We start from the raw sequence: 114911 nt of genomic DNA on the forward strand, positions 1-114911 counted from the left end.
CCCCCATGACGACTGTTACCTGGATCACCGCACGCGGGCTGCTCGGCCGGCGTCGGTTTTTGCTGCTCTTCCCGCTGCCGGTGCTGCTGGTCGGGCTGGCGGTGCTGGCCCGGGCGACCGGCATCGCCCCGACCGAGTGGGGTCAGCCGGTCGTCTACGGGCTGGGGCTGGGCGTGGTGCTGCCGGTGACCGCGCTGATCGTCGGCACGGCGGTGCTCGGCTCCGAGATCGACGACGGCACGCTGCTGCACATCCTGACCAAGCCGCTGCCCCGGTGGCAGATCGTGCTGCCGAAGCTGGCCGTGGCGGCCGGGGTCAGCGCGCTGACCGTCGCCGTACCGCTCTACGTCGCCGGGGTGCTGGTCGAGTCCGTACGCTTCGGGCTCGGGCTGGCTGCCGCGAGCGCGGTCGGCGCCTTGGTGTACTCGGCGTTCTTCCTGGCCCTGAGCCTGCTGACCCGGCGTCCGGTGCTGCTCGGCCTGGTCTACGTGCTGATCTGGGAGGGCCTGCTCACCAACATCGTCAGCGGTACCCGGGTGCTGTCGGTGCAGCACTACGTGGTGACCCTGACCGACCGGATCGCGCCGACGGCGCTGCTGGACGGGTCGGTGTCGCTGCCGGTGGCGATCGTGATGAGCGCGGTCTTCACGGTCGGCTTCACCCTGCTGGCGATCCGCCGGCTGCGCACGTTCAGCGTGGCCGGCGAGACGAGCTGACCGACGAGGAGCCGTGGGGCCGGTTCGGGCCCGCTGGCACCGGTCGCGGTGGTGCACCGCCATGTGGATGCACCGCCGCGTGCGCGGGTTCCCGCCGCCTCGCCTCGGCGAGACCGGTGTCCGGCGGCGCCCGACCGACGCCCCACGGCTGCCCGATCAGGCGAGGCCGAAGAACCGGGCGATTCCCCGGGCGTGCCCGACGGCGAGCGCCTGCCGGAAGTCCGCGCGGGCGAGGAGGGCGGCGTCGGCGGCCCGGTCGATGAAGAGGTTCTCGGTGAGTACCGCCGACATCGCGGTTTCCCGGAGAACCTGGAAGTTCGCCGTCTTCTGGCCGCGATCCGTGACCGAGCCGACGGTGCGGGCGTTGCTCAGCACGGCCGCGTGCACCTCGTCCTGCAGGCGCAGGGTCGCGGCGCCGGCACTGGGATAGACGTAGCTTTCGAAGCCGGTGCCGCCACCGGCGTTGATGTGGATGCTCACGAAGATGTTGGCGCCCCAGGAGTTGGCGTCGCTGCTGCGGTAGCTCAGGCTGCGGGTGATGTCTGTGGTGCGGGACATCCGGATCGAGACGTCCCAGTTGCTCTGTAGGACGGTGCGGGTGCGCAGCGCGATGTCGAGGGTCAGGGCCTTCTCCTGGAGGCCGTTGCCCACCGCGCCGGCATCGGTGCCGCCGTGTCCCGGGTCGAGGTAGATCTTCGGCGGTGCGGCCTGGGCGGGGCTGGCGAGCAGCGGCGCGGCCGCGATCCCGGCGACCGCGGCCAACAGGGTGCGTCTGCGCATGAGGGGTGTGCCGGACATGGGTTCCTCCCGGGGGTGAGGGGGTGGACGACGCCGAACCTCGGGTGGTGGAGACGGGTGGGGGTTGCCGTCTGGTCGCGCGTCCGGGGAGAAACGCCACGGCCGCCTCACCGGTGGGCGAGGGGCCGATAATTTTCACTGGCCGACGCGATGACGTAAATTTTCGACATCAAGTCGCTTCGATGTCAAGACCCGTTCCTCGGGGCCGTACGCCGGGCCCGGGACGGTACGCCCGATTCCGCTCCCGGGGGCCGGAACCGCCGCGGCTGCGGTCCCCGCCCCCGGCTCGGGCTACCCCTGCTCGGTCATCGGCTCAGCCGATTTTCGCCCGCGTCGACGCGCCGGCCGGGAAACTCGCGGGCCCGCGTCGGCTCCGCCGGCCGTGAACTCGCCGGCCCGGTCGACGCGCCGGCCGTACCGGCGGCTCAGCCGGTGTTGCGCATGCCGGCGGCGATGCCGTTGACGGTGGTGAGCAGGGCCCGTTCCAGCGCCGTACCGTCGCCGGGAGCGCGCCGGCCGCCCGGAGCGGTGGCCACGGCCCGGCCGGCGGCGCCCGAGTCGCGGTACTGCCGCAGCAGCGCCACCTGGAGGTGGTGCAGCGGCTCCAGGTAGGTGTCCCGGACGGCGAGGGTGCGTTGCAGCACGGGGGAGTTCTCCAGCAGCGCGGGGGAGGCGGTGATGGCCAGCACCTCCTGCTTGGTCAGCTCGTACTCCGCCTCGATCATGTGGAAGATCGGGTGCAGCGGCTCCGGGACCAGGGTCTCGACGTACCGGCGGGCGATGTCCAGGTCGGTCTTGCTCAGCATCATCTCGACGTTCGACAGGAACGTGCCGAAGAAGTGCCAGGCCCGGTGCATCTCGGACAGGATGTCGGCCATCCCGGCCTCGCGGGCGGCGGCCAGCCCCGACCCGACGCCGAACCAGCCGGGGACGATCTGCCGGGTCTGGGTCCAGCCGAAGACCCACGGGATGGCGCGCAGCCCGGCCAGCCCCGCGCCGGTGTTCGGCCGCTTCGCCGGCCGGGAGCCGATGTTGAGCGCGCCGAGCAGCTCGGTCGGGGTGGAGGCCCAGAAGTACGCCGGCAGGTCTGGATTCTCCACCAGCGACCGGTAACGCCGGTAGGCGGCACCGGAGACCACGTCCATGGTGGCGTCCCAGCGGTCCAGCGCCTCGGCGGGCTGCCGGGGCGTGGTGTGCAGCAGCGTGCTCTGCAACACCGCCGCCAGGGTCAGCTCCAGGTTCTCCCGGGCCAGCGAGGGCAGGGTGTACTTGTCGGAGATGACCTCACCCTGCTCGGTCACCTTGATCTCGCCGTCCAGCGTGCCGTACGGCTGGGCGAGGATCGCCTCGTGGGTGGGGCCGCCGCCCCGGCCGACCGTACCGCCCCGGCCGTGGAAGAGCCGCAGCCGTACGTTGTGCCGGGCGGCCACGTCCCGCAGCGCGCGCTGGGCCCGGTGGATGGACCACTGCGAGGTGGTGATCCCGGCCTCCTTGTTGGAGTCGGAGTAGCCGAGCATCACCTCCTGCACGTCGCCCCGGGCCGCCACGATCGCCCGGTACGCCGGCAGCGACAGCATCTCGTCGAGGAGTTCGCCTCCGGCGTCCAGCTCGGCCGGGGTCTCCAGCAGCGGCACGAAGCCGATCCGGGCCCGGCCGGTGTGCACGTCGACCAGCCCGGCCTCCCGGGCCAGCACCACGGCGGCGAGTACGTCGTCCACGCCGAGCGTCATCGAGATGATGTACGACTCGATGACCTCGACGCCGAACCGTTCCTGCACCTCGCGGACGGTGCCGAAGACGTCGAAGGTCTTCCGGGCCGCCTCGGTCAACGGAGTGTCCATGGTGGAGAGCGGGCGGCGACCGGCCAGTTCCTCGGCGAGCAGCTTGGTCCGCTCGGTCCGGCTCAGCGACGCGTAGTCCGGCACCTCGCCGACCTGGGTGTAGAACTGGGAGAGCACCACGTGGTGCGCCTCGGCGTGCTCCCGGATGTCCATCGTCGCCAGGTGCGGCCCGAACGCGGCGACGGTGCGGATCGCCGAGGCGAGTCGGCCGACGGCGGTGAGCTGGCCGGAGTTGCGGGCCAGCGAGGCGCGCATCAGCTCCAGGTCGGCGAGCAGGTCGGCGGAGCCCCGGTAGTCCCGCCCCGGCACGTGCGGGGTGCCCTGGTTGAGCCGGCGCCGGGTGTTGGCCAGCTTGGCCCGGACGCACCGGGCCTTGAGCCGGTACGGCTCCTCGGCGTTGACCCGGCGGAACCGGGGGGCCACCTCGGGGAGCGCGTCCAGGTCCTTGGCGAGGCTGGCCGAGAGGTCGAGGCTGACCCCGCGCAGCCGGCGGGAGACCGAGATCTCGTTGATCAGCGCCTCCATCGCCGCCTCGGTCGCCTGGATGCCGTGCTCGTGCTGGATCAGCAGCACGTCCCGGGTGACCTGCGGGGTGACGAACGGGTTGCCGTCCCGGTCGCCGCCGATCCAGGTGCCGAAGGTCAGCGGCCGGGCGGTCGGCGCGGTTTCCACACCCAGTCCACGCAACGTGTCGGCCAGGTCGTCGAGCACCTGCGGCGCCGCCTCGGCGTAGAGGTCACGGAGGTAGTAGATGGCGTTGCGGGCCTCGTCGGTCGGGTCCGGCCGGTCGAGCCGCAGCTCGTCGGTCTGCCAGAGCAGGTCGAGCAGTTCGGCGAGGCGGCGGCTGGCCGGGCCCTCGTCGCTGGCCCCGTAGAGGATCGCGGCGGCGGCCTCGGCGTCGAGTTCGTCGGCGACGGCGCGCAGCTTGGAGAGGATCGACCGGCGGGCCGCCTCGGTGGGGTGGGCGGTGAAGACCGGCCGGACGGAGAGCCGGCGGGCGGCCGAGGCGATCTCCTCGGGTGGCACGCCGCGCTCCCGGATCAGCCGGGCGGCCTGGTCGAGCCAGCCGCCGTGCGCGGCCCGCTGCCGGCGCAGGTCCCGGGACCGGTGCACCTGCTCGGTGATGTTGGCCAGGTGGAAGTAGGTGGAGAAGGCCCGGGCCAGCTTGGTGCCGGTGGTCACGTCCATCGCGCCGAGCCGCTGGGCGGCGGCCTCCGCGTCGTGCCGGACCAGCGCGCGGACCTCCTCGACCAGGTCGAGCAGGGGTGGGCCCTCCTGGCGGGCCAGCGTCTGGCCGAGGAGCTTGCCGAGCCGGCGGATGTCGGCCCGCAGTGCGGCGTCGGGCCCGTCGTGATCATGCTGGTCGGTCACCGTGCGCTCCTTGATCGAGTACGGAGGACAGCGTTGTCCGACACCGTGGATGTTATCGGCGGCCGGTCCCGGAACGCTAACGAGGCTTGTGCCGTGATCGTTAGCTTGCTCACCTCCCGGCCCGCGCGCTGCCCCGCGACTAGCCTGTCGGCATGTCCGAGCCGTCCGGTCCGACGCCGCACTACCCGCCGAAGCCCCGCCCGGGGGACCGGGTCGCGGTGGTCTCGCCCTCCGCCGGCCTGCCGGGGCTCTTCCCCGAGGTGTACGAGCTGGGCCTGCGCCGGCTGCGCGCCGAGTTCGACCTGGTCCCGGCCGAGTATCCGACCACCCGGGCCCTGGACGCCGACCCCCGGGACCGGGCCCGGGACCTCACCGCCGCCTTCGCGGACCCGTCGATCACGGCGGTGCTGGCCACCATCGGCGGCGAGGACCAGATCACCGTCGTCCCGCACCTGGACGACGCGGTGCTCCGGGCCAACCCGAAGCCGTTCTTCGGCTACTCCGACAACACCAATCTGCTGGCCCACCTCTTCGACCTGGGCGTGGTCGCCTACCACGGCGGTTCGGTGATGGTGCACCTCGGCCGGGGCGGCGCGGCCCATCCGGTGACGGTGGAATCGCTGCGTACGGCGCTGTTCGGCGGTGGCTGGCACGAGCTTCCCGAGGTCGCCGAGTACACCGACGAGTCCGGTGACTGGCGTGACCCGGCCGGGCTGGACCGGGCCCCGACGATGTTCCCGGCCTCCGGCCGGCGCTGGTACGGCCCGGAGCGGCTGGTCGAGGGGCGGATCTGGGGCGGCAACCTGGAGGTGCTCTCCTGGCTGCTCCGGGCCGGCCGGATCGGCCCGAACCGGGCGTACGCCGGCTGCGTGCTGCTGATCGAGACCTCCGAGGAGCTGCCCCCGGACGTCGAGGTGTACCGGATCCTGCGGGACATGGGCGAGCGCGGGCTGCTCGGCGGCTTTCCCGCCGTACTGGTGGGCAGGGCGAAGGCCTGGGATCTCGCCCGCCGGCACACCCCGGAGCAGAAGCGGGCCTACGCCGACGCCCAGCGGGCCGCCGTACGCCGGGCCTGCGCCGAGTACGCCCCCGACGCGGTACTCGTCTTCGACCTGGAGATCGGGCACACCGACCCGCAGCTCGTCGTCCCGTACGGCGGCGAGGTCCGCCTCGACGCGGCGGCGAAGCGGATCAGCGTCCGCTACTGACCGGCTGTCGGCCGATGGCTACCGGGCCGCAGCCGGACGCCGCGATGGGCGAGCGGACGGACCAACCGGACCGCCGAACCTGGCGGCACCACCTCCGCGCGTCGACTGTCGAGCTGCCCCGCTTGCGCTCCCATCGCCGGATGAAGACCTGTGCTCCCGCCGCCGATGCAGCGGAGCTGGATGTAGCGGAGCTGCTGACTGCCCCGTCTGTGCACCCAGCTCGACAGTGCGCGCGGGGGAGTATGCCGGCCCGGCTGGCCACGCACTCGTCGGCCGCTTCACCCCCGGCGGATCCCCGGTGCCACCCGCGTCCGGGTCGACCGGACCGAGCCGCCCGGTCAGCGGCGGCAGCGGCGGCCCGGTCAGCGGTGGCAGCGGCGGCCCGGTCAGCGGTGGCAGCGGCGGCCCGGTCAGCGGCCGCCGGATTCGACGGTGCGCTGGATGCCGTCGAGCAGTAGGCGCAGCCCGAACTGGTAGGCGTCGGCCATCGCCTCGGGGGTGTCGACGAAGCCGCCGGCCTCCCAGGTGCGGTTCATCGCCGGGTAGCGCTCGACGTCGAAGTGCTCCGCCCAGAACGAGTCCCGGTCCGACCACCACTCGTCGGTCGACTGCCCGGTGGTCCGATCGAGTTGGTCGGTCTCGGCCTGCTGCCGGGCGGCGGCGTCGACGAAGGTGACGATCGCGTTCACGGCGGCGGCCACCTGTCGAGCCGGCAGGTCGAGGTCGGTCAGGGCCGCCAGCAGGTACTCCTGCTGGGCGAGCAGTCCCGGCCCGAGCGGTGGGCGGACGGTGGAGACCTCGCGGAGCCACGGGTGGCGCAGGTACATCGCCCGGGTCCGCTCGGCGTACAGCTCGATCCGGGCCCGCCAGCCCGGCCGGCGTACCTCGTCCGGGCCGGGAAGGTCGCGTTCGGCCATCACCCCGTCGACCATCAGGTCGATCAACTCGGCCTTGCCCGGGACGTACGTGTAGAGCGACATCGTGCCGACGCCGAGTTCCTCGGCGACCCGGGCCATCGACATGGTGGCCAGGCCCTCCCGGTCGGCGAAGGCGATCGCGCCCTGCCGGATCTGCCGCACCGTCAACCGGGGAGGGCGGCCCCGAGCGGGCTTGCCGGCAGCTCCCGGAGGGCCGGGCGACGGCTGGGCGGTCCAGAGCAACGCCAGGGTGCGGTCGGGATCCCCGCCGCCGCTGCGCTCCACCGGCATCGTCCGCCTCCTCTCGGGTACGGCCCGAATGTTACTTCCCGTATCCGATACGTGAATGGCCGGCCGCCATGTCGGCCGGCGACCGGCTCGGGTACCGGCCGCGGCACGGGGTTTGTCGGGCTCAGGGGATAGGCTTGACGACGGCGTCGAGGAGGGGCCTCCCGGCACGGCAGCGCCCCGGGTCCTGCCTCACCCCGCACCCCCCGCCCGGATCGGGCGTGGGGCACTTTCCGCGTGCCCATCTGCAAGGTTGTGATCTGCGTGCTCACCGGTCTGCTCACCGCCGCGCTCCGCGATCCCGCGCTGGCCCGGGCCCGCTCGTTGGCCCGCACCGGCGGCGCGGACGCCGACGGGCTCGACCTCACCGCCCCGCCCGCGCTGCGGCCCTTCCTGGTCGCCGCCGTGGCCGCGGACGAGGAGGCGGGCGGCGCCGGGCGCCCGGTGCTCGCCGTCACCGCCACCACCCGGGAGGCCGACGACCTGGCCGGCGCGCTGGGCAGCCTGCTGCCGCCGGAGCAGGTCGTGGTCTACCCGGCCTGGGAAACCCTGCCGCACGAGCGGCTCTCGCCCCGCTCCGACACCGTCGGCCGGCGGCTCGGCGTGCTGCGCCGGTTGGCCCACCCCGACCTCGCCGAGCACGCCGGCCCGGTCCGGGTGGTCGTCGCCCCGGTCCGCTCGGTGTTGCAGCCGCAGTTCAAGGGGCTGGGCGACCTGGAGCCGGTCCGGCTCGCCGCCGGGGCCGAGGCCGGGCTGGAGGAGACCGCCCGCCGGCTCACCGACCTGGCGTACGCCCGGGTGGACCTGGTCACCAAGCGCGGGGAGTACGCCGTGCGGGGCGGCATCCTGGACGTCTTCCCGCCCACCGACGAGCACCCGTCCCGGGTCGAGTTCTGGGGCGACGAGGTGGAGGAGATCCGCACCTTCGCCGTCGCCGACCAGCGGACCATCGAGGCGGTACCGGCGCTCTGGGCGCCACCCTGCCGGGAACTGCTGCTCACCGAGCCGGTCCGGCAGCGGGCCGCCGAGCTGGCCGAACAGCACCCGGAGCTGGCCGAGATCCTGGACAAGCTGGCCGAGGGGATCCCGGTCGAGGGGATGGAGTCGCTCGCCCCGGCGCTGATCGGCGCGGACTCCCTCGAACTTCTGCTGCACTGCATGCCGGCCGGCAGCCACGTACTGCTCTGCGACCCGGAGCGGATCCGGACCCGGGCGCACGACCTGGTGCGTACCTCGGCGGAGTTCCTGGAGGCGAGCTGGGCCGCAGCCGCCGTCGGGGGCCAGGCCCCGGTGGACCTCGGCGCCGCCGCCTTCAAGACCCTGGCGGAGGTACGCGCCACCGCCGCCGCCCTCGGCCAGCCCTGGTGGTCGGCATCGCCGTTCGGTCTGGTTGAGGCGGTTCCCGGCCGGGCGGCCACGGCCGAGCCGTGGGCGGTGGAGCCGGAGCCCGAGGTGACGGTGGTGCCGGACACCGGCGAGTCGCTGGCCCTGGCTGCCCAGCCGGTAACGCTCTACCACGGCGAGACGGCCCGGGTGGTCGACGACCTGAAGCGCTGGGTCGGCGACGGCTGGGGGGTGGCGCTGGTTTTCGAGGGGCACGGGCCGGCGCAGCGCGCCGTCGAGGTGCTCCGGGACGCCGGGCTCGGCGCCGCGCTGACCGAGAGCGTGCCGACCCCGCCGGCCGCCGGTGAGCTGATCGTCACCTGCGGCTCGCTCAACCACGGCTTCCTGGACGCCGCGTCCCAGGTCGCGGTGGTGACCGGCAACGACATCACCGGCGGCCGGGGCTCGTCGACCCGGGACATGCGCAAGATGCCGAGCCGGCGGCGCAACACCATCGACCCGCTGGAGCTGCGGGCCGGCGACTACGTCGTGCACGAGCAGCACGGCATCGGCCGGTACGTCGAGCTGGTCCAGCGCACCGTCAACGGCGCCGACCGGGAATACCTGGTCATCGAGTACGCGGCCAGCAAGCGCGGCCAGCCCGGTGACCGGCTCTTCGTCCCCACCGACCAGCTCGACCAGCTCTCCCGGTACGTCGGCGGCGAGGCGCCCACCCTGCACAAGATGGGCGGCGCCGAGTGGCAGAAGGCCAAGGCGCGGGCCCGCAAGGCGGTCCGGGAGATCGCCGCCCAGCTCGTCCAGCTCTACGCCGCCCGCAAGGCGTCCAAGGGGCACGCCTTCGCCCCGGACAGCCCGTGGCAGCGGGAGTTGGAGGACGCCTTCCCGTACACCGAGACGCCGGACCAGCTCGCGGCGATCGAGGAGGTCAAGCGGGACATGGAGCAGTCGATCCCGATGGACCGGCTGATCTGCGGCGACGTCGGGTACGGCAAGACCGAGATCGCGGTCCGGGCCGCCTTCAAGGCGGTGCAGGACGGCAAGCAGGTGGCGGTGCTGGTCCCGACCACGCTGCTGGCGCAACAGCACTACAACACCTTCGCCGAGCGGATGGGGCAGTTCCCGGTGCAGATCCGGCAGCTCTCCCGGTTCCAGACGCCGAAGGAGGCCGAGCGGACCCTGGAGGCCGCCGCCGACGGCAGCGCGGACATCGTGATCGGCACGCACCGGCTGCTCCAGTCGGCGACCCGGTTCAAGTCTCTCGGCATGGTGGTGGTGGACGAGGAGCAGCGCTTCGGGGTGGAGCACAAGGAGCACCTGAAGACGCTGCGTACCGCGGTGGACGTGTTGACCATGTCGGCGACGCCGATCCCGCGGACCCTGGAGATGGCGATCACCGGCATCCGGGAGATGTCGACCATCGCCACCCCGCCGGAGGAGCGGCACCCGGTGTTGACCTTCGTCGGGGCGTACGACGACAAGCAGGTGGCGGCGGCGATCCACCGCGAGCTGCTCCGCGACGGCCAGGTCTTCTACCTGCACAACCGGGTGGAGTCGATCGACCGGGCGGCCCGGCGGATCCGGGAGCTGGTGCCGGAGGCCCGGGTCGCGGTGGCGCACGGCCAGATGGGCGAGGACGCCCTGGAGAAGGTCATGGTCGGCTTCTGGGAGAAGGAGTACGACGTCCTGGTCTGCACCACGATCGTGGAGTCCGGCATCGACATCCCGAACGCCAACACCCTGATCGTGGAGCGGGCCGACCTGCTCGGGCTGGCCCAGTTGCACCAGATCCGGGGCCGGGTGGGCCGGGGCCGGGAGCGGGCGTACGCCTATTTCCTCTACCCCCCGGAGAAGCCGCTGACCGAGCACGCGCACGAGCGGCTGGCCACCATCGCCCAGCACACCGAGCTGGGCGCCGGGATGTACGTGGCAATGAAGGACCTGGAGATCCGGGGCGCCGGCAACCTGCTCGGCGGCGAGCAGTCCGGGCACATCGAGGGGGTCGGCTTCGACCTCTATGTCCGGATGGTCGGTGAGGCGGTGCAGGCGTTCAAGGGAGAGGCGCCGGAGGAGGAGGTCGACATCAAGATCGACCTGCCGGTCGACGCGCACCTGCCGCACGACTACATCGGGGTGGAACGACTGCGCCTGGAGATGTACCGCAAGCTCGCCGAGGCCCGGGACGCCGGCCGGCTGACCGAGGTGGTGGCCGAGATGACCGACCGGTACGGCGAGCCGCCCGAGCAGGTCGCCAACCTGGTGGCGGTGGCCCGGTTCCGGCTGCTGGCCCGGGCGTACGGGCTCACCGACGTCTCGGCCCAGGGCCGGCACCTGCGGTTCTCCCCGCTGCCGCTGCCGGACTCGAAGCAGCTCCGGCTCAAGCGCTATCACCCGGACGCGGTCTACAAGTCGGCGACCGACCAGGTGAGCGTGCCGCGCCCGACGACCCGGCGGATCGGCGGCGAGCCGCTGCGCGACCAGGCGCTGCTGGACTGGTGCGCCCAACTGCTCAAGGACGTGCTGGGTGACCCCGTGCCGGCCTCGGGAAGCGCTGCGTGAGAGAGTGTCGAGCATGCAGCGTGCCCGTCGTCTGGCTTCGATAGCGGTCATTGCCGTTCTCGGCACCACCGTCCTGTCCGCCTGTCGGTCCGACTCCAGCGTCGCCGTCTACCTCGGGGACAAGAAGATCACCGAGGACGAGGTGACCTCGGTGCTCGACGACGTCCGGAGCAAGGTGCCGCCGGGTGGGCACGCGCCGAGCGCCACGCCCGCGCCGGACGCCCCCGAGCTGAAGGCGCCGACCCGGGCCCAGGTGGTCGGCACCCTGGTGATGCGGGAGGTCTGCCTCAAGCTCGCTGCTGACAAGGGCTTCAAGCCGTCGGAGCAGGCCCCGATCGAGGAGGTCGCCCGGGCGACCGGCCTGCCGGCGGACTCGCGCTACGCGCGGCTCTTCTCCGAGCTGGACGCCTGCCGGGCCGGCATTCCGGTGAGCCAGCCGGTCACCCCGACCCAGGAGGAGCTGCTGGACGTGGTGGCCCGGGGCCGGGCCGCCGGGGTGATCCCGCCGGACGCCAAGGACGGCGAGGCCGGGCAGCAGCTCGACGGTGACGTGCTGCGGCGCGCGCTGGCGATGCGGAACACCCTGACCGAGGCGCTGGAAAGCTCCGACGTCACGGTCAACCCGCGCTACCGGCCGCTGGAATACCCGGTGCTGACCTTCTCGGACAGCAGCCCGGCGCTGGTCGTGCCGATCGGCCAGTCCGGCGCCGACACCGTGGTCGACGCCCGCTGAGCGGCGCCCGACCCACCGCCCGCGCCACCGGCCCTGCCGCAGATGACCCCGCCGTCGACCAGTCCCACCAACCGATGACCGGCGCACCGCCCGGTCCGGCTGGTCGGATCGTGCTGCTGGTCACCTCGCCCCGGCTGCCGGCCGGGCTGCTGACCGCGCCCGCCTGGGACGTCGTACGCGGCTTCCCGGTGTTGGCCGGCGCGGAGAGCGAGCTGGCCACGGCGGTACGCGCGGCCGGTGCCGAGGTGACGGTCACCGGGACTCCGGTGCCGGACCTGCTGGCCACGGTCGCCGCGCACGGTACGGCGGTCTGGCTGGCCGGCCCGGCCGGCGACGAGGACCTGGCCCGGGAGCTGGGGCTGCGACTGGCCCGCCAACCCGGGCTGGCCGAGCTGGAGCTGATGTACGGCTCCTGGGATCCGCCCGGTGCCCGGCTGCTCGACGCGGTCGCGGTGATGGACCGGCTCGCCTCGCCCGGCGGCGACCCGTGGAAGCGGGCGCAGACCCACGCCTCCCTGGCGCAGTATCTGCTAGAGGAGTGCTACGAGGCGTACGACGCCATCGCGGCGAACGATCTCGTCGCGCTCCGCGAGGAGCTGGGAGACGTGCTGTTGCAGGTGGTGCTGCACGCCCGGCTGGCGGAGAACCTGCCCGAGGACGAGCGCTGGTCGATCGACGACGTGGCCGGTGGCCTGGTGGCGAAGATGGTCCGGCGCAACCCGCACGTCTTCGCCGACACCGAGGTCGGCGGCATCGACGAGATCATCGAGAACTGGGAGCGGATCAAGCGGGCCGAGAAGCCTCGGGCTTCGGTGCTGGACGGGGTCGCGCTCTCCCAGCCGGCGCTGGCGCTGGCGGCGAAGGTGCTGCACCGGGTCGACCGGGCCGGACTCGACCTGCCGCCGCCGGAGCCCGCCGCCGAGGCGGACGAGACGGTCCGGCTGGGCGCGAGCCTGCTGGAGACGGTGGCCCGGGCCCGGACGGCGGGGCTGGACGCCGAGGCCGCGCTGCGCCAGGCAACCCTGGACTACGCGGCCACGGTCCGCGCGGCCGAACGAAATTCCGTCCCGCCGTCCTGACGCCGGGGCGGTGCCGATCGACGTTCCGGGTGCGGACCGAGCGCCGCGCCGTCGAGACGCCCGCCGGAGAACCAGCCCGCCAGGCAGTGATCTGATCGGCTCGGACCCGGTGCGGTGCCGGCCGGGCCACCTCGGGCCCGTCTCGCTCCACGCTGTGTCGGCACCTTTCCTTAAGCGTGCGCGGACGGTGCAGGGGATGGCATGATGGATTGAAATATATAAATGGTTGGCGGGTCCTGTCGGTCACGGTGCCGCCCGGCCGGAACCGGTCCGGGCCGCCCGTAGCGGGCCGTACCCGGCGCCGACCCGGTTCTGAGGAGCCAGCGTCATGACCATGCCCCGTTCCGGACGCGTACCCGCCCGGGGCCGCACGGCCCTCGCCGCCCTTGCCGTACCGGTCCTCCTCGCGGGGGCGCTCGGCAGCGCCGGTCCGGCCGGCGCGGCCGATCCGCCGCACCGGGTGGCCAATCCGTACGCCGGGGCCCGGGTGTACGTGAATCCCGAGTGGTCCGCCCGGGCCGCCGCCGAGCCCGGTGGCGACGCGGTCGCCGACCAGCCGACCGCCATCTGGCTGGACCGGATCGCCGCGATCGAGGGAACGGACGGGGCGATGGGCCTGCGCCACCATCTGGACGCCGCCGTGGCGCAGCGGGCCGACCTCGTACAGGTGACCCTCTACAACCTGCCGTCCCGCGACTGCGGCCGGCCGACCCCGCAGGGCGAACTCTCGATCGATCAACTCGACCGGTACCGGACGGAGTTCATCGATCCGATCGTCGAGATCCTCGCCGACACCCGCTACGCCGGCCTGCGGATCGTCGCCTTCGTCGAGCCGAACTCGCTGCCCAACCTGGTCGTGAACACGAGCCCTCGGCACACCGCCACCTGGGCCTGCGACAGGGTGCGGGACCGGGGCATCTACCTGGACGGGATCGGGTACGCCCTGGCCCGGCTCGGCGCCCTGCCCCACGTCTACCCGTACCTGGACATCAGCCACCACGGCGAACTCGGCTGGCCGGACAACTCCGGCCCGGTGGCGGCACTGCTGCGCCAGGCCGCGACCACCGCGGGCAGCACGCTGGCGAACGTGCACGGCTTCGTCGCCAACACCGCGAACTACTCCGTGCTGCACGAGGAGTACTTCCGCGCCGACACCGTCGTCAACGGCCAGCCGGTGCACCAGTCGAGGTGGGTCGACTGGAACCCGTTCGTCGACGAGGTGCCATACGCGCGACACATGCGGGATCTGCTGGCCGAGGAGGGCTTCGCCGCGCAGGCGAGTCTGCTGGTCGACACCTCGCGCAACGGCTGGGGCGGCCCGGCCCGGCCCACCGGCCCGGCGGCGACCACCGGCGACCTGAACGAGTACGTCGACCGAAGCCGGATCGACCGGCGGGCGTACATCACGAACTGGTGCAACCAGGCGGGCTCCGGCCTCGGCGAGCGGCCGGCCGCCGCCCCGGAGCCGGGCATCGACGCGTACGTGTGGGTCAAACCGCCCGGTGAGTCCGACGGTGCCGATGTCGACCGGGCGTGGGGCCAGCCGTACGAGCCGATGTGCGATCCCGACTACAACCTGCCGGGCGGCTCCTACCGCAGCACCGGAGCGCTGCCGGGCGCTCCGCCGATCACGGAGTGGTTCCCGGCGCACTTCCGGCAGTTGCTGGCCAATGCCTGGCCGCCGCTGTGACAGGCGGTTACCGGGATAGCGCGGCGACCGGGGTCAGCGTTTCGGGCGCAGCGTGTCGACCCGGGCCACCGACTGGTCGATCCGCTGCTCGGTGAGGCGCCCGGAGCGGACCAGCCGGACGACGGTGTCGAGGGTCTGGCCGACGATGTTCGGGTCGTACTCCTGCTGGTTGCCGAAGACCAGCAGGTCGACGCCGGCCTCCAGGGCCAGCGCGACCGCCTCGTCCAGCCCGAACCGGCTGGTGATCGCCACGGCCTGCATGTCGTCGCTGACCACCGGGCCGCGCCAGCCGAGCCGGCCGCGCAGCAGGTCGGTGACGACCGCCCGGGACAGCGAGGCCGGCCGGTCCGGGTCGAGCTTCCGGTTGAGTACGTGCCCGACCAGTACCGAGTCGGCGGCGCCCTTGGCGAGCAGCTTCTGGAACGGTTCGAGTTCAACTTCCCGCCACGAGTCGGTGACGTCGACGACGGCGAAGTCGGTGTTCCCGGTCGCGCTGCCCAGCCCGGGAAAGTGCTTGAGCGACGTGCGTACCCCGGCGGCCCGGTGCACCCGGACCTCCTCGGCCGCGTTCCGGACCACCACGTCCGGGTTGGCGGAGAAGCTCCGTTCGAGCTTGCCGACGGCGGGACTGTCCGGGCGCAGGTTCAGGTCGACCACTGGCGCGTAGTTGAGGTTGACGCCGATCGAGGTGAGGCTGTGCACGAGCCCTTCCGCCCAGGCCCGGGTGGTCGGGATCGAGTCCGCCCGGCCGATCTCGGCCTCCGACCGGGTGGCCGGGAAACCGTTGTCGGGGTTGAGCCGGGCGACCCGACCGCCCTCCTGGTCGATCGAGACGAGCAGCCGGCCGGGTGACGCCTGTTTCAGGGCCTTCACCAGTGCGGTCACCTGACCGGGTGAGCTGATGTTGCGGACGGCGTCGGTCTTCAGGTCACGGTCGAAGAGGATGACGCCGCCGAGCCCCTCCCGGATCGCCGTGACGATCCACTCGGCCTCGGTCGCCTGCTGGCCCCGGAAGCCGACCACCAGCAGGCTTGCGATCTTGCGCCGTAGCGCCGCCTCGTCGCGCCGGGCCGGACCGGGCGGCCGGGACGGGGTGGGAGCGAGCCGGGCCGGCGTCGGGCCCGAGCCGCATCCGGAGGTACCCGCCGCCAGCGCGGCCGAGCCGAGGCCGGTGAGCAGCAGCCGGCGGCTGAGGCGGGGATCGTTCACCTGATCCAGGCTACGGTCGGTGACCAGGGCCGCGCGGCACAATGCGAGCAGCGGTGCGAGGTCCGGGCGGGTCACCGCGCGGCGCGGGGCTTCGGTCGTCCGGATCCACCGGCTCCGGCCCGGGCCGAGGAGGCGGACCGGTGCGCCGGGCGCCGATGCGCCGAGCGTCGGCAGCGGCCCCTGCTAGCTAGCCGGCCCGGACGGCGACGGTCTCCGCCGGGGTCCGGGCGCGGCGACGGCGGCCCGCGCTCAGCCCGACGGCGATGCCGACCGCCGCCACCAGCACCCCGGCGGTCTGCCCGAGGTGCGGCGGTCGACCGGCCTGGACCGCCGCGGTGAGCAGGGTGGCGATCGGCATCACCCCGACCAGTACCCCGGCCCGTTCCACCCCGAGGGTGCGCAGCCCGGTGAACCAGGCGAGGAAGGCGATCACGGTCATCATCGCCGCCAGGTAGCCGAACGCGGCGGCCTCGGTCGGGGTGGGCAGCCGCCACCGGGCCAGCTCACCCGCCGGGATCGCCGCCAGCAGCAACAGCGGTACGGCCAGCGCGCAGGCGTACGCCGCGACGCGTACCGGGCCGAGCCGGGGCAGTACGGCCGCAGCCAGCAGCGAGAACGCGATCTCGCCGCCGAACGCCCCGAGCGAGGCGACGATGCCGGTCGCGTCCGCCCGACCGCTGCCCTGCACCAGTGCGGTACCGGCGACGACGATCCCGGCCGCCGCGACCAGCCGGAGCGCCGGGCGGCGGCCACCGGTGAGCGGGCCGAGCAGGGCGAGCCCGAGCGGCGCGGCGCCGATGAAGGTGCCCACCACAGCCGGATCGGCGTGCGGCAGTGCGACCAGGATGCAGGCGTTGAACCCGGCCATCCCGGTCAGCGCCAGCGTGGTCAGCACCACCAGCTCCCGCCGATTCGGCCGGCCGGGCGGAGGCGTGCCGCCGGCCAGCAGTCCCGGAAAGCGTCGGACCAGGGCGAACAGTACGGCCGCGGCCAGCGCGTACCGGGCCGCCTGGCCGGTCAGGTGTGGATAGTCGAGGACGAGTTGACTGATCGAGACGGAGCTGCCGACCAGCACCATCCCGGTGACGCAGAGCAGCACCGCGACCGAGTTCGAGAGCTTCACCGGACCGACGCTAGGGCGTGATTGGTCCATGGGACAGGGCCAAACCAAGGCGTCATGACAGGACCATTGGGCCGCGTACCGCCGGGTCGGCCGCCGGGTCGGGCCGAAGCGCCGGCCGACGGGGAGCGAACTGATCGTCTAGGTTTGCCCCATGCCACCATTCGTCCCGCTCGCCGAACGGATCGTCGACGCGCTCCTGGCGAGCGACCCCGACCTGGCCTCGACGGTCGGCGAGCACGGTCTCGACGACCAGTTGCCGGACCGGTCCGCCGACGCGGTGGCCGGGCGGGTGGCGATGCTGCGGGACGCCGCGCACGCCCTCTCCGAGGTGGACGCCGAGGAGCTGGACGTCCCGGAGCGGGTCGACCACGCCGTACTCACCGCCCTGGTCGACCGGGGGATCTTCGAGCTGACCGAGGTGCGGTCAGCCGAGTGGAACCCGCTGGTGCACAACCCGGGGCCGCTGCTGCACGCGCTGGTCGCCCGGCCGTTCGCCCCGGTCGACGTACGGCTGACCAGCCTGGCCGGGCGGCTGGCCGCCGTACCGGACGCGCTGGCGACGGCGCGGGCCGTGCTCCGCGACGTCCCCCGGATCCACGCCGAGACCGCCGTCGGCCAGTTCGAGGGCACGGCGGCGCTGGTCCGGGGCCAGGTGCCGGCCCTGCTGGCCGAGGCGCCCGGCCTGCGCGACACGGTCGAGCCGGTCGCCCGGATGGCGGTCCGCGAGCTGACCGGGTTCGCCGAATGGCTCCGCGCCGGGCTGCGCGACGACGCCGGGCCGGGGCGGGACCCCCGGTTGGGGCGGCGGCTCTGGGAGGGGCGGCTCTGGCACACCCTGGACACCGAACTCGGCGCCCGGCAGGTGCTCGACTCCGCCTGGGCGAATCTGGAGCGGGTCACCGAGGAGATCCGGGCGGCGGCGGTCGAGCTGGTCGGTGGCCCGGCCTCGGACGAGACGGTACGTCAGGCGCTGGCGCTGCTCGCCGACGAGCACCCGGACAACTCCTCGGTGGTGCCGCTGGCCCGGACCACCCTGGACGAGGTACTCGACTTCGTCGCCGACACCGACCTGGTGTCACTGGTCGACGACCCCTGCGTGATCAAGGAGATGCCCGAGCACGACCGGGGGGTCGCGGTCGCCTACTGCGACGCCCCGGGGCCGCTGGAGTCCGCCGCCGTGCCGACCTACTACTGCATCGCGCCGACTCCGGCGGACTGGTCCGCGACCCGGGTGGAGTCGTTCTTCCGGGAGTACAACGACCACATGATCCGCAACCTGACCGTGCACGAGGCGGTGCCGGGGCACTTCCTCCAACTGGCGCACGCCCGGCGCTACCGGGGCAGCAGCCGGGCCCGCGCGCTCGGCCACTCGGGCCCGTTCATCGAGGGCTGGGCGGTCTACGCCGAGGAGGCGATGGTCGCGCGCGGCTTCGGCGGACTGGCGGTGCGGTTGCAGCAGCTCAAGATGCAGCTCCGGATGACCATCAACGCGATCCTCGACCAGTTGACGCACTGCGAGGAGCTGTCCGAGTCCGACGGGCTGGCGTTGATGACCGGGCGGGGCTTCCAGGAGGAGGGCGAGGCGGTCGGCAAGTGGCGCCGGGCCCTGCTCACCTCGACCCAGCTCTCCACCTATTTCGTCGGCTACCACCAGGTCGCCGGGATCGCCGCGCGCCGGCCGGACGGGGTGCCGGTCCGGCAGTGGCACGACGCGATGCTGGCGCACGGCTCCCCGTCGCCGCGCCACCTGCCCGCGCTGCTCGGCCTGGACGAGTACGACCTGGCGTGAGGTCAGGCGGGCGGCTGGCCCGCCTTGGCGCGCCGGTCGATCAGTCCGGCACCGGCGGGCAGCTCGAAGGCGCTGCTCTCCACCGCGTCGCGGTAGCGGCTCAGCGCCACCTCGAGTTCGGTGCCGTCGACCGTACCGGTGAAGCTGCCGAGTGCGCCCTCGCTGGTGATGCAGGCGTCGAAGCCGGCCGCCGGGGCGTCGCTGAGCTGGTCGACCTCCACGCAGGTGGCGTGCCGGCCGGCGACGGTGGTGTCGTACTGCCGGATCGTCGCGTCCGGGTCGAGTGCGGCGGCGGTGAGCAGGCCGACCACCACCGGCGGGGTGACCAGGCCGCGCTTGTTCATGTCCGCGAAGATGGTGACCGACGGCTTGGCGTTGGCCGGCGGGGGCGGGGTCAGCGTGCAGGTGGGCTTCTTCGTGCTGGTGTCGCAGGCCGTGGTCGCGTCCGTGGTGACCGTCAGCTTGCCGCCCGGATAGGTGTACGCCGCGCGCAGCGGGTCCTGCGACTGCGAGATCGAGGCGTTCCGGCCGCCGGGGAGCTGATAGTCGGCCGAGTAGGTCAGCTCGTTGGACCGGTCCAGCCGGGCGGCCAGGTCGTTGACCAGGTCTGCCCGCCCGATCACCCGACCGGCGTCGTCCAGGGTCTGGCACCCGGAGACCGTCAGTACGGAAATGATCGCCCCCGCGAGTACCCGGAGTGAGATCGACACAGCCGGCATGGCCCACAGCCTTCACGATCGGGTCAAGCGCGCGCAAACCGGTTCCCACGTACTGTGAAAGAAATCCACAAATGTCGGGCGGTCCCACGGCCCGGCGGCCGGGCCCGGAGGCAGCGCCCGGAGCCCCGGGCCCGACCGATAGGCTGCCTGCGGGAGCCTGCGCCGCACCGCCGCGACGGGGACGGACCACCATCGGCTATCGATGGACAGACTTCAATCTCTGAGGAGCAGGACAGTGGCCACCATCGAGGGAATCGTCGCCCGGGAGATTCTCGACTCGCGCGGCAACCCGACCGTCGAGGTCGAGATCGGGCTGGACGACGGCACGGTCGCCCGCGCCGCGGTGCCGTCCGGCGCGTCCACCGGAGCCTTCGAGGCGATCGAGCTGCGCGACGGCGACAAGGACCGCTACAACGGCAAGGGCGTGGAGAAGGCGGTCGCCAACATCGAGGACCGGATCGTCGACCAGCTCGTCGGCTACGAGGCCAGCGAGCAGCGGCTGATCGACCAGAAAATGCTCGACATCGACGGCACCGACGACAAGTCGGAGCTGGGCGCCAACGCCATCCTCGGGGTCTCGCTGGCGGTGGCGAAGGCGGCGGCGAACAGCGCCGAGCTGAGCCTCTTCCGCTACCTGGGCGGCCCGCACGCGCACCTGCTGCCGGTGCCGATGATGAACATCCTCAACGGTGGCGCGCACGCCGACTCCAACGTCGACGTGCAGGAGTTCATGATCGCCCCGATCGGCGCGCCCTCGTTCCGCGAGGCGCTGCGCTCGGGCGCCGAGGTCTACCACGCGCTCAAGTCGGTGCTGAAGAAGAAGGGCCTGGCCACCGGCCTCGGCGACGAGGGCGGCTTCGCCCCCGACCTGCCGACCAACTCCACCGCGCTCGACCTGATCGCCGAGGCGGTCGAGAAGGCCGGCTACCGGCTCGGCACCGACATCGTCTTCGCGCTCGACGTGGCCGCCACCGAGTTCTTCTCCGACGGGGTCTACACCTTCGAGGGCGGCACCAAGACCGCGGACGAGATGACCGCCTACTACCAGAAGCTGGCCGACGACTACCCGATCGTCTCCATCGAGGACCCGCTCTCCGAGGACGACTGGTCCGGCTGGGCCGGGCTGACCGCCTCGCTCGGCGAACGGGTGCAGATCGTCGGCGACGACCTCTTCGTCACCAACCCGCAGCGCATCGCCCGGGGCATCGCGGAGCGGACCGCGAACGCCGTACTGGTCAAGGTGAACCAGATCGGTTCGCTGACCGAGACCTTCGAGGCGGTCGACATGGCGCACCGGGCCGGCTTCAAGTGCATGATGAGCCACCGTTCCGGCGAGACCGAGGACACCACCATCGCCGACCTGGCGGTGGCCACCGGCTGCGGCCAGATCAAGACCGGTGCGCCGGCCCGCTCCGACCGGGTGGCGAAATACAACCAGCTACTGCGGATCGAGGAGGAGCTGGCCGACGCGGCGCGGTACGCCGGCACCGGCGCGTTTCCGCGTTACCGTTCGAACTGACGGGTCAGCCTTCGGGGGAGGGGTGCGACGGCGATGACGCAACGCCGTACGCCGAGCGGGCAGGGTCCGGCTCGACGGCCGGATCGCGGTGGCCGGTCCGGGACGTCCCGGACCGGTCGTGCCGCGGGTCGGGACCCCGGGTCCCGGACCGAGCCGCGACAGGGCCAGGCACGCTCCTCCGGAGCCGCCCGGGCCGCCGGTTCGACCCGGGCCGCCGGCACCGGCCGGGGCGCGGACGGCTCCCGCTCGGGCAGCCGGCCCGCGGCCGCCCGCCGGACCGTCGCCGCCCGGGCGGTGAAGCGGACGTACGCCCAGCACCCCCGGCGCTACACCGGCCGGGCGACCGTACTCGCCGGGGTGCTGGTGGCGCTCGCGCTGGCCTACACCTATCCGGTGCGGGTCTATCTCAACCAGCAGTCCGACATCGCCCGGATCGAGGCGGCCCAGCAGGCGCAGCGGGAAGTCATCGGTGACCTGACCGAGGAGGCGGCGCTCTGGGACGACCCGGAGTACGTGAAGATCCAGGCGAGGGAGCGGTTCTACATGGTGCTGCCCGGCGAGGTGCCGCTGGTGGTGCTCACCGACCACAAGGGTGCCGCCCGGGACGCCGGAGTCGATCCGTCGGCGGCCGAACGGGCCCCGGAGCCCTGGTACGACACCCTCTGGTCCAGCGTGCAGGCCGCCAACGAGCAGCCGGACCGGGCCGGCCGGTGAGCCGTCCCGACCCGGTCGGCGTACCCGGTGGAGTGGGTCGTCCCGGCGCGGAGCCGGCGGCGGCCGGCGTGCCGGCACCGGTGCGGGAGCCGGCCACCGACGCGGACCTGGCGGCGGTCGCCGCCCAGCTCGGCCGGACCCCGCGCGGCACCCGCGCGGTGGCGCACCGCTGCCCGTGCGGCCAGCCCGACGTGGTGGAGACCACCCCCCGGCTCGCCGACGGCACACCCTTCCCCACCCTCTTCTACCTGACCTGCCCGCGCGCGGTGGCCGGGTGCAGCCGGCTGGAGTCCGCCGGGCTGATGCGCGAGATGCAGGAGCGGCTGGGCACCGACCCGGAGCTGGCCGAGCGCTATCTGGCGGCGCACCGGGACTACCTGTCCCGCCGGGAGGCGATCGGCACCGTGCCGGAGATCGACGGGATCTCGGCCGGCGGCATGCCGGGCCGGGTGAAGTGTCTGCACGTGCATCTCGGGCACGCGCTGGCCGCCGGCCCCGGCGTCAACCCGTTCGGCGACGAGGTGCTGGAACTGCTCGAACAGTGGTGGGCCGACGGTCCGTGCGTCGAGCCGGTGCCCTCGGCCCGGTCGGCGGAGCCGACCGGATGACCGGCGGCGAGCCGGCGACGGTCCCGGCCGAGCTGGTCATCCGGCGGGCCCGGACCGCCGACGTACGCGGGATCCGGGACCTGATCGACACCTACAGTCCGGAACGGCGGCTGCTCAGCAAGGCCACGGTCACGCTCTACGAGGACGTCCAGGAGTTCTGGGTCGCGGTGGATCCGGCCGACGGTACGGTGGTCGGCTGCGGTGCCCTGCACGTGATGTGGGAGGACCTGGCCGAGATCCGGACGGTGGCGGTGCACCCGGCACACCGGGGCCGCAAGATCGGCCAGCGGATCGTGGCGGAGCTGCTGACCACCGCCCGCGAGCTGGGCGTCGCCCGGGTCTTCGTGCTCACCTTCGAGACCCGGTTCTTCGCCGCCTTCGGTTTCGTCGAGATCGACGGGGCGCCGGTGCCGCAGGCGGTCTTCGAGCAACTGCTCCGCTCGTACGACGAGGGCGTCGCCGAGTTCCTCGGCCTGGAACGGGTCAAGCCGAACACCCTCGGCAATGTCCGGATGCTGCTCAGACTCTGACGACTCCGGCTCGGACGGGTGTAGCCGCGACTCCGACGACGTAGGGTGAAGATCGTGACGAACCGGGTGGCCGCGATCGACTGCGGCACGAACTCGATCCGGCTGCTCGTGGCCGACCTGCCGGACGCGTCCGCCGGGCCGGGGGCCGAGCTGGCCGAGGTGGTCCGGCGGATGGAGATCGTCCGGCTGGGCCAGGACCTCGACCGGACCGGGCGGCTGGCACCGGAGGCGCTGGAACGGACCCGGCAGGCGCTGGTCGGCTACGCCACCTCGATCGAGTCACTCGGCGTGTCCCGGGTACGCATGTGCGCCACCTCCGCCTCCCGGGACGCCTCCAACGCGGGCGAGTTCCGCGCCATGGTGGTGGACACGCTCGGCGTCGAGCCGGAGGTGGTGACCGGCGAGGAGGAGGCCCGGCTCTCCTTCACCGGTGCCGTACGCGGGCTGGGCGACGACGTCCGGGCGCCGTACCTGGTGGTCGACATCGGCGGCGGCTCCACCGAGTTCGTGGTCGGTGGCCGACCGGCCGGTGGCGGCGCGGCGGCGGTGGACGCGGCGGTGTCGGTGGACATCGGCTGCGTCCGGATGACCGAACGGCACCTGCACGGCGACCCGCCGACGCCGGAGCAGTTGGCGGCGGCCGAGGCCGACATCACGGCGGTGGTGGACCGGGCGCTGTCGGTGGTGCCGGGACGGGAAGCGGCCACCCTGATCGGGCTGGCCGGCTCGGTGACCACGGTCGCCGGGATCGCGTTGGGCCTGCCGGAGTACCGCCCCGACCGGATCCACCACGCCCGCATCCCGTACGCCGACGTGCTGAAGGTGACCAGCGACCTGCTGGCCCGGTCGTCGGCGGAGCGGCTGACCATCCCGGTGATGCACCCCGGCCGGGCCGACGTGATCGGGGCCGGTGCGCTGGTGCTCAGAATCGTCATGGAGCGGGCCGGGATGAGCTCGGTGATCGCCAGCGAGCGGGACATCCTCGACGGCATCGCCTACAGCCTGCTGCCGGCGTAGCAGCGGTTCGGCTGTCGGCATTCCCGGCGGGGCCCGGTGGGGTCCCGGGGCTCGGCGTCGGCCGCCTCCGCCCGGGACCCCGCACCGGCAGCCGTACTACCGGGCCCGCAGGATGACGATTTCCGGGTGGGTGCCGGAGAGACTGATCGGGTGCCGCTCCCGCACGGTCAGCCCGGCCCGCCCCGCGTCGGGCGACTGGCCGTCCACATCGGAGGCCAGCAGCACCGCCCGTCCGGCCGGGCGCAACACCCGGCGCAGTTCCGTCCAGAACCGCCGCTGCCGCCGGGCCAGGGTGCCGGCGAACGGCACCTGCCGGTCCCACGGCGGGTTGGTGACCACCAGGTCGACGGCGCCGTCCGGCAGCGGGATCCGGCCGGCATCCGCCACCACCCAGCCGATCGGCGCGTCCCCGCCGTTGCCGGCGGCGATCGCGACGACGGCCCGGTCGATGTCACTGCCCACCACCGACAGTTCTCGACCCGAGCGGGTGGCTTCGACCGGTACCGTCCCGGCGCCGCAGCAGGGGTCGAGGAGCAGGTCGCCGTCGCGCGGCCCGGCGAGCCGGACCAGCGCGGCGGCGACCGGCGGGTGCAGGCTGCCCGGCCGGGACATCCGACGGTACGCGCGGCGGTGCAGCGGCCGGTCGGCGATCCGCAGCGCCACCAGGGCCCGGTCGTCGACGAGGGTGACCCGCCAGGACAGTCCACCCGGCGGTGGCGCGACCCCATCCCGCCGGCTGTGGTACGGCAACCCGAGCGCGGCGGCGATCGGCTCGCCGACCGCGTCCTCCAGATCGAACCGGGTGAAGTTGCGCCGCCCCAGGAACGACGCGGAGACGTCGATCCCGGAGAACGGTGCCGGCGCGTCCATCCCGGACAACGGTGCCGACCTGTCCATCCCCGGCGGTCGGCGGTCGGCACGGCACCGGCGCCACCCGGCCAGCAACTCCCGCAGCGGCAACGCCGTCGCGGCCTTGCCCAGTATCCGGCAATCGGCCCGGCTCCGGCCGATCCCGTACACCACCGCGCCGACCAGGAAGACGTCGTCGGCGCAGCGTAGCTCCAGTACCTCGGGACCGGGATCGAGGCAGTCGAACCACACCTCGCGGTGTGCGACCGCACTGACCCGGCCCACTCCCAGTGTTGTTATCTCGTCGGCCACCACCGGCTCGATGCCCCGCACCGTCCGCGCCACCAGGCGCGCGGCCGTCACGACGTGACGACGGTGCCAGGACGCGGTGTGGCCCCGGCGCGGGTACGCGCCGGCAACCGAAAGATCATCCGATCTTCTCCCACGTCGCGACTCGGGGCGACGCGCTGCCGCCCCGCATCGCTGGCGAGGGGTTATCCGCAACCCGCCAGCGGTCGCGTCAGACGAGGTAGAAGAAACTCATGGGCCGGAGCGTAGCAACCGGCCGGGCGGCACGCCGCTGGCAGGGGCAGGTAACCGGCCGTTGCGTCAGGGAATACCTACCAGTATTATGCATCGTACTTCTAGGGTTGGGGGCTGGGTGAGGTCTCGTGAAGGTCGCTAAGGATTTGGTGGCCGCCTCGGCGACACCGATGGTGCTCGGCATCCTGACCGAGGGCGAGAGCTACGGCTACGCCATCCTCAGGCGGATCAACGAGCTGTCCGGGGGCGAGCTGGACTGGACCGAGGGGCTGCTGTACCCGTTGTTGCACCGGCTTGAGCGCCTCGGTTATGTGGAGTCGAGCTGGCAGACGGTCACCGGCGAGCGAAAGCGCAAGTACTACCGCATCACCGACAAGGGCCTGGCTGAGCTGGCCGAGCAGCGCCGGCAGTGGGACACCGTCGTAGACGCGCTCAAGGAGATCTGGCGTGACCGTGTGCCGCTGACGGTGGACCCGTTGGAGAGCGGCGCATGACGGCGCAGGATGGGCATGAGGAGTTGGAAGCGCAGTTCGAGCAGTGGCGCCGGTACGTGCTTCGCCGAAGGGAGCTGCAACCGTTCGACGCCGACGAGCTCGAAGACCACCTCCGCGGCTCCGTTGACGAGCTCGTCGCAGCAGGCCTGAGCCCGGATGAGGCGTTCCTGGTCGCGGTCAAACGGATGGGCAGCCTCGACGAACTCTCCCGCGAGTTCGCCCGGGAGCATTCGGAACGGCTGTGGAAACAGCTGGTGCTGACCGCCGATCCCGGCAGCCCGGTCGCCGGCACGCGCTCCGGGCGGGACCTGTGGGTCATGGTCGGCTGCGCGGCGGGCGCGGTGGCGTCCGTCAAGGTGCCGGCACTGTTCGGGCTGACCTTTGAGGACGACAGCTCGTTCTACGCGCGGAACTTCACCCTGTTCGCGTTGCCCTGGCTGGCGGCGTTTCTGGCCTGGCGCCGGAAAGCCCGACGGTCAGTGATCGCGATACTGATGGCGCTGTTCGCTCTCGGCGCCGTGGCGGCCAATGCCTACCCCCTGGCGGACAAGTCGCAGTCCCTGGTCGTCACCAGCATCCACCTTCCCATCGCCCTGTGGCTCGTGGTCGGTCTGGCCTATGTCGCCGACGACTGGCACTCCTCCCGTCGACGCATGGACTTCATCCGCTTCACCGGCGAGTGGTTCATCTACTTCGTACTCATGGCCCTCGGCGGCGGCGTACTCTCCGCCTTCCTGTTCAACACCTTCAAGGCCATCGGAATCGTCCCGGAGGAGTTCATCTCGCATTGGCTCCTTCCCTGCGGCGCCACGGCCGCAGTCGTCGTGGCCGGGTGGCTCGTAGAGGCCAAGCAGAGTGTCGTCGAGAACATCGCGCCCGTCCTCACGCGGTTGTTCACCCCGCTCTTCACGGCCGCCCTCCTCGCCTTCCTCGTCGCCGTCGTCTGGACCAGCCACGGCATCGACGTCGAGCGCGAAGCGCTGATCCTGTTCGACCTCCTGCTGGTCGTGGTGCTGGGGTTGCTGCTCTACTCGCTCTCGGCCCGCGATCCGCTGGCCCCGCCCGGCCCGTTCGACAAACTCCAGCTCGCGCTCGTGGTCAGTGCGTTGGCCATCGACGTGCTGGTGCTGATGGAGATCACCGGGCGCATCACCGACGAATACGGCAGTACGCCCAACAGGGCGGCCGCGCTCGGCGAGAACGTCATCCTGCTGGTCAACCTCGCGTGGTCGGCGTGGCTCCTGCTGACCTTCATCCGCCGGCGCACGCCGTTCGCGGCGCTCGAACGTTGGCAGACCGGCTACCTTCCGGTGTACGCCGCGTGGGCCTGGATCGTGGTCCTCGTCTTTCCTCCCTTGTTCAGCTACGTCTAACCGAGAAGGTCCCCCCAAATGACACCAATGTCGCCCGCCCGGCGGTGTGGCAGGTCTGTCGTAACGCTCGCGTGCCAAGCACGCACATCCGGCCAGTAGTGCTCCGGGAGCGCGGTACCGTCATCGCTGACATGATCGATTGCACTCAACTCGGCATGATCGGACGCTGCGCGCCAGCCGTACGCCGCCACGCTCTGTGATCCGTGCACAGCCGGCTGTTGCCCACTCTGCGGTAGATCCGGACGTCTATTGCTCTGACCGTGCCAGAACCGCCGACCCGGCCAAGGGGTTGCTGGTTGCTCGCGAGCTCCGGGCTCTGGCGCAAATTGTGTGATGGACGTCAGGCGATGAGTCGTTGTCCGGCTGTGCGATGTCGTCGAGCAACTCCTTCCGCACCTGGCCGGTATCAAGATCGAGGAGGTGCGGTCGGGCGCCGAAGTTGTCGTTACAGCCGTGTGGAGCAGACCGTCGCGCGGCACAAATGCTGCCTCGACGGACCGATCGACACGGCCCCCCGGCGAGTCCGCCGAGGCGGTAGCCGCCGAGCCGACCGGGGCGATGGCCGAACGCCGCCGCGCCCACCACGCCCTGGTCCACAAGTTGCTGGCGCAAGGTGCCGGATTCCGGCGGATCGCCCGTCATCTCGGCTGGTCGCACCGCACGGTATCGGAATATGCCCACGCCGCCACCTGGCAGGAGTTGGTGGTCGGACAGAAGCCACGACCGAGCCTGGTCGACCCGTTCAAGCCCCATCTGCTGCGCCGCATCGGCGAAGGCCGTGTCAAAGTCAGCACCCTAGTATCGCGAGATCACCGCTCAAGTCTTCACCGGCAGTTACCCGATCGTCCGCAAGTTCGTCGAGCAGTACCGCAGTAAACCCGAATTGACGACTACACCCCGCCCGCGGTCGGTGCGGCAGGTGACGGGATGGATCTGCCGGCACCCGGACAACCTCGTTGACCGCGACACCGGGCAACTCCGGCAGATTCTGGACCGCTGCCCAGAGCTGCGATCCGCTGTCGAACTGGTCCGCTCTTTCGCCGACATGATGACCCATCTGAACGGCGAACGTCTTACCACGTGGATCACCGCGGCCGAGCAGGCCGCGTTGCCCGGCATCAGTCGCTTCGCCACCGGCCTGACCGCCGACCTAGCCGCAGTCACCGCCGGGTTGAGCCTGCCCTTCAGCTCCGGACCGGTCGAAGGCAACGTCAACCGGATCAAGATGATCAAACGGCAGAGGTACGGCCGCGCCGGCTTCGATCTTCTCCGCAAGCGGATCCTGCTCGCGTCGTGACCGAATGCCTTGATCAGTCGCCACAGAACCACAGGTATAGATGCTGGCCTTGTTCAACTGCAGTCGCGAACCGGCCAATCTCTCCACGAGCCGGTTCGGGAATCAAGCCGGCCGGGAGTCGCTCCAACTCCGCTAGCAGCAAAGGAATCTGGCGCTGGTTGAAGACGGTGTCGAGGTAGGCGCAGAGCCCGGCGAGCATCGGGAACACCGCGGGATCGAGATCAATCAGGTCCTGGGTCCACTCGAAGCCCCGTGAACTCGCCACGATCCGGCCAGACTCTTCCCGCACCTGAAGATCGATCATGACCACACGTTAGCGGCATCGCCGACACAAGATCAATCACGGTGTTCGCGCCAGAACCGAGTTCCGGCGCCAGATGTCGCTGAGTTCGGGTGCCAGCGAGATCTCATCACTTTCGATGTTCGTGAGTTTCGGTGCCATCGTCCGGGTCGGCTGGCCGCGCCTGTCGCCGAAGGAAAATCCGCTTACGCAAGGTGACGAGCTGCGGAAGCCTACGCGCCCCTGGCCAAGCTGCACGCCGACTGCGGTCGCATCGGCCGATCGGATGGGACCAGGCGATGATCGGCTATTTCCATGTGCGACGGACCGCCCGCGACGCCTAGGAAAGAGCCATGACCAACGAGGTGACCGTTCCCCTGCTGCCCTGCGCGTCGATTGACGACATCGAAACCTTCTACGGGGTTCTCGGCTTCAGCACCACGTATAAGCAGCGCAAACCCAACCCCTGCGTGGCACTGCAACGTGAAGACCTGCACCTGCAATTCTTCGAGATTGCCGGGTTCGAGCCAGAGCAGTCCTACGGCTCCTGTATCGTGCTCACCTCGGACATCGCGGAACTGCACCGGGCTTTCGCCGCCGGCATGCGGGCCGCATACGGCAAAGTCCTGGTGTCCGGAATGCCGCGGATGACCCGACCCAGGGCTCGAAAGAACGCCGACGGGCTGGGCGGATTCAGCGTCATCGACCCGGGCGGCAACTGGGTCCGCGTCTTCCAGAACGCCGCCACGATGCCCACGCCAGCACCCGCACCCGCCGGACGACTCGCCAAAGCGCTGGCGAACGCCATCGTGCTAGCCGACTCCAAGGGTGACGTCGGCCAGGCAGTCCGCATCCTCGACAGCGCGTTGGCTCGCCCGCAGGCCGACGATGACCCCGTCACACATGTAGAGGTTCTGGTGTACCGCGCAGAACTGGCGATGACGCTCCATGACCGGGAAACCGCAACGGAGATGCTGGCCCGCATCGAGCACATCGCGCTGAACCCAGACGAGACCGGAAGGGCGGCACCGACCTTCGAGATCGCTGCCGACCTCGCAGCGGCGCTGCGATGAGTTCGAACCAAATCAGTCTTGTCTCCCGTCACCGCGGACGACGTCGACCTTGCCGTGCGGCTCGCCGTGGGCATCCTTCGGGACGCACCCCCGGAGGGGTGGGGCGGTAAGGCCGGTTCGCTGGAGTGGGACTGCTGGGAGACCGCCGAGCACCTCGCCAACGACCTGTTCTACTGCGCCGTGCAGCTGGGCGCAGAGCCCGCCGCTGGACACCCATGTGCCTTTCGCGTTGAGCCAGAAGAGGTCGGCCGGACCCGCGAAATTCCTCTTCGCGGACCGTTATGCGGGTCCGGCCGGCCTGGTGCAGGTGCTGGAGGCGTGCGGCACCGGGCCACCCGTCCCAACCGGCAACCCGGCGAACCTATGCGGTCACGGCACTATGCGCCTAGCCGTAGATGTCCAAGTTCAGTTCGATGGGAAACGCGGCCAAGCGTCGTAGAAGGTCAACTTTGAGCAAAATGCCCCCGTTGCCCTCGACGGACACGAAGCAGAACCAGTCCATGTCAAATCCATCAGCGGCCATCTCGTGCAAAACGACCCGTTTCGGTTCGATGCGGTCCAGTAGGACGCCCAGATGCTCGCCCAAAAGCCGGCTTCCCGCGGACTCGGTCGAGAGCGACCACATTGCATGGCGCCAAGGAGCGCCACAGGGTCTCGGATCTCCTGCCTCGTGCGCGTGAGTGGGATGGATGCCCAACCTCGCCGTCACGTCAGCCGCAGACACCCCCGGCCTGGTGATCCGGAGCGTCACGTAGGTCTCAGCATCGGCCACGAGTCCCCACATTGCAGCCCATGTGCGCCTGCTCGCAAACGGTTTCCGGTTCCAGAACACCGGTTTGCGACGTCCATTCATCGGCCTGAGCGCGCAGCTCCCGCGGACGGCTCGCCGGTCCGACTCAACCGGCCGGTCGGGGATCCGGGTAGGTCACGCCGCTGAGCCGCTCCGACACCTCCCAGAGCCGGGATGCGGCCGTCTCGTCCAGGGCCCGGGCGGGGATCTTGGCCGGCGCCGGTCCACCGTTGAGTTCGCCGACGCCGTCCGGGCCGTAGTAGCCGGCCTCCTCGGCCGCCGGGCTGGTCGCGGCGTAGACGGCGGGCAGCGCGCCGCCCGGGATCTCCTGCCACACCCACGGTACGAGGTAGAGCAGCCGGTTCCGGATCCGGTTGAGCCGCAGCGAGCGCCCGCCATGGGTCGGCCCGGTCACCTGGAGGTTGGTGATCGTCGCGCCCGGATGGGCGGCGTTGCTGCGGATCCCCCACCCGCCGAGCGTGCTGCGCCGCTGGAGTTCCCGGGCAAAGGCCAGCATCGCGAGCTTGGAGAGCCCGTACGCACGCACCGGCTGGTAGTGGCGCTCACCCTGGAGGTTGTCGAAGTCGAACCGCCCGACGCGGCTCAGCATGCTGCTGATCGACACCACCCGGGGAGCACCGGCGGCGCGCAACAGCGGAAGCAGGTGACCGGTCAGCGCGAAGTGCCCGAGATAGTTGGTGGCGAACTGGAGTTCGTACCCGTCCTCGGTGAGCGCCCGGCGGCGCGGCGCCATGATCCCGGCGTTGTTGACCAGGATGTCGACCGGCCGACCCCGCTCTGTCAGGGCCGTGCCGAACGCGGCGACACTGGCCAGCGACGTCAGGTCCAGGTGCTGGAGGCTGAGCTTCGCACCGGGCACCTCGTCGCGGATCTCGGTGATGGCCCGGTTGCCCTTGGCCTCGTCGCGTACCGCGAGGATCACGTCGGCGCCGGCCCGGGCGAGCCGGTGGCTGACGCCGAACCCGATTCCGCTGTTGGCCCCGGTGACCACCGCGAGCTTGCCGGTCAGATCCGGTACGTCGATGTCGGGCGTGCGGTGCGGCATTGGACCAGTATCGAGGCTGATCCGGCGTCCACGGGAGACCCGCCCGGCGGAGCCGGGACCATCCCGCCGCGCAGACTGTCGAGCTGGGTGCACGGACGGGGCGCCGGATGGCCGCGAGCCTGGGTGCACAAGCGGGGCAGCTCGACAGTCTCGCGGGGACGAAGTGTTTCCGGCGGCGGTTACTGGGCGATCAACGCTGCCGGGGCACCTCGGCGAGGAAACACTGCCACGTGGCGGGACGGAACGTCAGGGTGCCACCGTCGCGACTTTTTGGTGTCCCGCACCAATACCTGGCCGGGCACGTTGGCGGCTACCTCGACGCATGAGCCTTCGGCTCCGCTGCGGGTGCTCTTCCGCCAGTTCGGTGCGGGCGGCTGGCGGCGACGTACAGTCCGTTGATGGTGCGGGCGGCGGCGGTGCCGGAGCGGCTGCGGTGGGCGGTCGACCTGCTGAGGGTGGCACCGGACGATCGGCTGTTGGAGATCGGCTGCGGCAACGGGATCGCGGTGTCGCTGGTCTGTGACCGGCTGGTCGACGGGCGGATCGTCGCGATCGACCGCTCGGCGGCGGCGATCCGGCAGGCGGAGCGGCGCAACCGCGACCACATTTCGGCGGGGCGTGCGGTCGTCCGGCTCGGCGCGCTGGAGGAGTTCGGCGTGCTGGAGCAGTCCGATCTGGACGGTGAGCGGTTCGACAAGATCTTCGCCGTCAACGTCAACCTGTTCTGGACACGGTCACCGGCCGCCGAACTCACCCTGCTCAAACGGCTGCTGCGCCCGGCTGGCGGGCTCTATCTGTGCTACGAGCCGCCGGAGGCGACCCGGGTGGCGGAGCTGGTCAAGCGGCTGCCGGTGTCGCTGGCGAAGCACGGGTTCGCCGCCACCGCGGTCACGTCGGCGACCACGGGTTCCACGTCCCTGCTCTGTGTCTCCGGGCGCCTGGCGGGGCCGGAGCGGCGGTAGGCCACCGGGCGGTGCGGGTCAGCCCGCGAAGCCGGCGACACATCCCGGTGGCGGCTCGGGGTCCTGGGCGACGGCGTTGACCAGCAGCGCGCTGCACTGCGCGACCGTACGCAACTCGTCGTCGGTGAGCCGGTCGAGGATCCGACGCATCTTCTCCGTGCCGGCCGTCGCGAACCGGTCGACCAGGTCGCGCCCGGGCTCGCTCAGCTCGATCCGGCGTACCCGGCGGTCGTGCGGGTCCTCGCGGCGGGTGACCAGGCCCTGGGCGACCAGCCGGTCCACCATCCCGGTCATGGTGGCCAGGCTCACACCCATCGCCGTGCTGAGTTCCTGGCCGGCGATGCTGCCGTGGGCGGAAAGTAGCAGAAGCGTCTTGAGCTGCGGCAACGTCAGGTGGAGCGTGAACAGCGGATTCGCCGGGTCGTTGGCGAAATGGTGCTGCATCTCTCGTTGCGTCTCCATGATCTGGGCGATGAGATCGTCACGGCCACTCATCGGTTCCTCCAGCACACGGGGACGGCGGCAAGGGTCGGCCGCGACGCGGCGGCCACGCCTCCGCGCGGTCAGCGGAGGCTATCAGGGACGCGCCAGGACCCAGAATACTTCGCTGCGAGCGAACTGTTAGTGTCGGCCTAACTTTATATCCACGGGGAGAAGGAGCGAGCCGCATGTCCGTGGCCGTCCAACCTGACGCCGAGAGCGACAAGCTCGATCCCGGCGTCCTCAGAGTCGCCGGCGTGGTGGTGCTCGGCGCCATCATGTCCATCCTCGACGTCACGGTCGTCAGCGTCGCGCTGCCGACCTTCCAGAGCGAGTTCGACGCCAGCTACGCCACCGTCGCCTGGACGATGACGGCCTACACCCTGGCGCTGGCCACGGTGATCCCGATCACCGGGTGGGCCGCCGACCGGTTCGGCACCAAGCGCCTCTATCTGCTGTCCCTGGTGCTGTTCCTCGGTGGTTCGGCGCTGTGCAGCGTGGCCTGGGACATCGGCCCACTGATCTTCTTCCGGGCGCTCCAGGGGCTCGGCGGCGGCATGCTGATGCCGCTCGGCATGACGATCATGACCCGCGCCGCCGGTCCGCACCGGGTCGGCCGGGTGATGGCGGTGCTCGGCGTACCCATGCTGCTCGGCCCGATCGGCGGCCCGATCCTCGGCGGCTGGCTGATCGAGGCGGCCTCCTGGCACTGGATCTTCCTGATCAACGTGCCGGTCGGCATCGTCGCCTTCGTCCTGGCGCTGCGGGTGCTGCCCAAGGACGAGCCGCACCCCTCCGAGTCGTTCGACTTCGTCGGCATGCTGCTGCTCTCGCCGGGGCTCGCGCTCTTCCTCTTCGGCGTCTCCTCGATCCCGGAGGCCGGCACCGTGGCCGCCGCCAAGGTGCTGTTCCCGGCGATCGTCGGCCTGGTGCTGATCCTCGCGTTCGTGTTCCACGCCCTGCGCAAGGACCACCCGCTGATCGACCTCAAGCTGTTCCGGAACCGCAACCTCACCATCTCGGTCGTCACGATGACGCTGTTCACCGTGGCGTTCATGGGCGCGATGCTGCTGCTGCCCAGCTACTTCCTCCAGGTACGCGGCGAGGGCACCCTCGACGCCGGCCTGCTGCTGGCCCCGCAGGGCATCGGCGCGATGCTCACGATGCCGATCGCCGGCCGGCTGACCGACCGGATCGGCCCCGGCAAGCTGGTGCTCGGCGGGATCGTGCTGATCGCCCTGGGGCTCTCCCCGTTCACCCAGATCACCGCCGACAGCTCGTACGGGCTGCTCCTCGGGGGCCTGTTCGTGATGGGCATGGGGATGGGCATGACCATGATGCCGATGATGTCGGCGGCGATGGCCAGCCTCACCCACCAGCAGGTCGCCCGGGGCTCCACGATGATGAACATCGTCCAGCAGACCGCCGGCTCGATCGGCACCGCCGTGATGTCCGTGATCCTCACCAACCAGGTGCTGGAGAGCCAGGCGGCCACCGCGTACAGCGCGGTCACCCGGGGGCAGGTGCCGCGCGAGCAGGTGCCGCCGGAGGTACTCGTGCAGGGGCAGGCGTCACTGGCCGACGCCTTCGGTCAGACCTACGTCATCGCGCTGGTGCTGATCGTCCTCTGTGTCGTCCCGGCGCTGCTGCTGCCGCGCAAGCGGATCGAGCCCGCCACGCCGGAGCGGGCCGAGATGCCGGTCCCGGTCGCCATGCACTGAGCCGGTCCCCGCAGTTCGGGGCACCGGAACACGACCCCATGTCCGTCGCCGCCCTTCCGCCATCTTGGCGGGAGGGCGGCGACGGTTGGCGGCTCAGCCGGTGCGGAACAGGTCGGCCCGGGACTGCTCGCGCGGCTCACGCTCGTCCCGCGACCACCACCAGGCGTAGCTGATCGCCCCGGGGCGCGGTGTGCTCAGCACGATCCGGGCCACCAGCGGCCCCTCGTAGGCGGTGAAGTGCCCGGGGGAGCGCTGGGTGAAGCAGACCATGCCGGGCAGTTCGAGGCTGGCGACGTGCAGTTCGAGTCGTCCGCCGCCACCGAGGACCAGCACGCTGTGCTCGACGTGCCGCAGGCCGTCGCTGTCGGTGGTCGCCTCGTAGTCGAGAATGGCGGCACGTCCGTCGAGGGCGGCGCTCACCACCATCCGCGCCACGAACGGTCCGCTCTCCGGGCCGTCGCCCCGGCCCCGGTACACCCCGGTGGCGGCGGTGAGGCGGCGCAGTACGTCGGTCTCGGCGGGCACGGCGACACCGTAGCGCCCGTGCGCCACGCCGCCCGCAACGCTACTGCCGCGTTGACGGTACTACGCATTGAATAGTAGTATCGCCGACGTGGACACGACCCAGTTGCTCAAAGGCGTGCTGGATCTCGCGGTCCTGGCCGTGCTGAAGGACGAGGACGGCTACGGCTACGACATCATGCGCCGGCTCCGCGCCGCCGGCCTCGAAGAGATCGGCGACGCCTCCGTCTACGGCACGCTGCGCCGGCTCTTCCAGGCCGGTCTGCTCACCACCTACGTGGTGCCCAGCGAGTCGGGCCCCCATCGGAAGTACTACGCGCTCAACCCGGCGGGGCGGGACCAACTCCTCCGGTCCGGCAAGGTCTGGCGTTCCTTCGCCACCACCATGGACAGGCTGCTCGACGACAAGGGGATGGCGGCATGACCGTGACGGAGCAGGAGATCGCCCGGTACGTCGGGCAGGTCCGCGAGGCGCTGGCCGACCTGCCGCCGCCGGTCCGCGACGAACTGCTCGAAGACCTGCCCGAGCACCTGGCCGAGGTGGCCGCCGAGGCGGAGGGGTCGCTGTACGAGCGGCTCGGCCCGCCGCAGGCGTACGCGATGGAGCTGCGTACCGCCGCCGGAGTCACTCCGCCGGCCGGTGCCGTCAACCTCGACCAGCGGATCGGCGCGGCGGTCCGCAAGGGCCGGGAGCGGATCCGCGCCGCCGACAACCGGCTCGGCCCCGTCGTCGGCTACACCCGGCTCAGCGACTTCCTCCGGCTGCTCCGCCCCGCCTGGTGGATCCTGCGCGGCTACCTCGCCGCGATGCTGATCACCGTGCTGCTGGCCGGAACCTCGTTCGGGCTGCTGCCCCGGCTCGGCGGCAGCGGCCTGGCCGCGCTGCTGCTGCTCGCCGTCACCATCACCGGGTCGATCTGGCTCGGCCGGCGTACCGACCGGATGGGCCGGCGCCCGAGGCTCGTCCTCAACCTGGGCGCGGCGCTGCTGGTCCTCTTCGGCCTGGCCGGCTTCGTCGAACTCGACAGCCGGGCCGGCGGCGGCAGCCCGGTGCAGTACGAGCAGGTCTACACCGACCAGTACTCCGGAGTGCAGGACGTCTACGTCTACGACAGCCAGGGGCGGCTGCTGGAGGGCGTACGACTCTTCGACCAGAACGGCCAGCCGATCCGGTTGGGCCACCCGTGGTGCGCGGAGGCGCAGCGGGCGCCCTCGCTCGACGATGCGTTCACCGATCTGACCCGCCAGCCGTACCCGTACTGCCCGCAGGGTGCGCCGTTCCGGTTCGGACCGACGTCACCGCCGGCTCCCGAGCCGACCGCTCCGGCCGAACCGTCGGCCACCCCGAGCGGCACCGCGCCGCCGGCCACCCCGACCGGCACGCCGGGCGGCGGGCAGAGCCCGACTCCTACCCCGACGAACTAGACCGCACACCCGCTCCCCCGGGGGCGGTCGACGACGTGGCGTACACCTGTGCAACAGGAGGTGTACGCCACGTCGCTGTTGGCTTCCGTCCCCCCGTCGGGCGTGGCAGGCTACCCGAACACCCGGCACGCAGAACCCGGACCACCGGACTTTGGGTGGGTAGAACTGTGCGACCAGCCAACGATGACTGACCGACAGGAGGGCCACCGATGGGCGAGATGGTGAGTTACCCGAGTAACGGGGGGACCAGCGAGGGCTACCTGGCGCTGCCGGCCGGCGGCGCGACCGGTCCGGCCGTCATCGTCATCCAGGAGTGGTGGGGACTGGTGCCGCACATCACGTCGGTCGCCGACCGGTTCGCCGAGGCCGGCTTCGTGGCGCTCGCCCCCGACCTCTACCACGGCGCCTCCACCACCGAGCCCGACCAGGCCGGCAAGCTGCTGCTGGGCCTGGCCATGGACCAGGCCGCCCGGGACATCGCCGGTGCCGCCGACTATCTCGCGGAGCGGCCCGAGGTCGGCGGCGACAAGGTCGGCTGCGTCGGCTTCTGCGCCGGGGGCAGCCTCGCGCTCTGGTCGGCGACCCTCTCCGACCGGATCGTCGCGACCGTGGGCTTCTATCCGGTACTGCCCTGGGAGCGGATGCGTCCCGAGTGGTCCGACTACGCCGGCAAGGCCGCCGTGATCCACTGCTCGGAGGAGGACGGCACCTCGGCGGCGGACGGGGTCAAGGCGGCCCGGCAGGCGATCGAGGCGGCCGGCGGCGACTGCACCACCCACGACTACCCCGGCACCCGGCACGCGTTCTTCAACGACGACCGGCCGGAGGTCTTCGACCAGCGGGCGGCGGCCAGTGCCTGGGCCCGTACCCTGGAACTCTTCCGGGCCCGACTTGGCTGAACCGCACCGACCCGCCCGTGGGGACCGGCGGTCGCGTACCCCCGGGGACGTGCTCGCCCGCGCAACACGGGCGGGCGACCTGGCCGAGTTGGACGGCGCCGTCGCCGACTGCTTCGCCTGCCCCCGGCTGGTCGCCTGGCGGGAGGAGGTCGCCGCCGTCCGCCGGGCCGCCTTCCGTGACCAGGAATACTGGGGCCGCCCGGTCCCCGGCTTCGGCGACCCCGACGCCCGGATCGCCATCCTCGGGCTGGCCCCGGCCGCGCACGGCGGCAACCGGACCGGGCGGATCTTCACCGGTGACCGCTCCGGCGACGTGCTCTTCGCCGCGCTGCACCGGGCCGGCCTGGCCAACCAGCCGACCAGCGTCGCCGCCGACGACGGACTCGCACTGCGACACACCCGGATCGCCGCCGCCGTCCGCTGCGCCCCGCCGGACAACAAGCCCAGCCCGGCGGAGCGGGACACCTGCGCCCCCTGGCTGCACCGGGAGATCGACCTGATCAGACCCACCCTGCGCGTCGTGGTCACGCTGGGCGCGTTCGCCTGGGCGGCGTGGTGGCCGCTGCTCCGCCAGGTGTACGGTGTGCGACCGCCCACCCCGCGACCCGGGTTCGGGCATGGGGCACACTGGTCCGGAGACGAGGCCGTCCCGCAGGTGCTCGGCTGTTACCACGTCAGCCAGCAGAACACCTTTACCGGGCGGCTCACACCGACAATGCTGGACGAGGTGTTCGCCCGGGCCCGGCACCTGGCCGGGCTGGACGAGGACGGCTAGACGGCTCAGGGAGGCGGTGCGATGACCGACGGGCACTCCGGCCGTGCCCGCCCGGCACCGCACCCGCCCCGGTCCAGCCTCACCGCCGGCCTGTTCCGGACGCTCTGGCCGCTGGCGGCGGTCGCCGGGCTGCTGGCGCTGGCCGCGCTCGCCGCCGCGCACTCGTCGATCGGATTCGCCCGGGTCGAGCCGCCGGCCGACATCGTGCCGACGTTCGAGCAGCAGGCTCCGCCCTCCGGGCTGGACCAGCCGACCGACACCCCCGCGCCGGGCCAGCCCGGCAACTACCTGCCCGACTGGGTCCCACTGGTCGGCACCGTGCTCTGCGGCGCCGTGGTGGTGGCGGTGCTGGTCGCGCTGCTCTGGGCGCTGGCCCGGGACCTGCTGCGCCGCCGCCGGGGGCTGGCCCGCCCCGGTGCCCGGAAGCTCCGCTCCGCCGAGCAGACGGCGGAGGAGGTCGTCGCCGCGCTCGACGCCGGGTTGGTCGACCTCTCCGACACCGACGCCGACCCGCGCAAGGCGGTGATCGCCTGCTGGGTACGCCTGGAACAGGCCGCCGCCGCGGCCGGTGTCGAACGCCGGCCCGGGGACACCCCGACCGACCTGGTGACCCGGCTGCTCGGCGCCGGCCGGCCGGTCAGCGCCGACGTGCTGGCCGCGTTCGCCGACGTCTACCGGGAGGCCCGGTACGCCACGCACACCGTCGACGAGCGGATGCGGGCCCAGGCCGTGGCCGCGCTGCGCCGGCTGCGCACCGAACTCACCACCCGGGTCGACCGGCTGGGCGGGGACGCCGAGCCCTCGGCGGCCGGAGGCGGGCAGCGGTGAGCGGGTCCAGCACCAGCATCTTCGATCTGCTCCAGGACGAGGAGGAGCAGCAGCCGACGACCACCCGCCGGCGCGGCGGCGTACGCGGCTGGCTGCGGATCGTACTGGCCGCGGCCGGGCTCACCGCGGCGGTCGTACTCGGGCTGCGCATGGTCGGGGTCGGCGTCTCCGTCGCCGCCGTCTTCGCCGGCTTCCTCGCCCTGCTGCTGCTGCGCCGGCTCACCCGGACCCTCGCCCCGCCACCACCGGTGCCGGTGCGGCTCCGCCGCCCCGCCGGCCACGGCGAGGAGGACGGCAGCTACAACTGGACCGTCGGGGACGCCCTGGGCAGCTCGGTCAACCGCTGGGAGACCAAACTCACCTGGTCGCACGGGGAGCCGGAGCGGTTCTCCCGGGCGGTGCTGCCGGTGCTGTGCGAACTCGTCGACGAGTTGCTCCGGCAGCGGCACGGCGTCACGCGGGCCACCGATCCGGCCCGGGCCCGGGCACTGCTCGGCGAACCACTGTGGAACTTTCTCGACACGCCTCCCAAGCGCACTCCGGCGCCGCGCGACCTCGCGGCGATCGTCGCCCAATTGGAGAAGCTATGACAGACGCGGACCAGGTCAGCACCTTCGACGTGGGTCGGCTGGCGCAGGCCGTGCTGGACCAGGTCGGCACGGTGGTGGTGGGCAAGCGGGACGCCCTGGAGCTGGTGCTCGCCGGCATCCTGGCCGGCGGGCACGTGCTGCTGGAGGACCTGCCGGGGCTCGGCAAGACGCTGACCGCCCGCTCCTTCGCCCAGGCGCTCGGGCTCGACTTCCGGCGGTTGCAGTTCACCCCCGACCTGCTCCCCGCCGACGTCACCGGTTCCTTCCTCTACGACCAGCGCACCGCCGACTTCAGCTTCCGGGCCGGGCCGGTCTTCACCAACCTGCTGCTCGCCGACGAGATCAACCGTACGCCGCCGAAGACCCAGGCGGCGCTGCTGGAGGCGATGCAGGAGAAGCAGGTCTCGGTCGAGGGCGTCACCTACCGGCTGGACCCGCCGTTCCACGTGATCGCCACCGCCAACCCGATCGAGTACGAGGGCACCTATCCGCTGCCGGAGGCGCAGCTCGACCGGTTCCTGCTCCGGGTCTCGTTCGGCTATCCGGGCGCCGAGGAGGAGTGGGACGTGCTCCGCCGCCGGATGGCCCGCCGCCAGGAGGAGGCGGAGCTGAAACCGGTGGTGGACGCCGGGGTGCTCCGGGCGATGCAGGCCGCCCTGGAGAACGTGGTGGTGGAGGACTCGATCGGCCGCTACATCGTGGCGCTGACCGCCGCCACCCGGGAACATGCCTCGGTACTGGTCGGCGCCTCGCCGCGTGGCTCGCTCGGGCTGCTGCTGCTGGCCCGGGCGATCGCCGCGTTCGCCGGCCGCGACTACGTGATCCCGGAGGACGTCAAGGCGGTGGCGGTTCCGGTGCTCGCGCACCGGATCACCCTGCGGCCGGAGATGTGGCTGCGCCGGGTCGACCCGTCGTTCGTGGTCAACGAGGTGCTGGAGACCACGCCCGCGCCGGCCAGCGGTGCGCTGCCCAGCTACGCCGCCGGGCCGGCCGGGACGCGCGCGACGTGAGTTCCACCGGACCGACCCTGCGACCCGCCGTACCCGGGCAGCGGGCGGCCGCCCCTGCCCTGACGGCGTCGTCCGGGGACGCCTCGGTGCCGGACTGGGTCTCCACCCGGGCGCTCGGCCGGGCGGTGCTGCTCACCGGGCTCTTCCTGGTGGCCGGTGCGCTGCTCGGCCGGATCGACCTGGTGGTGCTGGCCGCCCCGTTCGCGCTCGGCACCGCGTACGCGCTGCGCCGCCGACCGGCGCGGCTGCCGGAGATCGGGATCGGGGCCGACGACACCAACCTGGTCGAGGGGGGCGCGCTGGTCGCCGGGATCAGCGTCGGCAACCGCGACGACGTCGGCTACGACCTGGTGTTGGTCCGTACCGTGGTCTCGTCCTGGCTGCGGATCGACGAGGTCCGGTTCGCACCCGGCGGTGCCGGGGCGGACGGCTCCGCTCCGGCGGACGGCTCCGACGGTCCGGCCCCGGCCGGCCGCCGGGACGCCACCGACCGCCCCTACGGCTTCGGCGTGCCGGCCGGCACCATCGCCGACCTGGAGCTGCACGGCGGGACGCTGCGCTGGGGCCGGCACTCGCTCGGTCCGGCGGCGGTGCGGGCGATCGCCTGCGACGGACTGCTGGCCAGCCAGACGGTGCTCAGCGACGCCCGCCCGGTGCCGGTCTATCCGGTCACCGAGCCGTTCGACGCGGACGAGGCGATGCCCAGGGCCGCCGGCCTGGTCGGCGGGCACCGGTCCCGGCGTCCGGGCGAGGGCGGCGAGCTGGCCGGGGTACGCATCTTCGGGCCGGGTGACCGGCTGCGCCGGATCGACTGGCGGGTCTCGCTGCGGGCCCGGCAACTGCACGTGGCGGCGATGCTCTCCGACCGGGACGCCGAGGTGGTCCTGCTGCTCGACGTGCTGGCCGAGGCGGGCCGGTCCGGCGGGATCCGGGGCAGCGCGTCGGTGCTGGACACCTGCGTCCGGGCCGCCGCCGCGATCGCCGAGCACTACCTGCACCGGGGCGACCGGGTGTCACTGCTGGAATACGGCCCGTCGGCCCGTCGCCTCCGCCCGGCGACCGGGCGGCGACAATACCTGACCCTGCTGGAGTGGTTGCTCGACGTCCGGGTCGAACAGTCCCCGCACGAGCCGTACGACCAGGTCTTCGGCCCGCAACTGCTCTCCTCCAACGCTCTGGTGGTGGTACTCACCCCGCTGGTGGACGCCCGGTCGGCGGCGATGCTGGCCCGGTTGGCCCGGTCCGGCCGGTTCGTGGTGGCGGTGGACACCCTGCCACCGTCGGCGGTGCCGTCGAAGCGGGGGCAGTGGACCGAGGTGGCGCACCGGCTCTGGCGGCTGGACCGGGACACCACGATCGGGCAGCTCCGCGAGCACGGTGTGCCGGTGGTCACCTGGGCCGGGGCCGGCAGCCTCGACCTGGTGCTCCGGGACGTCGCCCGGCTCGCCTCCGCACCCCGGCCGGCGCTGCGGTGAGCGTCGGCGTGTCGAACGGAGAGCCGCCGTGGTGAGCCGGATCAGACAGCTCTACGCCGCGATCGGCCGGATCACCCTGGTGCCGCTGCTGGTCCGGGTCGGTGTCTTCGGCTGCGCGCTGCTCGCGCTGCTGCTGGCGTACCCGGCCAGGCCGTCCGACCCGCGCCTGCTCGGCCTGCTGGTGGTGGCGGCGCTGGCCCCCGCGGTCGCGCCCCGGCGGAACTGGCCCACCCTGGTGCTGCTGGCCGCGGCCGGTGCCTGGGTGGTGGCCACCGGCTGGTACGACCAGCGGGTGGAGCTGTGGCGGCTGCTCGCCCTGGCCACCTTCCTGTACCTGACCCACACCCTGGCGGCGCTCGCCGCCCTGCTGTCGTACGACGCGGTGGTCGCCCCCGAGGTGCTGGCCCGGTGGGTCACCCGGGCCCTGGGGGTCGGGCTCGCCTCGGCGGTGCTCTCGGTGCCGCTGCTGGCGATGGACGGGCAGTTGGGCGATCGGAGTTTCGTCGCCGCGCTGCTCGGCGGGCTCGCCCTGGCCGTCTGCGCCGCAGCGCTGCTCGGCTGGCTGTTCCGCCGCGGGTAGCGGTCGGGTTTCCGGCGGTCTGCCGGCCCCGCAGGCAAGATCGGCGCAAACCGGGGTAACGGGGCTCACTTGGCGTCGTCAATCACAGAAGGGGCATCTGGCCAGCATCCGGAGCCGGGTGGGGGAAAGATGGAGGCGTGAATCCGCAGCGGATCCTTGTGGTGGGCGCCGGTCATGTCGGCCTGTACGCGGCCCTGCGCCTGTCGAAGAAGCTCCGGTCGTGGGAGGCCGAGGTCATCGTCGTCGACCCGCAGCCCCACATGACGTACCAGCCCTTCCTGCCCGAGGCGGCAGCCGGCAACATCTCGCCCCGGCACTCCGTGGTGCCGCTCCGGCGCGAGCTGCGCCGCTGCACCATCGTCTCCGGCACGGTCACCCGGGTCGAGCACGACCGGAAGACCGCCACCGTGCAGCCGATCATCGGCCCGGCCCGGGAGATCCAGTACGACCACATCGTGGTGGCGCCCGGCTCCGTTTCCCGTACCCTGCCCATCCCCGGGCTGGCCGAGCAGGGCATCGGGTTCAAGACCATCGGTGAGGCGATCTTCCTGCGCAACCACGTGCTGGACCGGTTGGACGTGGCCGCCGCCACCACCGACCCGGACACCCGGCGCTCGGCGCTGACCTTCGTCTTCGTCGGCGGCGGCTACGCCGGCATCGAGGCGCTGGCCGAGATGGAGGACATGGCCCGGGACGCCCTGAAGTACTACCCGGAGCTGAAGCCCGACGACATGCGCTGGGTACTGGTCGAGGCGACCCTGCGGGTGCTGCCCGAGGTCGATCGGGACATGGGCGCGTACACGGTCGCGCAGTTGCTGAAGCGGAAGATGGACATCCGGCTGGAGACCCGGTTGGAGTCCTGTGTGGACGGTCTGGTGCGGCTCTCCGACGGGGACAGCTTCCGGGCCGACACCATCGTCTGGACGGCCGGGGTGAAGCCGTCGCCGATGCTGGCCCAGACCGACCTGCCCCGGGACGAGCGGGGCCGGGTCACCTGCCTGCCGACCCTCCAGGTGGTCGACGGCGACCGGGTCGTCGAGGGGGCATGGAGCGCCGGTGACTGTGCGGCGGTGCCGGACCTGACCGGCCCGCCCGGGGCGTACTGCTCGCCCAGCGCCCAGCACGCGGTGCGGCAGGCGGCCCGGATGGCCGACAACATCCGGGCGGTGATCCGGGGGCGGCAGCCGGTGGAGTACAAGCACAAGCACGCCGGCAGCGTGGCCAGCCTCGGCCTGCACAAGGGCGTTGCCCAGGTCTACGGGATCAAGCTCAAGGGGCTGCCGGCCTGGTTCATGCACCGGACGTACCACATGAGCCGGATCCCGTCGCTGAACCGCAAGGTGCGGGTGGTCGTGGACTGGACCCTCGCCTTCGTCCTCCGCCGCGAGGTGGTCGCGCTGGGCCAGTTGCACGACCCCCGGGAGGAGTTCGTCGAGGCGAGCACGGCGGCGGGCAGCCGGCCCGGCGACCGTCGCCCGGTCTGATCCGGCCACGGTGCCCGGTCCGGCGACCGGGCCGGGCACCGGAGAGCGCTCAGACCCGCCAGGTCCAGGCGTCGGCGACCCGGGTGCCGGGGCCGAGCAGCGACTCCAGGGTGGTCCGCAGGCTCGCCACGTACGGGGCGTCGTCGGCGAGTACGACGCAGGAGGCGCCCCAGAACTCGATGTCCCGGCGGGCCTGGTCACGCTGCTCCTGGTTGATCACCGGCACGCTGCCGTTCTTCGACACGTCGGTGAGCAGTTGCGAGGTCGGCTGCTTGTAGGTGCCCATCGAGGCCTGGCCGCCGGCCGCGTACGGGCCGATGAAGAAGCCCTCGGGCAGCGCGAACGACGCGTCGGCGGCGGCCGCCCAGCGCATCGGCCAGGGTTCCTGCGGGGTGGGCAGCGGCACCGGCACCAGTACGCCGTTCGGCTCGACACAGTCGCGCCAGTGTCCGTCGGCGATGAACTGTGGCAGCGGCGGTCGGGCGGCGGTCGGGATCTGGGCCGGGAAGATCGGCAGCAGCGCGATGACCGCGGCCAGCGGCACCATGACCCGTACCGGCCCCTCCGCTGCGGCGAGCCCCCGGTCGACCGCGAGTACCAGCACCGTGGCGATCAGCGGAAGCAGCGCCAGGGCGAACCGCATCGGCAGCGCGCCGTCCACCACCGGCAGCCCCAGCAGCAGCGAGTAGGGCCCGGTGATCCCGGTCTGCTCCTTGTTGACCACGATCGTCGGCCCGAGCGACAACGCCGCCATCACCACGCCGGAGGCGAGGCAGGCGATCACCACCGGTCGCCGGATCAGCCAGCCGGCGGCGAGGACGGCGGCCAGCAGGAGCGGCCAGCCGAGGAAGGTGTTGTACTCGGCCGGTCCGGTGGTGAGCTGGGCGGCCTCCGCCGAGCCGGCGATCGACATCGGCGAGATGGCCGACCAACTCGCCAGGTCGGCGTAGAAGTAGTGCGGGCTGAACATGCCGTTCGGCACGCTCTGCGGCCCGGCGAACTGGAACCAGAGCGGGTATCCCAGCACCGGCACGGCCAGGGCGACCGCCAGCCCCATCCCGGCGAGGAATCCGGGCATCACCCGGCGGGCCAGCGACCAGTTCGCGGCGGCGTACGCCAGGGTGAAGATGATCAAGGTCAGGGCGGCCAGGAAGAGCGTCTCCTCGCCGATGAAGACCTGCACCGTCACCCCGGCGGCGAGCCCGACCGCCGAGGTGACCACCCGCCGCCAGTCGATCCCGGGCCGGTCGGGCCGGGCCTGCGGGTCGGCGGCCCGGACCATCCGGACGACCAGCCAGATCAGCACCGGCACCAGCCACTGGGCGGTCATGTGCAGGTGGCTGTTGGACTGGGAGATGATCCCCGGCCCGAAGCCGCAGAGCCCGGCACCGAGCCCGGCGGCGAGCCGCCGGGCGCCGAGCAGCCGGGTGAAGAGCAGGTACCAGGCGATCGCGGTGCCGGCCAGGTTGCCGGCGGCGAGCAGCGCGAAGGTGACCGGTGCCCCGAAGGCCAGCGTGATCGGCGCGAACACCATGCCGAGGGCGATGACCGTGGTGTTGGCCATCAGGTTCACCCCGTCGGGGGCGTTGAGCCGGTCGCTCAACAGGGCGAAGTCGCCGTGCAGCACCCGGGAGTCGACGGCCAGGAACCACTCGTAGAGGGCCTGGTCCTCCGGATTGAGCGCCAGCACCCGGGCACCCGGACTCGGCCACAGCCCGGCGGTGAGCCAGCCGGCGAGGACGACGAAGAGCAGGCACACCGCCAGGTCGGGCCCGTGCCGGTGCAGCGCGCCGGGCCAGCGTCCCCGGGAGGACCTGGTCGGGCCGGAGACGGTGTCTGTCGTGGCCGGGCCGGAATCGGCGTCCTGCGCCGCGCGGGCAGTGCTGGTCACGACAGTGACCCTAGTGCCGATCCGAGAACGGGGTGCGCCCGGTGGGGTTCCACCCGCTACCGTGGCAGGCACCAGGACCGATGAAATTCGGCGCCTGCCCGGGTGGTGGAAAGGCAGACACGGCCGCCTTAAAAGCGGCTGCCGCAAGGCGTGCGGGTTCGACCCCCGCCCCGGGCACGATCCGCGCTGGCGACCGGCCGAGCCCCGCTGCCGACCGGCCGGACCCCTCCGGCGGGTGGCCGAGTGACGTGGATCTCCACAACGTCGCCAGGGAGCATTACCCTGGATAGGGCACGGGCACTGTGCACCGACCTTTCCAGGAGGCTTGACAAAGTGAAGACGTCCAATCCGGTGCTGGCCCGACTCGGCCAGGCGGCCGAGCGGGAGCGGGCCGCGGGTTACGCCCCGGCCGGCGCATACGGACAGCCCGGCTACGGGCAGCCGTACCCGACGGACGCGGGCTACCCGGCCGCGCCGCCCACCGTAACGCCGATGTCCATCGACGACGTCGTCGTCAAGACGGTCACCCTGCTCGGCATCACCGGGCTCTCCGCCGCGTTGGCCTGGGTGCTGGTTCCCGACGCGCTCGTCGGCGCGGCCTGGATCGGCGCCGCCGTCGTCGGGCTGGTGCTCGGCCTGGTGATCTCGTTCATGCGGATCGCCAACCCGGCACTGGTCGTCACCTACGCCGTCGTCGAAGGCGTCTTCGTCGGCATGGTCAGCAAGTTCTTCGAGGTCATCGCCGGTTACCAGGGCATCGTCCTCCAGGCGGTCATCGCCACCTTCGGGGTCTTCTTCCTGATGGCCGGGCTCTACAAGGCCAAGGCCATCCGGGCGACGCCGAAATTCATCCGCGGCGTGATCGCGGCGACCCTCGGCATCTTCGCGGTCATTCTGATCAACTTCGTGCTGGCGCTCTTCGGCGTCGACACCGGGCTGCGCAGCGGTGGCCCGGTCGCCATCGGGTTCAGCCTGATCTGCATCGTGATCGCCTCGCTCAGCTTCATCCTCAGCTTCCACGAGGTCGAAGAGGGCGTGCGGATGGGCCTGCCGCGCCGCTACTCCTGGACTGCCGCCTTCGGCATCCTGGTCAGCCTGGTCTGGCTCTACATCGAGATCCTGCGGTTGCTGAGTTACTTCCAGGGCGACGACTGACCCTCGTCCCGTGACCGGCGCGACCCGCGCGCCGGCCAACCCGCGGCGCCCGTTCCCCGACTTCCGGGGGCGGGCGTCCGCCGTTTCGAGCTCGGGTTGGCGGCGGGGTAAATGTCTGCTTTGTTAGCATCGGGCGTGCGGAGCGCGAACCCGGTGCTGACCCGGCTGGACGACACCGCCCGGGTGGAACGCCAGGTCCTCGGCACCGGGGCCGCCCGGCCGATGACGATCGACGACGTGGTGGTGCGGACCGTCGGCCTGCTGCTGCTGACCGGTGCCACCGGGACGGTCGCCTGGACGTACGTGACCGACGGCTGGGCCGCCCCGGCCGCGCTCGGCTCGGCGCTGGCCGGGCTGGTGCTGGCCCTGGTGATCTCGTTCCGGCGGCTCACCAACCCGATCCTGATCGGCGGGTACGCGGTGCTCCAGGGAGTGCTGCTCGGCGTCGCCAGCCGGGGCTTCGAGGCGGTCTACCCCGGCATCGTGGTGCAGGCCGTCGTCGGCACCTTTCGGGGTCTTCGTCGGGATGGCGCTGCTCTACGGGCTGCGGGTGCTCCGGGCCAGCCCCCGGTTCACCCGACTGGTGGTCGGGGCGCTGATCGGGGTGGTGGTGCTGAGTCTGGTCAACCTCGCCGTCTACCTGATCGCCGGTCAGCAGGCCCTGGTGGTCTACAGCACCGGCAGCAAGGTCGGCTGGCTGCCGTACGTCTTCGCGCTGGTCTGCATCACCGTCGGCGCGCTGACCTTCATCCTCGACTTCGACCTGGTGCAGCGGGGGGTGCGGGACGGACTGCCGGCCCGGTACGCCTGGTTCTGCGCGTTCGGACTACTGGCCGGCCTGTCTTCCTCTACTGGCAGATCCTCCGTTTGCTCAGCTACGTACGCCGCTGAGCCGACCGTAGACTCGCCGCGATGGACGCGCCCGAACCCGCCCGCCCCGCCGAGTCGCTGGTCCGCCAGCTCGACCTGCTCGTCCGCCAGGTAGGGCACTGGACCCCGCCACGCTGGGCGGCACCGGGCCCGTCCGGCGGGCCGGCCCGGGCCGACCTGGTGCACCGGCTCGTCCAGCTCCTGGCCGACCTGGGCGCGGACGCGGCCGGAGAGCCACGGCGGCCGGTACCCCGGTTGGAGAACGACCTGGCCCTGCCCGACCAGCTCCGGGTGGTGGTGGCGGACCTGGTCGCCGCGGGCCCGCCGACGCCGGTGCTGGCCGGCGCGGCCGACGAGGTGGCGACCGTCCGCCAGGCGCTCTGACCGTTCGCCGCCGCGCGGCGGCGCCGGGTGCGGACCGTGGCCCACCGGCGCCGAGGCGGGCCGCTCGACCTCGGCCGGGCCTGGCCGGTCGGCTCAGCTCAGCCGCTCCAGCACCATCGCCATGCCCTGGCCACCGCCCACGCACATTGTCTCCAGACCGACGGTCCGGTCGTGCCAGTCCAGAGCGTTGAGCAGGGTGCCGGTGATCCGGGCGCCGGTCATCCCGAACGGGTGCCCGACCGCGATCGCCCCGCCCATCACGTTGAGCTTCTCCAGCGGGATGTCGAGCTGCCGGTACGACGGGATCACCTGGGCGGCGAACGCCTCGTTGATCTCGACCAGGTCGACGTCGTCGATGGTCATCCCGGCGCGTCGCAACGCCTGCCGGGACGCCTCGACCGGACCGAGCCCCATGATCTCCGGGGAGAGCGCGGTCACTCCGGTGGAGACGATCCGGGCCAGCGGAGTGATCTCCAGCTCGCGGGCCCGTTCCGCACTTATCACGACCACCGCCGCCGCGCCGTCGTTGAGCGGGCAGCAGTTGCCGGCGGTGATCCGGCCGTCGGGGCGGAAGACCGGCTTCAGCCCGGCCACCCCCTCCAGGGTCACCCCCGGGCGTGGTCCGTCGTCGGAGTCCACCCACTCGCCGGAGGGAAGGGTGACCGGGGTGATCTCCCGGGCCCAGAAGCCGTCGGCGATGGCCTTCTCCGCGAGGTTCTGGCTGCGTACGCCGAACTCGTCCATGTCGGCCCGGGTCACGTCGTACGCCTGGGCGAGGTTCTCCGCGGTCTGCCCCATGGTCAGATAGATGTCCGGCAGCCCACCGTCGAGCCGGGGGTCGGTCCAGACCGGCGCGCCGGCCTCGGTGCGGGCCGCCGAGCGGGCCCGGGCCGCGTCGAACCGTGGGTTCTGCCAGCCGCCGCCGACGAGTTCCTGCGCCTCGGGCGGGAGCGTGTCGGAGTTGCCCCGGACGTACCGGGAGACGCACTCGACGCCCGCCGAGACGAAGACGTCACCCTCACCGGCCCGGATCGCGTGGAACGCCATCCGGGTGGTCTGCAACGAGGAGGCGCAGTACCGGGTGAGGGTGGCTCCGGGCACCGTGTCCAGGCCGAGCAGCGTGGCCACCACCCGGGCCATGTTGAAGCCCTGCTCGCCACCGGGCAGCCCGCAGCCGAGATAGAGGTCGTCGATCTGGGCCGGGTCGAGCTGCGGGATCTTGTCGAGCGCGGCCTGCACGATGGTTGCGGCCAGGTCGTCCGCGCGCAGCTCGCGCAGGGAGCCCTTGTGGGCTCGGCCGATCGGGGAGCGGGCGGTCGCGACGATAACGGCTTCGCGGGGGGACGCGGTCGGCATGAACCAACGTTAACCCGCTTCGGCCCCGTGGTCACCAGTGGGCACGCCCGCTGTCGATCCGCTCGGTGCGCGGCCCGGTCCGGAGGCCGCTGCCGGGCTCGCGTCCGCGCTGGCCGGTCCGGGGCCGTACGGGATGGCGGCGACCAGTTCCCCGACGAACCGCTCGGGATCGTGGTCGAGGAGCTGGTGCCCGGCCGGACCGAGGAAGGCGACCAGGAAGGCCCGGTAGAAGCAGGCCCCGAGGAAGAGGTTGGCCAGCGCCACCGGGTCGGCCGTCGCAGCGATCCGGCCGAGTTCCCGCTCCCGCCGGAGGTACTCGGCGAGTTGGGCGTTGGCATGCTGCGGGCCGGCGCCCGTCTGGCGGAACAGCTCGCGCTGCCGGTCGAGCAGCACCGGTTCGGCGAACAGCGCCATCGCGAGCTGACCCGACTCGGAATAGACCCCGAGCATCTCGTGGCCGAGGTCGGTCAACCGCCCCGGTACGGTGCCGCTGCCCGCCTGGTCCGGCAACCGGATCATCAGCCCGATGAACGGGGCGAGCCTGATCCGCATCACGGCGAGGAACAACTCCTCCTTGCCGGTGAAGTGCTTGTAGAGGGTGGCCTCGGAACAGCCGGCGACCCGGGCGATCTCCTTCGTCGTGGTGTGCGCCAGGCCCTGTTCCCGGATCACGGTGGAGGCGGCGGCCAGGATGCGCTCCCTGGTCGCCTCGCCTCGACTTTTCGTGGTCATCGCCCTCGTTCCGTCGACTGCTTCGCAGATGGTCGGTCGGTTCGCTCTGAACCGGTGGTCGGTCGGTTCGCTCTGAACCGGTGGTCGGTCGGCTCGCTTGACAGGTGGTGAGTGCTCACTACTCTAAAGGTAAGTGAGCACTCACTAACCCCTGGGAGTTGAGAGCGACATGAAACTCACGGTCTTCGCGGCCAGTGGCGGGATCGGCCGGCACCTGCTCCGGCAGGCCGTAGCCGCCGGCCACGACGTGACAGCGGTGGTACGCAGCCCGGCGAGCCTGGCCGGCGAGCCCGACGGCATCCGGGTGGTCACGGCCGACCTCTCCAACCCCGATCCGGCGGTACTGGCCGACGCCGTCGACAAGGCCGACGGGGTGCTGTCCGGTCTGGGCCCCCGGTCGATGGCCGACAGCGGGGTCGCCTCCCGGGGCACCCGCGAGATCGTCACCGCGATGCGGGCCCGGGGCGTACGCCGGCTCGTAGTGGTCAGCGCCGCCCCGCTCTCCACCATCGCCGCTCCGGGCCGCCCGAAACCGCCACCCGACCCGGGTGAGGGGCCGCTGCTGCGATACCTGCTGGGTCCGATCATCAAGACCGTGCTCCGGAAGCACTACCTCGACCTGGCGGTGATGGAGGAACTGCTCCGGGACAGCGACCTGGACTGGACCGTCGTACGGCCGCCCCGGCTGACCGACAAGCCGTTGACCGGCGTCTACCGGACGGCGTACGGGCGGAGTGTCCGGGGCGGGATGGTCGTGCCGCGCGCCGACGTCGCGCACTGCATGCTGCGGGCGCTCGAACAGCCGGAGACGATCCGGCAGGCGGTCGCAGTCGCCACCTGACCTCCGGCCGGGGCGGGCGGAACCCCCGCCGCGGGGGTGCCGGCGGCGGGCGGGACTAGCTCTGCCGGGTCCCGGCGGCGGCCCGGGCCACCGCCGGGAGCAGGGCGTGCGCCCAGACCCGGTAGCCGTCGGCCGACGGGTGGTAGCCGTCGTGGCAGAGCGTGCCGGCGTCGGCCCGGAACACCGCGCCGGTCTCGGCGGCGAGGTCCACCACCGTGCCGCCGGCCTCGATCACGGCGACGGCCTGCGCCCGGGCGGTCTGCCGGCCCAGCCAGCCGGCGACCTGCCGCAACGGCGGTGCGATGGCCCGGACCGCGCCGAGGTCGGGACAGGTGCCGACCACCACCCGGACCTGGGCACCGCGCAGCCGGCGCACGGCAGCGCCGAGGTACGCCGCCGCCTCGCCCGGCCGGCGCAGCCCCATCACGTCGTTCGCGCCGACCAGGATCACCGCGACGTCCGGGCGCTCGCCGAGCAGTGCCCGGGCCACCTGCGTCGCCAGGTCGGTGGAGCGGGAGCCGGAGACGCCGACGCTGGAGAGCCAGACCTGGCGCTCACCGCCGCCGGTCGGCCCGGCTCCCTCGGAGAGCAGCCGCGCGAGCTGCCCGCCGACCGTGTCGTCGGCCCGGTCCACCCCGACCCCCAGCGCGGCCGAGTCGCCGAGCAGGACCAGCCGCAGCGGCGGCGCGCCGACCCGGCCGACCGTGGAGCGCAGGGCCAGGCCCAGCTCCGGGCGGGCGTACCGGCGGCTGCGGGCCACGAACGCCTCGCCGGCCAATAGGGCGATCCCGCCGACCGTACTGGCGAGCAGCGTGACCGCGGCCCCCCGGGCGATCCGGGTCGCCACCCCGTACGTCGCCGTGCCGCTCGTCGTGTCGAGTCCCGTCATGCTCGTTCCTCTACTGTGGAGGTCGTCGCCTCGTCCAGCGGTGCCGGTGTCTCCGGTGGGCCTCCAGTCTCTCCCGTCCGGGGGTGGCCGAACCAGGCCCCACGGCGGCGGAGCTGCGCCCACCGCCCGCCGGGGCCGTGCTCGTGGCCACCGACCCGGACACCCCGGACCTCCGTACCGGCGTGCCGGGCCGCCTCGTGGGCCGCCGCCGGCAGCGACCGTACGCCCTGGTCGCCGACGAGCGACGGGCGCCGTTCGGGGCCGGCGCCGAGCGCGGCCAGTACGGTCGGCAGCAGCGCCGCCGCCGCGATCGCGTACCCCTCGGCGGACGGGTGGAAGTGGTCCCAGGCGAACATCCGGGTGGGTTCGGCGGCGAACCGGGGACCGAGCAGGTCGCCCAGGGAGACCGTCAACCCACCGGCCTCGACCACCGCCACGGTCTGCGCGGCGGCCAGTTGCCGGCTCCACCGCCGGGCCAGCCAGCGCAGCGGCGGCTTGATCGGCTGGATCGCGCCGAGGTCGGGGCAGGTGCCGACCACCACCTGGGCGCCGGCGGCCCGCAGCTCGCGTACCGCCTCGACGAGGTAGCGGACCGCCACCGCGTGCGGGGTACGGTTCGTCACGTCGTTGCCGCCGATCAGGATCACCGCCAGGTCCGGCTCGCGTTCCAGCGCCGCGTCGACCTGCGGACGCAGCCCCGCCGAGAGGCAGCCGACCACGGCGAACCGGTACAGCCGGACCGGCCGGCGCAGCCGGCGGGAGGTGCCGGTGGCGAGCAGCGCCCCGGGCGTCTCCCGGGGCCGGTGCACCCCGTAGCCGGCGGCGGACGAATCACCCAGGATCACCATCGTGATCGGCTCGCCCGGGAACTTGGCGCCGTAGACGCCGTCACCGCGCGGCGGCGGTGCCTCGGCCAGCGGGATCACCCGGCGGGCCTGCCGGGCCTGCCCGAGCAGCAGCCCGTAACCGGCGGCGGTGGTGAGCGCGGTCAGCCCCACTCCCAGGGCCGTCGCCTTGGCCACCCGCCGGGCGACCGGCCATACCGACCGCTCCCGCTGGGCCGACTCTGCGCGCCGCGCCGCCTGGTGCTGCCACGCCGAGCGCCGTGGCTGCCACCGCGACGCCAGGTTCCGCTGCCGCGACCGCTGTCGCCGCATCGATCCGGCCGGACTCATCAGGGCTCCCCACCTGTCACGCCGTACCCCTCGCGACCTTCGAGATTAACCCCGGTCGCCCACCCCGCGCTGTCAGCGTCCCGCCAGCGCCGAGGGTGGCGGTCGGGTACCCGGCCAGCGCCGCTTCACCGCCGACTTTCCGGCGTTTTCCCGTTTCCGACCGAATTTCTCGACGAGCGGTCGGTTGCGTTCGGATGCATCATGAATCCAGAGGAGGGCGCGGACATGGCCACCAAGACAATTCGACGAACTGCCGCCTTCAGGGCGTTGTTCCGGGCACTGACCGCCGGCTCCCGGGGCGGGCCCTCGCTGGGCAAGCGGATCGCCGCCCTGCCCCGCATGATCGCGGCGACCGCCCGGGGTGAGTACGACGGCGGGCTGCGGCTCGCCCTGATGACCGCCGCGACCGCGTACGTGCTGTCCCCGGTCGACGTGCTGCCCGAGCTGACCCTGCTGATCTTCGGTCTGGCCGACGACGCGGTCATGGTGACCTGGCTGGCCGGTGCGGTACTCGCCGAGACCGAACGCTTCCTCACCTGGGAGGCCCGCCGGGACTCCGTGATTCCCGGCCGGGTGGTGCACTGACCCCTCCCGGAGGTGCAGCCCGTCGGCCCGCTGACGCTCCCGGCCACCGGCCGGACCGGCTTCGGCGGGCCGCCGGCCCTCCCGCCGTCCGGGCCGGGGAACCCCGGCCACGGGTCGGGCCGGCGGCACGTACGCTGGCGGGAGAACCCACCATCCTTCGCCCCGACCGCACGCCACCAGCACCGACCCTGTGCCCGGCCAGTGCCGTCCGGCCGGCGAGCACCGAGAAGGGCACAACGTCGTGCGCTACTACGACAACGTCATCGAGCTGATCGGTGACACCCCGCTGGTCCGACTCCGGCAGGTGACCGCCGGCATCTCGGCGACCGTGCTCGCCAAGGTCGAGTACTTCAACCCGGGCGGCTCGGTCAAGGACCGCATCGCGCTGCGGATGGTCGAGGAGGCGGAGCAGGCCGGGCTGCTGGGGCCCGGCGGCACCATCGTCGAGCCGACCAGCGGAAACACCGGCGTCGGGTTGGCCCTGGTGGCCCAGATGCGCGGCTACAAGTGCGTCTTCGTCTGCCCCGACAAGGTCAGCGAGGACAAGCAGAACGTGTTGCGGGCGTACGGGGCCGAGGTGGTGGTCTGCCCGACGGCGGTCGCCCCGGAGGACCCCCGCTCCTACTACAACGTCTCGGACCGGCTGACCCGGGAGATCCCGGGCGCCTGGAAGCCCAACCAGTACGCCAACCCGGCGAACCCGCGCTCGCACTACGAGACCACCGGTCCGGAGCTGTGGGAGCAGACCGGCGGCCGGATCACGCACTTCGTGGCCGGGGTCGGCACCGGTGGCACCATCTCCGGCACCGGCCGCTACCTCAAGGAGGTCTCCGGCGGGGCGGTACGGATCATCGGCGCCGACCCGGAGGGCTCGGTCTACTCCGGCGGCACCGGCCGGCCGTACCTGGTCGAGGGGGTCGGCGAGGACTTCTGGCCGGAGACGTACGACCGGGGCATCTGCGACGAGATCGTGAAGGTCTCCGACAAGACCTCCTTCGAGCTGACCCGGCGACTCGCTCGGGAGGAGGGGCTGCTGGTCGGCGGCTCCTGCGGGATGGCGGTGGCCGCCGCCCTGGAGGTGGCCCGGCAGGCCGGCCCGGACGACGTGGTGGTGGTGCTGCTGCCGGACGGCGGCCGGGGCTACCTGTCCAAGATCTTCGACGACGAGTGGATGGCCCGGTACGGCTTCATGGACACCAGCGCCACCGAGCCGACCGTGGCCGACGCGCTGAACAGCAAGCCGAACGGCATTCCGGAACTGGTGCACGTGCACCCGACCGAGACGGTCCGGGACGCCGTCGACTACATGCGGGAATACGCGGTCTCCCAGCTCCCGGTGCTCAAGGCGGAGCCGCCGGTGGTGACCGGCGAGGTCGCCGGCTCGATCGCCGAACGGGACCTGCTGGACGCGCTCTTCACCGGCCAGGCGAAGTTGCACGACACCATCGAGCGGCACATGGGGCCGCCGCTGCCGATGATCGGCGGCGGGCAGCCGGTCAGCGAGGCGGTGGGGCTGCTGGAGAAGTCCGACGCCGCGCTGGTGCTCGTGGACGGCAAGCCGAAGGGCGTACTCACCCGGCAGGACCTGCTGGCCCACCTGGGCGCCTCTCCGCGCTGACTCTCACCGGGCCGGCACGTCGGCCGGTACCGCGATCACGTCGTCCGGCACCCGGTCAGCTCGGCCGGCACCGTGCTCACGTCGGCCGTCACCGGGTCAGCTCGGCCGGTACCGCGATCACGTCGACGAAGGCGCCCCGGCGCAGCAGGGTCATCGGCAGCCGGCTGCCGATGGCCGGGCCGAGCATCAGCCGTTGCAGGCTCTGCCCGTTCGCCACCGGCCGGCCGCCGGCCGAGATGATGACGTCACCGAGGTAGATCCCGGCGACCCCGGCCGGGCTCTCCGGGACCACCTCCACCACCCGCAGCCCGCGCTGCTGACCGGTGCGCTCGGCCACGGGCGGCGGCAGCGGTACGGGCACCCCGGCGACACCCAGCCAGGCCCGGCGGACCCGTCCGGTGTTCACCAGGTCGCCGATGATCTGCCGGGTGGTGGAGTTGATCGGCACCGCCAGGCCGAGGCCGTACCCGGCGACGGCGGTGTTGATCCCGACCACCCGGCCGGCCGCGTCGGCCAGCGCCCCACCGGAGTTGCCGGGGTTGAGCGCGGCGTCGGTCTGGATGACGTCCTCGATCAGCCGGACGACCCGGCCGTCCCGGGCCGGCAGCGACCGGCCCAGCCCGGAGACCACCCCGGCGGTTACCGAGCCGGCCAGCCCCATCGGGTTGCCGAGCGCCACCACGAGCTGCCCGATCCGCAGCGGGTCGGCGTCGCCGAGTTCGGCGGGCGGCGCGCTGGTGGCCCGGACCCGGAGTACGGCCAGGTCGGAGAGGGGATCGGTGCCGACCACGTCGAACCGGGCCTCGGCGCCGTCGCCGAAGGTGGCCAGCCCGCCGGTCGCCCCGTCCACCACGTGTGCGCTGGTGAGCAGGAACCCGTCGTCGGTGAAGGTCACCGCCGAACCGGCTCCCGCACCGCGCGGCCCGCGTACGGCCAGCGCGGCCACGCTCGGCAGCACCCGGGCCGCCACCCCGGTCACCACCTGCGAGTACGCGTCCAGAGCGGCCCGTTCGGCGCGCTCCGGTTCGAGTCTTTCGGTGCTCATGTGCCGGTCAACGCCGGCACGACCCCGGTCGATCCCCGGCACCGCTGCGCCCAGAGCGAAATTCTCCGCCGCGCCCAGAGCGAAATTCTCCGCCGGCGTGACCGCCCGGCTCAGGGCAGGTTGCGGGCGTAGCGGATCTGCGGGGTCAGCACGGAGCCGATGGCGCCCTCCCGCTCGGCGCCGTCCGGCAGCCAGCCGCCCCGGGCGTAGAAGTCCCGGGCGTGCGCGTTGGCGACGAGTACCCAGAGCACCGCCCGGCGCCAGCCCCGGGCGCGCAGCTTGGCCAGCGCGTCGACCATCAGGGTCCGGCCCGACCCGCGGCCCTGCTCGGCCGGGTCCAGGTGGATCGCGTACAGCTCGCCGACGTTCGGGCCGGCCGAGTCCGGTTCGGCCGGATCGTGCGGCCCGAGATAGCTGAAGCCGACCAGCCGGCCGTCCCGTTCCGCCACCGTCATCAGGTGGGTGTCCCGCTCGTAGGCCCAGCGCTCCGTCCAGTACCGACCCATCATCTCGCCGGTCTCGGCGGCCAGCGCGTCCGCCGGGACGATGTCCCGGTAGGCCGCCGCGCGCGACCGGTTCTGGAGATCTCCGACGGCCATCAGGTCGGCGGCGACCGCCGGGCGCAACGTGAGGGTCATGAGTTGATCGTAGTAACGTGGCCGACATGGTCACCTGGGACAGAGTGTGTGATCTGGTGTCGGTGCTACCCGAGGTGGAACAGGGCATCTCATACGGGACACCGGCCTGCAAGATCCGGGGCAAGCTCTTCGTCCGGCTGCTGGAGGACGGCGAGCGGATCGCGATCTTCACGCACGAGCGGGAGGCGCTGCTCGCGGCGGCGCCGCAGACCTACACCGTGCCGGCGCACTACACCAACTATCCGATGGTGGTGGTCGCGCTCGACACCGCTGACCCGGTCGAGCTGAGCGAACTGCTCACCGAGTCCTGGCGGATCAGGGCGCCGAAGCGGCTGGCGGCGACGCTGCCGCGCTGACCGGCGCCCGGGGCGGCACCGCCACCCGGACCAGATCCTCGGCGACCACCAGGTCACCGTCGAAGTGCTCCCGGGCCTCGGCCGCGAAGCGCTCGGCGGCCGGCGGCACCCCGGCCCGGGACGTCGGACCGTAGCGCTGGGAGAAGTGGGTCAGTACGAGCCGGCGTACCCCGGACTCGGCCGCCACCCGGGCGGCCTGGGCCGCAGTCAGGTGCCCGACCTCGGCGGCGAGCGCCGCGTCCTCGGTCAGGAACGTCGACTCGATCACCAACAGGTCGGCCCGGTCGGCCAGCTCGAAGACCCCGTCGCAGAGCCCGGTGTCCATCACGAAACCGAACCGCTGGCCGGGACGCGGCGCGCTCACCTCGGCGAGCGTCACCCGCCGCCCGGCCACGTGGACGTGACCGGCCCGGATCAGCTCGCCGATCGCCGGCCCCCGGATCCCGTACGCCGCCAGCCGGTCCGGCAGCATCCGGCGTTCGTCCGGCTCGACCAGCCGGTAGCCGTACGTCTCGACCGGGTGCCGGAGCCGGCGGGCGAGCAACGTGCCGGCGGAGGTCTCGAAGGTCTGGCCGTCCCGGAGCACCGGCAGTTCGCGCAGCTCGGCGGTCTCGTAGAAGGAGCTGGCGTGCCGCAGTCGGGCGAAGAAGTGCGCGTCGCCGCCCGGATAGTGCGCGTCGACCGGATGCGGCACCCGGTCCAGCGAGAGCCGCTGGACCACGCCGGGCAGGCCGAGGCAGTGGTCGCCGTGGAAGTGCGTGACGCAGATCCGGGTCAGGTCGCCGGCCGGGATGCCGGCGAACATCATCTGCCGCTGGGTGCCCTCGCCGGGATCGAAGAGGATCACCTCACGGTCCCAGCGCAGCACGTACCCGTTGTGGTTGCGGTGCCGGGTCGGCACCTGGCTGGCCGTGCCCAGCACCGCCAGCTCACGTACGGACACGGCGGGCCTTCCGGGGGTACCGGTCGACGGCGGGTGGCGGTCGACGGGAGAAATGGTCGACCCCCGGGGTTCCGCGTGAGACTCGTCACGCGAAGGCCGGCTGGACTTTGGCCGGCGCGCCCCGGGGGTCGGGTGGCTGTCGTGGATTCGCCGCACCGCTGCCACACGGTCTCGACGACTTGCAACTGCCCGCCTGCGGCGGACACCGAAACTGTCAAGGACAGCGGCTAGCGGACAGCCACCTCACGAGTCCCATTGCTATACAAAGCTTGGACCACCTCCCTTCCCGTGTACGGCCACGCTATCCATCCCCGGTCGACCCCGGCAACGGTTTTTGGCCACACTCTCGCGGTACGGGCCGGTCCCCGCCCGGTTGCTACGCGCCGGTGCGGGCCACGCCGACCGGGCAGGTCATCCCGTTCGGCCCGTGGTTGCAGTAGCCGTTCGGGTTCTTGGTCGGCGCCAGGTACTGCTGGTGGTAGTCCTCGGCGTAGTAGTAGGTCCCCAGCTCGGCGATCTCCGTGGTGATCTCGCCGTGCCCGGCCCGCGCCACGATCGGCGCGAACGCCTCCCGGGAGGACCGGGCGATCGCCGCCTGCTCGTCGGTGGTGGTGTAGATCGCGGAGCGGTACTGCGTGCCGACGTCGTTGCCCTGCCGCATCCCCTGGGTCGGGTCGTGGTTCTCCCAGAAGACCTTGAGCAGGTCCTCGTAGCCGATCTTCGAGGGGTCGTAGACCACCTGGACCACCTCGGCGTGCCCGGTCCGGCCCGAGCAGACCTCCTCGTACGTCGGGTTCCGGGTGTAACCGCCCGCATAGCCCGCGGAGGTGGAAATCACCCCGGGCAGCGTCCAGAACAGCCGCTCGGCTCCCCAGAAACAGCCCATCCCGAAGACGGCGACCTGGGCACCCTCGGGCCACGGTCCCCGCAGCGGGGTACCGAGCACCTCGTGCCGGTCGGAGATCGGCATCGCGATCAGCCGGCCGGGCAGGGCCTGGTCGGGGGTGGGCAGCTCGGCATTGATACGCCGTAGGAACACGATGGAACTCCTTTCGTACCTCTGCCGGGTGCAACGCGGCACGCACCAGGATCCTTACCCGCCCCGGCCTCCACCACCCCCGCCTCCTCCACTGGTGGCCTGGGGGTCGCTGCTGCTGGCGGTCGCCGTCGCGTACCACCGCCGCCGGACCCGCGTCGAGCGGAGCGCACCGGCGGCGGCTACTCCGTCACCGGCCCGTCCTTGAGCGCGGCGGCGATCCGGTCGGCGTACGACGCGGCCTCGGTGTCCGAGGCGTACTTCGTGCGGGGCCAGAAGAAGCCGCGCAGCCCGTCGCCCTTGGTCCTCGGTACGACGTGGGTGTGCAGGTGCGGCACGGACTGGGACACCCGGTTGTTCATCGCCACGAACGTCCCACCCGCGCCCAGCCCGGTCTCGACGGCCAGGGCCAGCCGCTGGACCAGCCGGAAGTAGCCCGGCAGGGCCTCGTCCGACAGCTCGCCCAGCGTCTCGACGTGCGCGCGCGGCACCACCAGCAGGTGCCCCTTGAAGACCGGGCGGACGTCGAGGAAGGCCACCCCGTCAGGGGAGTCGACCACCCGGAACGCCGCCGCACCCGCCACGATCCCGCAGAACACGCACCCCGCCACCAGTGCAGGCTAGCCTCATGCAAATGAGTCACGGCTTCGAGACACTCGCCATCCACGCCGGCCAGGAGCCGGAGCCCCGCACCGGGGCGGTGGTGCCGCCGATATACCAGACCAGCACGTACGCCCAGGACGCCGTCGGCGCGCCCCGGCTCGGCTACGAGTACAGCAGGTCGGCCAACCCGACCCGGGACGCGTTGCAGGACTGCCTGGCCGCGCTGGAGGGCGGCCCGGTCGGGCTGACCTTCGCCAGCGGGCTGGCCGCCGAGGACACCCTGCTGCGTACCGTCTGCCGGCCCGGCGACCACGTGGTGATCCCGGACGACGCGTACGGCGGCACGTTCCGGCTCTTCGCCCGGGTCGCCGAGCGCTGGGGGCTGACCTGGACGGCCGCCCGGATCTCCGACGTCGACGCCGTCCGGGCGGCGGTCCGTCCCGGCCAGACGAAGGTGATCTGGGTGGAGACCCCCACCAACCCGCTGCTCGGGATCGCCGACATCGCCGGGCTCGCCTCGCTGGCCAGCGACATCGACGCGCTGCTGGTGGTCGACAACACGTTCGCCTCGCCGTACCTCCAGCAGCCGATCGCGCTCGGCGCGGACGTGGTGGTGCACTCGACCACCAAGTACGTCGGCGGGCACTCCGACGTGGTCGGTGGCGCCCTCGTCGCGGCCAGCGCCGCGCTCGGCGAGGAGCTGCGCTACCACCAGAACGCGATGGGCGCGGTGAACGGGCCGTTCGACGCCTGGCTGACCCTGCGCGGGGTCAAGACCCTCGGCGTACGGATGGACCGGCACTGCGACAACGCCGAGCGGATCGCCGACTATCTGCACGGGCACCGGTCGGTGGCCCAGGTGCTCTACCCGGGCCTGCCGGAGCACCCCGGACACGAGGTCGCGGCGAAGCAGATGCGGCGGTTCGGCGGCATGATCTCCTTCCGGGCGGCCGGCGGGGAGGAGCACGCCGTACAGATCTGTGACCGGGCGAAACTCTTCGTACTCGCCGAGTCGCTGGGCGGGGTCGAGTCGCTGATCGAACATCCGGGCCGGATGACACACGCAAGTGCCGCCGGCTCGCCGCTTGAAGTTCCCGCCGATCTCGTGCGACTGTCTGTCGGCATCGAGACCGCCGACGACCTACTCGCAGACCTGGAGCAGGCGCTCGGCTGACCGCTGTCCGGCCGCCCGGACGGCGCTGCGGACAAGCCGATGGGGAGGTGGCCGTGCAGGACATCATGCCGAATTGGGTGGGCGCGACCGCGAAACAGATCGCCCGGGCCGTCCGTCGTGGGGACGCCTCCGCCACCCAGGTGGTGGCGGACCACCTCGACCACATCGACCGGACGGACCGCGAGCTGTCCGCGTTCCGGGTGGTGCGGGGCGGCGAGGCGATCGTCGAGGCGGAGAAGGTCGACGAGCAGGACGACCTGGCGAACCTGCCGCTGGCCGGGGTGCCGGTCGCGGTCAAGGAGAACACCGCCGTGGCGGGGCTGCCGATCTGGAACGGGTCGGCGGCCGCGCGTACCCCGGTCGCCGAGGACGACCACGAGGTGGTCCGCCGGCTGCGCGGCGCCGGAGCGGTGATCGTCGGGGTGACCCGGATGCCCGAACTCGGGCTCTTCGGGTTCACCGACGACGAGACGGCGGTGACCCGTAACCCGTGGGCGACCGACCGCACCCCGGGCGGCTCGTCCGGCGGCTCGGCGGCGGCAGTGGCCTCCGGAATGGTGCCGATCGCGCACGGCAACGACGGGCTCGGCTCGATCCGGATCCCGGCCGCCTGCTGCGGGCTGGTCGGGCTCAAGCCCGGCCGGGGCGTCGTACCGTGCCAGATCGGCGCCAACGACTGGTACGGCCTCGCCGAGCAGGGCATCCTGGCCACCACCGTGGCGGACGCCGCGGTCGGCTTCGCGGTGCTCGCCGGGCGGCGCCCGGACAAGCTGGTACCGCCGGAGCGGCTGCGGGTCGCCGTGTCGCTCCGCTCGCCGGTCTCCGGGGTACGCCCGGACCAGCCCAACCGGGACGCGGTGGCCGCCGCCGCCAAGCTGCTGGCGGTGGCCGGACACGACACCGTCTCGGTCGACCCGGTCTATCCCACCTCGCTGGGGCTGCGCGGCATCGCCACCTGGCTGGCGGCGGCGGCGGGCGAGGTCGAGGCGGCCGGCCTGGATCCGCGCACCCTGCAACGGCGCAGCCGCCGGCACGCCGCCCTCGGCGTCTGGGCCCAGCGCCGTGGCCTGGTACGCGAGCAGGACCGCACGCGGTGGCGGGAGCGGAGCATCAACTTCTTCGGCGACCACTCGGTCGACCTGCTGCTCACCCCGGCGCTGGCCAGCGCCCCACCGCCGGCCCTCGGCTGGGCCGGCCGCTCGTGGCGGTCCAACCTGCTGACCTGCATCCGCTATGCGCCGTACGCCGGGCCGTGGAACTTCGCCGGGCTGCCCTCGCTGGTGGTTCCGGTCGGGCTGCGCCCGGACGGGCTGCCGGTCGGGGCGCAACTGGTCGGCCCGCCCGGATCGGAGCTGCTGCTGCTCGGCGTGGCCGGGCAGTTCGAGCTGGCCGGTCCGTGGCGCCGGCACGCGCCGGACTGGCCCCGGGTGCCGACCCCGGCCGGCTGAACTGGCCCGATCGGCCCGACCCGCCTGCCCTACCCGGCCCGCAAACCCGGCCCGCCCGGACCGGACCGCACGCCTGGATCGGTCCGCCCGGGCGGGGGTCGGGTCCGCCCCACGCGGGTCGGCCGCCCGGATCACCGCCCGTCCGGATCACCGCCGTGCCCTGCCCGACGGTGGTGTCCTCGACGCCCGGATTACTGCCCGCCCGGATTACTGCCCGCCCGGATCGGATCTGGCCGGTGCGGGTCGTGCGGGGGCACCCGGGCCGGTCAGGGGATGATCAGCGCACCGAGTAGCCCGACGAGCAGGGCCGGAAGTTGCAGGACGGCCGTCGCGACCAGGGGAAGCCGGCCGCCGGCCCGTACCCGGTCGAACCAGCCGGTAGGTCGGGCGGCGTCCGGGCGCCCTCGCGCACCGGTGGTGCCGACCCGGCCGACCGCCCGGCCGAGCAGCAGCGCGCCCAGCCCGGCCAGTACGCCGGGGTAGAGCAGCAGCAGCTCGGGGTGGGACATCCGCAGGGCGGCGTATCCCCCGGCCGGGTAGGCGATGCTGAGGCCGGTGGCGAGCGCGACCAGGGCCACGGCGGTGATCCCGAGCGCCGAGTGGCTGCCGCGCGGCAGGACGGCGTAGGTGACCCCGATCAGCAGCAGCGGCAGCCCGACCAGGGTCCAGCCGGTCAACGCCAGGGCGGCGGTCGAGCACTCCTCGACGGTGCAGGCCGCGTACGCCAGGCGGCGCAGCAGCGGTTCGCTGAGCGCGGTACCGGCGACGACCGCGCCGAGCAGAAGTGCCACGAAGAGGCTGTTGCCGACCCAGTTCAGCCTGGGCCAGGCGTCCCGGTCGACGGCCGGGTGCCGGCCCGGCAGGTACGACGGGACCGGGCCGCGCCGGAGCAGCGGGAGCGCACCGCGGCGCCGGTTCGTCACCCAGGGTGCGGTCGGCTCGGGCGGCAGCACGGGACGGGTCGGCGAGAGGGTTCGGCCGTCGACGGTCACCGTGCACCACTGCCCGGGTACGGGCACGCCGTGCAGCACCGCCCGGCCGGGTTCCCGGCCGATCGTCGGGGTGAGGTCCTCACGGACCTCGATCTCGGCCACCGGCAGCACGTCCGGACCCGTTCCGGCGTAGACGTAGACCCGGTCGACGGCCTGGTGCACCCGGACGGTGCTGACCGGCTGCGGCCGCCGGAAGAACCGGCGCCCGGCGAGCGCGCTGCCGGCCACCCGCCAGCTCAGGCCGAGCCCGGTCGCACCGAGGAGCACCGCCAGGGCCAGCCAGGGCGTCAGGTCGTACGGCTCGCTGACGAGCTGCCGCAGGCCGGCGTCGTCCAGGGCGATCCGGACCGTCGAGCCGACCGGATAGTCGGCGGAGTCCGCGACGGAGACGACCTCGACCGGCCGACCGTCGAGGAAGACGAGTTCGACCACCCCCCACGTCGGATGGGACCGGACGGTCGCGGTGACCACCTCCCCGCTGCGCTGCTGGGCGTCGACCTGGCTCTGCCGCAGGCTGCTCCCGCCGGCCAGCGCCAGCGCGGCGACCAGCAGCACCATGGCGGCGACCGCGGGGCCGAGCCGGGGCCGGGGCAGCCGGGAGGGCCGAGCCGGCACCGCCCGTTCGGCCCGTTCGCGCCACTGCCGCAGCCCGGAGCGGTACCGTGCCGGACTGCCGCCGCGCCGGGCCAGCAGCCCGCACCCGACCGCGTACGCGACGAGCAGCAGGTAGAACCACGGTGGCAGGTGCTCCGCCTGGGTCAGTTCGTACCCGAGGGTGGTGACCAGCGTCGTGCCGGTCGCCACGGCCGCGAACTCCAGCCGGACCAGGGCGAGCAGCGGAGCGCTGCCGACCAGTCCGACGATCATGTTGCCCACCCGGTCCGGGCCGCACGGTGCCGCCGCCGTGCAGGGCGCGACCGGTATGACGACCACGAACACCGCCCAGAGGGCGAGCCCGGTGGCGAGGGCGACCGCCTTCCGGTTGCGCACCAGCCACTCCGGTCCGCCGTCCGGCTCGGCCGCCAGCCACAGCCGGACGACGTCCCGCCGGGGCAGCGGCGGCGGCTCCGGGCGGCCCGCCTCCGATCCCGCCTCGGGGAACCGCGCCGGACCCGTCTCGGGATCGCGCTCCGGACCCGTCTCGGGATCGCGCTCGGTGCCGGCAGACATCTCGGGACTCCGTTTCCGGGCTTGGTCGGCTCCACCGGTACCCGGGCGGAAGCGACGCCGTCGGAACGAACGGCACGAGCGAGGATAGGACGCACCGGCAACCGTCGAACGGGGCCCGGCCGGGGGAGTGACCGGCGCCCGGATCGGGCCGCGAGGTGACCTCCGGCACGCCGGCACCGCCGACCGGAGCGTTCCGGAGCCGGGATGCGACGATCTGGGGCATGACGGAGCTGGTCGGACTCGCCGAGGTCACCGCCGCCCGCGAGCTGCTCGCCGGGGTCGTCCGGGCCACTCCGCTGGAGCCGTCCCGGCCGCTCTCCGCCGCGCTGGGCGGACCGGTCTGGCTGAAGTGCGAGCACGTGCAACGGGCCGGGTCGTACAAGGTCCGGGGCGCGTACGTCCGGATCGCCCGGCTCTCGGCGGCGGAGCGCGACCGGGGGGTGGTGGCGGCCAGCGCCGGCAACCACGCCCAGGGGGTGGCGCTCGCCGCCGGGCTGCTCGGCGCCGCCGCCACGGTCTTCATGCCGGTGGGCGCGCCACTGCCGAAGGTGGCGGCGACCAAGGGGTACGGCGCCCGGGTCGAGTTGGTCGGCAACACCGTCGACGAGTCACTGGTCGCGGCGGAGGACTTCGCGAACCGTACCGGGGCGGTCTTCATCCATCCGTTCGACCACCCGGACGTGATCGCCGGGCAGGGCACGGTGGCGCTGGAGATCCTGGAGCAGTGCCCGGAGGTGCGGACCATCGTCGCCGGGGTCGGCGGCGGGGGACTGATCTCCGGGATCGCGGTGGCCACCAAGGCGCTCCGCCCGGACGTACGGGTGATCGGGGTGCAGGCCGCCGGGGCGGCCGCGTTCCCCGCGTCGCTGCGGGCCGGCGAGCCGGTACGCCTGTCCGGATACGCCACCATCGCCGACGGCATCGCGGTCGGCCGGCCCGGTGAGGTCACCTTCGCGCACGTCAGCAAGCTGGTGGACGAGATCGTCACGGTGCCGGACGAGGACATCTCCCGGGCCCTGCTGCTGCTGCTGGAACGGGGCAAGCAGGTGGTGGAGCCGGCCGGGGCGGCCGGGGTGGCGGCGCTGCTGTCCGGAGCGGTCGCCGTGGACCCGCCGGTGGTGGCGGTGCTCTCCGGCGGCAACATCGACCCGCTGCTGATGCTGCGGGTGATCGAGCACGGGCTCGCCTCGGCCGGCCGGTTCCTGCGGATCACCGTGCGCTGCGCGGACCGGCCCGGCCAGCTTGCCTCGCTGCTGGGCCTGATCGCCGAGCACCGGGGCAACGTGGTCGACGTGGTGCACCAGCGGCAGAACCCGCACCTGCGGCTCGGCGAGGTGGAGGTGGCGCTCTCGGTGGAGACCCGGGGCGCCGAGCACTCCGACCGGCTGATCAGCGCGCTGCGCGGCTGCGGTTACCAGGTCGACGTCGCCCAGCCGGGCTGAGCCGGCTGGGTCGGACGTCAGTGCCGATGGCCGGGTGGGTCGGATCTCGGGCCGATCGACTCCGGCGGGTCGCCGCCGTCAGCCGCCGTACGCCTCGAACCGGACCACGGTCACCTTGATCTCCGCGCCGCTGGGCGCCGTGTAGGTGACGGTCTGGCCGGGCCGGGCGCCGAGGATGGACTTGCCGAGCGCCGACTCCGGGCTGTAGACGGTCAGGTCGGTGGTCGCCGCGATCTCCCGGGAACCGAGCAGGAAGGTCTCGGTGTCGTCGGTGTCGTCGTCGAAGTGGATCGTGACGACGCAGCCCGGCGCCACCACGTCCGCGGTCGGCGCCTCGCCCACCTGGGCGGTACGGAGCAGTTCCTGCAGTTGACGGATCCGAGCTTCCTGCTTGCCCTGTTCCTCCCGGGCAGCGTGGTAACCGCCGTTCTCCCTGAGGTCACCCTCTTCGCGCCGGGCGTTGATCTCCGCGGCGATCGCCGGCCGCCCGGCGATCAGCTCGTTGAGCTCCGCCTGCAGCCGGTCGTAGGCCTCCTGCGACAGCCAGGTGGCTGCCTCGCGGTCGGTCGTGGACACAGACGATCTCCTCGGGTAGTCGTGGACAGGGACGAATTACCAAGTTACCAGTGCGCTACACACCGGACGCCACGTCATTTATCGCTGTGCGGTGCTGGCCAGGGCGTCGCAGCCGTTCCGGCCAGGCCCGCGGCGGTGTCCGGCGGACGCTCCCCGGAGCGCCTCGGCGGGCGCCGGCGGGTGCTCAGCCGGCCGGGCGGGTCGGGGTGGTCAGCCGGCGCGGCGGGCGGGCCGGGGCGCTCAGCCGGCCGGGCGGCAGCGGAGCACCTCGCCGAGGATCGGCCGGGCCGTGGTGGCCAGCCGGTGCCGGGCCGTGACGTGCCGCTGCCCCGGCTCGGCGGTCACCCGTACCTCCTCGCGGGCGACCTCCGCACCGTCCTTGGAGCGGGCCCGGAGTACGCAGGTCGCCGAGCTGCCGGCCGGCACGGTCACCCGGAAGTCGAGCACCAGTTGGCTCTCGGTGATCTCGGTGTACGTGATCACCTGGGCGTCGTAGTTCGGGTCGCCGTACTGCCGGTAGAGACGGTAGGAGACCGCCCCCAGCACCGCGAGCAGGGCGACCGCCAGCAGCGCCGAGACCCAGGGACGACGGCGCCGGTGTGCGCGGCGGTGGCCGTACCGGCCGGGTGGGAACACCGGGGCGGTCGGTACGGGTGTGGCGGGCGTCTCGGGCACCGGCGGGTATCTCCTGGGACGGTTGTCGGTGGCATCGGCAAGAATGGGTACGCCCATCATCTCAGTCGACAACCGGGCCGGGTCTGGCAGGTCCACGACCGGCCGGATCGCGGGCCGGCCCTCGGGGGGCGGCTCCCGGGTCGGCGGAGGGTGGGCGTTCAGGGGGACGGGGGCCGAGCCCGGCCCGGGCATCACGAGGGAGCACCTGAGTTGGCAGAGCAGCTACGTCTGATGGCCGTGCACGCCCATCCCGACGACGAGTCGAGCAAGGGCGCCGCGACCATGGCGAAATACGTCGCCGAAGGCGTGCAGGTCCTCGTCGTCACGTGCACGGGCGGCGAGCGGGGCAGCGTCCTCAATCCGAAGCTGGACCGGCCGGACGTCTGGGCCGACATCGCCGAGATCCGCCGGGCCGAGATGGACGCCGCCCGGGCGATCCTCGGTGTCGAGCAGGCGTGGCTCGGCTTCGTCGACTCGGGGCTGCCGGAGGGCGATCCGCTGCCCCCGCTGCCCGAGGGCTGCTTCGCGCTCCAGGACGTCGAGGTCGCGGCCGCGCCGCTGGTCCGGCTGATGCGCGAGTTCCGCCCGCACGTCGTCACCACCTACGACGAGGACGGCGGCTACCCGCACCCCGACCACATCATGTGCCACAAGGTCAGCGTGGCGGCGTTCGACGCGGCCGGCGACCCGGAGCGCTTCCCGGAGCTGGGTGCGCCGTGGCAGCCGTTGAAGCTCTACTACGACATCGGCTTCTCCAAGGCCAAGATCATGGCGCTGCACGAGGCGATGCTCGCCCGCGGCGCGGAGTCGCCGTACGCCGAGTGGCTGGAGCGCTGGGAGGACCGGCCGGACAAGGGCCCGAGGATCACCACCCGGGTCGAGTGCGCCGACTACTTCCCGGTCCGCGACGACGCGCTGCGCGCCCACGCCACCCAGGTCGACCCGGACGGCTTCTGGTTCCACGTGCCGATGGAGTTGCAGCAGCAGGCCTGGCCGACGGAGGACTTCGAACTGGTCCGCTCGGTGGTCGACAGCCCGCTGCCCGAGTCGGACCTCTTCGCCGGGGTACGGGAGACCGCGCAGGTCCGGTGAGCGGAGACAGGCGTACCGTAAGGGGGTAGGCCACCACATCGGAGGATTTCCAGTCATGCTTACCGCTGCGCAGGTGCTCGCGGAGAACAACTTCGGTGACACCCGGACCGGTGGCCTGGCCGGACCGATGGGTCTCTTCCTGATCACCGTACTGGCTATCGCCACCGTTCTGCTCATCCGTAACATGAACGCCCGGTTGCGTCGGCTGCCGGACCGCTTCCCCCACCAACGGGACGACGAGCCGTCGGCGACCGAGCCGGGCGCCGCGGAGACGTCTGCCGACGGGTCCGCGGCGGAGGAATCTGGTGGAAGCGCTCCCAATACCCCCCAGCAGGACCGGAACAGCCAGTCCGCGCCATGATTCACGCTAATCCGGCCAGGCGCCCCCTGTTGCGCTCAATCGGATTGGCTTAGCCTTCCGCCGGGGGACCAAAAGTCCCCGCACCGTGCGCGGGAGGGGGCGCCGATGAGAACCAGACCCGACGCCCAGCGCCGGTTGCGGCACGGCCGGATCGCGAAGCGGTCGCCGACGAACGGCGGCGATCCGTGACGTCCGGCCGTCGGTCTGGGCGTTTCCTCGCTCTGGTCGGCATCGCGTCGGCACCCCGTCGGGTGCGGGCGCTCACCTTCATCGCCCTGTCCGTCGCGGTGACCCTCGCCGTGGCCGGCCTGCTCATCCCCACCGACCTGCCCGCCGACGGCCCGCTGCCGGTGGTGGCCCGGCTCGGCATCGCCACCGCCGTGATGGCGACGGCGCAGCTCTTCCGGTTGCGGTTCCGGGTCGGTTCGGGCCGGGTCAGTGTCACCTGGGGCGAGGCGTCGTTCATCATCGGCCTCTCCCTGGTGCCCCCCGGCTGGCTGCCGGCCGCCGCCCTGCTGGGTGCGGTGCTGGCCTGGACGCTGCTGACGATCTTCGTGGACCGGCGCTCCGCGCTCGACGTCGTACACTCCGCCGCCTCGCTGGCCGTCTCCGTCGCGCTGGCCGTCGCGGTCGCGTTGACCGTCGCTGGAGTGCTCGGCACGCCGCTCCCGGACGTGCTGGGGACGATCCTCGTCGCCGACCTGACGCCCCCGCTGATCGCCGCTCTCGCCGTCGGCTCGATGACCTACCTGCTGGCCACCGCCGGCCTGGCCGGGCTCACCCTGTCACTGCGGCACGGCGAACGGCTCTGGCCGGCGCTGCTCCGCGCCCTCCAGGGCAAGCTGCTGATGTTCGTCGGCAACGTCTTCGTCGGGCTGGCCGTGGTGGCCGTGGTCGAGTACGACCCGCGCTGGCTGCTCTTCCTGCCGCCGGTGCTGTGGCTGCTCCAGCAGACGTACAGTCATCGGCTCCGGGCCGACGACGAGCGCCGCGCCTGGCGGGCCCTTGCCGAGGCTACCGGCGCGCTCAACCAGCTCGACGAGCACGGTGTCGCGACGGCCGGGGTGGCCGGCCCGCTGGCCCTGTTCGGCGCGGAGTGGGTCGAGGTGGACGTGCGGCGCGGCGACGGCCGGTGGCGGCGCTACCGGGGCGAGCCGGGCCGACCGGTGGTGCACCGCGACCTGAGCACGGCCGAGCGGGCCGACTCCGGCGAGCCGGGCGGGGCGTCGGGGCCGTCGGGCGACGGCACCGGCCGGCTGCCGCTGGCCAGCCGGCTCGGCCTGGACCTGGTCGCCAGCCAGGTCGGCGGCGACCTGTCGGCGGGCCGGGATGCCGGTGAGACCGGCGGTCGTGCCGGCGCCGGGCAGGGCCTGACGGCCGCCGGGCGGACCGTGCAGGAGCTGACCCGACCGCTGGTGGTCGGCACCTCCCCGGTCGGCGAGCTGCGGGTCCGGTTCCCCCACTCCGCCCCGCCCGGCCAGCGGGAGCAGGACGCGCTCTCGGCGTTCGGCGACGCGCTGGCGGCGGCGTTGCACGATGCGGCGACGCACCGCCAGCTCCGGCTGGTGACAGCCCGGTCGTCGTACGAGGCGGTGCACGACGCGCTGACCAATCTGATCAACCGGGCGGCGTTGCTGAGCAAGGGCGACGTGGCGCTGCACCAGCTCGGCCACGATCATCCGGTGGCCCTGCTGCTGCTCGACATCGACCACTTCAAAGAGGTCAACGACACGCTCGGGCACGCGGCCGGCGACGAGCTGCTCCAGGTGACGGCGGACCGGCTGGACGCGCTGGTCCGCCCCGGTGAGCTGCTCGGCCGGCTCGGCGGCGACGAGTTCGCGCTGCTGATCCCGTCCCCGGCCGTACTGGCCGAGCCGGCCACCGACCGGTCGCCGATGCCGAACGTGCTGCGCCGGGCCCGCGAGATCGTCGAGCTGCTCGCCACCCCGATCGAGGTGGCCGGGGTACGGATGTCGGTCGAGGTCTCCGTCGGGGTGGTGGTGGCCGGTGCGGGTACGGCCGACATGACCGAGCTGCTGCGCCGGGCCGACATCGCGATGTACCAGGCGAAGCAGGGCGGCGGCAGCGTCGCCTCGTACGACAGCGGCCGGGACGCGGCCAGCACCGACAAGCTCGCCCTGCTCGCCGAGCTGCGGGAGGCGCTGGACGTCGACGACCAGCTCGAGTTGGCGCTCCAGCCGGCGGTCGACCTCTGCACCGGGGAGCCGACCGGGGTGGAGGCGCTGATCCGCTGGCGGCACCCGCGGCGGGGCCGGCTCACCCCGGCGGACTTCGTCCGGACCATCGAGGGCAGCGAACTGCTCGGCGCGTTCACCCGGTATGTGGTGGACAAGGCGCTCGGTGTCGCCGCCGACTGGGCCCGGCACGGTCTGGACGTACCGATCTCGATCAACCTGTCGGCGCGCAGCCTGCTCGACCCGCGGCTGCCGGCCGAGGTGGCCGAGTCGCTGCGTCGGCACCAGGTGCCGGCGCACCGGCTGGTGCTGGAGATCACCGAGACGGTGGTGATGAGCGAGCTGGAGGTCATCGACGAGGTGCTCTCCGCGCTGCGCGCGATGGGCGTGCAGTTGGCCGTCGACGACTTCGGCACCGGGTTCTCCTCGCTGACCTTCCTGACCCGGATATCGGTGGACGAGCTGAAGGTCGACCGGTCCTTCGTGATGAAGATGGCCGAGTCGCCGGAGGCGGCGGCGATCGTCAGGACCACGGTGGACCTCGGCCGCGAGTTGGGGTTGCGGGTGGTGGCCGAGGGGGTGGAGACCGCCGACCAGCGCGCCGCGCTCGCCGAGCTGGGCTGTACGGCCGCCCAGGGCTACCACTTCTTCCGGCCGATGCCGTCGGACAAGATCGTCGCGGTACTGCGGTCGCTGCTCGACTCCGCCCAGGCGCGGATCCTGCCGCTGCGCGCCGACGGCGCCTCCTAGCGGCTCCTTCCGTCCCGATCGTCCCGGCTCGGCGAGATCGTCCCGGCTCGGCGAGGCCGTACACCGTGCCGACCGTTCCGGCGGCTTGACTCTGCCGCTACGTCAACTTCTACCGTTGGTGAGGTACGACGGAACCACAGGGGTGGGGAGCACGGTGGAGTGGTCGATCCAGGAGATCGCCCGGTCGGCCGGTACGACCAGCCGGACGCTGCGGCACTACGGGCAGATCGGACTGCTGGCACCGAGCCGGATCGGCCGGAACGGCTACCGCTACTACGACCAGGAGTGCCTGCTCCGGTTGCAGCGGATCCTGCTGCTCCGCGAGTTGGGGCTGAGCCTGCCGGCCATCGCCGAGGTGCTGGACGGGCAGCGGGACAGTGCTGCCGCGCTCCGTACCCACCTGCGGATCCTCGAACAGGAGCGGGACCGGATCGGCCGGCAGATCGAGTCGGTCCGGACCACCCTGCGCAAGGTGGAGGGAGGTGAACAACTGATGGCGGAGGACGTGTTCGACGGCTTCGACCACACCCGGTACGAGGAGGAGGTCACCCAGCGCTGGGGAAAGGAGGCGTACCAGCGGGGGGACCGGTGGTGGCGGTCGCTGAGCGAGGACGAGAAGAAGGAGTTCGGGCAGCGGCAACTCGACATCGCCGCCGACTTCGGCCGGGCGTACCACGCCGGGGCGGCGGCGGACGGCGAGGAGGCGCAGGCGATCACCCGGCGGCACCACGAGTGGCTGTCCGAGACCGGTAACCCGGTGAACCGGGAGTACTTCCTCGCACTGGCCGAGATGTACGTGGCGGATCCCCGGTTCACGGCGAACTACGACCGGCACGGCGCCGGTACGGCGGCCTTCATCCGGGACGCGATGAAGGTCTACGCCGAGCGTCGGCTGGCCGGCTGACCACGCGCAGCGGTCGGCCCGGCGGGCGGGGCTGCAGACCCGCCCGACCACCGACCACCGAGCGCCGTACCGCCGCAGCGGATATGGTCGTCGGGTGAATCGACTGGCCGACGCGACCAGCCCGTACCTGCTCCAGCACAAGGACAACCCGGTCGACTGGTGGCCCTGGACGCCCGAGGCGTTCGCCGAGGCGCGCCGTCGGGACGTACCGGTGCTGATCTCGGTCGGCTACGCGGCCTGCCACTGGTGCCACGTGATGGCCCACGAGTCGTTCGAAGACCAGGCCGTCGGCAAGCTGGTGAACGAGAACTTCGTCCCGATCAAGGTGGACCGGGAGGAGCGGCCGGACGTCGACGCGGTCTACATGACCGCCACCCAGGCGATGACCGGGCAGGGCGGCTGGCCGATGACCGTCTTCGCCGCCCCGGACGGTACCCCGTTCTTCTGCGGCACCTACTTCCCGAAGGCCAACTTCGTCCGGCTGCTCCAGTCGGTGACCGAAGCCTGGACCGGGCAGCGCGAGGCGGTGCTGCGCCAGGGCGCTGCCGTCGTCGAGGCGCTGGCCGGCGCCCAGGCCGTGGGCGGGCCGCGCGCGCCGCTCACCGCCGAGACGCTCGACGCCGCCGCCGAGCAGCTCGCCCGGGAGTACGACGAGACCAACGGCGGCTTCGGCGGTGCGCCCAAGTTCCCGCCGCAGATGAACCTGCTCTTCCTGCTCCGCCACCACCAGCGCACCGGCGCGACCCGCGACCTGGAGATCGTCCGGCACACCTGCGAGGCGATGGCCCGGGGCGGCATCTACGACCAACTCGCCGGCGGCTTCGCCCGGTATTCGGTGGACGGGCACTGGACGGTGCCGCACTTCGAGAAGATGCTCTACGACAACGCGCTGCTGCTGCGGGTCTACACCCAGCTCTGGCGGCTCACCGGGGACCCGCTCGCCGCCCGGATCGCCGCCGAGACCACCGCGTTCCTGCTGGCCGACCTGGACACCCCGGCCGGCGGCCTGGCCTCGGCCCTGGACGCCGACACCGAGGGCGTGGAGGGCGCCACCTACGCCTGGACCCCGGCCCAGCTCGTCGAGGCGCTCGGCCCCGACGACGGCCGGTGGGCCGCCGACCTCTTCGCGGTCACCGACGCCGGGTCTTTCGAGCACGGCACCTCGGTGCTCCGGCTGGCCCGGGACATCGACGACGCCGACCCGGAGATCCGGGAACGCTGGCAGCGGGTCCGGGCCGCACTCCGGGAGGTACGCGACCGCCGGCCCCAGCCGGCCCGGGACGACAAGGTCGTGGCGGCCTGGAACGGACTCGCCGTCACCGCCCTGGTCGAGTACGCCACCCTCACCGCCGACCCGGTAGCCGGGGCCGCGGCGGTGCGGATCGCCGAGGTGCTGGCGGAGCGACACATCGTCGACGGGCGGCTGCGCCGGGTCTCCCGGGACGGTCGGGTCGGCGAGCCGGCCGGAGTGCTGGAGGACTACGGCTGCGTCGCCGAGGCGTTCTGCGCGGTGCACCAGTTCACCGGGGACGGGCGCTGGCTGGAGCTGGCCGGGCTGCTGCTGGACGTCGCCCTGGAGCGGTTCGGCACCGGCCAGGGCGGCTTCTACGACACCGCCGACGACGCCGAGGAGCTGGTGAGCCGGCCGGCCGACCCGACCGACAACGCCACCCCGTCCGGGCTGTCGGCGGTGGCGGCGGCGCTGGTGGCGTACTCGGCGCTGGGCGGCCAGGTGCGCTACCGGGAGGCGGCGGTGGCGGCCCTGGAGACTGTCGCGCCGATCACCGCCCGGCACGCCCGGTTCACCGGGTACGCGGCCACCGTCGGCGAGGCGCTGCTCTCCGGCCCGTACGAGATCGCGGTGGTCACCGCCGAGCCGGCCGGCGACCCGCTGCTGGCGTTGGCGCACCGGCACGCCCCGCCCGGGGCGGTGGTGGTGGCCGGCGAGCCGGACCGGCCCGGCGTACCGCTGCTCGCCGACCGGCCCATGATCGACGGTGCCCCGGCCGTCTACGTCTGCCGGGGCTTCGTCTGCGACCGCCCGGTGACCACCCCCGACGCCCTGCTGGCGCAGCTCGGGGTCACCGGGAGTTAGGCTTGCGCCCGCTATGGATTCCCGCACGGGTCTGCCCGTTGTCGGCATGGTGGGTGGCGGCCAACTGGCCCGGATGACCCACCAGGCCGCGATCGCCCTCGGCCAGTCGCTCCGCGTCCTCGCGCTGGATCCCTCGGACGGTGCCGCGCTGGTCGCCGCCGACGTCCGGTACGGCCAGCACACCGACCTCGCCGCGCTGCGCGCCTTCGCCGACGGCGCCGACGTGGTCACCTTCGACCACGAGCACGTGCCGAACGAGCACGTCCGGGCGCTGGCCGAGGCCGGGGTGGCCGTCTACCCGCCCGCCGACGCGCTGCGGTACGCGCAGGACAAGCGGGCCATGCGGGAGCGGCTGACCGAGCTGGGCGCCCCGGTACCGCGCTGGCGGCCGGTCGCCGAACCGGGCGACCTGGTCGATTTCGGTGCCGAGCTGGGCTGGCCGGTGATCCTCAAGGCGGCCCGGGGCGGTTACGACGGCCGGGGCGTCTGGGTCGTCTCCGACCCGACCGAAGCCGCCGAGCTGGTCCGCACGCTGCGGGCCGCCGGTACGGAGCTGATCGCCGAGCAGCGGGTCGGGCTGCGCCGGGAGTTGGCGGTGCAGGTCGCCCGCTCGCCGTTCGGCCAGGTGGCGGCGTACCCGGTGGTGGAGACCGTGCAGCGGGACGGCATCTGCGTCGAGGTGCTGGCGCCGGCGCCCCGGCTGCCGGAGGAGGTGGCGCTGCGGGCCCAGCAGCTCGCGATCGACCTGGCCACCGCGCTCGGCGTGGTCGGCCTGCTGGCGGTGGAACTCTTCGAGGTGACCGGCGCGGACGGCGAGCCGGCGCTGGTCGTCAACGAGCTGGCGATGCGGCCGCACAACTCCGGGCACTGGACGATCGAGGGCTCCCGGACCTCCCAGTTCGAGCAGCACCTGCGGGCGGTGCTCGACTACCCGATGGGGGACACCGCGCTGACCGCCCCGGTGGTGGTGATGGCGAACGTGCTCGGCGGCCCGGACGGCGGCATGTCGATCGACGAGCGGCTGCACCACCTCTTCGCCGAGGACCCGGGCGCCAAGGTGCACCTCTACGGCAAGCAGGTCCGGCCCGGCCGCAAGATCGGGCACGTCACGGTGCTCGGTGACGATCTGGAGAAGGTACGTGCCCGGGCCGCCCGGGCCGCCTGGTGGCTACGGGAGGGACACGAGTGAGCGAGTGCCGCGAGGTGTCGGCGTGACGGAGTCGGCGCCGCCGGTCGGCTTGATCATGGGTAGCGACTCGGACTGGCCCGTGATGGGCGCGGCGGCCGAGGCGCTGGCCGAGTTCGGCGTCGGCTACGAGGTCGGGGTGGTGTCGGCGCACCGTACCCCGGTCAAGATGATCGACTATGCGCAGGCCGCCGCCGGCCGGGGCATCCGGGTGATCATCGCGGGTGCGGGCGGGGCCGCCGCGCTCCCCGGCATGGTCGCCTCGGCCACCCCGCTGCCGGTGATCGGGGTGCCGGTGCCGCTCAAGCACCTCGACGGGCTGGACTCGCTGCTCTCCATCGTGCAGATGCCGGCCGGCATCCCGGTGGCGACCGTGTCGATCGGCAACGGCCGCAACGCCGGCCTGTTGGCCGTACGCATCCTGGCCGCCTCGGACGGGACGCTCCGGGACCGGATGGTGGCGTACCAGGCCGAGCTGGAGGCGATGGTCGCGCAGAAGGAAGCCACGCTGCGGGCCAGTCTCGGCGCATAGCTCAGGGTCCGACCCCGGCCGCCGGGTGGGTTAGCTGGACGCGGCTCCGTCGCTGCCGGAGATTACCTGCCGCGCAGACTGTCGAGCTGCCCCGTCGGTGCGCCCACCCGTTTCTTGACCTCGGACCTCCTCCGGATCGAAGAGGTCGAAGGCCCGTCGCCCGCCCGATGGAGCTTGTCCCGTGCCGCCCGCCGTGGCACCTTCGGCGTCTGCCCCATCTGTGCACCCAGCTCGACAGTGTGCGCGCGGCACTCCTGCCGGGCCGGGCCGCTGGAGGCCCGGGCCGCAGCTTCGCGCACCGCGACGGGTGCGGTCAGCGCATGGTGCGTACCGCCCGGAAGCGCTCCTGGGTGCGGCGCCGGTTCTCGTTGCTGGCCCCGAACGCCAGCAGCAGCAGGCCGACCGGGATCAGCACCAGCCACGGCCCGAAGCTGAACAGGGCACGTAGTGCGGCCAGCGCGGTGACGATCGCTCCGATGATCACCGGAGCCTGCTGGCGGCGGTTGGATCCCCAGATCAGCGTGGCCACCCCGCCGAGCAGCAGCAACACCTGCCGCACCGCGCTGTCGTTGCCGGCCAGTACGATCACCAGGGTCGGCAGGAACGCCGCCACCAGCGCCGGCCCGTACGCCGCCCAACTGCTCAGGTCGGTGCGGTGCCGCAGCTCCAGCAGGCCGACCAGCAGGGCCAGGGCGGCGAACGCCAGCGTGTACGCCTCCGGCAGCGCGACGTCGGCGAGCGCCATCAGCAGCCACCAGGCGACGACCTCGCAGCCGACCGCCGACCAGAAGAGCGTGCGCCGCTCGACCGGACTGCGGTACGGCCGTACGGCGGCCATCCCGAGTATGGCGCCCCAGGCGGCGAGCAGTGCGGCGATGTGCCGGGGCGAGTCGTAGGCGAGCGCGGCGGCGATGAGCGCCGCGGCGTACCCGCTCCACTCCACGGTGGTCGCCTCGCGCATCGACTCCGGGCGGCGCAGCCGGGGCAGCATCGCCGCGACCAGCAACAGCACCGCACCCACCGCCAGCACCCCGAACGCGGACCAGGCCGGGTCGAGCCCGAGCACCAGCCCGCCGGTGAAGACGAAGGTCTGGGCCATCACCGAGGCGAAGAGCCAGCCGAGGATGCGGGCGTTCTGGGTCCGGCCGCCCAGCGCGGCGACCGCGCCGACTCCCACCGCCGCGCCCAGGGTGAACAGGGTCAGCTCCCGGGTGGCCAGCGCCCCGGCCAGCCCGGCACCGCCGGCGGCCAACCCGATGCCGAAGACCAGGATCCGGGTCAGTCGCAGCGAGCGGGCGACCTCGGCGTCCGGCGGCGGCGGGGTCAGGGCCAGTCCGAGCATGGCGATCGTGAAGACCGCGAGCGCGGCCAGGGTGCTGTTCGGCCAGCCCAGGTCGAGCGAGATCGGGGTGATCAGCAGGGTGATCGCGGCTCCGGGCAGTACCACCGGCACCGCCCGGGCCGGCCGGCCGCCGCTGAACCCGGTGGCGGCGAGCCCGGCCGCGATGGTCAGCAGCAGGGCCGCCAGCACGTTGCCGGGATCGACGGCCTCGGGCTCCGGATCGGTCAGCGCCGCCGGTGGCCCGTCCCAGATCTGGGCGAGCGTCTGGTACGGCTCGACCAGCGCCACCACCAGGGCGGGAGCCAGCGCCGCCACGGCCAGTGCGGTCGGCAGGGCGGCCGCGAGCATCGCCCCGACGGCGGGGCTGACCGACCAGCGACCGCCCCGGGCCGGCTCGGGCAGCCGGCGGAGCGCCCCACCGAGCATCACCGACCAGCGCCGGATCGGCTCCCGGAGCGGGGTCGGAGCCGGGGTGACGGCCCGGATCAGCTCGGCGAGCACCCCGAGCAGTACGGCCGCGGCGGCGTACACGCCCCAGGGCAGGCCGGTGAGGAGGGCCGCCACCGAGGTCGCGGTCGCCCCGCCGACGATGCCCATGGTGGCGTACGGGAGGTACTGCGGGACCTGGCGGCGGACCAGTCCGACCACCGCCACGCCGAGGCTCGCCCCGGCGAGCGTGGCCAGCACCACCACCTCGGCCGGCGAGTGCAGCGCGGCGGCGAACGAGGCGAGTGCGCCACTGAGCGCGAACAGCGCCCCACCGGCGGCGAGCCCGCCGATCTGGGCGGTCTGCGGTGGCATCGACCAGGAGTCGGCCTCCTCCGCCGGGCCGGAGAGGGTGCCGACGGCCCGGGCGAGGGTGGCGACGACGGCGCCGATCAGCGCGACGATGCCGAGCGCGGCGGCGGTAGTCCACGGCCGGACCAGGCTCGCCCCGACCGCGTGCAGGGCGACCGCACCGGCGACGGTGGCCCGGGCCAGCCCGGCCCGGGGATCGGCGGCGACGACGGAACTCACCCCGTAGACGGTGGCGACGGCTCCGCCGACCACGATCGGGGACCACCAGGGCAGCCCGAACGCCGCCGGGGTGCCGATGGTGGCGAGTCCGACACAGACCGCGGCGACGTCGTACGCCCACGGCCGGGGCAGGGCGATCGCGGCGGCTCCGGCCAGCAGGAGCAGGGCGACCGGGGCCTGCCAGCCGGTGCCGGCCTCGCTGACGTGCCACTGCGCGAGGTCGGCCGCCCAGAGCCGGCCGGGCGTGGCCAGCACCTGGAGCCCACCGCTGACCGCCGTCCAGCCGGCCAGCAGCGCGACGAGGCCGCCGGTCAGCGCGATGCCGAGGACCGGCCCGCGCCGCCAGTCGGCCGGCATGGCCCGGATCCCGGCGGCCACCACCAGGATGAGGAAGGCGGCGGCGGCCAGCTCGGCGCCGTCCCCGAGGATCCCGGCGATCCGGGCGAGGGTGCCCACCAGCGCCGCGGTGACCGCGGCGGCGGCGACGTCCGAGCCGTCGAGCAGCCGGTCCGCCCGCCGGCCGGCGTCGATCGACGGCGCCAGCACCAGCAGGATCGCGCTGAGCAGCAGCAGCCCGCCGACCAGGGCGTCCGGCAGGGTGGCGCCGGGTGCACCGAAGGCCGCCGCGGTGACGGCGAGCGCGCCGAGGCCGGTGCCGACGGCCAGCGGCACGCTGATCTGCCGCTGGGCCACCTGGGTGACCGCCGCGTAGCAGAGGACGGCGCAGACGGCCAGGAAGCTGGCGGCGAGGACGGGTTGGCTGGCCTCCCGTACCGAGAGGGCGGTCGGGGTGGGGTCGACGGGTACCGCCGAGGCGACGAAGGCCGCCACCGCACCGGGGAAGGCGAACGCCGCCCCGCCGGCCGCCCAGTCCCCGAGCATTCCGGACCACCGGCCCAGCGGTGCCGTACGGGCGAGCGGGGCGAGCGCGACCAGCGCCCCGCCGACGGTGAGCGCGAACAGGACGGCGGCGGTCAGGCCGGGCCGGGCCACCGAGGCGGCGGCTCCGGCGAGTCCCACCACGGCGGCGGCGACGGCGTGGGTCAGGGCGGCCCGCCGGGTCTCGGCGGTCAGTCCGACGAGTCCGATGCCGACGGCGACCAGCACCGGTGGCCAGGGAGCGGCGACCCAGCCGAACCCGAAGGAGGCGGGCATGGCCAGTGCGGTCAGCGCCGCGCCGACCACGGCGAACTCGCGGCGTACCTCGGGTGGCGAGGAGAGCACGGCGGCGATGGTGAGCAGCAGCGCGGTGGTGGCGAGCTGCCAGGAGGTGTCACCGACCCCGGCGGCGAGTTTTCCGGGGTATGCGGAGAGGTCGGCCTCCCAGACCGGCAGGGCGGCCCGGATCGGGGCCAGGGCGGCCCGCAGCGCGCCGCCGGCCACCACGATGCCGATCACGATCAGGGCGGCGGCGGACGCCAGTTGCGGCCCGCGCCGGGCAGCCTCGGGCACCGCGCGTACGCCGAGCCCGGTCAGCGCGATGACGGCGGCGATCACCACCAGTGCCCGCCCCGGCAGGGCCACCGCGGCGACCCGGCCGGCGGCACCGATCACGGCCAGGGTCAGGATCCCGGCGGCGATGTCCGGCAGGGGTGGCCGGCGCAACGCCAGCGCGCCGACCATGCCGACCCCGGCGGCGAGCAGCAGCGCCAGGCCGGCCCGGGTCGCACCGGGTACGGTGTCGGCGTTCACCAGCGAGAGGACCGCGCAGACCACGGCGACGGCGAAGGCCACGCCGTGCAGCGTCCAGGCCAGTTCCCGCACCCAGGGAGTACTGGCCGTTCGCCGGACGCCGGGGGTGCGGACCCGCTTCGCCGACCCGCCCTGGGCCGGGTCGGCCTGGACGACCGCGTCCGCCTCCTCGGGGAAGGTCTCCGGCCGCTCCGGGCCGGTCCCGTCGAAGGTGTCCCGGTCGGGGTCGGTCGGGTCGTCCACCCGTGCCGGCCGCTCGTCGGGGCGGCTCCTCGGTGGAGCGGGCGGAACGTCGACCGGCACCTCGGGCCCGGACCGGAACCGGGCCGGCCAGCCGGTCAGCCGCCCGTCGTCGCCGAAGAGCCGGCCGAGATAGAGGTTGCCGAGCGACACCACCACCAGCACCAGGGCCCAGCCGCCCGGCCCGGTGACGAAGGCGTACGCGAGCAGCGGCAGGATCGGCTGCACGGCGAGTACGGCGGCGTACCGGGGCGCGTTCAGCCCGGTCGCCCCGGCGTAGCCGGCCGCCACGGCGGCGGTGACCAGAAAGGTCAGCCCCGCGAAGAGCGACCCGGGCAGGCCGCTGTCGCCGAACCGGTCGACGGTCCAGAGCGAGTAGCCGGTCAGCGGCACCAGCAGCAGCCCGACCGCGGCGATGGTCTCGGCGGTGGCGATCAGCCCGCGCCGGGCCACCCGGGGCGGTACGGCCAGCATCAGCGCGGTGGCCAGCACCAGGATCGCCACCCGACTGAAGTCGTCGAGCGAGCTGAGCGCGACCGCGACGAAGACCACCGCCGCGATGCCGAGCAGCAGTGCCCCGAGCCCGAGCAGGATGTTCTGCACCTCTCGGGTGGAGGCCTCCGGGCGGGCCTTCCCGTCGTCCCAGTCCGGTTCGGTGCCGGGTGGTGGCGGTGGGGGCGGCGGCGGTGAGGGGGGTGCCATCCGGTCGGCGCCGCCACCTCGCGGCTGCCGGGGTACCCGGGGCGGTGGCCCGCCGGGTGACGTGCCGGGCGCGGCGGTCGGTGGGCGCCGGTTGGCCTTGCGCCGGATCACCCGGCGCGGCTTGGTGCTCTGCTTGCGGCGCTGGTCCGCCGCGTGCGACAGGATGTCCCGCTGGAAGAGCGCCGCCTGCATCTGCGAGGCGATCGTCTTCTGCTCCTTGGCGAGCGCCGCCTCGCGGATCTTCATCTCGGCGATCGAACGCTCGATCCGAGCGACGTCGTCGGCCCACTGGAGTTGCTCGGTCCCGCAGTGCGGGCAGTGCGGTGCGGGCTCGATCTCCCGGCCGCACGAGGAGCACTGGTACGTCGTACTCACGGCACCCCCTCCAGCCGGCGCTGACGCCGCATCACGGGCTTCCCACCGAAGCATGCCCATGCCGGGCGACCCTGAACAGTCCCCGATCGCGTGCGAAACCCGGCTGAGGAGATCCTAAAAGGCCGGCCGTGGACCTCGACGGGTCCACGGCCGGCAAGTCGGCGTCGAATTCACGATTGTCGCCGTCCGGCCGGTCCGCTATCGAGCGGGCGCCCGCCTCGCGGCGGCTGCGGCTGCGGCTGCGGCTGCGGCTGCGACTGTGGCGCTACGGCCGGCCCATGCCCCGGTAATCCCAGCCGGCCTGGGTCCACAGTCCGGAGTCGAGGCAGTTGCGACCGTCCACGACCCGCCGTCCGGCGGCGAGTTCGCCCAGCGCCACCGGGTCGGCGTTGCGGAAGTCGGCCCACTCGGTGAGTACGCAGACCAGGTCGGCCCCGCGTACGGCGTCGTTCATGCTGGGCTCGTACGTCAGCTCGGGCCGCTCCCGGCGGGCGTTCTCCATCCCCTGCGGGTCGTAGACGTGCACGTCGGCGCCGGCCTTGGCGAGCGCGGCGGCGACCGCCAGCGACGGGGCGTCCCGGACGTCGTCGGAGTTCGGCTTGAAGGTGGCGCCGAGCACCGCGACCCGGGTGCCGGAGAGGTCGGGCCCGGCCGGCCCGTACCGGCGGCCGAGCAGTTCGGCGGCGAGTTGGAGCACCCGGCTGCGGCGCCGCAGGTTGATCAGGTCGACCTCGTGCAGGAAGCGCAGCGCCTCGCCGGCACCCAGCTCCTGGGCCCGGGCCTGGAACGCCCGGATGTCCTTGGGGAGGCAGCCGCCGCCGAAGCCGACGCCGGCCTGGAGGAAGCGGTTGCCGATCCGGGGGTCGTAGCCGATCGCCCGGGCGAGCTGGGTGACGTCACCGCCGGCCACCTCGCAGACCTCGGCCATCGCGTTGATGAACGAGATCTTGGTTGCCAGGAAGGCGTTCGCGGCCACCTTGACCAGTTCGGCGGTGGCGAAATCGGTCACCACCAGCGGAACCTCCCGGTCCTCGGTGGCGGCCAGGTCGAAGACGCCCTTGTGCGCGGAGTAGAGCATGCCGTTGGCCCACTCGCTCTTGACGCCGACCACGATCCGGTTGGGCCGGAGCACGTCCTCGACGGCGAAGCCCTCCTGGAGGAACTCGGGGCTCCAGGCGACCTCGACCCCGAGGTCGGCCTCGGCGTGCTTGCCGACAAGCTGCTCGATCCACTCGGCGGTGCCGACCGGGACGGTGGACTTGCCGACGATCAGGGCCTTGCGGGTCAGGTGCTGGGAGAGCCCGGTGACGGCGGCCTCGACGTACGACAGGTCGGCGCCCATGCCGTCGGCCCGCTGCGGGGTGCCGACGCAGATGAAGTGCACGTCGCCGAAGACGGCGGTCTCGGCGATGTCGGTCGAGAACCGGAGTCGGCCGGCCGCCAGGTTGCGCTTGAGCAACTCGTCCAGGCCGGGCTCGTGGAACGGCACGTCGCCGCCGGCCAGCTTGGCGATCTTCTCGGCGTCGACGTCGAAGCCGATCACCTCGTAGCCGAGTTCGGCGAAGCAGATGGCGTACGTCGCGCCCAGGTAGCCGGTGCCGAGGAAGGTCAGACGCGGGCGGGCGGCGCCGGACGGCGGGGTCACCGCCGGGATCGTCGGCATGGGCTGAGTGCTCGGGTACGGGATCGTCACGCCTGTGTTCTCCGCTCGCAGTGGCGGCGCTTCATTGCGTCGCGGTGGGAGGTCGGCGCCGGAGGACAGCACCGATGTCGGACATTGTGGGCCTTGTTCACCTGATGTCGATGGTGCGCGGCCGGCGAGTCGGCCATCCGCGCCGGGACGACAAGCGCTGAGCCTACGCGGACCGCGCTTCCCGGTGCACCTTCGGTCGGCATCTTCACAGCGTGCCTGCCGGTCCGGTGCACCGCCCCCCGGCCGTCCGGGCCGCCCCTTCTCGGGCCTATTCCCCTGATTTTTGCTGGTAGGCGTGTTTCGTAGCGGGTGGGCGAACGCCGTTCCTAGAAGATCTTGACCGTCGGAAATGGCTGCTCATAGGCTCCGATCCACCTTCAAGGCGATCTCCCGATACCTCACCCCCATCCCCGAGAAGGGAATCTGAACGTCAGATGACGGTTTCGAAGTTCCCCCCGACGACCTCTCCGAAGCCTCCCAGATCGATGTCCCGGCGACTCGGCGGGGCCGCGGTCACCCTGCTGCTCGCCCCACTGCCGCTGCTGCCCGGCACCCCGGCCGCCGCCCATCCCGGCAAGCCGCCGACCTCGGCGGGGTGCAGCCAGGACCCGTCCGCCCGGCTGGCCGGGGTGCCGAGCCCGGAGCAGCACCTCGGCTTCCCGCTCGGCCTCGGCCAGCAGCGGGTGGTCACCGACGACGAGATCCGCTCGTACCTCGGTGCCGTCGACGCCACCTCGGACCGGGTGGTCACCGGCAACCTGGGCAACAGCGTGCTCGGCCAGTCGATGCCGTACGCGATCGTCTCCGACCCCGACCACCTGCGCCGGGGCGAGCTGGAGCGGATCGCCGAGGACATCCGCGACCTGCGTGACCCGCGCAAGCTGTCGGACCGGAAGGCGGCGGAGATCGCCGCGAAGGGCCCGGCGATCGTCTGGGTGACCGGCAACGTGCACGGCGGCGAGTTCTCCGGCGGCGACGCCGCGCTGAAGACCCTCTACGAGCTGGCCGCCGGCCTCTCCTGCGAGGTACGCGAGCGCAACGACAACCTCGTCACGATCATCGTGCCGACGCAGAACCCGGACGGCCGGGACGCCGGCCGCCGGCAGAACGAGTACGGCTTCGACCTGAACCGGGACTGGTTCTCGCGTACCCAGCCGGAGACCGACGCCAAGCTGGAGATGCTGCGCCGCTACCCGCCGCAGGTCTTCGTCGACGCGCACGAGATGGGCGGCGAAGGGTACTTCTTCCCGCCGAACGCGGACCCGATCCACCACGAGATCTCCGACGAGGCGGTCGACTGGATCAACCGGATCGGCGCGGCCAACTCCGCCGCCTTCGGCTACAACGGCGCTTGCACCGACACGGTCACCAGCGAGTGCTACTTCAACTACGACACCTACGACATGTTCTTCATGGGGTACGGCGACACGGTGCCGGCCACCGGCTTCGGCGCCGCCGGGATGACCTACGAGAAGGGCCGCGAGTCGGCGGTACAGGACCGGGTGCAGCAGCAGTTCAACACCCAGTGGGCGACCGTCGGCTGGGCCTCGGAGAACCGGCGCGAGATCCTCTCGGACTACTACCGGATCTGGTCCGACGCCCTGGCCGAGGGGCGGGCCGGCAAGCTCCAGCCCAACGAGGTCGTCCAGCCGACCAACGAGGTCCGGTTCCCGGTGCCGGACGTGACGATCCGGTCGTACTTCCTGCTGCCGGACCGGCAGCTCGGCGACGTGCGCCAGCTCGTCGAGCGGCTGCGCCGGATGGACGTCGAGGTGTACCGGCTGACCAAGCCGGTGAAGGTGCCGAACGCGAAGATCTTCGGCGGCCGGTCGGCCCGGAACTACACCGTGCCGGAGGGTGCGTACTGGATCCCGATGGAGCAGCCGCAGAAGCACTGGATCCAGGCGATCATGGGCGAGGACCCGTACGTCCCGTTCCCGTACTTCTACGACGTCTCGTCCTGGAGCAATCCGCTGCTGATGGGCGTGGCGACGGTCTACACCGGTGACCGGCTCTCGCCGAGGGCGGAACGGGTCCGGGGCATCGACGGCGGGCGGGACGCGGGCGCGCCGAGGCACGGCTCGTACGCGTACCCGCTGGACTCGGCGGCGGCGGCCGAGCTGACCTTCAAGCTGCTCGGCGCGGGCGTCGAACTGCGCCGCGACCAGCGCAGCGGCGTCGTGACGCTGCCGGCGGCCAGCCTGACCGGCGGGCGCGACCAGCTCGCCCGCTCCCTCGGGGTGACCCTGACCGCTCGCCGGAGCGCACCGGCCGGCACCAGGCTGGCCCTGCCGGACGTCGGCCTGTTCGGCGGCACCGGCATCTCCACCACCGCCGGCTCGCACGGCGAGGCCCGGTTCGTGCTCGGCGACCAGTGGGGGCTCGACCTCACCCCGGTCGGTACGGCGGACGTCAACGACAACACCGCCGCCTTCACCGGCCGGACCGTCCTGCTGGTGCCGGACGGCAGCAACCCGACCGGTGGGCTCACCGCCGCCGGCCAGGCCAACCTGCGGGCCTGGGTGGCCGCCGGTGGCACCTACCTCGGGCTGCGCAACCAGGGCACCCGGATGGCCCGCTCCGCCGGGCTCACCTCGACGGTCGAGCTGCCGAAGCCGACCGGCTACACGGTGATCGGCTCGCACCTGCGGGTCGACGTGGACCGGAGCAGCCCGGTCGGGCTCGGCCGGCCGGCCGAGGACTTCGAGTTCAACAACAACGACTCGATCCTCAGCCCGTCCAGTACGGGTAAGAACGTGTTGACGTACCCGGCCGACGGGCGGTTCTGGCTCAACGGCTTCACCGAGCACGCGGACGCGCTCAAGGGCACGGTCGCGCTGGTCGACGAGCCGACCGGAGCCGGCCGGGCGGTGCTGTTCGCGTTCAACCCGCTGTTCCGGGCGTACAACGAGAGCGGGCTGCACCTGGTCGCCAACGCGCTGCTGGCGCCGTCGTCGGCGCCGTCGGTCGCGGCGTCACCGGGTGCCCGGGCGACGGCTCCGGCCGTACCGCCGGCCCGGGCCTCCGCAGCGGCGGCGCCGGCAGCGGAGAACCTGGGCGGCGAGTGGCGGCCGATCTCCCTCCGGGTCGCCGCCGCCGACCTGGACCGGACCCGGGCGATCGTCGCCCGGCACACCGGCGACGCGCAGGTCGCCACCGCCAACGGCACGGCGTACCTGACCATCCCGAACCCGGGGGGTCTGGCGTCGGACGAGCACCCGTTCCTGCGTGACCTGGTCCGCGAGATCCGCGCGGCGGGCATCCCGCTGCGGTCCGTTGTCGGCTAGCGACAGAGGTATCAGTGGAGGGTGGGAGACGACTCCCACCCTCCACTGTTTTCTTCGACGTTCCGGGATTCATTCCGGTGGGCCCTGCGCCGGCCTGTCGTTGGGCTGGTCCGTTCGTGCGCGCGGAACCCAGCCGAAGAAGCGGACGGCGAGTTCGGCGGAATCCACGTTCGGCAGGTCGTGCGTCGCCCGATGAAGCTGAGCGGCCAGATAGGTGAACAACCCGAGCCGGTTGTCGCGGAACGCGAGGAGCAGCGAGAGCCGGACCGGTTGGCACGGCCAGGGCACCCCGCAGGTACGGCACCGGAACGCCGGACGGACCGGCGTGTGGGCCCGAAACCGGGCATGTGGCCGCCAGATCTGGCCGTCGTCCGCCGGAACGGTCATACCCGCTCGATCCGACGCCTGCGGCCGGCCGGTTGCTCCGGCACTGGCTGACCGGTACGGCTGCTGGCCAGGTGTGATCGGTGCCGGTCGTCGCCGAACGACCGCTGATTTCTCGGACGGATGCGATTGGCGTGCAGTGCCTCGGGCGCTGGTGGCGTCGTGCCCGTGGGCCGGAAGCCGGGCCGGCATCGTGGGCCGGGCCAGCGGCGTCCGCAGGCGCAGAAATACCACAGGAAATACCATGCGCGGCGATGCCGTATTCCTGATCGGTGTCGGCGGGACATTGATCATTCCTCCCTCCGGAATGATGCGGTTTCGTCTAATCCACCCTGGACTGTGTCGCCGCTGGCCGGAAAGATGCAGTGGAAGCAACTCTGAGTAGTAAGGATTCGGTCGAGCGGCGTAAGGACGCGTGAAAATGAGTAAGCGACATGACTAGCTCACTGGCCCGGATCGTGCGGCACTTCCGGTCGGCCAAGGGACTTACCCAGGATCAGGCAGCCAGTGCGATCAAGGTCTCCGGATCGTTGATCGCCGCCTTCGAGACCGATCGCCGCATCCCCAAGCCGGACACCGCACAACGACTGGACGAACTCTTCGGCACGGGCAACCTTGTCGTGGGACTGGCGGCCGACGCCCGCAAGGGCTATGCCCCGGACTGGTTCCGGGCTTTCGGCGACTACGAGCGCGAAGCGTTGGCACTGCGGACCTACGAACCGTTGTATATCCCTGGACTGCTCCAGACCGAGGCATACGCCAGGGCGGTGCTGACAGCCGGGCTGTTGGACGCGGAGAAGGCGGAGGAGTTGCTCGCGGTCAGGTTCGAGCGGCAGGCTGAGATCCTGAACGGTCCACGCCCGCCATTGACGACTTATGTGATCGACGAGGTGGCACTGCTGCGTGGTGATCCGGAGATCATGCAGGAGCAGTTGCGCCATCTCCTCGACCTGGGAGGACGAGCGCGGATATCGCTGCACCTGGTGCCGTTAACCGCCGGCCTCTATGTCGGGCAGAGCGGTCCGTTCACTCTGGCGTCCATGGAGGACGGCTCCGACGTCGCATTCCTGGAGGATCAGTTGGCTGGTCGGGTGATCACCGATCCCGAGCAGGTTGCCGCACTGACTCGGGTATGGGACGGAGTACGCTCGGTGGCACTTCCTCGGGACTTGACCCGTGACGCGATCTCGAAGCTGGTGAACGGATATGGGCGGTAGTACGACCGGGTGGCGGAAGTCGTCGCGTTCGAACTCCAACGGTGGCAACTGCGTCGAGGTCGCCGCTGCTCTGGCGCCGGGGGTTGTCGGGGTGCGGGACAGCAAGGATCGGCAGGGGCCGGTGCTGACCTTCGAGCCGGCGGCCTGGCGTGCCTTCGTCCGGGGCGTCGCTACCCGCTGACCCCGCTCGACCCTGTGAGGATCCGCGTCATGCGAATGAACCACCTGGGCCTGCCGGTACGCGACCCGCAGCGCAGCGTGCGCTTCTACCACGCCTATTTCGGCTTCGACCCGGCTACGGCACGGCGGTACCCGGACGGCACGGTGATCGTCCGCGACGCTGACGGCTTCGACCTCGCCCTGCACGCCGTCGAGGCCGTCGACGCGCTGCCGGCGTTCCTGCACTTCGGCTTTCGGCTGGCCCGACCAGACGACGTCCGTACACTGCTGCGCCGCCTGGAGGCTGACGCCGTCGAGGTCGTCGAGCGGTACGACGACCCGGAGTACACCGCGTTCAAATGCCTAGACCCAGACGCCCATCGTGTCGAGGTCTACTGGGAGCCATCGTGAGCGTCACCCGTGATCCCGTAGCGTTCGGCTCGCCATGACCGGCCGGACGCTCCCTGATCACGAGGGCCGCCCGGCGAGGTGGATGGGTGGGGCGGTCGGGGCAGCCTGACCTCGTTGATGACCGGACCGCCCGACGACTACACCGCGACCCTGCCTCGCAAGCGGATGGGCGCGGGGCTGCTCTTCACTGATCCGGCCGGTCGGGTGCTGCTGGTCGAGCCGACCTACAAGGAGCACTGGGAGATCCCGGGCGGCTGCGTCGAGGCGGACGAGTCGCCGTACGCCGCCGCTCGGCGGGAGGTGGCCGAGGAGTTGGGACTTGTCGTGTCGCCGGGGCGGCTGTTGGTGGTCGACTGGGTTCCGCCGGGCTCGGGGCGTACCGAAGGGGTCATGTTCGTCTTCGACGGCGGCCCGCTCGGGCCCGACCAGCAGGCCGGGATCCGGCTGCCGGCCGCCGAGTTGCGCGGCTGGGCCTGGTGCACACCGGCCGAGACGGATGCCCGGATGTCTCCACTGTTGGCCCGCCGGGTGCGCGCCGCCCAGCATGCGCTCTCGACCGGACGGACCGAATACCTGGAGGACGGCCGCCCGACCCCCTGACCCGACACCACCTGCCCGGCAGACTGTCGAGCTGCCCCGCTTGTGCACCCACTGGTTCTGCCCCACTGTTCCGGCTGCCCCGTCTGTGCGCCCAGCTCGACAGTCTCCGTGTGAGGTAGTGTCGCGTCCCCCGTCTGTGCACCCAGCGCTACGGCCTCCGCGCCAGGGAACTGTCACCAGTTCGTCCCCAACCAGGGCCGTATCCGGCCAACTCGTGTCGTCGGCGACCGGTCCTCCTCGGGTTAGCCCGACCATGAAATTTGTGCCCAGCCCTACCGGAGATCGGGCAGGTGCCCGGCGTGTCTGACGGCGCCGCCGGGCCGACGCTGATGGGCATGGAGAGCAGCCTCATCAAGCTGACCGGCGTCGCCGCGCTCACCGCACTGGCGGTGCTCGCCGTGTCGACCGCGAGCGCGGCCTCGACCGCGAGCGCGGCCTCGACCGCGAGCGCGGCCTCGACCGCGAGCGCGGCCTCGACCGCGAGCGCGGCCTCGACCACGACCGCCGCGTCGACCGGTTCCGCCGGCCACCGCGGCACGGTGGTGTCGGTGTCGGACACTCCGGTCCTGAGCCTGACGCCGGAGCAGGTCGAGGAGTTCCTCGAACCCCTCGGGGTGTATGTGCCGGAGGCGCGGCACGGCGTGGACGCGTACCAGGTGGTCTACCGCGCGGTCGACGTGCTGCTGGCCAGGGCGCTGCAACGGGGTGCTGACCGCAACTTCTCCCTCGGCGCGCTGGCGCCGATCAGCGGCGCGTACCACCTCTTCGACGTCGAGTGGCCGGCCGCGATCGGCGGGGACGTGGACCCGAAGGCGGCGACCTACTACCTGGCGTACCTGACGGTGGCGTGGAACCGGATCTACCACCTCTACTCCGAGGAGTCGGAGGTGTTCCAGGAGCCGTACGCGGGACACGTCGCGACCCTCTTCGACGGCGAGCACACCATCGAGGAGTCCATGGCAGGACTGCCGGCCAAGCCGCCGGAGCTGCTGCGACCCGAGTACGCGGAACTGCTGCTCCAACCGACCGGCCGGCTGGCCGCAGCGGCGCGGATCAACGACGACGCGTGCCTCGGCTGGCGTCCGGCGGTGCCGGTCCGGATGTACGCCGCGCACGGCGACCCGGAGGCCGTCTACGCCAACAGCGAGCGGTGCCAGCGGGAGCTGCGTGGTGCCGGTGCCGACGTGATGCTGACCGACGTCGGCGACGTCGACCACATCACCTCGCTGGTGCGCTCCGTCCCGCAGGTCGCCACCTGGTTCGCCACGCTGCGGTGACCACCGTCCCTCGTCCGGCAGCCCGCCCCGGTCAGCAGGTCGGGGAGGGCTGTCGGGACGTGGTTACTGGCGGGTATGGTTCGGATATCCGGGGCGCGGTGCCGCCGGGGGACGAGTGCCGGGGAGGGCCGCGGTGACCAGTGAGCCGTCGTTCGACGCATACCTGCTGCCGGAGGAGCACCAGGCGATCCGGGAGGCCGTCCGGGAGGTCTGCGACGCCAAGGTCGCGCCGAACGCCGCCGAGGCGGACGAGACCGGCGAGTTCCCCAAGGCGTCGTACGAGGCGCTGAGGGCCGCCGACTTCCACGCCCCGCACATCCCCGAGGAGTACGGCGGAGCCGGCGCCGACGCGCTCGCCACCGCGATCGTGATCGAGGAGGTGGCCCGGGCCTGTGCCTCCTCCTCGCTGATCCCGGCAGTGAACAAGCTCGGCACCATGCCGCTGCTGCTGGCCGCCTCCGATGAGCTGAAGCGGCGCTACCTGCCGCCGGTGGCCCGGGGCGAGGCGATGTTCTCGTACTGCCTCTCCGAGCCGGAGGCGGGCAGCGACGCCGCCTCGATGCTCACCCGGGCGGTCCGGGACGGCGACCACTACGTGCTCAACGGCGTCAAGCGGTGGATCACCAACGCCGGGGTCTCGGAGTACTACACCGTCTTCGCGGTGACCGACCCGGCGGCCCGCTCCCGCGGCATCTCCGCCTTCGTGGTGGAGAAGTCGGATCCGGGGATCAGCTTCGGGGCCCCGGAGAAGAAGCTCGGCATCAAGGGCTCGCCGACCCGCGAGGTCTACCTCGACAACGTGCGGATCCCGGCGGACCGCATGATCGGCGAACCGGGCACCGGCTTCGGCACCGCCATGCGGACCCTGGACCACACCCGGGTCACCATCGCCGCCCAGGCGCTCGGGATCGCCCAGGGCGCGCTGGACTACGCCAAGGCGTACGTGCTCCAGCGGCGGCAGTTCGGCAAGGCGGTCGCCGAGTTCCAGGGCATCCAGTTCATGCTCGCCGACATGGGGATGAAGCTGGAGGCGGCCCGGCAGTTGACGTACGCGGCGGCCGGGAAGTCGGAGCGCGGCGACGCCGACCTGACCTACTTCGGCGCCGCCGCGAAGTGCTTCGCCTCGGACGCCGCGATGGAGATCACCACCGACGCGGTGCAGCTCCTCGGCGGGTACGGCTACACCCGGGACTACCCGGTCGAGCGGATGATGCGGGATGCCAAGATCACTCAGATCTACGAGGGCACCAACCAGGTCCAGCGGATCGTGATGGCCCGGCAGCTCCTCAAGGACTGACCTCCCGGGTGCGGGCACTGTCACGCCACGGCAGCGCAACGCTGACCGGTGGGGATGGCCTGCGGATAGGATGGCCGCATGAGTGCGGAGGCGTTCGGCAGGGCCCTGCCCGCCGTCGTCACGCTCGACGACCTGGCGGCCATGATCGCTGCCGACCAGCACGGCCATCGGTATGAGCTGAGCCCTGAGGGAGCCCTGTCGATCATGCCGCCGCCCGATTCCGAGCATGCCGCGATCGCCAGCCGCCTCCTCGTCTGGCTCGCCATGGCGGGTTGGCCGGCCGAGCAGGTACTACAGGCCGCCGGCATCCGGATCCCGGGCCCCGACAGCGACGGCGGCCGGATTCCCGACCTCACGGTCTGGGCGCGTGCCCAGTCACGGAGTGTCTGGCTCCCGCTCGCCGACCTGGTTCTGGTGATCGAGATTGTGTCACCCGGCTCGGCGGCGATGGACGAGGTCGTCAAGCGCAGCGAGTACGCGCACGCCGGGATCCCGCGGTACTGGATGGTCGAGCGGGACGCGGCGCAGACGGTCACGCTGCACGTCCTCGGCCCGGACCGGACGTACGAGGTGGCGGCGAAGATGCCGCTGGCCTGGCTGTTGCAGACCAACCCGGCCGACCACCAGATTGGCGACTGATTCGTCGACCGGCCCGGTCAGCGGCTCCGTCGACTCTCAGCGGATCAACGGAGCCTCAGCGGTCGCCGAGGCGGCGGGTCACCCCGTCCATGCCGTCGTCGTCCGGGCCTCCGGTGAACTGGGTGGTCTCGTCCGAGCGCCCACCGAACTGGGTGGTCTCGTCGCCGCTCGGCTGACCGGACCGGGGTGCCGGGGCCGGCGGCGTGAGCGGGCTGAAGGTGGGCGGCTGCGGCGGCGCGCTCGGCACCGGCGGGCCGGAGATCGGTGACCCCGGCGCCTGCGGCCCGGGTGGCCGTCCCAGGTTGCCCGGCACGCTCGGCGGGCCGTAGTGCGGTGCACCGGTCGGGGCGTTGTACGGCGGCGCCGAGGGCGTCTGGTGCTGCGGCGCGCCGGGTCCGTAGTTCGGCGGGACGGCCGGGCCGAAGTTCGGCGGCGCGGACTGCGGGTAGCTCGGGGCGACCGAGGGGCCGTAGTTCGGCGGGTGCGGAGTGCCGGGGAGGCCGGGGATGCCCGGTCCACCGGGCGGCGGGAACTGACCCGCCGGAAGCGGTCCGCCGGGCGGCGTCTGGGTGCCGGGCGGGAACTGCCCGCCGGGCGGCACCTGCCCCGGGGGCGGGTAGGACGGAAAGCCGGGCTGGCCGGCGGCGCCGGGGAAGCCGGCTCCGGCCGGACGCGGCGAGCGCCAGCGCTGGGGTACGAGCACGGTGGCGAAGAGCAGCACGGCGAGCAGGGTGGCGAAGGCCCCGGACGGCGCGGTGAGCGCGAAGTCGACGCCGAGGAAGGAGCGCGGCAGCAGGTCGCCCATCGAGCCGAGATCGATCATGGACCACACCGCCATCACCAGGAAGAGCAGGCCGGCGACCGCAGTACCGACCGGGGACCACCGGGGCAGCAGCAGCGCGGCGAGCAGCCCGGCGACGACCGCGATCACGATGAACCCGACGAGCGCGTCCCCGGTCTCGTCCCGGGTGATCCCGCCGTTGAGCTTTATCAATCCGATCCCGGCCAACACCCAGATGATCGGCACACTGACCAGCCCGAATACCAGCGATCCAAGGTGTCGCACTGCAACCTCCCCAACCGGGTGTCTCAGGGCACCGTACCCGGATAGGGCAATGCCGGCCACGGCGTGTCGGTCCGGGGCGGGCCGACCGAACGACCCGCCCCGGCACAGTCAGCTTGTCGTACTGTCGGCCGCGTCGTCGCGCTTCGTCGCGGTCCGGGGCGGCGCCGACCACGGCGACCCGGCCTCGCGGCGCGGTAGCGGCGGCAGCGGTTCGGTGTCCGGCTCCGGGTAGCCCAGGGTCGGCGGCTTGATGTCGCTTTCCGGCGGGTTGTTCAGCAGGGACCAGTCGGTCGGGGTCGGCTCCTCCACATCGGACGACGTCGGCGCGGGGGCGGGGGCTACCGGGCCGGGCCAGCGACGCCAGCGCTGGATGCTGAAGGTGGCCATCAGCAGCAGCACGCCGAGCAGGAACGTCGTGCCGTTGTCCAGCACGTTCACCAACGGCAGCGGGTCACCGAACACCTTCCAGTTCGCCGGCACCGCGTCGCGCACGGTGAAGGGGTCGACGAACAGCCCGACGTACGGGGCGACCAGCAGCAGGCCGGCGGCGAGTGGACCGGCCGGGGAGAGCCGCAGCGTGCCGAGCAGGCCGAGCAGGATGCCCGCGACTCCGAGGTAGACGGCCCCCTGGATCAGGTTGGCCGTGTTGAAGGTACCGACTTCCACCCAGCGGGTGACGGTGCGGGCGGACCCGTCCTGCCCGAGCGCGATCAAGGCCCAGGTCAGTGGCGCCGCCACCACTCCGGCGAGGAAGCTCCAGAGATGTCGCATCCGCGCACCGTACCGTCTCGGACGCCGCCCGGCAGCCTGCACTGGCGCGTCCAGCATCGATCTTGCCGACTGTCACGGAGAGGTGACCGGGGTGACCCGGGTAACCAACGCCACCGGCGGGGGCGGCGGCGCGGCGGGTCGCCGTACCGTTGCCGGCATGACCGAGCAGCTCTCGCCACCGCCGGCCGGCAAGCCGACCTCGTATTCGCGGGTCACGCTGAGCCGGATCATGACGGCGGTCGACGTCAACCTCTACGGCACCGTGCACGGCGGCGTGCTGATGAAGTTCGTCGACGACGTGGCCGGGGCGTCGGCGGCAAGGCACTCCGGCGGTACGGCGGTGACCGCCGCGATCGACGAGATCGTCTTCGCCGAGCCGGTCCGGGTCGGTGACCTGGTGCACGCACACGCACAGGTCAACTGGACCGGGCAGACCTCGATGGAGGTCGGGGTCCGGGTGGTCGCCGAGCGCTGGGACAGCGCCGAGGACGCCCCGATCGTGGTGGCCACCGCGTATCTGGTCTTCGTCGGGGTGGACGTGGCCGGCAACCCCCGGCCGGTCCGTCCGGTGCTGCCGGAGACGCCGGAGGACGAGCGCCGGTTCCGCGAGGCGGAGATCCGCCGGGCGCACCGGCTGGCCAAGCGCAAGGCGATCCAGGCGCACCGGGGCGCCGCCGACTCCTCCGTCGCCGGCTGAGCCACCCGGCACCGACCTCCGGACCACACGACCGGGGGCCGGCGGGCGTCGGCCGGCGGTGCCGGTGCGGCCGGGGCCGGCCCACATGATCCGGGGCCGGTCAGTGTGGGCCGGGCACGCGTACCGGCACGGCTTCCGGGCGGAGAATTGCGGGCCGGGGTACGGCAGTATGGCGACCGGGCCCGGCACAGCGGCGTGCGGGCCGTAGGGAGGAGCAGGACCATGGTGGGCGAGGTGCTCTGGACGCCGCCACCGGCCGGTGACGACCGGTCCCGGATCGGCGACTACCTGCGCTGGCTGAGCCGGCACCGGAGCCTCGACTTCGACGACTACGCCGCGCTGTGGCGCTGGTCGGTCACCGACCTCGACGGCTTCTGGCGTTCGATCTGGGACTACTTCGAGGTCCAGGCCCACACCGAGCCGACCGCGACCCTGGTCGACACCGCCATGCCCGGCACCCGCTGGTTCCCCGGCGCCACCCTCAACTACGCCGAGCACGTACTCCGGATGCCCGGGATGGCCGACGACGAGCCGGTGGTGATCGCGCACAGTCAGACCCGCGCCCCGGTCACCCTGACCGCCGCCGAGCTGCGCGAGCAGGTACGCCGGGTCCGGGCCGGACTGGTCCGGCTGGGCGTCGGCCCCGGTGACCGGGTGGCGGCGTACGTCCCGAACATCCCCGAGACCTTCGTGCTGATGCTCGCCACCGCCAGCCTCGGCGCGGTCTTCTCCTCCTGCGCCCCCGAGTTCGGCACCCGCAGCGTGCTCGACCGCTGGCGGCAGATCGCCCCGACCGTGCTGGTGGCCGTCGACGGCTATCGGTACGGCGACAGGCCGGTCGACCGCCGGGCCGAGCTGGCGACGATCCGGGCCGAGCTGACGTCGGTCGTACACACGGTGGTGCTGCCCTATCTGGAGCCGGACGCCGCGCCGCCGGACGGCGCCCTGGGCTGGGCGGAGCTGGCGGCCGGGACCGACGAGCCGCTGGACTTCACGGCGGTGCCCTTCGACCACCCGCTCTACGTGCTCTATTCGTCGGGCACCACCGGGCTGCCCAAGCCGATCGTGCACGGGCACGGCGGCATCCTGCTCGAACACCTGAAGATGCTGGCGCTGCACCACGACCTCGGCCCGGGGGACCGGTTCTTCTGGTTCACCACCACCGGCTGGATGATGTGGAACTTCCTCGTCTCCGGCCCGGCGGTGGGCGCCGCGATCGTGCTCTTCGACGGCAACCCGGCGGTCCGGGCCGAGTCGGGCCGCCCGGCCGAGCCGGACCTGGGCACGCTGTGGCGGCTGGCCGCCGCCACCGGCACCACCTACTTCGGCACCTCGGCGCCGTTCCTGCTGGCCTGCCGCAAGGCCGGGCTGCACCCGGCCGAGCTGGTCGACCTCTCCGCCGTGCGCGGGGTCGGTTCGACCGGTGCGCCGCTGCCGGCCGAGGGCTTCCGCTGGGTGTACGACTCCGTCGGCGCCGACCTGCGGCTCGACTCGATCTCCGGCGGCACCGACGTCTGTACCGGTTTCGTCGGTGGCGTGCCGTTGCTGCCGGTCGTCGCCGGTGAGATCACCTGCCGCTGCCTGGGTGCCCGGGTGGAGGCGCGCTCGGCCGACGGCGACCCGGTGATCGACCAGCTCGGCGAGTTGGTGATCACGGCGCCGATGCCGAGCATGCCGGTCGGGTTCTGGAACGACCCGGACGGCCGCCGCTACCGGGAGGCGTACTTCGACGTCTATCCGGGGGTGTGGCGGCACGGGGACTGGATCACCGTCTCCGAGCGGGGAAGTTGTGTGATCACCGGCCGCTCCGACGCCACCCTCAACCGGGGCGGGGTACGCCTCGGTACCGCCGAGTTCTACTCGGTGGTGGAGGGGCTGCCGGAGGTGACCGACTCGCTGGTGGTGCACCTGGAGGACGACGAGGGCGGCGCGGGCGAACTGCTGCTCTTCGTCGTACTCGCGCCGGGGCTGGAGCTGGGGCCGGAGCTGACCGCGCGGATCAACCGGGAACTGCGTACCGGGCTGTCGCCCCGGCACGTGCCGGACGAGATCCACCAGGTGGGGGCGGTGCCGAGGACGCTGTCGGCGAAGAAGCTGGAGGTGCCGGTGAAGAAGATCCTCACCGGCGCGCCGGTGGACTCGGCCGCCGCCACCGGCGCGCTGGCCAACCCGGAGTCGCTGCTCGCCTTCGAGCGTTTCGCCCAGCAGCGGACCGCCGAGCAGCGGACCGCCGAGCGGCGGAGCGTCGCTGAGCGGTAGTGGACCGCCGAGCGGCGGAGCGTTGCCGAACGGTAGCGGATCGTCGACCGGCGGAGCGTCGCCCGAGCCGCAGGCGGGGACGGCGCCGAGCGGCGCGGTGTGACGTCGGTTACGTCAGCCGAACCGTTACCTTCTCTGCCGCCGCCCGGTCGGCCAACCGGGCCGGGTCGAGGTTGCCGCAGAGCACCGTGCTGGCCCCGGCGGCCAGCGGGGCGAGCAGCCAGTCCACCGGGTCCGGGTGGCGGGCCGCGTCGACCAGCACCCGGTCGCCGGCCCCGATGCCCAGCTCCGCGCCGCGCTGGGCGGCCAGGTCGGCCAGTACCGGGTCCTGCGGGCCGGCGGCCGGATACGGCGTGAAGTGGTCGCCGTGCCCGCGTACCTCGATCACGTAGTCGGCCCAGCCGGGCGGCAGCTCCCGTACCGGGGCGGCGAGCGGGGCGAGCGCGAGGGCGTACCGGTCACCGGCCGACCAGGCCGTCGCCTCGCCGACCCGGTCGACCGAGGCGAAGAGCACCTCGACCGGCTGCGGGGCCGACTCGTCGGGCCGGGCACCGGAGACGGCCGACCCGGTCGACCAGCAGCCGAGCAGCACGGCGGCGGTCTGCCAGTGCGGCGGCAGCAGCACCCCGACGGGATCGCCCGGGGCCAGCCCGACCGAGTCGACCAGCAGGTTCGCGGTCTTGGCCACCCAGTTGGCCAGGGTCGCCCCGGAGAGTTCGGTGCGGTCTCCGGTCGCGTCGTCGTACCAGGTCAGCAGCGGTCGGGTCGGGTCGGCAGCGATCGCGGCGGCGAACAGCCCGGAGATGTTCTCGGTCATCGCCCGTGACGATACCGACCCGGCCGGCCGGCGATGGTGATCTCCGCCCCGCGTCGGTGATGATCTCCGAGCCGGCGGTCGCGGCGACGTCGGCACCCATCGTGACGCCTTCGTCGCGTACCTGTCTGAGTCACCGGAAAGACAGTTGCCCGACGGGTCGCAGTCGACGCGTCCGGGTCGGCGCGGCGTAGGCTTGGAGTCAGTGTTGTTCCCTACATCACACTCAGCCGAGGAGTTGCCCAGTGACCGCCGGTCGCCCGCCCCGCGTGCTCATTGACGCCACCAGCGTCCCCGCCGACCGGGGCGGCGTTGGCAGATACGTCGACGGCCTGCTCGGCGCCCTGGGCAAGGTGATCGGGCCGGGTCTGGAGCTGGCCGTGGTCGGGCTGCGCACCGACGCCGAGCGATACTCGCGGATGCTGCCGGCGGCCGAGGTTATCCCGGCACCGGCGGCGGTGGCGCACCGGCCGGCGCGGCTGGCCTGGGAGCAGACCGGGCTTCCGATGCTGGCCCAGCAGGTCGGCGCGCAGGTGCTGCACTCGCCGTTCTACACCTGTCCGCTCCGGGCCGGCTGTCCGGTGACGGTCACCGTGCACGACGCGACCTTCTTCACCGAGCCGGAGCACTACGACAAGTCGCGCCGGACCTTCTTCCGCAGCGCGATCAAGACCTCGCTGCGCCGGGCCGACCGGGTGATCGTGCCGAGCAAGGCGACCCGGGACGAGCTGATCCGGCTGCTGGACGCTGACCCGACCCGGATCGACGTGGCCTACCACGGGGTGGACCAGGCGGCGTTCCACGCGCCGAGCGACGAGGAGAAGGCCCGGGTACGCGCCCGGCTCGGCCTGGGCGGGCACAGTTACGTGGCGTTCCTCGGCTCCAAGGAGCCGCGCAAGAACGTGCCGAACCTGATCCGGGGCTGGGTGCTGGCGGTCAAGGACCGTCCGGAGCCGCCGGCCCTGGTGATCGCCGGTGGTCAGGGACACGACGACGACATCGACCAGGCCGTGGCCGACGTACCGGCGCACCTGCGGCTGCTCCGCCCCGGCTACCTGCGCTACGCCGACCTGCCGGGCTTCCTCGGCGGTGCGCTGGTCGCCGCCTACCCGTCGTACGGCGAGGGTTTCGGGCTGCCGATCCTGGAGGCGATGGCCTGCGCCGCTCCGGTGCTCACCACACCGCGGCTGTCGCTGCCGGAGGTCGGCGGCGACGCGGTGGCGTACACCAGCGAGGATCCGCAGCAGATCGCGACCGATCTCGGTGCGCTGCTGGACGACGAGGCGCGGCGGCTCTCGCTGGCCAAGGCGGGCTTCGACCGGGCCAAGGAGTTCACCTGGGAGTCCAGCGCCGAGGTGCACCTCGCGGCCTGGGGCCGGGCCCGGGCGTGAGGGTCCCGGGCGGAATTCGGGTGTTATCAGACGGTGTGTGCGTGCCGCCCCTGACGTCTCGGGCATGATGTGGCGATGTTCTACGCCGTGATTCCGGCCGGCGGCAGTGGCACCCGTCTGTGGCCACTCTCGCGCGCCGGCCGCCCCAAATTCCTCCTCCCGCTGACCGGCTCCGACGAGTCGCTGCTCCAGGCGACCGTACGCCGGGTCCGCCCACTGTCCGCCCCGGAGAGCACGTACGTGGTCACCGGCGCCGCCCACGCGGTCGCGGTGGCCCGGCAACTGCCCGACGTACCGGAGGAGAACGTCCTGGTCGAACCCTCCCGCCGGGACTCCTGCGCGGCGATCGGGCTGGCGGCGGCGATCATCGCCCGGCGGGATCCGGACGCGGTGATGGGCGCCTTCTCCGCCGACCACGTGGTCGGCGACCAGACCCGCTTCCTGGAGGTGCTCGGCGCGGCGATCTCGACCGCGCGGGACGGGCTGATGGTCGCCGTCGGCATCACCCCGACCCACCCGGAGACCGGCTACGGCTATCTGGAGTCGGGCGAGCCGATCGGTGACGGCCCGGCCCGGCAGGTGGTCCGGTTCAAGGAGAAGCCGGAGTACGACCTCGCGGTCAAGTACGTCGAGTCCGGCCGCTTCTACTGGAACGCCTCGATGTTCGTCTGGCGGGTCGACGTCTTCCTCGGCGAGCTGGCCCGGCAGCAGCCGGAGCTGTACGCCGGGCTGACCGAGATCGCCGCGGCCTGGGGCAGCCCGGACCAGGCGGCCGTGCTGGACCGGGTCTGGCCGGAACTGACCAAGATCTCGGTGGACTTCGCCGTGATGGAGGGGGCGGCCGAGCGCGGCCTGGTCGCCACCGTACCGGCCGACTTCCGCTGGAACGACGTCGGCGACTTCCACACCCTGGGCGAGGCGCTGACCGGCGACGACGCGAGCAACGTGGTGCTCCGGGAGGGACCCGACGGCACGCCCCCGGCCGGCCGGGTCGTGCTGCGGGACACCGAACGGACGGTCGTGGTGACCCAGTCCGACCGGCTGGTGGTGACCCTCGGGATCCAGGACACCGTGGTGGTCGACATGCCGGACGCGCTCTTCGTCTGTGACCGGTCCCGGGCCCAGGAGGTCAAGGAGATCGTCGCCGCGTTGGAGGCGGAGGAGGCGCACCCCTACCTCTAGCGCGCACCCCTACCGCTGGCGTTCACCGCCACCTCTGGCGCTCACCGGGTCCCGGTGACCTCGGAGACGTCGAGTGCGGGGCGCGGGCGGTTCCGCGCGTAGACCGCGAGCGCCGGTGCCACCAGTTGGGCGGTGGCGCCGGCCAGCGGCTCGGGGAGGGTGTCCGGCGGAAACCAGCCGAGCTCCACCGACTCGGCGCTGACCCGCTCCACCGCGCCGGCCGGGGCGACCGCGGCGAAGCGTACGTCGTAGTGCAGCGAGCCGCCCTGGCAGGAAACCTGGTGGATGTCCAAATCGATCGGGGTGGGGTCGAGCCACAGCCCGGCGATCCCGGACTCCTCGGTCGCCTCCCGCAGCGCCGCCCCGGCCAGGGTACGGTCGCCGGGCTCGCAGTGCCCGCCGAGCTGCACCCAGCGGCGGAACCGGCCGTGCAGGCAGAGCAGCACCCGGCTGCCGGTGGCGTCCAGCACCAGGGCGCTGGCGGTGACGTGGCCGGCCCGGTGTGCCCGGGTCAGCGCCGCCGGACCGGCCTCGTCGAGCAGTCGCAGCGTCCGGTCCAGTGCGTCCGCCGCCTCGGCGGTGGGCGGCTGCCAGGCGGTGAGCAGGGCCGACGTGTCGGCGTACAGGGCATCGGGCACAGCGCCACCCTAGTGCGGGGCTCGTAGCATCATCGGTATGACCTGCCTTTCGCACACCGTCGAACTGGCGGTCGCCGGCAACGAGGCGAGCGACCTGCTGCCGGTACGCGCACCCGAGGTGCTCGCCGCGTACGGCGCCCGGCGGGCGTTCTGGACCGTACTCGACGAGGGGCCGGTCGAGGGATGCCTGGCCCTGCTGGTCGAGCGGTACGACGGTAGCTGGTTGACCGTGCACGTGCCGATGGACGCCGGTGCCGAGAACGGCCGGACCGAGGACGGCGAGGCGCTGGCCCGGCACGACGGCTGGATCTACGTCTTCGGCTCGCACTTCGGCTCCAAGCGTGGGCCGTTGCGCCCCCGCCGTGCCTTCGTGGCCCGGTTCCGGGAGGCCGAGGCCGTCGCCCCGCTGCCCCGGCTGCACGTGGTACGCAACCAGTTCCGGCTGCACCGGGCGGTGAACGACGCCCTGCTGGCCGCCGGGATCGGGGTACTGCCGGCGGGGGAGCAGGTGCGGCACCTGTTCATCGCGGCGACCCGGGCCCGGGGCACCGCCCGGGCGAAGAGCTGGGTCGACCGGCTCACCGACGACGACCTGCCGGTCAACGTGGAGGCGGCGGCTTTCACCCCGACCGGCACGCTGCTGCTCGGGCTGAGGTTTCCGGTGACCGGGCGGGGCGAGCCGATCCTGGTGGAGCTGGCGGACGTGGCCGGGATGTTCGACCGGCGGAGCTGGCCCCGGGCCGTCGGGGCGTACGCGTTGACCGGGGTGACCCGGCCCGGCGAGCTGACCGGCTTCCGGGCGCTGTCGGCCCGGGACGACGGCGGGTACGACGCGGTGGTCGGCTCGATCGACGCCCTGGGCAAGCGGTCGGTGCTGCTCGACGACCACCCGACCGGCGGTGACGTGACCAGCCGGCACGTGCGGTTCCGCTGGCCGGCCGATCCGCCCGGGTCCACTGTCGCCGGTGAGCTGGTGGCGGACCTCGCCCCGCTGCACAACGTGGAGGGGCTGACCGAACTGGACGGTGCCCGCTACTACGTGACCGACGAGGACCACCGGGTCGCGTTGCTGATCGCGCCGGACCGGGAGAGCTGAACCGGCGGTACGCGCGCGTGGCAGCGGGGCGCCTCGTTGCGGAGCCGGCCGGCTGGTCGAGGAGCGGGACGGCCCGCCGCCAAGGAGCCGGGCGGCCGGTCGAGCAGCGGAACGGCCAGCCGCCAAGGAGCGGGACGGCCGGTCGAGGAGTCGGGTGGCGTGGCGGCGGAGCGGGGCGGCATGGAAGCGACAACCCGGACAGCACCCTCCGCGGACAACCGTCCGCGAACCCTCGTGGCGACCGTCCGGGTGTCGCGTTCCTCCCCTGCCCCCCGGCATGCCGCAGGGCCACCCGGCGTCCAGGACGCCGGTGACCCCGATATCGGCCTAGTGAGCATGCCCGCTGGCTCCGCCGGCCGTCGAGGTCTTTCAGTCCACGCTGAAAGACGCTGATAGATGGCACCCGGTAGAGTGCGACTGGTTGCCGGGCAAACCCCATCCGGCGATTCGGGGAGTGCGTGCCATGCTGCGGATCTTCTTCTCCAGCGAGGACATCGCCCGGACCCGGGTCGCCCCCGCCGCGGACCAGGTCTGGGAACTGGTCCTCAGCCTGCACCTGTTGCAGGGGCGCAGCCGGGACCCGATGATGGCGGGCTGGCGCCGGGGCGTCTTCGGCGGGCTTCGCCGGGACACCGCGCCGGGGCAGTTGCGGCTGCTGCTCGCCCTCAATCCGCCCCGCGGCTACTTCCCCGACTTCCTGACCCCCTACCACAGCATGTACGGCCTGGCGGCGGGGCTGGACGCCGTACGCTCCACTCCGGTCAACGCGCTGGAGCGCGACCTGAACGTACTGGCCGGGGAGAGCCCGCTGCCGCTGCCCAGTACCGCCAGCGCGTTGGCCCGGGGCGACGTCGAGGTGCTGGAGCACCTCACCGACTCGATGCGGATCTACCAGGCGACCGCGATCGAGCCGTACTGGGACCGGATCCAGGCGGCGGTGGAGGCGGACCGGGCACGGAGGGCCCGGGCCCTGCTCGACGGTGGGACGGAGGGGCTGCTCGCCAGTCTCCGTCCGGCGATGCGCTGGGATTCCGGGGTGCTGGAGGTGCCGGACTATCCGGCCGACCGGGAACTGCACCTCGACGGACGCGGGCTGCTGCTGGTGCCGTCGTTCTTCTGCGCCCGCATGCCGGTGACCCTGCTCGACCCCGAGCTGCCCCCGGTCCTGGTCTATCCGGTCGACCGGCTGGGCGGGCTGACGCCGGCTCCGGGTGAGGGCGCCGGTCCGACACCGTCCGCCGGTGGGGAGGAGAGCCGGGCGGCGCTGGCCGCGCTGATCGGAAAGACCCGGGCCCGGGTGCTGGAGGTGGTCGGTGACGGCTGCTCGACCGGCGAGGTGGCCCGCCGGCTGAACATCTCGGCGGCGGCCGCGAGCCAGCACACCACCGTGCTGCGCAACGCCGGACTGCTGGTCAGCCACCGCGACCGCAACACCGTGCTGCACAGCCTGACCCCGCTGGGCCGGGCGATGCTGACCGGCTGAGCGGCGGCCGGGGCGGGGCCGCCCGCCCGGGTGCCGCCGCCCAGGGGACGCTGCCGGACGACGTGGTGAGAGACCGCGCCTGCCGGCAGCCGCGGGGGCGGGTCAGAGCCCGGTGGTGGGCTCCGGCGGGATGCTGACCAGCAGGGTCGACCCGGCCGCACCGGAGGACGCCGGCAGTACGGCGGAGCCGAGGCCCTCGGCGGCCAGCGCGGCCCGCAGCCGGTGCAGGTCGGCGCCGAACCGGATCAGCACACCGGGGTCGGTGCCGGGCGGTCCGGGGGGCGCGCAGTCGAGCAGGACGCTGCTCCGGTACGCCCGGGGCGGTACCGACCCGCCGAGCCGGTCGCGTACCCGTCGCTCGTCGGTGACCAGCGTCCAGACCGTGCCGGGCGCGACGACCCCGGCGACGGTGCGCAGGGCCCGGTCCACCGCCGCCCGGGCCGGTCCGGTGTCGGTGCCGTCCAGCACCGCCGGCACCACGGACGGGACCGGCCCGTCGGCTGTCGACTCGGCCAGGGTGGCGGCGGCGCGCAGCCCGTCGGCGCGTGCCTCGGCGGTGCCGAGGGCGAACAGGTCGTGCTCGGCGTCCCGGACCAGCGCCGCCGCGCCGCGACCGTCGTCCGGATCGGCGGCACCGAGATAGCCCCGGACCACCGCGACCGGTACCTGGTCGCACTTGCCCTTGACCAGCTCGCCCGCGCCGGCCAGCTCGTCGACCACGGCCATCTGGGTGATGTTGAGCTTGTTGCCGTACGGGTCGACCTCGCCCCGGTGGTCGCGGACCGCCGGCATCCCGGCGACCCCCAGCGCCACGTCGGTGAGGCCGTTGCGCCACGGCCGGCCCATGGTGTCCGAGATGATCACCGCCACGTCGGCGCCGTGCCGCTCCCGGATCGCGGCCCGCAGCGCCCGCGCGGAGGCGTCCGGATCCTTCGGCAGCAGCACCAGCCGGGAGCGGTCCACGTTGGAGGCGTCGATCCCGGCGGAGGCCATCACGAAGCCGTGGTGGGTCTGGACGATCCGGGTCGAGCCGCGCTGGGCCACCGGGCGGGCGGTCTCGCCGGCCAGCACCTCGGCCCGGGCCGCCTCCCGCTCCGGCCCGTCGACCGGTACGTCGACCAGCCGGCCCTCCGCCTTGGAGACGATCTTGCTGGTCACCACCAGCACGTCGCCGTCCCGCAGCCAGGGCGCGGCGGTCGCGATCAGCGCCGACAGGTCGTCGCCCTCGGTGACGTCGCCGATGCCGAGCACCGGCAGCACCTCAAGTCTCATCCCAGCTCCACGACTCCCGCTGCCCCCACACCGTTCACACCAGCTCCACGCCGCTCACACCAGCTCCACGCCGCTCACACCAGCTCCACGGCGGTCCGGACCATGGTCGCGGTCGCCGCCTCGTCGGTCATCCACAGCGGGGCCGCCCGCACGGTCACCCCCTCGACCTCGGTCCCGGCGTCGGTGCTGTCCACCAGCCAGGCGTCCAGGATGCCACCGGCCGACCGGGCGCCGTAGAGCCCACCCACCCCGGCCGCGGTGCAGGGCACCCCGAGCACCGCCAGGCAGCGGTCGGCCATCCCGCGTACCGGGGCGCCGCCGATGATCGGCGACACTCCGACCACCGGCGCGGAGCCGGCGACCAGCGCGTCCCGCAGTTCCGGCACGGCGAGCACCGGCGCGATGCTCACCACGGGGTTGCTCGGGGCGAGCAGCACCAGGTCCGCGCCGGCCAGCGCGTCGAGTACCCCGGCCGCCGGCTTGGCCGCCTCCGCGCCCACGAAGACGAAGCGGGAGGTGGGCAGCTCGCCCCGGTGGCGTACCCACCACTCCTGGAAGTGGATCGCCCGCTGGGCGTCCGGGGTGTCCCCGTCCGGGTCGCGCACCACGACGTGGGTCTCCAGGCGGTCGTCGGTGGCGGGCAGCAGGCGTACCCCGGGCTGCCAGCGGGCGCAGAGCGCCTCGGTGACCGCCGAGAGGGGGTAGCCGGCGTTCAGCATGGTGGTCCGGACCAGGTGGGTCGCCACGTCCCGGTCGCCGAGCCCGAACCAGGTCGGCTCCGCGCCGTACGCGGCGAGTTCCTCCTTGACGGTCCAGGTCTCGCCGGCCCGGCCCCAGCCCCGTTCCCGGTCCGCCCCGCCGCCGAGGGTGTACATGACGCTGTCCAGATCAGGGCAGATCTTCAGGCCGTGCAGGACGACGTCGTCGCCGACGTTGACCACCGCGGTCACCTCGGCGCCGACCTGACGGGCGTACGCGCGGACGCCGGTCAGGAAGCGGGCACCGCCGATGCCCCCGGTCAATACCACGATGCGCATGGCTTCCATCCTCGCCCATCCGCTCCGGACAGGCGGCGGGCGGGCCGGCCGACTAGGCTCAGGCGACGCAGGAGTCCCGCCACCGTCTGAGGGGGAGAGTTGACCAGCCAGCCCGGGCCCGCGCCGAGCGACGCGCCGCAGGCCAGTTCGATAACCAAGCCGCTGCGCGAGCTGATCGCGCTGGTGCTCCTCGGGGCGAATGCCCTCTTCCTGTTCAGCGGTCTGATCGAGCTGTTCTTCGGCGGCTGGGAGGGCTCCGATTTCGGCGACCGCTCGCTGAGTTCCTTCTACGCGTTCGTCGGCCTGGAGCAGGTGGCGCTGCCGGTGCTCGCGGTGCTGCTCGCCACGCACGTCCAACCGGTGGTCGGGCTGGCCCGGGTGATCACCCTGGCGGCGCTCGTCGAGTACGCCGTCTCGGTGCTGTTCGGCGGGATCACCCTGCTCGCCGGGATCTTCGGGCTGCTGGCCGAGACACAGTTCCGGCAGGCCTTCACCCGGACACTGGTCTTCGTCGGGGCGTACGTGATCCTGCTGGCGGTGGCCTTCCTGGTCTTCCGGGTGTGGCGGGCGCTCTTCCACGTGTCGAAGCCGAAGCCGCAGCCCGGCGTCTACGGCCAGCCCCAGCCGTACGGCCAGCCCGGCGCCTATGGCCAGCCGGGCGCGTACGGCCAGCCCGGCGGGTACGGCCAGCCGACCATGTACGGCCAGCCGGGTGCGCCGTACCAGGGCCACCCGCCCGCCGGTCAGGCCGAGCCGCACGTCTACGGCCAGCCCGTGGTCTACGGCCAGCCGACCGACTACGCCCCGCCCGCCGGTTACGGCCAGCCCGGATACGCCCCGCCGGTGCCGTCGTCGGCCCCGCCCGCGCCGTCGTCCGCCCCGCCGGCACCCGCCTCCGCGCCCCCGTCGTCGGCCCCGCCGGCACCGCGCGCCGAGTCGTCGTCCGCCCCGTCGGTCGGTGCGGTCCCGTCGGTCGGGCCGGCGCCGTCGGTCGGCGCCACCCCGTCGGGTACGGCATCGCCGGAGCCGGACGAGGAGGAGACCGGGCGGACCCAGGTGATCCCGCAGCGGCCGCCGGTCGCCGACCTAACCCAGCGGATCAACCCGGCCAGCCAGCAGCCCTCAGCCGGCGCCCAGCCACCGCCGCCGGACCGGGACGACGACCCGACCCAGCCGCGCTGAGGCCCACCGCGACGGCGCCCCGGTGCCTGGCGGCGCCGGGGCGACCGGGGCTGTTCGGTCCGGCTTGACCGGGGCTGTTCGGTCCGGCTTGATCGGGGCTGTGACAGGTGCCACGCGGGTTCCGCGTCGGCGGTGGGTCCGGCGGGCGCGGTCCTGCCGGCGTTGCGCCTAGGCTGCACGAGTGGCTGATGGGACTGACCAACCGACTGTCGCGAGTCTGCGCCGGGCGCTGCGCCGGGCGGCCGACGGCCGGCCCCTCGACCCGGACGAGGCGGCCGCGCTGCTCGCCGCGCGCGGCGAGTTCCTCGACGAACTGCTGGCGGTCGCCGGCCGGATCCGGGATGCCGGGCTGGCCGACGCCGGCCGGCCGGGTGTGGTCACCTTCTCCAAGAAGGTCTTCGTCCCGCTGACCCGGCTCTGCCGGGACCGCTGCCACTACTGCACCTTCGCCACCGTGCCGCACCGGCTGCCCGCCGCCTACCTGGAGCGGGACGAGGTACTCGCGATCGCGGCGGCCGGTGCCGCGCAGGGCTGCAAGGAGGCCCTGTTCACCCTCGGGGACCGGCCGGAGGAGCGCTGGCCGCAGGCCCGGCAGTGGCTGACCGAGCGGGGCTTCGACTCGACACTGGACTACGTCCGGGCATGCGCGATCGCGGTGCTGGAGGAGACCGGCCTGCTGCCGCACCTCAACCCCGGTGTGCTCTCCTGGGCCGAGCTGCAACGGCTCAAGCCGGTGGCGCCGAGCATGGGGATGATGCTGGAGACCACCGCCACCCGGCTCTGGTCCGAGCCGGGCGGGCCGCACTACGGCTCGCCGGACAAGGAGCCGGCGGTCCGGCTGCGGGTGCTGGCCGACGCCGGTCGGGTCGGCGTGCCGTTCACCACCGGCATCCTGATCGGGATCGGTGAGACGCCCGCCGAACGGGTCGACTCGATCTTCGCCATCCGGCGCAGCGCCCGGGAGTACGGCCACATCCAGGAAGTCATCGTGCAGAACTTCCGGGCCAAGCCGGACACCGCGATGCGCGGCATGCCCGACGCCGAGCTGCACGAGTTGGCCGCCACCGTGGCGGTGGCCCGGATCCTGCTCGGGCCGGGCGCCCGCATCCAGGCACCGCCGAACCTGATCGAGGGGGAGTACGACCTGCTGCTGCGGGCCGGCATCGACGACTGGGGCGGCGTGTCGCCGGTGACCCCGGACCACGTCAACCCGGAGCGCCCCTGGCCGCACCTGGACGAGCTGGCCGCGCGTACCGCCGCCGCCGGGTTCACCCTGCGGGAGCGGTTGACCGTCTATCCCGAGTACGTCCGGCGGGCCGACCCGTGGCTGGATCCCCGGCTCGCCGCGCACGTCGCCGTGCTCGCCGACCCGGCGACCGGGCTGGCGGTCGAGTCGGCCCGGCCGGTCGGCCGCCCGTGGCAGGAGCCGGACGACGCTTTCGTGCCGGGTGGCCGTACCGACCTGCACGCCACGATCGACACCACCGGCCGGAACGCCGACCGGCGCGGCGACTTCGACTCCGTCTACGGCGACTGGGCGGAGGTCGGCGCGCAGGTCCCGACCGCCGCCCCGGCCTCGGCCACCGAGTTGCGGGCCGGGCTGCGGCTGGCCGCCGACGATCCGGCCGCGCTGCTGGAGCCCCGGCACGAGGCGGCGGCGCTGGCCCTCTTCGCCGCCGACGGGGCGGCCCTGGACGAGCTGTGCCGGATCGCCGACGACGTACGCCGGGACGCCGTCGGCGACGACGTGACGTACGTGGTCAACCGCAACATCAACTTCTCCAACGTCTGCTACGTGGGCTGCCGGTTCTGCGCGTTCGCCCAGCGGGAGCGGGACGCCGACGCGTACCGGCTCTCGGTGGAGCAGGTCGCCGACCGGGCCGAGCAGGCGTGGGTGGCCGGCGCCACCGAGGTCTGCATGCAGGGCGGCATCGACCCCAAGCTGCCGGTCACCGCGTACGCCGAACTGGTGCGGGCGATCAAGGCCCGGGTGCCGGGCATGCACGTGCACGCGTACTCGCCGATGGAGATCGTCACCGGGGCCGCCAAGGCCGGCGTGTCGGTCCGGGACTGGCTGACCGAGTTGCGCGACGCGGGGCTGGACACCATTCCGGGTACCGCCGCCGAGATCCTCGACGACGAGGTGCGCTGGGTGCTCACCAAGGGCAAACTGCCGGCCGCCACCTGGGTCGAGGTGGTCGGCACCGCGCACGAGCTGGGCATCCGGTCCAGCTCCACGATGATGTACGGCCACGTCGACCACCCCCGGCAGTGGCTCGGCCACTTCCGGGTACTGGCCGGGTTGCAGGACCGGACCGGTGGCTTCACCGAGTTCGTCGCGCTGCCGTTCGTGCACACCAACGCGCCGATCTATCTCGCCGGCATCGCCCGCCCCGGTCCCACCTGGCGGGAAAATCGCGTGGTGCACGCCATGGCCCGGCTGCTGCTGCACGGCCGGATCGACAACATCCAGTGCTCCTGGGTCAAGCTCGGCGACTCCGGCACCGCTGAGCTGCTCCGGAGTGGCTGCAACGACCTCGGCGGCACGCTGATGGAGGAGACGATCTCCCGGATGGCCGGTTCCGACCACGGCTCGGCGCGTACGGTGGCCCAGCTCGAACGGATCGCGACCGCCGCCGGCCGGCGGGCCCGGCCCCGGACGACCGTCTACGGGTACGCCGGCTGACCCTTCCGCCCGTCCGGTCGCACGCTTGCCAGGACGGTTCGTCATGGGCGCGCCGGACGCGCCACGCCGGATATCCGACGCAACTCGCCGTGCGGGCGTTACCCGCACCGGGTCTGAATCGATAGGGCAGGTGTTGCGAGACCCGATGACTCCCAGAGTCGTCCGGGCACGCGGTAGGGGTGACTCCACTTAGCAGGTTCGGCTTGACGACGCACGTATAACACACGTGTAATTTCAGTGGGGTCGTTCGTACGGAGCGCATCAAATCGCTACCGGACGGACAAACACGCCTTCCGCGTGGGGGGTTGCGCCGGCTGCCGCGCCGGTGCGCGATAAGGAGGCAACTGGATGGACGGCCGACTCGAGGTGGCCGACCTGCTCGGAAATGCTCCGGAGTGGCAAGAGCGGGCGCTCTGCTCGCAGACCGATCCGGAGGCGTTCTTTCCCGAGAAGGGCGGCTCGACCCGCGAGGCGAAGCGGATCTGCTCCCGGTGCGAGGTCAAGGCCGAGTGTCTGGAATACGCACTCGGACACGACGAACGGTTCGGGATCTGGGGCGGGTTGTCCGAACGCGAACGGCGCAAGTTGAAGCGTCGCGTCGCCTGAGCGGCCGCGCCCGGGTGGTGGGGGCCGCCCGGGTCAGGCCGACCTCTTCGGGATCGACGTGTGGCCGCCTGTCGGGGGGACGGGGTCTCAGGCCAGTTCGTCGGGATCGACGCCGAGCAGGTTCGCGACCTGCTCGATGATCACGTCGTGCACCAGGTCGGCGAGATCCTCGCGGTCTATCGCCCGGAACTCCAGGGGGCGGCGGTAGAGCACGATCCGGGGCGGCACCTCTTGGCGTCCGGGGCGCCCGGGCAGCAGCCGGGCCAGCGGGACCTCGCCGTCCTCAAGTACGTCCGAGTCGTAGACGTTCAGGTCCGGCGGTACGTCCTCGACCGCGAACTCGACTCCGGCCAGTTCCTTGGCGAACCGCCGCTCCAGCGTCTCCACGGTGTCCAGGACCAGGTCGTCGAAGATCTCCGATTTGGTACGGGCCAGCGGGACGGTCGCCGGAACGAGCCGGCCGCGCAGCCCGCGACCGTGCCGGTCCCGGTGCGACCGGCGCCCGGATCCCGGCCGGCGGTTCTCCGGACTGGTCATTCGCACCCCGCTTCACTAGTCGTGGACGACCGCCCACGACGACAGGGTAGACCTGATCCGACCAAGATCGGCTCGGGGATTCGGCCGTGTCGGCGCGGGCTGCCCGGAATGTGATCACCCCTACCGGCGTGTCGCATGCCCAAGCGTGGTGGCGGAGCCGGTAATGGAGATACCGTGCCGCCGTGAGGTCACCACGGCGTTGCTCCCGCAACGGCTGCCCCCGACAGGCCGTAGCCACGCTGACCTATGTCTACAACGAGTCCACAGCCGTGGTGGGCCCGCTGGCGGCCTTCGCCGAGCCGCACACCTACGACCTCTGCGAGCCGCACGCCCGAAGCCTGACCGCACCCCGGGGCTGGGACGTGGTCCGGCACGAGGGCGAGTTCGAGCCGCCCCCGCCGACCACCGACGACCTGGTGGCGCTCGCCGAGGCGGTCCGCGAGGCAGCCCGCCCGGCCCCGCCCCGGCCGGACGAGATCGAGAACGACCCGCACTCCGGGCCGCAGACCGGACGGCGCGGCCATCTCCGAGTCATCCCGCCCAGTCACTGATCCCCGGCTGCCGGCTCAGCGGTTTCCGGGTGCCACCGCGGCCAGCTCGGCCACGCTGCCGGCCATGATCGTCCGGACGTGTGCGGTGAGGTGCTCCAGCGGCCAGTCCCACCAGGCCAGCGCCAGCAGGCGGGCGACGTCCTCGTCGCCGTACCGGCGGCGGATCAGTCGGGCCGGGTTGCCGCCGACGATGCCGTAGTCGGGTACGTCGTCGACCACCACCGAACCGGAGGCGACGATCGCCCCGCTGCCGATCCGGACCCCGGGCATCACCATCGCCTGGTAGCCGAACCAGACGTCGTGGCCGACCACCGTGTCACCCCGACCGGGCAGGCCGGTGATCAGGTCGAAGTGCTCGGCCCAGGAGCCACCCATGATCGGGAACGGGAAGGTCGACGGGCCGTCCATCCGGTGGTTGGCGCCGTTCATGACGAACCGGGTGCCCTCGCCCAGCGCGCAGAACTTCCCGACGACCAGCCGCTCCGGCCCGTAGTGGTAGAGCACGTTGCGGGTCTCGAACGCGGTCGGGTCGTCCGGGTCGTCGTAGTAGGTGAACTCCCCGACCTCGATCAACGGGGAGGTGACCAGCGGCTTCAGCAGCACTACCCGAGGCTGCCCGGGCACCGGGTGCAGCACGGTCGGGTCGGCGGGAATCCCCGGCATGACGGATCAGCTCCTAGGGCGAGGGCGGGTCGGGCGAGGGCGGGTCGGGTGGCGGCGGAGTCGGGTGGCGGGCCGTCGTCGGCTGCCCGGCTGGCAGGCATCTCTCTCTAGGCGGTGATACCACCGAGTCATCATGATGACTCGGTGGTATCACGCTCGTCCGGCATATATGCCGGCCGGCGGCCCTGGGGAGCCTGGTCGGTGCCGGCCACGTGTGGACACTTCGGGACGTCCTGGTGACCCTTTCGATGCGAGCTACAGATCCCGAATCGCCGAGATGATGCGGTGCGTGTGTGCCGAGTTTGAGCAGTTCAAAGCCTTCTCTGGGCAGTTGGCCGTGTCGGGCGGACATAGATGTGCATCGTCGATATGTTGGCGCGGACGATCCGACCTCTCGAAGGGTGGCCCGGCGATGAACGAGGTGCTCCGGCTGGCGATGGCGACGGCGGGGGAGACCGCCGAGAACAGGTGGGCGTGGACCCGAAGACCGCCGGGCGGTGGCTCTTGCCCGGCCGCGTTCCGCATACCCGGACCCGGGTGGCGGTGGCCGCCATCCTCAAACGAGAACCGGCCGAGCTGTGGCCCGACCCGTACAAGCGTCGGGACATGCCTACGGCCACACCGCGAGTTCGTACAGTTGAGTCACCCCTCTGCCGTTCGCTTGGGACAGCCGGAGGTACCTGGCGTCGATTCCGGGCGGCAGGGTGACCGCCAGGAAACGCGGCTCGCCGGCCTCGGCCCGCCGCGACCAGGTGATTCCGTCGTCACTCGTCTCGATCACGGCCGGGCTCGAAACCGACAAGCGATGCGCGAACACCGCCGCGATCGGACGGCGGACGCCAAGGTCGATCTGGACGAAGGTGTTGGCCCGGCAGGGTTCCGCCGATTCGGTCGCCCGAGGGCTCGGCGAGGCGCCGGAGTCGCTCCTTTCCAGGCACGACCGGAGGCGATAGGGCCGCCCGTACGTGCCGTCGGTCAGGGAGCACGGTACGAGGGGTTCCGGCTCACCGCGGCGGCCGGCGACCGCGCATCCCGCGCCGCGGGACTGAGGCGGTTCGAGGGCTCCGACCAGGCCGACGCGCTGACTGCCGTACTGCGTGGTGAACTCCGTGCCGTCGTCCGTGACCTTGAGGGTGGCGGTGACGTGGAGGTGGCCGCGTAGATCCCCGATCGCCCGTGCGTCCAACGATCCGCCCGGCTTGACGCCGTCGGCGACCCACACCACGTCGTTGCCTTCGGTGCCGGAGGTCGCGGTGACCGTGTACCTCGGGGGTTTCCGGTTCTTCGGACCCGGACGGTCCGACCAGTCGAAGCTGACCCTGCTGGAGTCTGGCCGGACGACCAGGTCCGCCGGCTCCCAGAAGGTGAGGGGGGGAACGGTGATGGCAGTGCGACGGACCTTGAACCGGGCCTGGACGGCCGGCCCGCTGGCGGTCTCGCCCTCGCCCGGAAGCCGGGCGCTGATCGCCATCGTCGATGCGGTGTTGAACGTTCCCCGGGTATCCCGGCCGGTGAGCCGGAACGTGTAGGTGCCGGTACTGTCGGTCGTTGTCTTCCGGGCGTCCTTGCACAGGTCGACGGCCTCGGCGAGGCAGAGGAGTCCAAGACTCGTGACGGTGGCCAGGAGACCGCCGATGACCTCTCCCGCGTCGGG

Annotated in this window: 101 protein-coding genes, 1 tRNA gene and 3 pseudogenes (1 of these 105 only partly in view); 67 read left to right on the top strand and 38 right to left on the bottom strand. The window is 72.7% G+C overall.

All coding sequences use genetic code 11. The annotated features are described in order from the left end of the window. The first annotated feature begins 5 nt into the window (after positions 1–5). On the top strand, positions 6–716 hold the full coding sequence (locus tag ACQEVC_RS14750) for an ABC transporter permease (RefSeq protein WP_318395814.1): 711 nt from the start codon (positions 6–8) through the stop codon (positions 714–716). 156 nt (positions 717–872) lie between these two features. Here the strand turns inward: ACQEVC_RS14750 and ACQEVC_RS14755 are convergent, their stop codons facing one another. Next, a complete protein-coding gene (locus tag ACQEVC_RS14755) occupies positions 873–1514 on the bottom strand; it encodes an N-acetylmuramoyl-L-alanine amidase (RefSeq protein WP_432877338.1) in 642 nt (213 codons plus the stop codon). Positions 1515–1939: 425 nt separating this feature from the next. Continuing rightward, a complete protein-coding gene (ppc, locus tag ACQEVC_RS14760) occupies positions 1940–4726 on the bottom strand; it encodes a phosphoenolpyruvate carboxylase (protein ID WP_432877341.1) in 2787 nt (928 codons plus the stop codon). A gap of 152 nt (positions 4727–4878) precedes the next feature. On the opposite strand from ppc, the gene ACQEVC_RS14765 reads away from it, so the two are divergent. Then, on the top strand, positions 4879–5934 hold the full coding sequence (locus tag ACQEVC_RS14765) for a S66 family peptidase (RefSeq protein ID WP_432877343.1): 1056 nt from the start codon (positions 4879–4881) through the stop codon (positions 5932–5934). A gap of 410 nt (positions 5935–6344) precedes the next feature. Here the strand turns inward: ACQEVC_RS14765 and ACQEVC_RS14770 are convergent, their stop codons facing one another. After that, positions 6345–7142, bottom strand: coding sequence for a TetR/AcrR family transcriptional regulator (locus tag ACQEVC_RS14770; RefSeq protein WP_432877345.1), 798 nt, complete (start codon positions 7140–7142; stop codon positions 6345–6347). Positions 7143–7403: 261 nt separating this feature from the next. Between ACQEVC_RS14770 and mfd the strand changes: the two genes are divergently transcribed. From mfd to ACQEVC_RS14790, 4 genes are all read left to right on the top strand, one after another. Next, a complete protein-coding gene (gene mfd / locus ACQEVC_RS14775) occupies positions 7404–11039 on the top strand; it encodes a transcription-repair coupling factor (RefSeq protein ID WP_432877347.1) in 3636 nt (1211 codons plus the stop codon). A gap of 13 nt (positions 11040–11052) precedes the next feature. Further along, a complete protein-coding gene (locus ACQEVC_RS14780; RefSeq protein WP_432877350.1) occupies positions 11053–11772 on the top strand; it encodes a hypothetical protein in 720 nt (239 codons plus the stop codon). Positions 11773–11846: 74 nt separating this feature from the next. Then, a complete protein-coding gene (locus ACQEVC_RS14785) occupies positions 11847–12851 on the top strand; it encodes a nucleoside triphosphate pyrophosphohydrolase (protein ID WP_432877353.1) in 1005 nt (334 codons plus the stop codon). 328 nt (positions 12852–13179) lie between these two features. Beyond that, positions 13180–14541 (top strand): glycoside hydrolase family 6 protein, encoded by a 1362-nt coding sequence (locus tag ACQEVC_RS14790; protein ID WP_432877356.1) that lies wholly within the window; start codon positions 13180–13182, stop codon positions 14539–14541. Positions 14542–14574: 33 nt separating this feature from the next. Here the strand turns inward: ACQEVC_RS14790 and ACQEVC_RS14795 are convergent, their stop codons facing one another. Together ACQEVC_RS14795 and ACQEVC_RS14800 are read right to left on the bottom strand one after the other, a co-directional pair. Beyond that, positions 14575–15750 carry a glycoside hydrolase family 3 N-terminal domain-containing protein gene (locus ACQEVC_RS14795; RefSeq protein WP_432877359.1) on the bottom strand — a complete coding sequence of 392 codons (1176 nt, stop codon included), beginning with the start codon at positions 15748–15750 and terminating at the stop codon, positions 14575–14577. Between the two features lie 187 nt (positions 15751–15937). After that, positions 15938–16873 carry a DMT family transporter gene (locus tag ACQEVC_RS14800; RefSeq protein WP_432877362.1) on the bottom strand — a complete coding sequence of 312 codons (936 nt, stop codon included), beginning with the start codon at positions 16871–16873 and terminating at the stop codon, positions 15938–15940. A gap of 151 nt (positions 16874–17024) precedes the next feature. Here ACQEVC_RS14800 and ACQEVC_RS14805 point away from each other — a divergent pair, with 151 nt between their 5' ends. Next, positions 17025–18662, top strand: coding sequence for a DUF885 domain-containing protein (locus ACQEVC_RS14805; RefSeq protein ID WP_432877364.1), 1638 nt, complete (start codon positions 17025–17027; stop codon positions 18660–18662). Positions 18663–18664: 2 nt separating this feature from the next. Here the strand turns inward: ACQEVC_RS14805 and ACQEVC_RS14810 are convergent, their stop codons facing one another. Further along, the gene (locus ACQEVC_RS14810) at positions 18665–19381 is read right to left on the bottom strand and encodes a hypothetical protein (RefSeq protein WP_432877366.1); all 717 of its coding nucleotides are present in this window, start codon (positions 19379–19381) and stop codon (positions 18665–18667) included. 235 nt (positions 19382–19616) lie between these two features. On the opposite strand from ACQEVC_RS14810, the gene eno reads away from it, so the two are divergent. The 5 genes from eno (at position 19617) to ACQEVC_RS14835 (ending at position 23769) form a co-directional block, all read left to right on the top strand. Further along, entirely contained in the window at positions 19617–20900 is a 1284-nt protein-coding gene (eno, locus tag ACQEVC_RS14815; protein ID WP_432877369.1) for a phosphopyruvate hydratase, read from the top strand. Positions 20901–20933: 33 nt separating this feature from the next. Then, positions 20934–21614: an FtsB family cell division protein gene (locus ACQEVC_RS14820; protein ID WP_432877372.1), complete on the top strand. Its 681-nt coding sequence runs from the start codon at positions 20934–20936 to the stop codon at positions 21612–21614. A 32-nt stretch (positions 21615–21646) separates the two neighbouring features. Next, positions 21647–22222 carry a DUF501 domain-containing protein gene (locus tag ACQEVC_RS14825; RefSeq protein WP_432891398.1) on the top strand — a complete coding sequence of 192 codons (576 nt, stop codon included), beginning with the start codon at positions 21647–21649 and terminating at the stop codon, positions 22220–22222. Beyond that, positions 22219–22752: an amino-acid N-acetyltransferase gene (locus ACQEVC_RS14830; RefSeq protein ID WP_318394646.1), complete on the top strand. Its 534-nt coding sequence runs from the start codon at positions 22219–22221 to the stop codon at positions 22750–22752. Before ACQEVC_RS14825 ends, ACQEVC_RS14830 begins: the two co-directional genes overlap by 4 nt. Before the next feature lie 66 nt (positions 22753–22818). Further along, entirely contained in the window at positions 22819–23769 is a 951-nt protein-coding gene (locus ACQEVC_RS14835; RefSeq protein ID WP_432891401.1) for an exopolyphosphatase, read from the top strand. A gap of 96 nt (positions 23770–23865) precedes the next feature. On the opposite strand, the gene ACQEVC_RS14840 is transcribed toward ACQEVC_RS14835, so the two are convergent. Continuing rightward, on the bottom strand, positions 23866–24981 hold the full coding sequence (locus ACQEVC_RS14840) for a TRM11 family SAM-dependent methyltransferase (protein ID WP_432877376.1): 1116 nt from the start codon (positions 24979–24981) through the stop codon (positions 23866–23868). A gap of 308 nt (positions 24982–25289) precedes the next feature. Here ACQEVC_RS14840 and ACQEVC_RS14845 point away from each other — a divergent pair, with 308 nt between their 5' ends. The 4 genes from ACQEVC_RS14845 (at position 25290) to ACQEVC_RS14860 (ending at position 28325) form a co-directional block, all read left to right on the top strand. Beyond that, entirely contained in the window at positions 25290–25655 is a 366-nt protein-coding gene (locus ACQEVC_RS14845; protein ID WP_432877379.1) for a PadR family transcriptional regulator, read from the top strand. Next, a complete protein-coding gene (locus ACQEVC_RS14850; protein ID WP_432877382.1) occupies positions 25652–27028 on the top strand; it encodes a permease prefix domain 1-containing protein in 1377 nt (458 codons plus the stop codon). The genes ACQEVC_RS14845 and ACQEVC_RS14850 overlap by 4 nt, the downstream gene beginning before the upstream one ends. Positions 27029–27586: 558 nt before the next feature. Then, positions 27587–27904 carry a hypothetical protein gene (locus ACQEVC_RS14855; protein WP_432877385.1) on the top strand — a complete coding sequence of 106 codons (318 nt, stop codon included), beginning with the start codon at positions 27587–27589 and terminating at the stop codon, positions 27902–27904. Positions 27905–27947: 43 nt separating this feature from the next. After that, entirely contained in the window at positions 27948–28325 is a 378-nt protein-coding gene (locus ACQEVC_RS14860; protein ID WP_432877388.1) for an ISL3 family transposase, read from the top strand. A gap of 13 nt (positions 28326–28338) precedes the next feature. On the opposite strand, the gene ACQEVC_RS14865 is transcribed toward ACQEVC_RS14860, so the two are convergent. Further along, on the bottom strand, positions 28339–28629 hold the full coding sequence (locus ACQEVC_RS14865) for a hypothetical protein (RefSeq protein ID WP_432877390.1): 291 nt from the start codon (positions 28627–28629) through the stop codon (positions 28339–28341). Between the two features lie 329 nt (positions 28630–28958). On the opposite strand from ACQEVC_RS14865, the gene ACQEVC_RS14870 reads away from it, so the two are divergent. After that, positions 28959–29678, top strand: coding sequence for a VOC family protein (locus ACQEVC_RS14870; RefSeq protein ID WP_432877393.1), 720 nt, complete (start codon positions 28959–28961; stop codon positions 29676–29678). A gap of 385 nt (positions 29679–30063) precedes the next feature. Here the strand turns inward: ACQEVC_RS14870 and ACQEVC_RS14875 are convergent, their stop codons facing one another. The 3 genes from ACQEVC_RS14875 to ACQEVC_RS14885 all read right to left on the bottom strand — a co-directional run bounded on the left by ACQEVC_RS14875 (position 30064) and on the right by ACQEVC_RS14885 (position 32004). Continuing rightward, entirely contained in the window at positions 30064–30450 is a 387-nt protein-coding gene (locus ACQEVC_RS14875) for a DUF4279 domain-containing protein (protein ID WP_432877395.1), read from the bottom strand. 124 nt (positions 30451–30574) lie between these two features. Then, the gene (locus tag ACQEVC_RS14880) at positions 30575–31534 is read right to left on the bottom strand and encodes an SDR family oxidoreductase (protein ID WP_432877398.1); all 960 of its coding nucleotides are present in this window, start codon (positions 31532–31534) and stop codon (positions 30575–30577) included. Between the two features lie 179 nt (positions 31535–31713). Next, positions 31714–32004: a DUF397 domain-containing protein gene (locus ACQEVC_RS14885; RefSeq protein ID WP_432891403.1), complete on the bottom strand. Its 291-nt coding sequence runs from the start codon at positions 32002–32004 to the stop codon at positions 31714–31716. Here ACQEVC_RS14885 and ACQEVC_RS14890 point away from each other — a divergent pair. After that, positions 31933–32496: a class I SAM-dependent methyltransferase gene (locus ACQEVC_RS14890; RefSeq protein ID WP_432877401.1), complete on the top strand. Its 564-nt coding sequence runs from the start codon at positions 31933–31935 to the stop codon at positions 32494–32496. The two genes, ACQEVC_RS14885 and ACQEVC_RS14890, sit on opposite strands and share 72 nt — an antisense overlap. Positions 32497–32514: 18 nt before the next feature. On the opposite strand, the gene ACQEVC_RS14895 is transcribed toward ACQEVC_RS14890, so the two are convergent. After that, complete coding sequence (locus ACQEVC_RS14895) at positions 32515–32991, bottom strand: MarR family transcriptional regulator (protein ID WP_432877404.1); 477 nt, start codon at positions 32989–32991, stop codon at positions 32515–32517. A gap of 173 nt (positions 32992–33164) precedes the next feature. On the opposite strand from ACQEVC_RS14895, the gene ACQEVC_RS14900 reads away from it, so the two are divergent. Next, entirely contained in the window at positions 33165–34697 is a 1533-nt protein-coding gene (locus tag ACQEVC_RS14900; protein WP_432877407.1) for a DHA2 family efflux MFS transporter permease subunit, read from the top strand. Positions 34698–34790: 93 nt separating this feature from the next. Here ACQEVC_RS14900 and ACQEVC_RS14905 read toward each other — a convergent pair whose 3' ends face one another. Continuing rightward, positions 34791–35222 (bottom strand): hypothetical protein, encoded by a 432-nt coding sequence (locus ACQEVC_RS14905; RefSeq protein ID WP_432877409.1) that lies wholly within the window; start codon positions 35220–35222, stop codon positions 34791–34793. An 88-nt stretch (positions 35223–35310) separates the two neighbouring features. Here ACQEVC_RS14905 and ACQEVC_RS14910 point away from each other — a divergent pair, with 88 nt between their 5' ends. The 10 genes from ACQEVC_RS14910 to ACQEVC_RS14955 all read left to right on the top strand — a co-directional run bounded on the left by ACQEVC_RS14910 (position 35311) and on the right by ACQEVC_RS14955 (position 44285). Continuing rightward, positions 35311–35643, top strand: coding sequence for a PadR family transcriptional regulator (locus tag ACQEVC_RS14910; protein ID WP_318394651.1), 333 nt, complete (start codon positions 35311–35313; stop codon positions 35641–35643). Further along, positions 35640–36644, top strand: coding sequence for an HAAS signaling domain-containing protein (locus ACQEVC_RS14915; protein WP_432877412.1), 1005 nt, complete (start codon positions 35640–35642; stop codon positions 36642–36644). Before ACQEVC_RS14910 ends, ACQEVC_RS14915 begins: the two co-directional genes overlap by 4 nt. A gap of 209 nt (positions 36645–36853) precedes the next feature. Beyond that, positions 36854–37543 carry a dienelactone hydrolase family protein gene (locus ACQEVC_RS14920; protein ID WP_432877414.1) on the top strand — a complete coding sequence of 230 codons (690 nt, stop codon included), beginning with the start codon at positions 36854–36856 and terminating at the stop codon, positions 37541–37543. Positions 37544–37592: 49 nt separating this feature from the next. Further along, entirely contained in the window at positions 37593–38318 is a 726-nt protein-coding gene (locus tag ACQEVC_RS14925) for a uracil-DNA glycosylase (protein ID WP_432877417.1), read from the top strand. A 21-nt stretch (positions 38319–38339) separates the two neighbouring features. After that, the gene (locus ACQEVC_RS14930) at positions 38340–39146 is read left to right on the top strand and encodes a DUF4129 domain-containing protein (protein ID WP_432877420.1); all 807 of its coding nucleotides are present in this window, start codon (positions 38340–38342) and stop codon (positions 39144–39146) included. Continuing rightward, positions 39143–39736 carry a hypothetical protein gene (locus ACQEVC_RS14935; protein WP_432877423.1) on the top strand — a complete coding sequence of 198 codons (594 nt, stop codon included), beginning with the start codon at positions 39143–39145 and terminating at the stop codon, positions 39734–39736. The genes ACQEVC_RS14930 and ACQEVC_RS14935 overlap by 4 nt, the downstream gene beginning before the upstream one ends. Then, the gene (locus ACQEVC_RS14940) at positions 39733–40746 is read left to right on the top strand and encodes an AAA family ATPase (protein WP_432877426.1); all 1014 of its coding nucleotides are present in this window, start codon (positions 39733–39735) and stop codon (positions 40744–40746) included. Before ACQEVC_RS14935 ends, ACQEVC_RS14940 begins: the two co-directional genes overlap by 4 nt. A gap of 59 nt (positions 40747–40805) precedes the next feature. Next, on the top strand, positions 40806–42221 hold the full coding sequence (locus tag ACQEVC_RS14945) for a DUF58 domain-containing protein (RefSeq protein ID WP_432891406.1): 1416 nt from the start codon (positions 40806–40808) through the stop codon (positions 42219–42221). Positions 42222–42252: 31 nt separating this feature from the next. Further along, complete coding sequence (locus ACQEVC_RS14950) at positions 42253–42801, top strand: hypothetical protein (protein ID WP_432877429.1); 549 nt, start codon at positions 42253–42255, stop codon at positions 42799–42801. Between the two features lie 137 nt (positions 42802–42938). Continuing rightward, positions 42939–44285 (top strand): NAD(P)/FAD-dependent oxidoreductase, encoded by a 1347-nt coding sequence (locus ACQEVC_RS14955; protein WP_432877432.1) that lies wholly within the window; start codon positions 42939–42941, stop codon positions 44283–44285. A gap of 49 nt (positions 44286–44334) precedes the next feature. Here the strand turns inward: ACQEVC_RS14955 and ACQEVC_RS14960 are convergent, their stop codons facing one another. Beyond that, positions 44335–46176, bottom strand: coding sequence for a hypothetical protein (locus ACQEVC_RS14960; protein ID WP_432877434.1), 1842 nt, complete (start codon positions 46174–46176; stop codon positions 44335–44337). A gap of 96 nt (positions 46177–46272) precedes the next feature. Between ACQEVC_RS14960 and ACQEVC_RS14965 the strand changes: the two genes are divergently transcribed. The 5 genes and pseudogenes from ACQEVC_RS14965 (at position 46273) to ACQEVC_RS14985 (ending at position 48585) form a co-directional block, all read left to right on the top strand. Continuing rightward, positions 46273–46353 (top strand) — tRNA-Leu (locus ACQEVC_RS14965). Positions 46354–46509: 156 nt separating this feature from the next. Then, positions 46510–47331 carry a Bax inhibitor-1/YccA family protein gene (locus tag ACQEVC_RS14970; protein ID WP_432877438.1) on the top strand — a complete coding sequence of 274 codons (822 nt, stop codon included), beginning with the start codon at positions 46510–46512 and terminating at the stop codon, positions 47329–47331. Between the two features lie 111 nt (positions 47332–47442). Beyond that, positions 47443–47826: pseudogene (locus ACQEVC_RS14975) on the top strand (Bax inhibitor-1/YccA family membrane protein); the annotation flags it as partial. 31 nt (positions 47827–47857) lie between these two features. Further along, positions 47858–48316 (top strand): Bax inhibitor-1/YccA family membrane protein, encoded by a 459-nt coding sequence (locus tag ACQEVC_RS14980; protein ID WP_432877441.1) that lies wholly within the window; start codon positions 47858–47860, stop codon positions 48314–48316. Beyond that, positions 48244–48585, top strand: a complete 342-nt coding sequence (locus tag ACQEVC_RS14985) for a hypothetical protein (RefSeq protein ID WP_432877443.1) — start codon at positions 48244–48246, stop codon at positions 48583–48585. The genes ACQEVC_RS14980 and ACQEVC_RS14985 overlap by 73 nt, the downstream gene beginning before the upstream one ends. A gap of 93 nt (positions 48586–48678) precedes the next feature. Here the strand turns inward: ACQEVC_RS14985 and ACQEVC_RS14990 are convergent, their stop codons facing one another. Together ACQEVC_RS14990 and ACQEVC_RS14995 are read right to left on the bottom strand one after the other, a co-directional pair. Then, the gene (locus tag ACQEVC_RS14990) at positions 48679–49941 is read right to left on the bottom strand and encodes an acetyl-CoA C-acetyltransferase (protein ID WP_432877446.1); all 1263 of its coding nucleotides are present in this window, start codon (positions 49939–49941) and stop codon (positions 48679–48681) included. 9 nt (positions 49942–49950) lie between these two features. Next, complete coding sequence (locus ACQEVC_RS14995) at positions 49951–50673, bottom strand: TetR/AcrR family transcriptional regulator (RefSeq protein ID WP_432877449.1); 723 nt, start codon at positions 50671–50673, stop codon at positions 49951–49953. A 169-nt stretch (positions 50674–50842) separates the two neighbouring features. Between ACQEVC_RS14995 and ACQEVC_RS15000 the strand changes: the two genes are divergently transcribed. Further along, positions 50843–51514 carry an NAD(P)-dependent oxidoreductase gene (locus ACQEVC_RS15000; protein ID WP_432877452.1) on the top strand — a complete coding sequence of 224 codons (672 nt, stop codon included), beginning with the start codon at positions 50843–50845 and terminating at the stop codon, positions 51512–51514. Positions 51515–51569: 55 nt separating this feature from the next. On the opposite strand, the gene ACQEVC_RS15005 is transcribed toward ACQEVC_RS15000, so the two are convergent. Next, positions 51570–52403 (bottom strand): SGNH/GDSL hydrolase family protein, encoded by an 834-nt coding sequence (locus ACQEVC_RS15005; protein ID WP_432877454.1) that lies wholly within the window; start codon positions 52401–52403, stop codon positions 51570–51572. After that, the gene (locus ACQEVC_RS15010) at positions 52400–53578 is read right to left on the bottom strand and encodes an SGNH/GDSL hydrolase family protein (protein WP_432877458.1); all 1179 of its coding nucleotides are present in this window, start codon (positions 53576–53578) and stop codon (positions 52400–52402) included. Before ACQEVC_RS15010 ends, ACQEVC_RS15005 begins: the two co-directional genes overlap by 4 nt. A 225-nt stretch (positions 53579–53803) precedes the next feature. On the opposite strand from ACQEVC_RS15010, the gene ACQEVC_RS15015 reads away from it, so the two are divergent. Then, a complete protein-coding gene (locus ACQEVC_RS15015; RefSeq protein ID WP_432877461.1) occupies positions 53804–54163 on the top strand; it encodes a YkvA family protein in 360 nt (119 codons plus the stop codon). Positions 54164–54404: 241 nt separating this feature from the next. Beyond that, the gene (locus ACQEVC_RS15020; protein ID WP_432877463.1) at positions 54405–55781 is read left to right on the top strand and encodes a cystathionine beta-synthase; all 1377 of its coding nucleotides are present in this window, start codon (positions 54405–54407) and stop codon (positions 55779–55781) included. An 88-nt stretch (positions 55782–55869) separates the two neighbouring features. Here the strand turns inward: ACQEVC_RS15020 and ACQEVC_RS15025 are convergent, their stop codons facing one another. After that, positions 55870–56826: a S1C family serine protease gene (locus tag ACQEVC_RS15025; protein ID WP_432877465.1), complete on the bottom strand. Its 957-nt coding sequence runs from the start codon at positions 56824–56826 to the stop codon at positions 55870–55872. A 110-nt stretch (positions 56827–56936) separates the two neighbouring features. Continuing rightward, a complete protein-coding gene (locus ACQEVC_RS15030) occupies positions 56937–57464 on the bottom strand; it encodes an N-acetyltransferase family protein (RefSeq protein WP_432877467.1) in 528 nt (175 codons plus the stop codon). A 26-nt stretch (positions 57465–57490) separates the two neighbouring features. Between ACQEVC_RS15030 and ACQEVC_RS15035 the strand changes: the two genes are divergently transcribed. Further along, on the top strand, positions 57491–57820 hold the full coding sequence (locus ACQEVC_RS15035; RefSeq protein ID WP_432891408.1) for an MmcQ/YjbR family DNA-binding protein: 330 nt from the start codon (positions 57491–57493) through the stop codon (positions 57818–57820). Here ACQEVC_RS15035 and ACQEVC_RS15040 read toward each other — a convergent pair. The 3 genes from ACQEVC_RS15040 to ACQEVC_RS15050 all read right to left on the bottom strand — a co-directional run bounded on the left by ACQEVC_RS15040 (position 57780) and on the right by ACQEVC_RS15050 (position 60410). Further along, a complete protein-coding gene (locus tag ACQEVC_RS15040) occupies positions 57780–58763 on the bottom strand; it encodes a ribonuclease Z (RefSeq protein ID WP_432877469.1) in 984 nt (327 codons plus the stop codon). The two genes, ACQEVC_RS15035 and ACQEVC_RS15040, sit on opposite strands and share 41 nt — an antisense overlap. 376 nt (positions 58764–59139) lie before the next feature. Beyond that, complete coding sequence (gene msrA / locus ACQEVC_RS15045; protein WP_432877472.1) at positions 59140–59802, bottom strand: peptide-methionine (S)-S-oxide reductase MsrA; 663 nt, start codon at positions 59800–59802, stop codon at positions 59140–59142. Between the two features lie 179 nt (positions 59803–59981). Then, positions 59982–60410 carry an HIT family protein gene (locus ACQEVC_RS15050; RefSeq protein ID WP_432877475.1) on the bottom strand — a complete coding sequence of 143 codons (429 nt, stop codon included), beginning with the start codon at positions 60408–60410 and terminating at the stop codon, positions 59982–59984. A 23-nt stretch (positions 60411–60433) separates the two neighbouring features. Between ACQEVC_RS15050 and ACQEVC_RS15055 the strand changes: the two genes are divergently transcribed. Both ACQEVC_RS15055 and ACQEVC_RS15060 read left to right on the top strand, forming a co-directional pair. Then, complete coding sequence (locus tag ACQEVC_RS15055; protein ID WP_432877478.1) at positions 60434–61576, top strand: cystathionine gamma-synthase; 1143 nt, start codon at positions 60434–60436, stop codon at positions 61574–61576. A gap of 47 nt (positions 61577–61623) precedes the next feature. Then, the gene (locus ACQEVC_RS15060; RefSeq protein ID WP_432877480.1) at positions 61624–63024 is read left to right on the top strand and encodes an amidase; all 1401 of its coding nucleotides are present in this window, start codon (positions 61624–61626) and stop codon (positions 63022–63024) included. A gap of 266 nt (positions 63025–63290) precedes the next feature. On the opposite strand, the gene ACQEVC_RS15065 is transcribed toward ACQEVC_RS15060, so the two are convergent. Then, on the bottom strand, positions 63291–65186 hold the full coding sequence (locus tag ACQEVC_RS15065) for a hypothetical protein (RefSeq protein ID WP_432877483.1): 1896 nt from the start codon (positions 65184–65186) through the stop codon (positions 63291–63293). A gap of 221 nt (positions 65187–65407) precedes the next feature. On the opposite strand from ACQEVC_RS15065, the gene ilvA reads away from it, so the two are divergent. Continuing rightward, a complete protein-coding gene (gene ilvA, locus ACQEVC_RS15070; protein WP_432877485.1) occupies positions 65408–66628 on the top strand; it encodes a threonine ammonia-lyase in 1221 nt (406 codons plus the stop codon). Positions 66629–66706: 78 nt separating this feature from the next. Here the strand turns inward: ilvA and greA are convergent, their stop codons facing one another. Together greA and ACQEVC_RS15080 are read right to left on the bottom strand one after the other, a co-directional pair. Then, positions 66707–67204: a transcription elongation factor GreA gene (gene greA / locus ACQEVC_RS15075; RefSeq protein WP_318394682.1), complete on the bottom strand. Its 498-nt coding sequence runs from the start codon at positions 67202–67204 to the stop codon at positions 66707–66709. Positions 67205–67444: 240 nt separating this feature from the next. Beyond that, entirely contained in the window at positions 67445–67879 is a 435-nt protein-coding gene (locus tag ACQEVC_RS15080) for a DUF4307 domain-containing protein (protein WP_432877488.1), read from the bottom strand. A gap of 210 nt (positions 67880–68089) precedes the next feature. On the opposite strand from ACQEVC_RS15080, the gene mca reads away from it, so the two are divergent. The 7 genes and pseudogenes from mca (at position 68090) to purE (ending at position 76994) form a co-directional block, all read left to right on the top strand. Continuing rightward, complete coding sequence (gene mca, locus ACQEVC_RS15085) at positions 68090–68971, top strand: mycothiol conjugate amidase Mca (protein ID WP_432877490.1); 882 nt, start codon at positions 68090–68092, stop codon at positions 68969–68971. Positions 68972–69026: 55 nt separating this feature from the next. Continuing rightward, positions 69027–69332, top strand: coding sequence for a hypothetical protein (locus ACQEVC_RS15090; RefSeq protein ID WP_432877492.1), 306 nt, complete (start codon positions 69027–69029; stop codon positions 69330–69332). Between the two features lie 1013 nt (positions 69333–70345). Next, a pseudogene (locus tag ACQEVC_RS15095) lies at positions 70346–72277 on the top strand (putative bifunctional diguanylate cyclase/phosphodiesterase); the annotation flags it as partial. A gap of 142 nt (positions 72278–72419) precedes the next feature. After that, on the top strand, positions 72420–73181 hold the full coding sequence (locus ACQEVC_RS15100) for a MerR family transcriptional regulator (protein WP_432877494.1): 762 nt from the start codon (positions 72420–72422) through the stop codon (positions 73179–73181). A 94-nt stretch (positions 73182–73275) separates the two neighbouring features. After that, a complete protein-coding gene (locus tag ACQEVC_RS15105; RefSeq protein ID WP_432877497.1) occupies positions 73276–75276 on the top strand; it encodes a thioredoxin domain-containing protein in 2001 nt (666 codons plus the stop codon). A 13-nt stretch (positions 75277–75289) separates the two neighbouring features. After that, a complete protein-coding gene (locus tag ACQEVC_RS15110; protein ID WP_432877499.1) occupies positions 75290–76465 on the top strand; it encodes a 5-(carboxyamino)imidazole ribonucleotide synthase in 1176 nt (391 codons plus the stop codon). A gap of 55 nt (positions 76466–76520) precedes the next feature. Beyond that, a complete protein-coding gene (gene purE, locus ACQEVC_RS15115) occupies positions 76521–76994 on the top strand; it encodes a 5-(carboxyamino)imidazole ribonucleotide mutase (protein ID WP_432891410.1) in 474 nt (157 codons plus the stop codon). Between the two features lie 313 nt (positions 76995–77307). Here purE and ACQEVC_RS15120 read toward each other — a convergent pair whose 3' ends face one another. Beyond that, the gene (locus ACQEVC_RS15120) at positions 77308–82362 is read right to left on the bottom strand and encodes an SCO7613 C-terminal domain-containing membrane protein (protein ID WP_432877502.1); all 5055 of its coding nucleotides are present in this window, start codon (positions 82360–82362) and stop codon (positions 77308–77310) included. 265 nt (positions 82363–82627) lie between these two features. Next, entirely contained in the window at positions 82628–84055 is a 1428-nt protein-coding gene (locus tag ACQEVC_RS15125; protein ID WP_432877504.1) for a UDP-glucose dehydrogenase family protein, read from the bottom strand. Between the two features lie 485 nt (positions 84056–84540). Here ACQEVC_RS15125 and ACQEVC_RS15130 point away from each other — a divergent pair, with 485 nt between their 5' ends. Then, complete coding sequence (locus ACQEVC_RS15130; RefSeq protein WP_432877507.1) at positions 84541–87342, top strand: M14 family zinc carboxypeptidase; 2802 nt, start codon at positions 84541–84543, stop codon at positions 87340–87342. Positions 87343–87411: 69 nt separating this feature from the next. On the opposite strand, the gene ACQEVC_RS15135 is transcribed toward ACQEVC_RS15130, so the two are convergent. Further along, positions 87412–87729, bottom strand: coding sequence for a hypothetical protein (locus ACQEVC_RS15135; protein WP_432877509.1), 318 nt, complete (start codon positions 87727–87729; stop codon positions 87412–87414). A gap of 431 nt (positions 87730–88160) precedes the next feature. Here ACQEVC_RS15135 and ACQEVC_RS15140 point away from each other — a divergent pair, with 431 nt between their 5' ends. From ACQEVC_RS15140 to ACQEVC_RS15170, 7 genes are all read left to right on the top strand, one after another. Further along, positions 88161–88943, top strand: a complete 783-nt coding sequence (locus tag ACQEVC_RS15140; RefSeq protein WP_432877512.1) for a helix-turn-helix domain-containing protein — start codon at positions 88161–88163, stop codon at positions 88941–88943. Beyond that, the gene (locus ACQEVC_RS15145) at positions 88933–89124 is read left to right on the top strand and encodes a DUF397 domain-containing protein (protein WP_432877515.1); all 192 of its coding nucleotides are present in this window, start codon (positions 88933–88935) and stop codon (positions 89122–89124) included. Before ACQEVC_RS15140 ends, ACQEVC_RS15145 begins: the two co-directional genes overlap by 11 nt. Before the next feature lie 29 nt (positions 89125–89153). Further along, complete coding sequence (locus ACQEVC_RS15150) at positions 89154–89513, top strand: VOC family protein (protein WP_432877517.1); 360 nt, start codon at positions 89154–89156, stop codon at positions 89511–89513. A 117-nt stretch (positions 89514–89630) separates the two neighbouring features. Further along, on the top strand, positions 89631–90113 hold the full coding sequence (locus ACQEVC_RS15155; protein ID WP_432877520.1) for an NUDIX domain-containing protein: 483 nt from the start codon (positions 89631–89633) through the stop codon (positions 90111–90113). 299 nt (positions 90114–90412) lie between these two features. Continuing rightward, positions 90413–91390 (top strand): hypothetical protein, encoded by a 978-nt coding sequence (locus ACQEVC_RS15160; protein WP_432877522.1) that lies wholly within the window; start codon positions 90413–90415, stop codon positions 91388–91390. Between the two features lie 133 nt (positions 91391–91523). Beyond that, positions 91524–92687 carry an acyl-CoA dehydrogenase family protein gene (locus ACQEVC_RS15165; protein WP_432877524.1) on the top strand — a complete coding sequence of 388 codons (1164 nt, stop codon included), beginning with the start codon at positions 91524–91526 and terminating at the stop codon, positions 92685–92687. Between the two features lie 78 nt (positions 92688–92765). Further along, positions 92766–93326, top strand: coding sequence for a Uma2 family endonuclease (locus ACQEVC_RS15170; protein ID WP_432877526.1), 561 nt, complete (start codon positions 92766–92768; stop codon positions 93324–93326). Positions 93327–93381: 55 nt separating this feature from the next. Here ACQEVC_RS15170 and ACQEVC_RS15175 read toward each other — a convergent pair whose 3' ends face one another. After that, the gene (locus ACQEVC_RS15175) at positions 93382–94392 is read right to left on the bottom strand and encodes a hypothetical protein (RefSeq protein WP_432877529.1); all 1011 of its coding nucleotides are present in this window, start codon (positions 94390–94392) and stop codon (positions 93382–93384) included. Between the two features lie 108 nt (positions 94393–94500). Next, on the bottom strand, positions 94501–95163 hold the full coding sequence (locus ACQEVC_RS15180) for a hypothetical protein (RefSeq protein ID WP_432877531.1): 663 nt from the start codon (positions 95161–95163) through the stop codon (positions 94501–94503). Between the two features lie 157 nt (positions 95164–95320). Between ACQEVC_RS15180 and ACQEVC_RS15185 the strand changes: the two genes are divergently transcribed. Both ACQEVC_RS15185 and ACQEVC_RS15190 read left to right on the top strand, forming a co-directional pair. Beyond that, on the top strand, positions 95321–95860 hold the full coding sequence (locus ACQEVC_RS15185) for an acyl-CoA thioesterase (protein ID WP_432877534.1): 540 nt from the start codon (positions 95321–95323) through the stop codon (positions 95858–95860). A 225-nt stretch (positions 95861–96085) separates the two neighbouring features. Then, positions 96086–98119, top strand: a complete 2034-nt coding sequence (locus ACQEVC_RS15190) for an acetoacetate--CoA ligase (protein ID WP_432891413.1) — start codon at positions 96086–96088, stop codon at positions 98117–98119. A gap of 109 nt (positions 98120–98228) precedes the next feature. Here ACQEVC_RS15190 and ACQEVC_RS15195 read toward each other — a convergent pair whose 3' ends face one another. Continuing rightward, entirely contained in the window at positions 98229–98936 is a 708-nt protein-coding gene (locus ACQEVC_RS15195; protein ID WP_432877537.1) for a TIGR03089 family protein, read from the bottom strand. A 242-nt stretch (positions 98937–99178) separates the two neighbouring features. On the opposite strand from ACQEVC_RS15195, the gene ACQEVC_RS15200 reads away from it, so the two are divergent. Together ACQEVC_RS15200 and ACQEVC_RS15205 are read left to right on the top strand one after the other, a co-directional pair. Then, entirely contained in the window at positions 99179–100324 is a 1146-nt protein-coding gene (locus tag ACQEVC_RS15200) for a glycosyltransferase family 4 protein (protein WP_432877539.1), read from the top strand. A gap of 75 nt (positions 100325–100399) precedes the next feature. Next, the gene (locus tag ACQEVC_RS15205) at positions 100400–101506 is read left to right on the top strand and encodes a mannose-1-phosphate guanylyltransferase (RefSeq protein WP_432877542.1); all 1107 of its coding nucleotides are present in this window, start codon (positions 100400–100402) and stop codon (positions 101504–101506) included. Positions 101507–101547: 41 nt separating this feature from the next. Here the strand turns inward: ACQEVC_RS15205 and ACQEVC_RS15210 are convergent, their stop codons facing one another. Beyond that, positions 101548–102144, bottom strand: coding sequence for an NUDIX hydrolase (locus tag ACQEVC_RS15210; RefSeq protein ID WP_432877544.1), 597 nt, complete (start codon positions 102142–102144; stop codon positions 101548–101550). Between the two features lie 37 nt (positions 102145–102181). Here ACQEVC_RS15210 and ACQEVC_RS15215 point away from each other — a divergent pair, with 37 nt between their 5' ends. Then, positions 102182–103240: a hypothetical protein gene (locus tag ACQEVC_RS15215; protein WP_432877547.1), complete on the top strand. Its 1059-nt coding sequence runs from the start codon at positions 102182–102184 to the stop codon at positions 103238–103240. A 463-nt stretch (positions 103241–103703) separates the two neighbouring features. After that, on the top strand, positions 103704–104723 hold the full coding sequence (locus tag ACQEVC_RS15220) for an ArsR/SmtB family transcription factor (protein WP_432877549.1): 1020 nt from the start codon (positions 103704–103706) through the stop codon (positions 104721–104723). Between the two features lie 102 nt (positions 104724–104825). Here the strand turns inward: ACQEVC_RS15220 and ACQEVC_RS15225 are convergent, their stop codons facing one another. Both ACQEVC_RS15225 and cofD read right to left on the bottom strand, forming a co-directional pair. Beyond that, entirely contained in the window at positions 104826–105995 is a 1170-nt protein-coding gene (locus ACQEVC_RS15225) for a coenzyme F420-0:L-glutamate ligase (protein WP_432877552.1), read from the bottom strand. Between the two features lie 74 nt (positions 105996–106069). After that, on the bottom strand, positions 106070–107032 hold the full coding sequence (gene cofD / locus ACQEVC_RS15230) for a 2-phospho-L-lactate transferase (RefSeq protein ID WP_432877554.1): 963 nt from the start codon (positions 107030–107032) through the stop codon (positions 106070–106072). Positions 107033–107131: 99 nt separating this feature from the next. Between cofD and ACQEVC_RS15235 the strand changes: the two genes are divergently transcribed. From ACQEVC_RS15235 to ACQEVC_RS15245, 3 genes are all read left to right on the top strand, one after another. Continuing rightward, positions 107132–108214 (top strand): hypothetical protein, encoded by a 1083-nt coding sequence (locus ACQEVC_RS15235; protein ID WP_432877557.1) that lies wholly within the window; start codon positions 107132–107134, stop codon positions 108212–108214. A gap of 181 nt (positions 108215–108395) precedes the next feature. Further along, a complete protein-coding gene (locus tag ACQEVC_RS15240; RefSeq protein WP_432877560.1) occupies positions 108396–110900 on the top strand; it encodes a bifunctional FO biosynthesis protein CofGH in 2505 nt (834 codons plus the stop codon). Between the two features lie 348 nt (positions 110901–111248). After that, positions 111249–111506 carry a WhiB family transcriptional regulator gene (locus tag ACQEVC_RS15245; protein WP_101367926.1) on the top strand — a complete coding sequence of 86 codons (258 nt, stop codon included), beginning with the start codon at positions 111249–111251 and terminating at the stop codon, positions 111504–111506. A gap of 87 nt (positions 111507–111593) precedes the next feature. Here ACQEVC_RS15245 and ACQEVC_RS15250 read toward each other — a convergent pair whose 3' ends face one another. After that, positions 111594–112043, bottom strand: a complete 450-nt coding sequence (locus tag ACQEVC_RS15250) for a metallopeptidase family protein (RefSeq protein ID WP_101367925.1) — start codon at positions 112041–112043, stop codon at positions 111594–111596. 182 nt (positions 112044–112225) lie between these two features. On the opposite strand from ACQEVC_RS15250, the gene ACQEVC_RS15255 reads away from it, so the two are divergent. Continuing rightward, on the top strand, positions 112226–112594 hold the full coding sequence (locus ACQEVC_RS15255) for a DUF3499 domain-containing protein (protein ID WP_432877564.1): 369 nt from the start codon (positions 112226–112228) through the stop codon (positions 112592–112594). Between the two features lie 15 nt (positions 112595–112609). Here ACQEVC_RS15255 and ACQEVC_RS15260 read toward each other — a convergent pair whose 3' ends face one another. Then, the gene (locus ACQEVC_RS15260) at positions 112610–113257 is read right to left on the bottom strand and encodes a CatB-related O-acetyltransferase (RefSeq protein WP_432877567.1); all 648 of its coding nucleotides are present in this window, start codon (positions 113255–113257) and stop codon (positions 112610–112612) included. A gap of 412 nt (positions 113258–113669) precedes the next feature. Here ACQEVC_RS15260 and ACQEVC_RS15265 point away from each other — a divergent pair. Further along, a pseudogene (locus ACQEVC_RS15265) lies at positions 113670–113863 on the top strand (XRE family transcriptional regulator); the annotation flags it as partial. A gap of 4 nt (positions 113864–113867) precedes the next feature. Here the strand turns inward: ACQEVC_RS15265 and ACQEVC_RS15270 are convergent. Further along, positions 113868–114911, bottom strand: partial view of a discoidin domain-containing protein gene (locus tag ACQEVC_RS15270; RefSeq protein ID WP_432877569.1) — the 3' portion only. Its footprint extends 189 nt past the window's final position; 1044 of the gene's 1233 nt are visible here — the last part of the coding sequence; the start codon falls outside the window, past its right edge; its stop codon occupies positions 113868–113870.

This window comes from Plantactinospora sp. CA-294935, from assembly GCF_050936445.1.
Classification (GTDB): Bacteria; Actinomycetota; Actinomycetes; order Mycobacteriales; family Micromonosporaceae; genus Plantactinospora.

What these genes read in the sequence shown, in the direction of transcription:
- ACQEVC_RS14805 (WP_432877364.1), top strand. Translation starts at nt 17,025, where the DNA reads ATGCCACCATTCGTCCCGCTCGCCGAACGGATCGTCGACGCGCTCCTG.
- ACQEVC_RS14785 (WP_432877353.1), top strand. Translation starts at nt 11,847, where the DNA reads ATGACCGGCGCACCGCCCGGTCCGGCTGGTCGGATCGTGCTGCTGGTC.
- ACQEVC_RS14900 (WP_432877407.1), top strand. Translation starts at nt 33,165, where the DNA reads ATGTCCGTGGCCGTCCAACCTGACGCCGAGAGCGACAAGCTCGATCCC.
- ACQEVC_RS15145 (WP_432877515.1), top strand. Translation starts at nt 88,933, where the DNA reads ATGGGCGGTAGTACGACCGGGTGGCGGAAGTCGTCGCGTTCGAACTCC.
- ACQEVC_RS15035 (WP_432891408.1), top strand. Translation starts at nt 57,491, where the DNA reads ATGGTCACCTGGGACAGAGTGTGTGATCTGGTGTCGGTGCTACCCGAG.
- purE (WP_432891410.1), top strand. Translation starts at nt 76,521, where the DNA reads ATGGGTAGCGACTCGGACTGGCCCGTGATGGGCGCGGCGGCCGAGGCG.
- ACQEVC_RS15205 (WP_432877542.1), top strand. Translation starts at nt 100,400, where the DNA reads ATGTTCTACGCCGTGATTCCGGCCGGCGGCAGTGGCACCCGTCTGTGG.
- ACQEVC_RS15110 (WP_432877499.1), top strand. Translation starts at nt 75,290, where the DNA reads ATGGATTCCCGCACGGGTCTGCCCGTTGTCGGCATGGTGGGTGGCGGC.
- ACQEVC_RS15215 (WP_432877547.1), top strand. Translation starts at nt 102,182, where the DNA reads ATGACCTGCCTTTCGCACACCGTCGAACTGGCGGTCGCCGGCAACGAG.
- ACQEVC_RS14995 (WP_432877449.1), bottom strand. Translation starts at nt 50,673, where the DNA reads ATGACCACGAAAAGTCGAGGCGAGGCGACCAGGGAGCGCATCCTGGCC.
- ACQEVC_RS14765 (WP_432877343.1), top strand. Translation starts at nt 4,879, where the DNA reads ATGTCCGAGCCGTCCGGTCCGACGCCGCACTACCCGCCGAAGCCCCGC.
- ACQEVC_RS15195 (WP_432877537.1), bottom strand. Translation starts at nt 98,936, where the DNA reads ATGACCGAGAACATCTCCGGGCTGTTCGCCGCCGCGATCGCTGCCGAC.
- ACQEVC_RS14865 (WP_432877390.1), bottom strand. Translation starts at nt 28,629, where the DNA reads ATGATCGATCTTCAGGTGCGGGAAGAGTCTGGCCGGATCGTGGCGAGT.
- ACQEVC_RS14930 (WP_432877420.1), top strand. Translation starts at nt 38,340, where the DNA reads ATGACCGACGGGCACTCCGGCCGTGCCCGCCCGGCACCGCACCCGCCC.
- ACQEVC_RS14915 (WP_432877412.1), top strand. Translation starts at nt 35,640, where the DNA reads ATGACCGTGACGGAGCAGGAGATCGCCCGGTACGTCGGGCAGGTCCGC.
- ACQEVC_RS14855 (WP_432877385.1), top strand. Translation starts at nt 27,587, where the DNA reads ATGGCCGAACGCCGCCGCGCCCACCACGCCCTGGTCCACAAGTTGCTG.
- ACQEVC_RS15185 (WP_432877534.1), top strand. Translation starts at nt 95,321, where the DNA reads ATGACCGAGCAGCTCTCGCCACCGCCGGCCGGCAAGCCGACCTCGTAT.
- ACQEVC_RS14810 (WP_432877366.1), bottom strand. Translation starts at nt 19,381, where the DNA reads ATGCCGGCTGTGTCGATCTCACTCCGGGTACTCGCGGGGGCGATCATT.
- ACQEVC_RS14780 (WP_432877350.1), top strand. Translation starts at nt 11,053, where the DNA reads ATGCAGCGTGCCCGTCGTCTGGCTTCGATAGCGGTCATTGCCGTTCTC.
- ACQEVC_RS15220 (WP_432877549.1), top strand. Translation starts at nt 103,704, where the DNA reads ATGCTGCGGATCTTCTTCTCCAGCGAGGACATCGCCCGGACCCGGGTC.
- ACQEVC_RS14750 (WP_318395814.1), top strand. Translation starts at nt 6, where the DNA reads ATGACGACTGTTACCTGGATCACCGCACGCGGGCTGCTCGGCCGGCGT.
- ACQEVC_RS15065 (WP_432877483.1), bottom strand. Translation starts at nt 65,186, where the DNA reads ATGTCTGCCGGCACCGAGCGCGATCCCGAGACGGGTCCGGAGCGCGAT.
- ACQEVC_RS15015 (WP_432877461.1), top strand. Translation starts at nt 53,804, where the DNA reads ATGGCCACCAAGACAATTCGACGAACTGCCGCCTTCAGGGCGTTGTTC.
- ACQEVC_RS14990 (WP_432877446.1), bottom strand. Translation starts at nt 49,941, where the DNA reads ATGCCGACCGCGTCCCCCCGCGAAGCCGTTATCGTCGCGACCGCCCGC.
- ACQEVC_RS15135 (WP_432877509.1), bottom strand. Translation starts at nt 87,729, where the DNA reads ATGACCGTTCCGGCGGACGACGGCCAGATCTGGCGGCCACATGCCCGG.
- ACQEVC_RS14890 (WP_432877401.1), top strand. Translation starts at nt 31,933, where the DNA reads ATGGTGCGGGCGGCGGCGGTGCCGGAGCGGCTGCGGTGGGCGGTCGAC.
- ACQEVC_RS15150 (WP_432877517.1), top strand. Translation starts at nt 89,154, where the DNA reads ATGCGAATGAACCACCTGGGCCTGCCGGTACGCGACCCGCAGCGCAGC.
- cofD (WP_432877554.1), bottom strand. Translation starts at nt 107,032, where the DNA reads ATGCGCATCGTGGTATTGACCGGGGGCATCGGCGGTGCCCGCTTCCTG.
- ACQEVC_RS15155 (WP_432877520.1), top strand. Translation starts at nt 89,631, where the DNA reads ATGACCGGACCGCCCGACGACTACACCGCGACCCTGCCTCGCAAGCGG.
- ACQEVC_RS14790 (WP_432877356.1), top strand. Translation starts at nt 13,180, where the DNA reads ATGACCATGCCCCGTTCCGGACGCGTACCCGCCCGGGGCCGCACGGCC.
- ACQEVC_RS15010 (WP_432877458.1), bottom strand. Translation starts at nt 53,578, where the DNA reads ATGAGTCCGGCCGGATCGATGCGGCGACAGCGGTCGCGGCAGCGGAAC.
- ACQEVC_RS15000 (WP_432877452.1), top strand. Translation starts at nt 50,843, where the DNA reads ATGAAACTCACGGTCTTCGCGGCCAGTGGCGGGATCGGCCGGCACCTG.
- ACQEVC_RS14980 (WP_432877441.1), top strand. Translation starts at nt 47,858, where the DNA reads ATGGCGCTGCTCTACGGGCTGCGGGTGCTCCGGGCCAGCCCCCGGTTC.
- ACQEVC_RS15170 (WP_432877526.1), top strand. Translation starts at nt 92,766, where the DNA reads ATGAGTGCGGAGGCGTTCGGCAGGGCCCTGCCCGCCGTCGTCACGCTC.
- ACQEVC_RS14985 (WP_432877443.1), top strand. Translation starts at nt 48,244, where the DNA reads ATGGACGCGCCCGAACCCGCCCGCCCCGCCGAGTCGCTGGTCCGCCAG.
- ACQEVC_RS15025 (WP_432877465.1), bottom strand. Translation starts at nt 56,826, where the DNA reads ATGAGCACCGAAAGACTCGAACCGGAGCGCGCCGAACGGGCCGCTCTG.
- ACQEVC_RS15180 (WP_432877531.1), bottom strand. Translation starts at nt 95,163, where the DNA reads ATGCGACATCTCTGGAGCTTCCTCGCCGGAGTGGTGGCGGCGCCACTG.
- ilvA (WP_432877485.1), top strand. Translation starts at nt 65,408, where the DNA reads ATGACGGAGCTGGTCGGACTCGCCGAGGTCACCGCCGCCCGCGAGCTG.
- ACQEVC_RS15260 (WP_432877567.1), bottom strand. Translation starts at nt 113,257, where the DNA reads ATGCCGGGGATTCCCGCCGACCCGACCGTGCTGCACCCGGTGCCCGGG.
- ACQEVC_RS15005 (WP_432877454.1), bottom strand. Translation starts at nt 52,403, where the DNA reads ATGACGGGACTCGACACGACGAGCGGCACGGCGACGTACGGGGTGGCG.
- ACQEVC_RS15055 (WP_432877478.1), top strand. Translation starts at nt 60,434, where the DNA reads ATGAGTCACGGCTTCGAGACACTCGCCATCCACGCCGGCCAGGAGCCG.
- ACQEVC_RS14880 (WP_432877398.1), bottom strand. Translation starts at nt 31,534, where the DNA reads ATGCCGCACCGCACGCCCGACATCGACGTACCGGATCTGACCGGCAAG.
- ACQEVC_RS14755 (WP_432877338.1), bottom strand. Translation starts at nt 1,514, where the DNA reads ATGTCCGGCACACCCCTCATGCGCAGACGCACCCTGTTGGCCGCGGTC.
- ACQEVC_RS14940 (WP_432877426.1), top strand. Translation starts at nt 39,733, where the DNA reads ATGACAGACGCGGACCAGGTCAGCACCTTCGACGTGGGTCGGCTGGCG.
- ACQEVC_RS15250 (WP_101367925.1), bottom strand. Translation starts at nt 112,043, where the DNA reads ATGACCAGTCCGGAGAACCGCCGGCCGGGATCCGGGCGCCGGTCGCAC.
- ACQEVC_RS15090 (WP_432877492.1), top strand. Translation starts at nt 69,027, where the DNA reads ATGCTTACCGCTGCGCAGGTGCTCGCGGAGAACAACTTCGGTGACACC.
- ACQEVC_RS14770 (WP_432877345.1), bottom strand. Translation starts at nt 7,142, where the DNA reads ATGCCGGTGGAGCGCAGCGGCGGCGGGGATCCCGACCGCACCCTGGCG.
- ACQEVC_RS15225 (WP_432877552.1), bottom strand. Translation starts at nt 105,995, where the DNA reads ATGAGACTTGAGGTGCTGCCGGTGCTCGGCATCGGCGACGTCACCGAG.
- ACQEVC_RS14895 (WP_432877404.1), bottom strand. Translation starts at nt 32,991, where the DNA reads ATGAGTGGCCGTGACGATCTCATCGCCCAGATCATGGAGACGCAACGA.
- ACQEVC_RS15130 (WP_432877507.1), top strand. Translation starts at nt 84,541, where the DNA reads ATGTCCCGGCGACTCGGCGGGGCCGCGGTCACCCTGCTGCTCGCCCCA.
- ACQEVC_RS15245 (WP_101367926.1), top strand. Translation starts at nt 111,249, where the DNA reads ATGGACGGCCGACTCGAGGTGGCCGACCTGCTCGGAAATGCTCCGGAG.
- ACQEVC_RS14820 (WP_432877372.1), top strand. Translation starts at nt 20,934, where the DNA reads ATGACGCAACGCCGTACGCCGAGCGGGCAGGGTCCGGCTCGACGGCCG.
- ACQEVC_RS15030 (WP_432877467.1), bottom strand. Translation starts at nt 57,464, where the DNA reads ATGACCCTCACGTTGCGCCCGGCGGTCGCCGCCGACCTGATGGCCGTC.
- ACQEVC_RS14850 (WP_432877382.1), top strand. Translation starts at nt 25,652, where the DNA reads ATGACGGCGCAGGATGGGCATGAGGAGTTGGAAGCGCAGTTCGAGCAG.
- ACQEVC_RS15140 (WP_432877512.1), top strand. Translation starts at nt 88,161, where the DNA reads ATGACTAGCTCACTGGCCCGGATCGTGCGGCACTTCCGGTCGGCCAAG.
- ACQEVC_RS14920 (WP_432877414.1), top strand. Translation starts at nt 36,854, where the DNA reads ATGGGCGAGATGGTGAGTTACCCGAGTAACGGGGGGACCAGCGAGGGC.
- ACQEVC_RS14830 (WP_318394646.1), top strand. Translation starts at nt 22,219, where the DNA reads ATGACCGGCGGCGAGCCGGCGACGGTCCCGGCCGAGCTGGTCATCCGG.
- ACQEVC_RS14870 (WP_432877393.1), top strand. Translation starts at nt 28,959, where the DNA reads ATGACCAACGAGGTGACCGTTCCCCTGCTGCCCTGCGCGTCGATTGAC.